This is a genomic window from Streptomyces sp. NPDC017448 (assembly GCF_044330565.1).
Taxonomy (GTDB): Bacteria; Actinomycetota; Actinomycetes; order Streptomycetales; family Streptomycetaceae; genus Streptomyces.
The window spans coordinates 1-112,520 of record NZ_JBIRLM010000010.1 but is presented as its reverse complement, the minus strand read 5'-3'; the positions used below and the strand labels follow the sequence as shown (position 1 = coordinate 112,520).

General features: G+C 73.5%; 95 protein-coding genes and 2 pseudogenes (1 of these 97 running past the window's edge). 44 read left to right on the top strand and 53 right to left on the bottom strand.

Translation table 11 applies throughout. The features are described 5' to 3' along the window. The 3 genes in view from ACH4K1_RS18455 to ACH4K1_RS18445 are tightly spaced (each overlapping or abutting the next) and all read right to left on the bottom strand, a layout consistent with a single transcriptional unit that may run on beyond the window. On the bottom strand, positions 1-883 hold the 5' portion of the coding sequence (locus ACH4K1_RS18455; protein ID WP_398090348.1) for a FecCD family ABC transporter permease. Its footprint begins 185 nt before the window's first position; only the first 883 of its 1,068 coding nucleotides appear in the window; its start codon is at positions 881-883; its stop codon lies off the left edge, out of view. Continuing rightward, positions 880-1,941 (bottom strand): FecCD family ABC transporter permease, encoded by a 1,062-nt coding sequence (locus ACH4K1_RS18450; RefSeq protein ID WP_398090347.1) that lies wholly within the window; start codon positions 1,939-1,941, stop codon positions 880-882. The genes ACH4K1_RS18455 and ACH4K1_RS18450 overlap by 4 nt, the downstream gene beginning before the upstream one ends. Then, positions 1,938-2,939: an ABC transporter substrate-binding protein gene (locus tag ACH4K1_RS18445; RefSeq protein WP_398090346.1), complete on the bottom strand. Its 1,002-nt coding sequence runs from the start codon at positions 2,937-2,939 to the stop codon at positions 1,938-1,940. The genes ACH4K1_RS18450 and ACH4K1_RS18445 overlap by 4 nt, the downstream gene beginning before the upstream one ends. A 188-nt stretch (positions 2,940-3,127) precedes the next feature. Between ACH4K1_RS18445 and ACH4K1_RS18440 the strand changes: the two genes are divergently transcribed. Continuing rightward, positions 3,128-4,405 carry a hypothetical protein gene (locus tag ACH4K1_RS18440; protein ID WP_398090345.1) on the top strand — a complete coding sequence of 426 codons (1,278 nt, stop codon included), beginning with the start codon at positions 3,128-3,130 and terminating at the stop codon, positions 4,403-4,405. A gap of 76 nt (positions 4,406-4,481) precedes the next feature. Here the strand turns inward: ACH4K1_RS18440 and rpsN are convergent, their stop codons facing one another. Continuing rightward, positions 4,482-4,787 (bottom strand): 30S ribosomal protein S14, encoded by a 306-nt coding sequence (gene rpsN, locus ACH4K1_RS18435; RefSeq protein ID WP_145800387.1) that lies wholly within the window; start codon positions 4,785-4,787, stop codon positions 4,482-4,484. Then, positions 4,787-5,023 carry a 50S ribosomal protein L28 gene (rpmB, locus tag ACH4K1_RS18430; protein ID WP_228993929.1) on the bottom strand — a complete coding sequence of 79 codons (237 nt, stop codon included), beginning with the start codon at positions 5,021-5,023 and terminating at the stop codon, positions 4,787-4,789. The genes rpsN and rpmB overlap by 1 nt, the downstream gene beginning before the upstream one ends. Before the next feature lie 71 nt (positions 5,024-5,094). Between rpmB and rpmG the strand changes: the two genes are divergently transcribed. The 3 genes from rpmG to ACH4K1_RS18415 all read left to right on the top strand — a co-directional run bounded on the left by rpmG (position 5,095) and on the right by ACH4K1_RS18415 (position 6,736). Continuing rightward, positions 5,095-5,259, top strand: a complete 165-nt coding sequence (rpmG, locus tag ACH4K1_RS18425) for a 50S ribosomal protein L33 (RefSeq protein WP_003964410.1) — start codon at positions 5,095-5,097, stop codon at positions 5,257-5,259. 71 nt (positions 5,260-5,330) lie between these two features. Continuing rightward, entirely contained in the window at positions 5,331-5,585 is a 255-nt protein-coding gene (locus tag ACH4K1_RS18420; RefSeq protein WP_228993924.1) for a type B 50S ribosomal protein L31, read from the top strand. Then, the gene (locus ACH4K1_RS18415; RefSeq protein ID WP_398090344.1) at positions 5,582-6,736 is read left to right on the top strand and encodes a CobW family GTP-binding protein; all 1,155 of its coding nucleotides are present in this window, start codon (positions 5,582-5,584) and stop codon (positions 6,734-6,736) included. The genes ACH4K1_RS18420 and ACH4K1_RS18415 overlap by 4 nt, the downstream gene beginning before the upstream one ends. A 325-nt stretch (positions 6,737-7,061) precedes the next feature. On the opposite strand, the gene ACH4K1_RS18410 is transcribed toward ACH4K1_RS18415, so the two are convergent. From ACH4K1_RS18410 to ACH4K1_RS18395, 4 genes are all read right to left on the bottom strand, one after another. After that, positions 7,062-7,505 (bottom strand): subtilase-type protease inhibitor, encoded by a 444-nt coding sequence (locus ACH4K1_RS18410; RefSeq protein ID WP_398090343.1) that lies wholly within the window; start codon positions 7,503-7,505, stop codon positions 7,062-7,064. A 364-nt stretch (positions 7,506-7,869) separates the two neighbouring features. After that, a complete protein-coding gene (locus ACH4K1_RS18405) occupies positions 7,870-8,535 on the bottom strand; it encodes a TOPRIM nucleotidyl transferase/hydrolase domain-containing protein (RefSeq protein WP_398090342.1) in 666 nt (221 codons plus the stop codon). A 211-nt stretch (positions 8,536-8,746) separates the two neighbouring features. Then, positions 8,747-11,155 carry a penicillin acylase family protein gene (locus ACH4K1_RS18400; RefSeq protein WP_398090341.1) on the bottom strand — a complete coding sequence of 803 codons (2,409 nt, stop codon included), beginning with the start codon at positions 11,153-11,155 and terminating at the stop codon, positions 8,747-8,749. 305 nt (positions 11,156-11,460) lie between these two features. Then, the gene (locus tag ACH4K1_RS18395; protein WP_398090340.1) at positions 11,461-12,426 is read right to left on the bottom strand and encodes a pirin family protein; all 966 of its coding nucleotides are present in this window, start codon (positions 12,424-12,426) and stop codon (positions 11,461-11,463) included. Positions 12,427-12,572: 146 nt separating this feature from the next. On the opposite strand from ACH4K1_RS18395, the gene ACH4K1_RS18390 reads away from it, so the two are divergent. Further along, positions 12,573-12,938 carry a tetratricopeptide repeat protein gene (locus ACH4K1_RS18390; RefSeq protein WP_398090339.1) on the top strand — a complete coding sequence of 122 codons (366 nt, stop codon included), beginning with the start codon at positions 12,573-12,575 and terminating at the stop codon, positions 12,936-12,938. Positions 12,939-13,193: 255 nt separating this feature from the next. On the opposite strand, the gene ACH4K1_RS18385 is transcribed toward ACH4K1_RS18390, so the two are convergent. From ACH4K1_RS18385 to ACH4K1_RS18365, 5 genes are all read right to left on the bottom strand, one after another. Further along, positions 13,194-13,913 carry a 4'-phosphopantetheinyl transferase gene (locus tag ACH4K1_RS18385; RefSeq protein WP_398090338.1) on the bottom strand — a complete coding sequence of 240 codons (720 nt, stop codon included), beginning with the start codon at positions 13,911-13,913 and terminating at the stop codon, positions 13,194-13,196. Then, positions 13,910-14,884: a metallophosphoesterase family protein gene (locus ACH4K1_RS18380; protein ID WP_398090337.1), complete on the bottom strand. Its 975-nt coding sequence runs from the start codon at positions 14,882-14,884 to the stop codon at positions 13,910-13,912. Before ACH4K1_RS18380 ends, ACH4K1_RS18385 begins: the two co-directional genes overlap by 4 nt. A gap of 151 nt (positions 14,885-15,035) precedes the next feature. After that, positions 15,036-15,203 (bottom strand): hypothetical protein, encoded by a 168-nt coding sequence (locus tag ACH4K1_RS18375; protein ID WP_398090336.1) that lies wholly within the window; start codon positions 15,201-15,203, stop codon positions 15,036-15,038. A 148-nt stretch (positions 15,204-15,351) separates the two neighbouring features. Then, positions 15,352-16,602 carry an MraY family glycosyltransferase gene (locus ACH4K1_RS18370; protein WP_398090335.1) on the bottom strand — a complete coding sequence of 417 codons (1,251 nt, stop codon included), beginning with the start codon at positions 16,600-16,602 and terminating at the stop codon, positions 15,352-15,354. Between the two features lie 471 nt (positions 16,603-17,073). Then, positions 17,074-18,651, bottom strand: a complete 1,578-nt coding sequence (locus tag ACH4K1_RS18365; RefSeq protein ID WP_398090334.1) for an amidohydrolase — start codon at positions 18,649-18,651, stop codon at positions 17,074-17,076. A gap of 222 nt (positions 18,652-18,873) precedes the next feature. Here ACH4K1_RS18365 and ACH4K1_RS18360 point away from each other — a divergent pair, with 222 nt between their 5' ends. The 3 genes from ACH4K1_RS18360 (at position 18,874) to ACH4K1_RS18350 (ending at position 21,402) form a co-directional block, all read left to right on the top strand. Continuing rightward, a complete protein-coding gene (locus tag ACH4K1_RS18360; protein WP_398090333.1) occupies positions 18,874-19,818 on the top strand; it encodes a methionyl-tRNA formyltransferase in 945 nt (314 codons plus the stop codon). A gap of 17 nt (positions 19,819-19,835) precedes the next feature. Continuing rightward, the gene (gene ddaH, locus ACH4K1_RS18355) at positions 19,836-20,648 is read left to right on the top strand and encodes a dimethylargininase (RefSeq protein ID WP_398090332.1); all 813 of its coding nucleotides are present in this window, start codon (positions 19,836-19,838) and stop codon (positions 20,646-20,648) included. Between the two features lie 259 nt (positions 20,649-20,907). Further along, the gene (locus ACH4K1_RS18350) at positions 20,908-21,402 is read left to right on the top strand and encodes an ATP-binding protein (RefSeq protein ID WP_398090331.1); all 495 of its coding nucleotides are present in this window, start codon (positions 20,908-20,910) and stop codon (positions 21,400-21,402) included. A 73-nt stretch (positions 21,403-21,475) separates the two neighbouring features. Here the strand turns inward: ACH4K1_RS18350 and ACH4K1_RS18345 are convergent, their stop codons facing one another. The 7 genes from ACH4K1_RS18345 to ACH4K1_RS18315 form a co-directional block, all read right to left on the bottom strand. Further along, the gene (locus tag ACH4K1_RS18345) at positions 21,476-22,360 is read right to left on the bottom strand and encodes a SigB/SigF/SigG family RNA polymerase sigma factor (protein ID WP_398090330.1); all 885 of its coding nucleotides are present in this window, start codon (positions 22,358-22,360) and stop codon (positions 21,476-21,478) included. Between the two features lie 187 nt (positions 22,361-22,547). Continuing rightward, complete coding sequence (locus tag ACH4K1_RS18340) at positions 22,548-24,389, bottom strand: hypothetical protein (protein ID WP_398090329.1); 1,842 nt, start codon at positions 24,387-24,389, stop codon at positions 22,548-22,550. Beyond that, the gene (locus ACH4K1_RS18335) at positions 24,386-28,399 is read right to left on the bottom strand and encodes a DUF5682 family protein (RefSeq protein WP_398090328.1); all 4,014 of its coding nucleotides are present in this window, start codon (positions 28,397-28,399) and stop codon (positions 24,386-24,388) included. The genes ACH4K1_RS18340 and ACH4K1_RS18335 overlap by 4 nt, the downstream gene beginning before the upstream one ends. A 3-nt stretch (positions 28,400-28,402) precedes the next feature. Continuing rightward, the gene (locus ACH4K1_RS18330) at positions 28,403-29,623 is read right to left on the bottom strand and encodes an AAA family ATPase (protein WP_398090327.1); all 1,221 of its coding nucleotides are present in this window, start codon (positions 29,621-29,623) and stop codon (positions 28,403-28,405) included. After that, positions 29,620-34,821 (bottom strand): hypothetical protein, encoded by a 5,202-nt coding sequence (locus tag ACH4K1_RS18325; RefSeq protein WP_398090326.1) that lies wholly within the window; start codon positions 34,819-34,821, stop codon positions 29,620-29,622. The genes ACH4K1_RS18330 and ACH4K1_RS18325 overlap by 4 nt, the downstream gene beginning before the upstream one ends. Next, on the bottom strand, positions 34,818-35,678 hold the full coding sequence (locus ACH4K1_RS18320; protein WP_398090325.1) for a DUF4132 domain-containing protein: 861 nt from the start codon (positions 35,676-35,678) through the stop codon (positions 34,818-34,820). The genes ACH4K1_RS18325 and ACH4K1_RS18320 overlap by 4 nt, the downstream gene beginning before the upstream one ends. A gap of 375 nt (positions 35,679-36,053) precedes the next feature. Next, positions 36,054-36,833, bottom strand: a complete 780-nt coding sequence (locus ACH4K1_RS18315; protein ID WP_398090324.1) for a S1 family peptidase — start codon at positions 36,831-36,833, stop codon at positions 36,054-36,056. A 948-nt stretch (positions 36,834-37,781) separates the two neighbouring features. Between ACH4K1_RS18315 and ACH4K1_RS18310 the strand changes: the two genes are divergently transcribed. The 6 genes from ACH4K1_RS18310 to ACH4K1_RS18285 all read left to right on the top strand — a co-directional run bounded on the left by ACH4K1_RS18310 (position 37,782) and on the right by ACH4K1_RS18285 (position 43,801). Beyond that, entirely contained in the window at positions 37,782-38,762 is a 981-nt protein-coding gene (locus tag ACH4K1_RS18310; RefSeq protein ID WP_398090323.1) for an acyl-ACP desaturase, read from the top strand. Continuing rightward, complete coding sequence (locus ACH4K1_RS18305) at positions 38,759-40,396, top strand: MFS transporter (protein ID WP_398090322.1); 1,638 nt, start codon at positions 38,759-38,761, stop codon at positions 40,394-40,396. The genes ACH4K1_RS18310 and ACH4K1_RS18305 overlap by 4 nt, the downstream gene beginning before the upstream one ends. Positions 40,397-40,461: 65 nt before the next feature. Then, positions 40,462-40,734 carry an acyl carrier protein gene (locus tag ACH4K1_RS18300; RefSeq protein ID WP_398090321.1) on the top strand — a complete coding sequence of 91 codons (273 nt, stop codon included), beginning with the start codon at positions 40,462-40,464 and terminating at the stop codon, positions 40,732-40,734. Beyond that, entirely contained in the window at positions 40,731-41,954 is a 1,224-nt protein-coding gene (locus ACH4K1_RS18295; RefSeq protein WP_398090320.1) for a beta-ketoacyl-[acyl-carrier-protein] synthase family protein, read from the top strand. The genes ACH4K1_RS18300 and ACH4K1_RS18295 overlap by 4 nt, the downstream gene beginning before the upstream one ends. A gap of 144 nt (positions 41,955-42,098) precedes the next feature. Beyond that, complete coding sequence (locus tag ACH4K1_RS18290; protein ID WP_398090319.1) at positions 42,099-43,025, top strand: acyl-ACP desaturase; 927 nt, start codon at positions 42,099-42,101, stop codon at positions 43,023-43,025. Further along, positions 43,025-43,801, top strand: a complete 777-nt coding sequence (locus ACH4K1_RS18285) for a GDSL-type esterase/lipase family protein (RefSeq protein ID WP_398090318.1) — start codon at positions 43,025-43,027, stop codon at positions 43,799-43,801. The genes ACH4K1_RS18290 and ACH4K1_RS18285 overlap by 1 nt, the downstream gene beginning before the upstream one ends. Before the next feature lie 243 nt (positions 43,802-44,044). Here ACH4K1_RS18285 and ACH4K1_RS18280 read toward each other — a convergent pair whose 3' ends face one another. Then, positions 44,045-45,502 carry a dihydrolipoyl dehydrogenase family protein gene (locus ACH4K1_RS18280; protein WP_398090317.1) on the bottom strand — a complete coding sequence of 486 codons (1,458 nt, stop codon included), beginning with the start codon at positions 45,500-45,502 and terminating at the stop codon, positions 44,045-44,047. A 122-nt stretch (positions 45,503-45,624) separates the two neighbouring features. Here ACH4K1_RS18280 and trxA point away from each other — a divergent pair, with 122 nt between their 5' ends. Continuing rightward, positions 45,625-46,023, top strand: coding sequence for a thioredoxin (trxA, locus tag ACH4K1_RS18275; protein ID WP_073770740.1), 399 nt, complete (start codon positions 45,625-45,627; stop codon positions 46,021-46,023). Between the two features lie 182 nt (positions 46,024-46,205). Here trxA and ACH4K1_RS18270 read toward each other — a convergent pair whose 3' ends face one another. Beyond that, on the bottom strand, positions 46,206-46,481 hold the full coding sequence (locus ACH4K1_RS18270) for a hypothetical protein (protein ID WP_398090316.1): 276 nt from the start codon (positions 46,479-46,481) through the stop codon (positions 46,206-46,208). 55 nt (positions 46,482-46,536) lie between these two features. After that, positions 46,537-47,559: a LacI family DNA-binding transcriptional regulator gene (locus tag ACH4K1_RS18265; RefSeq protein ID WP_228993861.1), complete on the bottom strand. Its 1,023-nt coding sequence runs from the start codon at positions 47,557-47,559 to the stop codon at positions 46,537-46,539. A gap of 145 nt (positions 47,560-47,704) precedes the next feature. Between ACH4K1_RS18265 and ACH4K1_RS18260 the strand changes: the two genes are divergently transcribed. Then, a complete protein-coding gene (locus ACH4K1_RS18260) occupies positions 47,705-48,172 on the top strand; it encodes a type II toxin-antitoxin system PemK/MazF family toxin (RefSeq protein WP_398090315.1) in 468 nt (155 codons plus the stop codon). Between the two features lie 79 nt (positions 48,173-48,251). Here the strand turns inward: ACH4K1_RS18260 and ACH4K1_RS18255 are convergent, their stop codons facing one another. Further along, positions 48,252-49,073, bottom strand: a complete 822-nt coding sequence (locus ACH4K1_RS18255; RefSeq protein ID WP_398090314.1) for a TIGR02452 family protein — start codon at positions 49,071-49,073, stop codon at positions 48,252-48,254. 146 nt (positions 49,074-49,219) lie between these two features. Between ACH4K1_RS18255 and egtA the strand changes: the two genes are divergently transcribed. From egtA to egtD, 4 genes are read left to right on the top strand one after another with little or no spacing between them, the layout of a single operon-like run. After that, the gene (egtA, locus tag ACH4K1_RS18250; protein ID WP_398090313.1) at positions 49,220-50,572 is read left to right on the top strand and encodes an ergothioneine biosynthesis glutamate--cysteine ligase EgtA; all 1,353 of its coding nucleotides are present in this window, start codon (positions 49,220-49,222) and stop codon (positions 50,570-50,572) included. After that, the gene (egtB, locus tag ACH4K1_RS18245) at positions 50,569-51,990 is read left to right on the top strand and encodes an ergothioneine biosynthesis protein EgtB (RefSeq protein WP_398090312.1); all 1,422 of its coding nucleotides are present in this window, start codon (positions 50,569-50,571) and stop codon (positions 51,988-51,990) included. The genes egtA and egtB overlap by 4 nt, the downstream gene beginning before the upstream one ends. Continuing rightward, positions 51,990-52,745: an ergothioneine biosynthesis protein EgtC gene (gene egtC, locus ACH4K1_RS18240; protein ID WP_398090311.1), complete on the top strand. Its 756-nt coding sequence runs from the start codon at positions 51,990-51,992 to the stop codon at positions 52,743-52,745. Before egtB ends, egtC begins: the two co-directional genes overlap by 1 nt. Further along, on the top strand, positions 52,742-53,704 hold the full coding sequence (gene egtD, locus ACH4K1_RS18235; RefSeq protein WP_398090310.1) for an L-histidine N(alpha)-methyltransferase: 963 nt from the start codon (positions 52,742-52,744) through the stop codon (positions 53,702-53,704). The genes egtC and egtD overlap by 4 nt, the downstream gene beginning before the upstream one ends. On the opposite strand, the pseudogene ACH4K1_RS18230 reads toward egtD, so the two are convergent. The 3 genes and pseudogenes from ACH4K1_RS18230 to ACH4K1_RS18220 all read right to left on the bottom strand — a co-directional run bounded on the left by ACH4K1_RS18230 (position 53,647) and on the right by ACH4K1_RS18220 (position 56,873). After that, positions 53,647-54,527, bottom strand: a pseudogene (locus ACH4K1_RS18230) (lysophospholipid acyltransferase family protein). The gene egtD and the pseudogene ACH4K1_RS18230 sit on opposite strands and share 58 nt — an antisense overlap. Continuing rightward, positions 54,524-55,342: a GNAT family N-acetyltransferase gene (locus ACH4K1_RS18225; RefSeq protein ID WP_398090309.1), complete on the bottom strand. Its 819-nt coding sequence runs from the start codon at positions 55,340-55,342 to the stop codon at positions 54,524-54,526. Before ACH4K1_RS18225 ends, ACH4K1_RS18230 begins: the two are co-directional and overlap by 4 nt. A gap of 274 nt (positions 55,343-55,616) precedes the next feature. Continuing rightward, positions 55,617-56,873 carry an extracellular solute-binding protein gene (locus ACH4K1_RS18220; RefSeq protein WP_228993847.1) on the bottom strand — a complete coding sequence of 419 codons (1,257 nt, stop codon included), beginning with the start codon at positions 56,871-56,873 and terminating at the stop codon, positions 55,617-55,619. 202 nt (positions 56,874-57,075) lie between these two features. Between ACH4K1_RS18220 and ACH4K1_RS18215 the strand changes: the two genes are divergently transcribed. Then, on the top strand, positions 57,076-57,291 hold the full coding sequence (locus ACH4K1_RS18215; RefSeq protein WP_398090308.1) for a dodecin: 216 nt from the start codon (positions 57,076-57,078) through the stop codon (positions 57,289-57,291). 19 nt (positions 57,292-57,310) lie between these two features. On the opposite strand, the gene ACH4K1_RS18210 is transcribed toward ACH4K1_RS18215, so the two are convergent. After that, on the bottom strand, positions 57,311-57,799 hold the full coding sequence (locus ACH4K1_RS18210) for a hypothetical protein (protein ID WP_398090307.1): 489 nt from the start codon (positions 57,797-57,799) through the stop codon (positions 57,311-57,313). A gap of 104 nt (positions 57,800-57,903) precedes the next feature. Here ACH4K1_RS18210 and ACH4K1_RS18205 point away from each other — a divergent pair, with 104 nt between their 5' ends. Continuing rightward, positions 57,904-58,962 (top strand): MsnO8 family LLM class oxidoreductase, encoded by a 1,059-nt coding sequence (locus ACH4K1_RS18205; RefSeq protein ID WP_398090493.1) that lies wholly within the window; start codon positions 57,904-57,906, stop codon positions 58,960-58,962. A gap of 104 nt (positions 58,963-59,066) precedes the next feature. Further along, a complete protein-coding gene (gene uvrA / locus ACH4K1_RS18200; RefSeq protein ID WP_398090306.1) occupies positions 59,067-61,484 on the top strand; it encodes an excinuclease ABC subunit UvrA in 2,418 nt (805 codons plus the stop codon). A 54-nt stretch (positions 61,485-61,538) separates the two neighbouring features. Here the strand turns inward: uvrA and ACH4K1_RS18195 are convergent, their stop codons facing one another. From ACH4K1_RS18195 to ACH4K1_RS18185, 3 genes are read right to left on the bottom strand one after another with little or no spacing between them, the layout of a single operon-like run. Next, the gene (locus tag ACH4K1_RS18195) at positions 61,539-62,285 is read right to left on the bottom strand and encodes a succinate dehydrogenase/fumarate reductase iron-sulfur subunit (protein ID WP_398090305.1); all 747 of its coding nucleotides are present in this window, start codon (positions 62,283-62,285) and stop codon (positions 61,539-61,541) included. Then, positions 62,282-64,231 carry a fumarate reductase/succinate dehydrogenase flavoprotein subunit gene (locus tag ACH4K1_RS18190; RefSeq protein ID WP_398090304.1) on the bottom strand — a complete coding sequence of 650 codons (1,950 nt, stop codon included), beginning with the start codon at positions 64,229-64,231 and terminating at the stop codon, positions 62,282-62,284. Before ACH4K1_RS18190 ends, ACH4K1_RS18195 begins: the two co-directional genes overlap by 4 nt. Position 64,232: 1 nt before the next feature. Beyond that, on the bottom strand, positions 64,233-64,901 hold the full coding sequence (locus tag ACH4K1_RS18185; RefSeq protein WP_398090492.1) for a succinate dehydrogenase cytochrome b subunit: 669 nt from the start codon (positions 64,899-64,901) through the stop codon (positions 64,233-64,235). Between the two features lie 132 nt (positions 64,902-65,033). On the opposite strand from ACH4K1_RS18185, the gene ACH4K1_RS18180 reads away from it, so the two are divergent. Then, a complete protein-coding gene (locus tag ACH4K1_RS18180; protein ID WP_398090303.1) occupies positions 65,034-65,930 on the top strand; it encodes a LysR family transcriptional regulator in 897 nt (298 codons plus the stop codon). Between the two features lie 29 nt (positions 65,931-65,959). On the opposite strand, the gene ACH4K1_RS18175 is transcribed toward ACH4K1_RS18180, so the two are convergent. Together ACH4K1_RS18175 and ACH4K1_RS18170 are read right to left on the bottom strand one after the other, a co-directional pair. Beyond that, the gene (locus tag ACH4K1_RS18175; RefSeq protein WP_398090302.1) at positions 65,960-68,134 is read right to left on the bottom strand and encodes a putative bifunctional diguanylate cyclase/phosphodiesterase; all 2,175 of its coding nucleotides are present in this window, start codon (positions 68,132-68,134) and stop codon (positions 65,960-65,962) included. Next, positions 68,131-68,949: an SAM-dependent methyltransferase gene (locus ACH4K1_RS18170; protein WP_398090301.1), complete on the bottom strand. Its 819-nt coding sequence runs from the start codon at positions 68,947-68,949 to the stop codon at positions 68,131-68,133. Before ACH4K1_RS18170 ends, ACH4K1_RS18175 begins: the two co-directional genes overlap by 4 nt. A gap of 1,584 nt (positions 68,950-70,533) precedes the next feature. On the opposite strand from ACH4K1_RS18170, the gene ACH4K1_RS18165 reads away from it, so the two are divergent. Next, the gene (locus ACH4K1_RS18165; RefSeq protein ID WP_398090300.1) at positions 70,534-71,298 is read left to right on the top strand and encodes a DUF4239 domain-containing protein; all 765 of its coding nucleotides are present in this window, start codon (positions 70,534-70,536) and stop codon (positions 71,296-71,298) included. Between the two features lie 275 nt (positions 71,299-71,573). Beyond that, positions 71,574-72,137: a hypothetical protein gene (locus ACH4K1_RS18160; RefSeq protein WP_398090299.1), complete on the top strand. Its 564-nt coding sequence runs from the start codon at positions 71,574-71,576 to the stop codon at positions 72,135-72,137. 91 nt (positions 72,138-72,228) lie between these two features. Here the strand turns inward: ACH4K1_RS18160 and ACH4K1_RS18155 are convergent, their stop codons facing one another. After that, complete coding sequence (locus ACH4K1_RS18155) at positions 72,229-72,708, bottom strand: hypothetical protein (RefSeq protein WP_398090298.1); 480 nt, start codon at positions 72,706-72,708, stop codon at positions 72,229-72,231. Positions 72,709-73,036: 328 nt separating this feature from the next. Here ACH4K1_RS18155 and ACH4K1_RS18150 point away from each other — a divergent pair, with 328 nt between their 5' ends. Beyond that, on the top strand, positions 73,037-73,699 hold the full coding sequence (locus tag ACH4K1_RS18150) for a class F sortase (RefSeq protein WP_398090297.1): 663 nt from the start codon (positions 73,037-73,039) through the stop codon (positions 73,697-73,699). 93 nt (positions 73,700-73,792) lie between these two features. Here the strand turns inward: ACH4K1_RS18150 and ACH4K1_RS18145 are convergent, their stop codons facing one another. Further along, entirely contained in the window at positions 73,793-74,644 is an 852-nt protein-coding gene (locus tag ACH4K1_RS18145) for a polysaccharide deacetylase family protein (RefSeq protein WP_398090296.1), read from the bottom strand. Positions 74,645-74,796: 152 nt separating this feature from the next. Between ACH4K1_RS18145 and ACH4K1_RS18140 the strand changes: the two genes are divergently transcribed. Further along, positions 74,797-75,264 carry a universal stress protein gene (locus ACH4K1_RS18140; RefSeq protein WP_398090295.1) on the top strand — a complete coding sequence of 156 codons (468 nt, stop codon included), beginning with the start codon at positions 74,797-74,799 and terminating at the stop codon, positions 75,262-75,264. A 15-nt stretch (positions 75,265-75,279) separates the two neighbouring features. Here ACH4K1_RS18140 and ACH4K1_RS18135 read toward each other — a convergent pair whose 3' ends face one another. Further along, the gene (locus tag ACH4K1_RS18135) at positions 75,280-76,479 is read right to left on the bottom strand and encodes a CapA family protein (RefSeq protein ID WP_398090294.1); all 1,200 of its coding nucleotides are present in this window, start codon (positions 76,477-76,479) and stop codon (positions 75,280-75,282) included. Between the two features lie 267 nt (positions 76,480-76,746). On the opposite strand from ACH4K1_RS18135, the gene ACH4K1_RS18130 reads away from it, so the two are divergent. Further along, positions 76,747-77,319 carry a sigma-70 family RNA polymerase sigma factor gene (locus ACH4K1_RS18130; RefSeq protein ID WP_398090293.1) on the top strand — a complete coding sequence of 191 codons (573 nt, stop codon included), beginning with the start codon at positions 76,747-76,749 and terminating at the stop codon, positions 77,317-77,319. Here ACH4K1_RS18130 and ACH4K1_RS18125 read toward each other — a convergent pair. Continuing rightward, on the bottom strand, positions 77,253-77,450 hold the full coding sequence (locus tag ACH4K1_RS18125; protein WP_398090292.1) for a zf-HC2 domain-containing protein: 198 nt from the start codon (positions 77,448-77,450) through the stop codon (positions 77,253-77,255). The two genes, ACH4K1_RS18130 and ACH4K1_RS18125, sit on opposite strands and share 67 nt — an antisense overlap. A gap of 112 nt (positions 77,451-77,562) precedes the next feature. On the opposite strand from ACH4K1_RS18125, the gene ACH4K1_RS18120 reads away from it, so the two are divergent. Next, positions 77,563-78,075 carry a hypothetical protein gene (locus ACH4K1_RS18120; RefSeq protein ID WP_398090291.1) on the top strand — a complete coding sequence of 171 codons (513 nt, stop codon included), beginning with the start codon at positions 77,563-77,565 and terminating at the stop codon, positions 78,073-78,075. Between the two features lie 81 nt (positions 78,076-78,156). On the opposite strand, the gene ACH4K1_RS18115 is transcribed toward ACH4K1_RS18120, so the two are convergent. The 7 genes from ACH4K1_RS18115 to ACH4K1_RS18085 all read right to left on the bottom strand — a co-directional run bounded on the left by ACH4K1_RS18115 (position 78,157) and on the right by ACH4K1_RS18085 (position 87,143). Beyond that, positions 78,157-79,347 carry a sensor histidine kinase gene (locus ACH4K1_RS18115; RefSeq protein ID WP_073770771.1) on the bottom strand — a complete coding sequence of 397 codons (1,191 nt, stop codon included), beginning with the start codon at positions 79,345-79,347 and terminating at the stop codon, positions 78,157-78,159. Further along, positions 79,344-80,849: a cation acetate symporter gene (locus ACH4K1_RS18110; RefSeq protein ID WP_398090290.1), complete on the bottom strand. Its 1,506-nt coding sequence runs from the start codon at positions 80,847-80,849 to the stop codon at positions 79,344-79,346. Before ACH4K1_RS18110 ends, ACH4K1_RS18115 begins: the two co-directional genes overlap by 4 nt. Continuing rightward, the gene (locus tag ACH4K1_RS18105; RefSeq protein ID WP_398090289.1) at positions 80,846-81,208 is read right to left on the bottom strand and encodes a hypothetical protein; all 363 of its coding nucleotides are present in this window, start codon (positions 81,206-81,208) and stop codon (positions 80,846-80,848) included. Before ACH4K1_RS18105 ends, ACH4K1_RS18110 begins: the two co-directional genes overlap by 4 nt. A gap of 101 nt (positions 81,209-81,309) precedes the next feature. Next, positions 81,310-82,062 carry a LytTR family DNA-binding domain-containing protein gene (locus ACH4K1_RS18100; protein WP_228992035.1) on the bottom strand — a complete coding sequence of 251 codons (753 nt, stop codon included), beginning with the start codon at positions 82,060-82,062 and terminating at the stop codon, positions 81,310-81,312. Between the two features lie 188 nt (positions 82,063-82,250). Beyond that, positions 82,251-83,648 (bottom strand): wax ester/triacylglycerol synthase family O-acyltransferase, encoded by a 1,398-nt coding sequence (locus tag ACH4K1_RS18095; RefSeq protein WP_398090288.1) that lies wholly within the window; start codon positions 83,646-83,648, stop codon positions 82,251-82,253. A 216-nt stretch (positions 83,649-83,864) separates the two neighbouring features. Next, on the bottom strand, positions 83,865-85,928 hold the full coding sequence (locus ACH4K1_RS18090; protein WP_398090287.1) for a SpoIIE family protein phosphatase: 2,064 nt from the start codon (positions 85,926-85,928) through the stop codon (positions 83,865-83,867). A 123-nt stretch (positions 85,929-86,051) separates the two neighbouring features. Further along, positions 86,052-87,143 (bottom strand): DUF6777 domain-containing protein, encoded by a 1,092-nt coding sequence (locus tag ACH4K1_RS18085; protein ID WP_398090286.1) that lies wholly within the window; start codon positions 87,141-87,143, stop codon positions 86,052-86,054. A 342-nt stretch (positions 87,144-87,485) separates the two neighbouring features. On the opposite strand from ACH4K1_RS18085, the gene ACH4K1_RS18080 reads away from it, so the two are divergent. Then, positions 87,486-87,998 (top strand): DUF1990 family protein, encoded by a 513-nt coding sequence (locus ACH4K1_RS18080; protein WP_398090285.1) that lies wholly within the window; start codon positions 87,486-87,488, stop codon positions 87,996-87,998. Between the two features lie 58 nt (positions 87,999-88,056). After that, the gene (locus ACH4K1_RS18075; RefSeq protein WP_398090284.1) at positions 88,057-89,514 is read left to right on the top strand and encodes a lipase maturation factor family protein; all 1,458 of its coding nucleotides are present in this window, start codon (positions 88,057-88,059) and stop codon (positions 89,512-89,514) included. 42 nt (positions 89,515-89,556) lie between these two features. Here the strand turns inward: ACH4K1_RS18075 and ACH4K1_RS18070 are convergent, their stop codons facing one another. Both ACH4K1_RS18070 and ACH4K1_RS18065 read right to left on the bottom strand, forming a co-directional pair. Continuing rightward, entirely contained in the window at positions 89,557-89,733 is a 177-nt protein-coding gene (locus ACH4K1_RS18070; RefSeq protein WP_398090283.1) for a hypothetical protein, read from the bottom strand. A gap of 360 nt (positions 89,734-90,093) precedes the next feature. After that, complete coding sequence (locus ACH4K1_RS18065) at positions 90,094-91,578, bottom strand: SDR family NAD(P)-dependent oxidoreductase (RefSeq protein WP_398090282.1); 1,485 nt, start codon at positions 91,576-91,578, stop codon at positions 90,094-90,096. Between the two features lie 277 nt (positions 91,579-91,855). Between ACH4K1_RS18065 and ACH4K1_RS18060 the strand changes: the two genes are divergently transcribed. The 5 genes from ACH4K1_RS18060 (at position 91,856) to ACH4K1_RS18040 (ending at position 96,807) form a co-directional block, all read left to right on the top strand. Continuing rightward, on the top strand, positions 91,856-92,752 hold the full coding sequence (locus ACH4K1_RS18060) for an RNA polymerase sigma factor SigF (RefSeq protein WP_398090281.1): 897 nt from the start codon (positions 91,856-91,858) through the stop codon (positions 92,750-92,752). A gap of 205 nt (positions 92,753-92,957) precedes the next feature. Further along, positions 92,958-94,193, top strand: coding sequence for a PP2C family protein-serine/threonine phosphatase (locus ACH4K1_RS18055; RefSeq protein ID WP_398090491.1), 1,236 nt, complete (start codon positions 92,958-92,960; stop codon positions 94,191-94,193). Continuing rightward, positions 94,183-95,814 carry an ATP-binding protein gene (locus ACH4K1_RS18050; protein ID WP_398090280.1) on the top strand — a complete coding sequence of 544 codons (1,632 nt, stop codon included), beginning with the start codon at positions 94,183-94,185 and terminating at the stop codon, positions 95,812-95,814. The genes ACH4K1_RS18055 and ACH4K1_RS18050 overlap by 11 nt, the downstream gene beginning before the upstream one ends. Next, positions 95,811-96,254, top strand: coding sequence for a response regulator (locus ACH4K1_RS18045; RefSeq protein ID WP_030118201.1), 444 nt, complete (start codon positions 95,811-95,813; stop codon positions 96,252-96,254). Before ACH4K1_RS18050 ends, ACH4K1_RS18045 begins: the two co-directional genes overlap by 4 nt. Positions 96,255-96,351: 97 nt before the next feature. Then, positions 96,352-96,807: an ATP-binding protein gene (locus ACH4K1_RS18040; protein ID WP_228992025.1), complete on the top strand. Its 456-nt coding sequence runs from the start codon at positions 96,352-96,354 to the stop codon at positions 96,805-96,807. 236 nt (positions 96,808-97,043) lie between these two features. Here ACH4K1_RS18040 and ACH4K1_RS18035 read toward each other — a convergent pair whose 3' ends face one another. Further along, the gene (locus tag ACH4K1_RS18035) at positions 97,044-98,225 is read right to left on the bottom strand and encodes a PP2C family protein-serine/threonine phosphatase (protein ID WP_398090279.1); all 1,182 of its coding nucleotides are present in this window, start codon (positions 98,223-98,225) and stop codon (positions 97,044-97,046) included. A gap of 86 nt (positions 98,226-98,311) precedes the next feature. Here ACH4K1_RS18035 and ACH4K1_RS18030 point away from each other — a divergent pair, with 86 nt between their 5' ends. Together ACH4K1_RS18030 and ACH4K1_RS18025 are read left to right on the top strand one after the other, a co-directional pair. Beyond that, a complete protein-coding gene (locus ACH4K1_RS18030) occupies positions 98,312-98,824 on the top strand; it encodes a MarR family winged helix-turn-helix transcriptional regulator (RefSeq protein WP_398090278.1) in 513 nt (170 codons plus the stop codon). 225 nt (positions 98,825-99,049) lie between these two features. Then, positions 99,050-99,412 carry an STAS domain-containing protein gene (locus ACH4K1_RS18025; RefSeq protein ID WP_398090277.1) on the top strand — a complete coding sequence of 121 codons (363 nt, stop codon included), beginning with the start codon at positions 99,050-99,052 and terminating at the stop codon, positions 99,410-99,412. A gap of 34 nt (positions 99,413-99,446) precedes the next feature. On the opposite strand, the gene ACH4K1_RS18020 is transcribed toward ACH4K1_RS18025, so the two are convergent. After that, positions 99,447-100,151, bottom strand: a complete 705-nt coding sequence (locus ACH4K1_RS18020) for an IucA/IucC family C-terminal-domain containing protein (RefSeq protein WP_398090276.1) — start codon at positions 100,149-100,151, stop codon at positions 99,447-99,449. A 244-nt stretch (positions 100,152-100,395) separates the two neighbouring features. On the opposite strand from ACH4K1_RS18020, the gene ACH4K1_RS18015 reads away from it, so the two are divergent. Continuing rightward, on the top strand, positions 100,396-101,553 hold the full coding sequence (locus tag ACH4K1_RS18015; RefSeq protein WP_398090275.1) for a DMT family transporter: 1,158 nt from the start codon (positions 100,396-100,398) through the stop codon (positions 101,551-101,553). Here the strand turns inward: ACH4K1_RS18015 and ACH4K1_RS18010 are convergent. Beyond that, on the bottom strand, positions 101,523-102,896 hold the full coding sequence (locus tag ACH4K1_RS18010) for a transglycosylase family protein (protein WP_398090274.1): 1,374 nt from the start codon (positions 102,894-102,896) through the stop codon (positions 101,523-101,525). The two genes, ACH4K1_RS18015 and ACH4K1_RS18010, sit on opposite strands and share 31 nt — an antisense overlap. A gap of 281 nt (positions 102,897-103,177) precedes the next feature. Between ACH4K1_RS18010 and ACH4K1_RS18005 the strand changes: the two genes are divergently transcribed. Then, positions 103,178-106,183, top strand: a complete 3,006-nt coding sequence (locus ACH4K1_RS18005) for a hypothetical protein (protein ID WP_398090273.1) — start codon at positions 103,178-103,180, stop codon at positions 106,181-106,183. A 453-nt stretch (positions 106,184-106,636) separates the two neighbouring features. Here ACH4K1_RS18005 and ACH4K1_RS18000 read toward each other — a convergent pair whose 3' ends face one another. Next, entirely contained in the window at positions 106,637-107,782 is a 1,146-nt protein-coding gene (locus tag ACH4K1_RS18000; RefSeq protein WP_398090272.1) for a S1 family peptidase, read from the bottom strand. 300 nt (positions 107,783-108,082) lie between these two features. Between ACH4K1_RS18000 and ACH4K1_RS17995 the strand changes: the two genes are divergently transcribed. From ACH4K1_RS17995 to ACH4K1_RS17985, 3 genes and pseudogenes are all read left to right on the top strand, one after another. Further along, positions 108,083-109,123, top strand: coding sequence for an SCO7460 family lipoprotein (locus ACH4K1_RS17995; RefSeq protein WP_398090271.1), 1,041 nt, complete (start codon positions 108,083-108,085; stop codon positions 109,121-109,123). Positions 109,124-109,208: 85 nt separating this feature from the next. After that, positions 109,209-109,943 (top strand): hypothetical protein, encoded by a 735-nt coding sequence (locus tag ACH4K1_RS17990; protein ID WP_398090270.1) that lies wholly within the window; start codon positions 109,209-109,211, stop codon positions 109,941-109,943. 39 nt (positions 109,944-109,982) lie between these two features. Then, positions 109,983-110,725, top strand: a pseudogene (locus ACH4K1_RS17985) (transposase). A 349-nt stretch (positions 110,726-111,074) separates the two neighbouring features. Here ACH4K1_RS17985 and ACH4K1_RS17980 read toward each other — a convergent pair. Together ACH4K1_RS17980 and ACH4K1_RS17975 are read right to left on the bottom strand one after the other, a co-directional pair. Beyond that, positions 111,075-111,380 (bottom strand): hypothetical protein, encoded by a 306-nt coding sequence (locus ACH4K1_RS17980; RefSeq protein ID WP_398090269.1) that lies wholly within the window; start codon positions 111,378-111,380, stop codon positions 111,075-111,077. Between the two features lie 73 nt (positions 111,381-111,453). Next, positions 111,454-112,323: an IS5 family transposase gene (locus ACH4K1_RS17975; protein WP_398090268.1), complete on the bottom strand. Its 870-nt coding sequence runs from the start codon at positions 112,321-112,323 to the stop codon at positions 111,454-111,456. Positions 112,324-112,520: the final 197 nt, after the last annotated feature.

The following is a 112,520-nucleotide window of genomic DNA, read 5'->3' as shown; positions in this document are numbered from 1 at the left end:
GCAGCGCGATCCGCAGGTCGGCCCCGAAGACGGCCAGCGCCAGATGGGGCACCAGCAGCCCCACGAAGCCGAGCGCGCCCACGGCCGAGACGGCTCCGGCCGTCAGCGCCACCGCGCACACGAGCGCCGCCCCCCGCCCCCGGCCGATGGCGAGCCCGGCGGCGGACGCCTGTTCGTCGCCGCAGCGCAACAGGGTCAGCGGGCCGGCGAGCAGCCAGGCCGCCGCACCCCAGAAGGCCGCCCACGGCCACAGCAGATTCCCGTGCTGCCAGACCCGCCCCTCGGTGGAACCGATCAACCACTGCACGACGCTGCCGAGTTCACCGGGGGCCACCAGGAGGACGACCGCGGTGAGGCCGGCGAGCACCGCCGACACGAGGACCCCGTGGACGGCGGTCTGCTCCGGGTCGCCCCGGTCCCGTCCGGCGAGCAGCCAGAGCAGCCCCGCTCCGGCGAAGCCGCCGAGACAGGCCGCCACGACCACCGCCGCGGGAGAATCCCAGCCCGCGAGGCCGAGGCCGGTCGCGGTCACCGCGCCGAGCACCGCGCCCGGCGTGACGCCGGTGACCTCGGGGCCCGCCAGCGGGTTGCGCAGCGCGGACTGGAGCACCAGCCCGGCCACCCCGAGGCAGGCCCCGGCGACCAGCGCCACCAGCACCCGGGGCAGCCGCAGTCGGAGCACGATGTGTTCGGTCGTCGGATCGGCGGAGGCCCCGAGCAGCACGGCCCGTACGTCTTCGGGGGCGACGCCCCGGCCGGCGAACAGACCGGCGCAGGCCACCGCGGCGACCAGCAGGCCCAGCAGGCCCATCCGGACGCCCGGGACGCGCAGCGCGCGGCGGGCGGGGGCCGGGGGGCGGGGCGCCGTCTCCACCGCGCTCATCGTTCCGCCTTCCGCAGGACGGGAGCCGGGAGGCCCACCGGGGCCCCCGGCGCGGCGGCGCCGTCCGGCTCCCGGCCCCGTGAGGGCCGCCTCCCCCGTTTCAGCAGCAGCACCCCGGCCGGCACTCCGACCAGGGCCGTCCACGCGCCGACGGGCGTCTCGACCGGGGCGAGCGCCAGCCGGGCCGGCTGGTCGGCGCAGAGCACGACGACCGCGCCGCACGCGGCGGACCGGGCGAGCCATCCGGCCGCACCCGCGCCCGGCCGGAGGCGGCGGGCGAGGTGCGGGGCGAGGAAGCCGACCCAGGCCACCGGCCCGCAGACCGCGACGACGGGGGCGATGAGGACGACGGCGATGCCCAGGGCGGCCACCCGCGCCCGCTCCACCCGTACGCCGAGCGCGCGGGCGTCGTCGTCGCCGAGCCGCAGCACGCCGAGCACCGGCACACACAGCACCAGCGCCGGGACGGCCACGGCGAGCCAGGGCAGGAGGCCGGTGACGTCGTCCCAGGTGCGGGCGGACAGACTGCCCAGCAGGTAGCGGTAGATGAGCTGGAGGTCGAGCTGGTCGGCCATGACCATGAGCACCAGCAGGGCCGCCTGGAGCGCGGCGGCGACGGCGGCCCCGGTCAGCAGCACGGCCGAGGGGCTGCGCCCGAACCCGGCGGCGACCAGGGTGAGCAGGCCGCCGAGCGCCGCCCCCGCGAGGGCGAGGAAGGGTTGCAGTCCGAGCGGGACGGCCAGGGCCAGGACGAGCGGCGCGGCGACGCCCAGCGCGGCCCCCGACGAGACGCCCAGCATCTCCGGCACGGCCAGCGGGTTGCGCAGGGCCTCCTGGAGGACGAGGCCCGCCGCGCCCAGACAGGCTCCGGCGACCAGCGCCAACACCAGGCGCGGCAGGCGCAGTTCGGTGACGACTAGTCCCGCCGGCCCATCGGCCCCCAGCGTTTCCGGCAGGTCGGCGGGCGGGACGTACGGCGTACCGAGGCTGAGGGCGCAGACCGCACCGCCCAGGGCGGCCGCGCCCAGGCAGAGGAGCGCCACGGGTGGACGCCTCACCGCAGTGCGGCCGTCGCCTCGTCGAGGACGAGCCCCAGGGAGCGGGTGCCGCGCCCCTTGGCCCACACCTCGGAGTCGACCTCGACGACCTTGCCGTTCCTCACGGCGGGGATGCGGGACCAGAGGGGGTTCTTCGCCAGCTTGTCGGAGAGCCTGCCGTCCGGCGCGCCGAAGGACAGGGTCTCCACGAACAGGACGTCGACGTCCCGGGCGAGGATCTCCTCCAGGCTGTAACTGCCGTCGATACCACGGCTCTTCCAGGGGTAGTGGGAGATCTTCGGGAAGAGTCCGGCCGCCACGTCGGTCTCCGGGGTGGCCACGCCGAAGTTCTCGTCGCTGCCGAAGACGATCAGCGCGGTCCTGTCGCTCCTCGTCTCCTCCGCCCGCGCCAGGCGGGTGCGGAAGGTCTTCTCCGCCTTCTCGCCCTGCTCGGTGCGGCCGGTGAGTGCGGCGAGGTTCCGCAGGTAGCCGACGCTGTCCTGCCAGGAGCCCGGCTGGACGGGCCAGAAGGCCGTGGCGCCCTTCAGGGCGGGAGCCAGCTTCCCGTGGGTGTCCTCCAGACCGATGACCAGGTCGGGCCGGTGGGACAGGATCGCCTCGACCTCGGGGCTGAGGAAGCCGCCGGGCACGGCCGGCACCCTCGCCGCCTTCTCCTTGCCGAGGAAATCCGGGTGGGCCAGCAGCTGGGAGTTGGTGGCGGCGGGGCTCATGCCCAGTTCGACCAGGATGTCGTCGCAGAGGGCGACCAGACAGACGATCTTCTCCGGCGGTTTCGGCAGGGAGACCGTGACGCCCTTGGCGTCGGTGATCCGGGTGGCGGCCTCGATGGGCCGCACGTCCGTGGCGGTACGGGCCGCGGCCCCGCTCCCCGGAGCGGCCGCCGCCCCTGCGGCGTCGGCCTTCCCGGTGTCGGCCTTCCCGGTTCCGCAACCGGCCAGCAGGCCTCCCAGTACGGCGATCGCGGCCCAGCGGCGGACTCTCAGCGCGGTTCGTGGCATCGGCGGTCCCTCGACGTTCCTGTGCGGTCCCGGGCGTGCGGCAGCGGCGGCGGAGCCCCGGGAGCGATCCCCGCCACGAGCCGAAACTCTACACATGATTATCATTTCCAATAAAGTGAACGGCGGTGCGCTTCGAGCCCCGTCGACCTCGGCCGCCCCATCACCCCTGCCCACCTCAGGAGTTCGCCATGTCGCCCCTCTCTCCCCCCGCCTCCGCCTCACCGCCACGGCTGCTCGTCTCCGACCATGTCGCCGGGCGGATCAGCCTGTTGGACCTCCCGGACGGCACGGAACGGGCCGAGGCGAACCACCGCCACCTCTCCGAGCACGCCGGCTTCCTCGCCCTCCCGGACGGTCTCGTCGCCTGCGTGGACGACCGGGCGGGCGAGTTGCTGCTCCTCGACCCCTACGGCCCGGACGCGGGGCGCCCGCTGATCCGGCGCCGCGTACCGGTCGCGGTTCCGGCCGAGCACCTGGCGGCGGACCCGGGAGGGCGGCTCCTCGCGGTGACCACCGGCCTGGGACGCAACGAGGAGGCGTGGACCGGGCTGCTGACGACCGTCGACCTCGACGCACCGGACGGCGCGGTCGCCGTACGCGTACGGGGACGGACCGGCGAACCGGGGGTCACGGTCCTCGGCGGCCCCTCACCGCTCGTGGTGCTGCGCCACCGGGAGCCCGGCGAACTCCTGGCGTACCGGCACCGCGCGTTGATGCGCTCGGCCCCCTCCTGCCCTCCGGCCGGTCCGGCCCTGCGGATCACCCTGCCGGACGACGACGGGCACGGGGACGCCCACGACCCGGTCACCGGCCGGGCGTTCGCCGCCGCGGGCTCGGGGGTGCACCGCGTACGGCGGCAGGACGACGGCCTCATGACGGAGGCGCCGCTGTCCTGGTCCGCCGACGGCCGCTCCGGCGGGCGCGGCTACTACCTGCGGCTCGACCCCGTACGGCGCATGCTCTGGTCCTGCGTCCGCGGCGGCCCGGCCGACCCGGGGCAGTGGCCGCAGTGGACCAACGACGCCTGGTGGCACCACCTCGACACCGGGACCACGGGCCGACTGGAGCTGGGCCCCGGACTGGTCTTCCGACTCGCGGTGACCGCACGCCACATCGCGTACACCCGGGTGCACCCGGCCGGTGACGAACTCGTCCTGCTCCGCGCGGACCGGGAGGCGGGGTTCCGCCCGGAGGTCTGCGCCCGGCTGCCCCTGCCCGCCATGGCCGGCGCCCCCCGCCCCGGCGGGACGCCGTGGGACGGGGTCCAGCGACGGGCCGTCGCCGCCTCGCCCGGGTCGGGGCTGGTCGCGGTGAGCCGGGGAGGCCACGGCGAGGTGCACGTCTTCGACGCGGACCGGATGGCGCCGGTGACGACGGTGGCCCTCCCGACACCGCTGGACGACGGCGGCCACCTCGCCCTCGTCACCCCCGGGGACGGGGCGCACGCGGACCCGGTGGGCCGCTGAGGCCGGTGCCGCCGGTGGCGGCACGGCGATCCTCGCCGCGTCGCCACCCGGTCCGCCCGTCCCGGCGCGTCCCGTATCACCAGGAGGACTTGGTCACCCCTGGCAGGAACCCCGCGTGGGCCTGTTCGCGCATCCGGACCCGGGAGAGGCCGAACGTACGGAGATAGCCCCGGGGCCTGCCGTCCACGCTGTCACGGTTGCGGACCCGGGTGGCGCTCGCGTCGCGCGGCTGACGCCGCAACTCCTCCACGGCCGCCGCCCGCTCGCGATCCGGCGTACCGGGCCGCCGGACGACCTCCTTCAGTTCGGCCCTGCGGGCCGCGTAGCGCTCGACGGTCGCCCGGCGCTTGTCGTTCTGCGCGATCTTGCTCTTCTTCGCCATCAGACCTTCCCCCCTCGGGCACGGATGCGCGCGACCGCGGCTTCGATGCCGATGCGGTCGACGGTCTTGATCGCCCGGGCGCTCAGCGTGAGGCGCACATGGCGCCCCTCGCCGGGCAGCCAGTACCGCTTGTGCTGGATGTTCGGGTCGAACCGGCGGGACGTCCGGCGGTGCGAGTGGGAGATGTCGTTGCCGAATCCCGGCTTCGCACCGGTCAGTTGGCAGTGGGCGGACATGGAAGGTACCTGCCTCTCCTTCGGGACGGTCCATTATTGAAAATGGAAACCATTGCCATATAGTAGCGCCCATGGCTCGCAACGAAGTACGCCCGGTCATCAAGCTCCGCTCCACAGCGGGAACCGGCTACACCTACGTCACCCGCAAGAACCGGCGGAACGACCCCGACCGGATGGTGCTGCGCAAGTACGACCCGGTCGCCCGCCGCCACGTCGACTTCCGCGAGGAGCGCTGAGGCGGCCGCCGGCCGCCTCCCGCCCGCCCCGCCCACTTCCGCACACCGGATCCGAACCCGAGGACATCGCCATGAAGCCCGGAATCCACCCCGCCTACGGCCCCGTCGTCTTCCGCGACAAGGCCGCCGGCTTCGCGTTCCTGACCCGCTCGACCATGACCGGCGACCGTACGGTCGTCTGGGAGGACGGCAACACCTATCCGGTGGTCGACGTGGAGATCTCCTCGGCGAGCCACCCCTTCTACACGGGCACCGCCCGCGTCCTGGACACCGCCGGACGCGTCGAGCGCTTCGAACGCCGCTACGGGCGCGGCGAGGCCCGGTGAGCGCGCACCCCGCCGGGCTGCCCGTCGTCATCGTCTGCGGCCTGCACGCCGAAGCGCGCCTCGACGTGGTGGAGGAGCTGCTGCGGGACGTCCCGCACAGCGTCGCCCTGCACCACGACCTGTCGGCGGCCGCCGGCGGCCCGGTCCGCCGCTCGCTGCGCGACGCCGACGGCGAACTCGCTTTCGGCGAGACGCCGCTGGTGAACGACTGCGCCTGCTGCGCCCTGCGCGAGGACCTCCTCCCCGAACTCGAACGGCTGGCGGGGGACGGCCTCACCCGCCTCGCCGTCCTGGAACTGTGGGACTCCGTCGAACCGGACTCCACGGCTGAGGCGATCGCGGCGCACACCGACGCGGCCGTGGTGACCAACGTGTTCGCGGCGGTCGACCCCACGCTCGTCCTGCCGTGCCTCTCCAACGGCGACGACCTGGCCGAGGCCGGGCTCGCGGTGACGCCCGCCGACCGGCGGACGGTCGGCGACACCTGGGCCCGGCAGACGGAGTACGCACCCGTGCTCGCCGTGGCGCCGAACCCGGCGGCCGACGACGAGGACCGCGCGCTCCTGCGGCAGCTGAACCCTACTGCCCGCCAAGTGCTGTGCGGATCAGGTGAGTTGGCACAGCTCGCGTTTGCCGGGTTCGACATGGAGGCCGCGGCGGCGGGCCGGCACCCCGCCTCCGCACTGCTTCCGCAGGAGACGGAGGAGGCCGGGGTGGCCACGCTCGTCTGGCGGCGGCACCGCCCCTTCCACCCCGGTCGCCTCTTCGACGCGTTGGAGGAGTTGAGCTGCGCCGCCCTCCGCAGTCGGGGCCGGTTCTGGCTGGCGGACCGGCCGGACACACTGCTCTCGTGGGATGCCGCGGGCGGTGCGCTCTGCGTGGAGAACTCCGGCCCCTGGCTCGCCTCACTGCCCGACGCCGCCTGGTCCATGGCGCCGCCCTACCGGCGGGCGGCCGCCGCGTTGGACTGGCACCCCGAGCACGGCGACCGCTGCCAGCACCTGGTCTTCGTCTCCCCCGGCCTCGACCGCGACCGCCTGACCCGGCTGCTGGACTCCTGCCTGCTCACGGAGGCGGAGTACGGCTCGGGGCCGGAGGGGTGGAAGCGGCTGCCCGCCGCTTTCGACGTCTTCCTCGACCCGGTCCGCTGATCTCGCACCGGCCGGGGAGCGCCCACGGCCCGTACGGGGAGCGCGTCGGGCCGGGTACGGCGGGGGCCGGGCGCGGGCCGGGTTCACGCCGGGTCCGGAGCGGGGCCACGCGGGGTCGGGGCCGGATTCGGGCCGGTGGCAACCGACCGGGGGCGGGTCGCTGCCGGCCGCGGCGGAACGGCTGGGGCGACCGCGGCGCTCCCGGTCGTCGCGGACGGGGGCGTGTGCGGGGCACGCCGGGTGGGGCGGGGCGTCCGAGGCGGTCGCGGGGACGGTGTGGTGTGTTCCCGTCACCCCGGCGCCGCCGGGTCGGGGCCCCGGTTGATCAGAAGGCGAAGACCGCGTTGCCGCCCATGCTGCCCGCCATTTCACAGGCGTTGCCGTACGTGGTGCTGAACTGGACCGCCTTGCCCTGCCAGACGCCGTGGGCGGTCACCACGATCGGATCCCACTGGCGGGTGCAGGTCCGGTTCGACGGGCCGGCGGCCAGTTCGGAGAACTTCCCCTGGACCTCGGCCAGTTCCTTGCACGCCGCGGCGGGGGCGGGGTGCGTCCCCTCGGCGGTGGGGGCGCAGCTGAGCGTCACGGCCCGCTCGACGGTCGCGGTCAGCGGGTCTTCGCCGCGCGCGACGCCGAGGACGAGCGCGGAGGGTGCGTAGAGGCTGTCCGCCTCCGCCGGTGCGGCCTGGGCGGAGGCGGTGGCGAGGCCGCCCAGCAGAAGCGCACCGGCAGTGAGGGTTGCGAAGGTCGTGTGCAGATTGCGTCGCATGAGTGAAGACTCCTTCGTCGGGTGCGTGATTGCGGACAGGAGTCTTACGCATGCGGAAAGTAGGCGCACATCGACGACCGGCTTCCGGCCGCAGAACGGCATCCGAACCGACCGAATGGTCATTCGGGCAGCTCAGGGGTGCCGCGCCACCGGTCCAGCATATGGACGAACGTCGGCGGTTCAATCCAAAACAACCCTCTGACCTGCTTGGATCCGCCGCCGTCTCCATGCTGCTCACCGACGCTTCGGCCGGAAAGTGCCGCCATCCGGGGAGTCCCGCCCCTGATCGACACCGCGCACCCGCCTCAGCCTCGCCCCCTCCTCGACCGGGCCGGTCGGAGGGGGGCGACGCTGAGGCGCGATGTCAGAGGCGGGCGAGGAGCCCCTCCAGCGGCTTCGGCAGGAGCGTGAGGTCCAGGGCCTCGGTCAGGGCGCGGGCGCAGTGCTCCTTGCGCCCTTTGACGGTCCCCATGAAACGCCGTAGCTGCGCCTCGGTCGCCCGCTCCCGCTGGGCGGGCTGCCTCTGGAGGACGCGAAGGGTGCGCAGGTCGCCCTGGCCGTCGATGACCCGCTGGACGCCGTCCGTGCCGAGCGTCCGGATCAGCTCGTCCTCCAGGTCCGCTCGGCAGGTGAAGAAACCCAGCCTCTCCAGGTCGTCCGGGGTGAGCGCCGTGCCGAAACCGGTGCGCTCCGGGCCGCGGAGGAAGAACCGCTGCTCCGCCGCGTCGCAGAGGCCGGCGGGGCGGACGCCGAGGCCGTCCGGGCCGAGCAGCCGCAGGAAGCGGGTGATGCCGGCGGCTCCTCCCAGGGGGACGACCACGACGCCTTCGGCGGTCAACGTACGGCCCTGGCGTTCGGCGAGGGCCTCGACTGCGGCCCGATCGCCGACCCCTTCCACGAGCACCACCGTGCGCAGGCCCAGTCCGGCCGCCGGCTCACGGGCGGCTCCGGCCTCCGCCGGCCTCGGTGTGTCCGCGTCGCCCGCCGCCCAGGAGACGACCGTCCGCCGGAAGCGCGCCGCTGTGTCCACCCGGCCGGTCTCGCATCCTGACCGGCTGGTGCGACAAGGGTTTCCGCCTCCGCGATCCGAGGTTTCCCGGATACGTCACCGGGGTGCGGGACAGCCCTTGGGGACAGGCCGACGCCCGTGGCGGGGGCCAAGGGAGCGCGGGCGCCCACCGCCGTGGCCCCACGGGCGCCGGCTGCCGCGCCGGGGCGGCCGCCGACGCCCGTGGCACCGGTCACCCGCCCGGGTTGAGCGTGATCCTTGTTCCCACGTTCTCCGCGATCGCCGCCTCGCTGTAGAGCAGCGGGAAGTACTCGCCCGCGTTCCACTTCGCCGCGAGGTCGTCGTAGTGCGGGCTGCGTTCGTCTCCGGACTGACCCGGCGCGTTGATGGCGCGCGACTCGTCCCAGGAGCCGACGTCGAGGGCCATCTTGAAGGTCGGCCCCGCGACCTGGATCCTCGGAAAGCCGCTGGGGAGGTACATCGACATACGGACCGTGTGGTAGGTGCCGTCCGCCTGCGCGGCACCGACGTACGGGCCGCCGAGCGGGCGCATGAACACGTGGATCTGCGCCGAACCCCAGCGCCACCTGGCCGGATCGGCGCCGAGGTACCCGCTCACCTCGTTGTACGCCTTGGGCAGGGTGTCGAGGATCAGCTTGTCCCGCGCCCGGGCGCCCTCCTTGCCGAACCACTCCTCGGGCGCGGCGAAGGAGTCGGTCACGACGCGGAAGTCCTGCATGAGCCTGCCCCGGGTCAGGTACTGCGCGGCCTCCTGCGGCAGCAGCGACCGCGCCCACGCGGGGTAGAGCACGTCGGTGATCCAGGTCTCGAAGAGGACCGCCCCCGCCGAGTCCTTGCTCGCGACGCCGTCATAGCCGCGCAGCAGCTCCAGCGCCTTCTCCGTCGTGGGGTCGGAGGACTCCAGATCCTTCAGGTACGGCAGGATCGCGGAGGCCGCGAGCGACTTCACGTCGTTCTGAAGATCCGTGGTGTCCTTGACGGAGGTACCCCGCTGCTTCGACAGCACCTCCTCTATCCGGTCCTTGCGGTAGCGCTCCGACCACTCGTATCCGAGCGCCTCCTCGCCTCTGGGGAAGTTGTACTCATTGGCGGAGGTGACGAGACCCGACTTCGGGTTGCGCGTGAGGGGGAACTCGGCGCTGTCCCTGAAGCCGGCCCACTCATAGCGGCCGTCGCCGGGCACCGGAAGCAGCCCGTCGTACCCCTTGCCCACGCGGTTGGGCGAGAGCGCGCCGGGCACCCACCCGATGTCGCCCTTCTTGTCCGCGTACACGAGGTTGGATCCCGGGGCCTTCCAGTGCCGTGCGGCCCGGGAGAAGGCGTCGGGGTTCCCGGCCTTCTGGAACCTGAGGCTGCCGAGGTAGGCCGAGGTGCCCGGCTGCGTCCAGACCGTGCGCACCGCGTACGCCTTGCCCTTCGCCTCGTCCACCTTGACGACCGGGCCGTGCCTGGTAAAGGAGAGCGACGACTTCCGCGCGCCCTCCCCGGCCACCGGGATGTCTTCCTCGGCGGTGTTCATCGATACCCAGCGGCCGCCGTAGCGGTACTTGGTGGGGTCTCCCGGCTTGAGGTCGTACACGTAGAGGTCCGCTTGGTCGGCGGCCAGGTTGGTCAGGCCGAACGCGATCTTCCCGTTGTGCCCCATGCTGACCCCGGGGTTCCACGGCTCACCCGCGCCGATGATGTTCAGGCCGGGGGCGGAGAGGTGAGTGATGTAGCGGTTCGAGGGCGCCGAGGTGTTCGCGCGGTGCGGGTCGGCCGCGAGGATGGGCCTGCCGGTGGAAGTGCGCCGCGGCGACACCGCCCAGGCGTTGCTGCCGCCCACCCCCTCGTGCAGCGCCGGCGCCCCCTCGGGCTTCTTCTCCATCTTGCCGTTGGTGAAGGCCACCGGGGCCGTGGCCAGCTGGTAAGCGGCCAGGACGTCGTCCGGGAGCGAGCACAGGTCGAGGCCGCGGGGCGCCTTGGGCTTGCGCTTCGGCTCGAGCTTCGCCAGGTACTTGCTCGCGTCCGGCCCGCCGAGACACATGAGCTTCGCCCGGGTGACCTCGTTGGTGAGGTTGCTGACGAGGCCGTGGGCGCGGATCCGCACCAGGTCCTCCGGCTTCCAGCGCGCGGGCCGGTAGCCGAGCTTGCGGAACTCCTCCGGTACGGCGTCCGGGTTCTTCTCCAACCAGTCGACATAGGCGTTGACGCCGGCCGTGAAGCGGAACGCGATCTCCTTGGCCTCCGGGCCGTAGCTCGCCCACTCCTCGTCCATGTCTCCTCGGTAGAGGAACAGCCGCGCGGCCCGGTCGTGCTCCACATAACTCTTGCCGAGCACCTCGCTCAGCTCACCGAGCCCGCTCCGGCGCCAGGTGTCCATCTGGAAGAGCCGGTCCCGCGCGGCGCTGAACCCCTGTGCCTGGAAGAGGTCGCCGGTGGTGGACGCGGATATGTGGGGCACCCCCCACGTGTCGATCGTCATGGAGACCGGCTTCGCCAGGCCCGGCACCGCGTAGGAAGTCTCCGGGCTCTCCCCGGCGCCGGCCGGGTCCGGACTCTCCGCAGTCGCCGGCATCGGCACCATCAGGGGCACCGCGAGGGCGGCCGCAGCCAGCAGGATCTTTAGGGGCGGTCTCATCTCGACCTTCACCTCGGGGACGGGGAGACAGAGGGCACCTCCGGAAGCCGGCACGGGCCGACCGCCCGGAATCCTCCCCACTGTAGGAGGCGCTCGGCTCCTCCGCTCCGCCTTGCCCCGGCCGCACGGCGCTTGGCGACTTTCAGCCACTCAGGAACACCCTGTTTCGCGAACCGCCTTCCCGTGCACGCCAGGTGACGGCTCCTCACATGTTGCCGTCCCCGGTCGATTCGCTTTCCCCGCGCGGTCGCGGTGCGGGGCCGACATCCGATCGCCCCCCCGCAGTTCTCGAACGTTCCCGCAGGTCAGCGAAGTCTTCCACGCGGCTTCAGCGCCACCGGCGGCAGCTCAGGGGCAGGCAGCGGAGCCCCCTCGTACCCCTTGACGCGGCCGAACCGGTCACCGTTCATCCAGTCCTCGCGGGCCTGGGCGATCTCCTCGTGGGAACGGCCGATCCAGTTCCAGAACATCACCAGCTCCTCCTCGAACGGCTCCCCGCCCAGCAGCATCAGACCCGCGTCGGAGACGCCGCGCAGCGGCAGTTCGGTGCGGCCGCAGCCGAGGTAGAGCATCGAGCCGGGCAGAACCGGCACGCCGTCGACCTCGGCCTCGCCCGACATGGACAGGACCGCGTACTCGAAGTCGGGGTCCAGGGGCAGGCGGGCCTCGGCGCCGCCCGCCAGGGTCAGGTCGGCGCCGACGATCGGGGTGTACGCCGTGCCGGGCGAGACCGCGCCGTCCAGTTCGCCGAGGATGACGGTGGCGGTCAGGCCGGGGGCGGTGACGGCGGGCAGGTCCGTGTGGTGCTGGAAGTGCGGCTCGACGGCGCGGTGCGCGTCCGGGAGGGCGACCCAGAGCTGCGCTCCGTGCAGCAGCCGGGCGTGCTCCTTCGGGCTCTCCTCGGAGTGGCTGATGGCGCGGCCCGACGTCATCAGGCCCAGTTCGCGGGGGCGCACCGTCTGCAGGCTGCCGAGGCTGTCCCGGTGCAGGACCTCGCCCTCGTGGAGCCAGCTGACGGTCTGGAGGCCCATGTGGGGGTGGGGCGGGACCTGCATCCCGGGCTCGTCCGCGAGGTCGTCCGGTCCGTAGTGGTCCACGAACGCCCACGCGCCCACCATGCGCCGGCCCAGGTTGGGCAGCAGGCGGCGGACCTCGGTGCTCTCGCCGAGCCGGACGCGGCGGGGCGCGAGAAGCTCGCGGACGGGTTCGGCGACGACGAAGCCGCGACCTCCGCAGACGGAGGGGGTGGCCTGACGATCGAGATTGCTCATGGGGCTCAGCCTATTCTCGCGGGGTGGGGAGCGGCGGGCCCCACGACGGACACTTGGTGGAATGTTCAACCATTGTGCGGCGTTGTCGCAGCTGAACACAGGGCGGGGCGGTCCGGGAACGGCCCGCACCACACGAAGGAGGATCCGTGAGCGAGACCGAGACCTACTACGAGTTCGGCACCGCCGCCGACCGGTGGGACCGGGCGCAGATGTTCTTCGAGGCCAAGGAGTACGTGACGGCCGCGCGGATCCTGGGCGGACTCGTCGAGGAGGCGCCGGAACAGGTCGCGCCGCGCCTGCTGCTGGCCCGCTCCTACTACCACTCCGCCCGGCTGGGGAGGGCGGAGGAGGAGCTGCGGGCCATCCTGGACCTCGACCCGGTGGAGAGCTATGCGCGCCTCATGCTCGGCCGCACCCTGGAGCGCCAGGGACGGGCCGCCGACGCCGCCCCGCACCTGCGGATGGCCGCCGCCCTCAACGGCGACTTCGGCCCCGGGGCCGCCCGCGCCTGAGCCGCCTCCCCGCCCCCTCCGACCGGGGCCGCGCCGCTCGGCGCGGCCCCGGCGGCCGAGAACCCCCGCGCCGGGGCGGGCCCGGCCCGCCGGCGCCCGGGGGTGCGGGCGCGCACGGGGCCGAGGCGATGGAGGGCCTTTCGCCGTGCGGGGAGGGGGATGCAGCGCAGGCGTTCGCGGTACGGAAGGGCGTGGGGCGGGCCGCCGACGCCAGGAGCCGTTCGGCGGGCCGCCCCGTCTTTCACCGGCGGGGCGTCAGGACCCTTCCCCGGCCCGCCAGTCAGGTCGGACCAGCACGGAGGTGGCGACGATGCCGTCCTCGATGAGCCAGCGTCCGTACAGCGTCTCCGGCAGGGCCGGATCGGTGAGGAGCAACCGGGCGGCGAAGGCGCCGCCGGCCGCGACGGAACCCCCCGGCCCCTCGGACCCCTCCGCGGACCGCTCCTGAGAGAACGTCAGGTCAGCCTCGAGGAAGTCCAGTTCGGTTCCGGTGAGCGGGTACCAGGTCTTGAAGACGCTCTCCTTGGCGGAGAACAGGACACGGTCCCAGTGGAGAGCGCCCGAGCCCTCCGCCGCCTGCGGCCCGATCCGCTCCCGTTCGGCGGGCAGCGTCACCAACTCCCGTACACCCTCGGGCAGCGGGGCGTGCGGTTCCGCGTCGATGCCCAACGCCAGTACGTCCTCCTCGCGGGCCAGCGCGGCCGCCCGGTACCCGTGGCAGTGGGTGAGGCTGCCGACGATCCCCTCGGGCCACAGCGGTTTCCCCCGGTGGCCGCGGAGCACGGCCACCGGGGGCAGACCGAGTCCGGCCATGGCTCGCCGGGCGCAGGCGCGGGCCGTGGCGAAATCGTTCCTGCGCTTGGCCACACTTTTGGCGATCAACGCCTCCTCCTCCGGGAAGAGGAACCCGTCCGGAACGGTCTCCGCGCGGGTGGCCGCGCAGGACACGTCGGCGGGCAGCAGCCGCTCGATCATGAGGTGCCTCCGGAGGTGTGCCGCTGGGCGGAGGGACCGGCGCCGGTCCGGACCGGTCCGGCGGGCCCGCCCTCGTAGGGGAGGATCTGCCGCAGCAGGCCGCGCGGGTGCCCCCTCTTCCGCCACTCCCTCGGGTAGCCGACGGAGACCTCCTCGAAGCGCACCCCGTCGTACCAGGTCGTCCGGGGGATGTGGAGGTGACCGTAGACGACGGCGGTGACGTTGAAGCGGCGGTGCCAGTCGGCGGTCAGTTCGGTGCCGCACCACTGGGCGAACTCCGGGTACCACATCACCGAGGTGGGCTCCCGGAGGAGGGGCCAGTGCCCCGCGAGGACGAGGGGGATCGCGGGGTCGTGGTCCGCGAGCCGGCGTTCGGTGGCGGCGACGCGGGCGCGGCACCAGTCGTCCCTGGTCGCATAGGGGTCCGGGTGCAGGAGGTATTCGTCGTTGCAGACGATGCCGGACTCGTGCGCGACGGCGAGCGACTCCTCCTTGGTGTGCGTTCCGGGGGCACGGAAGGTGTAGTCGTAGAGCAGGAAGAGGGGGGCGATCGCCACCGGTCCGTCCGGCCCCGGCCAGAGCGGGAAGGGGTCCTCCGGCGTGGTGACCCCCAACTTCCGGCACAGCTCGACGAGATGGTCGTAACGGGCCTGGCCGCGCAGTTGGACCGGGTCCTTGGGAAGGGTCCACAGCTCGTGGTTGCCGGGGGTCCAGATCACGTGGGCGAAGCGCTCCGCGAGGAGCCCGAGCACCCACCGGATGTCCTCGGGCTGCTCGGCCACATCGCCCGCGACGATCAGCCAGTCCGCGTCGGACGTGGGGCGCAGGGACTCCACGATGCGCCGGTTGTCGGCCATCGCCGCGTGCACGTCGCTCACGGCCAGCAGGCGGCCCGTGCCGTGGCGACGGCCGCCCCCGTCGGGCGCGGGGCCGGGGGCGTTGCGCGGTGCGGGATCGCTCGGATGCGTCATGGGCGCTGGCTCCCGATCTGTCGGCGGCGGTCCGGCTCCGTCCGCACGGTGGGAGCCGCTGGGACGTAGCCTCTCACGCTCCCCTCGGGTCTCCCCCGGCGTTTCGGCGGGCGGGCACGTCGGAAGGGGCGGAGGGATCGGATGCGTACCGTCAGCGGCCCTGGGCGCGAAAGGAGTTGATTTCGTTCACCGCGCCGAGGGCGCCATCGGCCGTCACGCAGGCGGCGACGACGGAGGTGACCGGGCTCCCGCACTCCGCCTCGCAGGCCCCCGTACGCTCCAGGGCCCGGTCGGGGGCGTCGGCGCGGGCGGCGCCCACTCGGCCGCCGCCCGCCTGCGTGATGAAGTCGGCAAGCAGGAAGAACTGGCTTCCCGGCGCTGCCCCCGCGGGGTGCGCGGGTCGTTTCGGGGGCTGCGGAAGGGGAACGGGGCTTCCCTTGCGGGACGACCGCGGGCGCCGGGCGGGATCAGCTCCGTTCGGCCGCGACCGCGGTGGCCTCGGAGGGGCGTCCGGTGGGCGGGGGCGGCACGGTGGGGCGGCCGGAGGCGGTCCTGGCGGGGCCGGGGGAAGCGCTCCTGCCGGAGGCGGCGGCCGGACCCCCCTGCGCGGAGGCCACCGCGCGCTTCGCGGCGGAGGCGGAGGCGGCCGGCGCCGTGGTTCGCCGGGCGGCGGTACGGGACGTGCTCCTACGGGACGAAGGCGCGCGGGACGGAGCCTGCCGGGGTGACGCGTACGCCGGGATCCGCAGCAGGGCGGAGACGGCGGCCGCCGTGCCGGCCAGCGGCACGAGGAGGAACGCGGGGTGCAGCAGCTCGGCGTAGACCAGTGTCCCGGTGGCCGCGGGCACTCCCGCCCACAGGGCGAGGAGGATCACCGTGCCCGGCACCGTGACCCGGACCCGCCGCAGCCGGTGCGCGATGTGGTCGTCCGCGTCGCGCAGCGGGGAACGTCCCGCGCGGCGGCGGGAGACCACGACGAGGGCGGCGTCGGCGAGGGCCACCGTCGCCAGGGCGGGCAGCGCGGCCCACGCGACGCGGCCGGCCGGGGCGGCCTCCTGGAGCAGCGCGCCGGAGGCGGCCAGCGCGAACCCGGTGAACTGCGCGCCGCACGTGCCGAGCTGGAGGCGGGCGGGGTGCCAGGTATGGAGGAGGAACCCGGCGAGCCCTGCCACCAGGGTCGCCGGAAGCAGCGCGAGGGCGAAGCCGCCGTCGACGGTGGCGCACGCGAGCAGCCCGGCGGCGGTGACCAGGCCGACGGCGGTCAGCAGCCCGTCCGCGTGGTCGAGCAGGGCGAACGCGTTGGTGACGAGGACGATCCAGAGCACGGCCAGGACGGCCGCGGCCGGGGACAGCCCGGCGAGAGTGACGACGAGGACCGCGGCCGCCGTCTGCACGGTGATGCGCAGGGCGGCCCACAACGGCTTCAGATCGTGTACGAGACCGAGGGCGGCCACCGTCCCGGACCCGGCGAGCAGCCCGGCGGCGGAGCCGGCCGCGTCGTCCGCCGCGCCGAGCAGCAGGGCTCCACCGGTCGCCGCGGCGACCCCGAGCACAGCAGTCGCTCCACCCGCTCTGCGCAGCACCCCGGCCCTCGGCGTGCGACCGCCCGGCTCCGCCGGGGTGCGGGGGCGGAGCGCCGCGCGGCGGGCGCTCCTGGCGAGTGCGACCGTGATGAACAGCGCGGCCACACCGGAGGCGATGATCCCCAGCACGTTCACCTGCCCTGCCTTTCCTCGTTCATGACCTGCGGCACGACGGCGGGGCGGCCGGTGGAACGGCGCGTTCGCCCGTTCCCCTGCCGGTGGCGGGTCGGGGACACAGGACGCCACTCCGGTGGCGTTTCTCCCCAACCTACGGGCCAATGTCCGCATTCGCCCTAAATAACACGAAAAAGGCAACGTATTGTTCTGTCACCTGTCGACGGAGCCTCGGCCCGGCCGGCCGGAGGCGCCCAAGGGGCTGCCGTGAAGGCGGAGTCGGGGGGGAGCCCCGGCGAATTGGCCGTCCGCCCCGGGAGCCGCTTCCGGCACCGCGCCCGGTGACGGAGTGTCACCAGTACGGCGGAACGGAGCCGGTGAGCGGCGTCGCGGGCCGGTCCGGGCGCGGAGCCCGGCCATCGCGAGGCGGACGCGTCGTCCGCACGCCGCCCGGACGCGAGGGCGGCCCGTGCGTCGCGCCGGGGGCGTGCGTCATCTCTCGGCGCGGGCGTCCCGGCCGTCCACGTAGGCGCCGAGGACCTCGATGTCCCCGATCCGGGACGGGTCCACGCGGTGCGGGTCGTCGCCCAGCACCACCAGGTCGGCGCGCGTCCCCGCCGACAGGGCGCCCGCCACGTCCTCCCAGTGGCAGGCGCGGGCGCCGGCGACCGTGTACGCCCGCAGCGCCTCGTCGACGGTGACGGCCTCGTCGGGGCCGATGAGGCGTCCCGAGAGGGAGGCTCGTTCGACCATGAACTGGACGGCCCGCAGCGGTGAGCCGTCCGTGACGGGCCGGTCCGAGCTGCCGACGAGGGCGACCCCGTGGTCCAGGAACCCCCGGCCCCGGTACATCCAGCCGGCCCGTCCCTCCCCCATCACCTCGGCGTAGTCGTCGCCGAAGTACCGCAGGAAGTTGGGCTGGACCACCGCGCTGACGCCGAGCGCGGCGAACCGGGGCAGTTGGTCGGGACGGATCAGCCCGGCGTGTTCGATGCGGTGGCGGGCGTCCGGGCGGGGCCGCAGCTGCTGGGCCCGCTCCAGGGCGTCCAGGGCGAGGTCGGCCGCGCGGTCGCCGATGGCGTGGACGGCGAGCTGCCAGCCGGCGAGGTGGCCGTCGACGATGAGGTCGGCGAGGCGGCCCGGGTCGTCCTGGAAGCGGCCGGTGTTGCCGGTCGTGCCCTCGTACGGGGAGGTGAGCGCCGCCGTGCGCGCCATCATCCCGCCGTCGGTGTAGATCTTGAGCGCGCCGAGCGACAGCCAGTCGTCCCCGAAGCCGGTGCGCAGACCGAGGTCCAGGGCGCGGGGGAATCCGTCGTCGGCATGGGTCGCGCGGGGGCGCAGGGTGTCGCCCGAGGCCATGAGCTGGACCCTCAGGGGCAGTCGGCCGCGGTCCCGGAGCAGTTGGTAGGCGCCCAGTTCGACGGGGCTGTGGCCGAGGAGGCCGCCGCCGATGCCCGCCTCCGCGCAGGCCGTGATCCCCTCGTCGAGGCACGCGCGGGCGGCCAGCTCGATCGCGTCGGCCAGCTCCTCCTGCGAGTAGGGCAGCCGCAGCCTGCGGGCGGCCGTCATGGCGCTCTCCGCAAGGAAGCCGTTCTCGTGCGGCGTCCCGTCCGGCAGCAGCTCCAGCACGGCGGTGTTGACGACGCAGGCGTGGCCGGAATCGTGCATCAGGAAGACCTTGCGGCCGTGGCTGACCCGGTCCAGTTCGGCGGCGGTCAGATGGCAGCCCAGGGCCCGCTGGTCGTACCCGGCGACCTCCACCCACGCGCCCGCCGGGGCCGGCCGCCGGGCAGCCGCGTCCACGACGGCGAGGATGTCCTCGACCCGTTCGCACGGGGCGACGCTGGGCGTGCCGGCCTTCAATCCGGCCCAGGCCAGGTGGACGTGGCTGTCGATGAAGCCGGGCAGGACGGCGGCGCCGCCCAGGTCGACGACCTCCCGGGCGGGCAGGGAGGTCACGGCCTCGTCCACCCCGACGATCCGCCCGCGCCAGATGCCCAGGTCGTGGGCGACGGGGTGGCGGGGATCCATCGTGAGGATGCGGGCGTTCGTCAACCGCGTACAGAGCATGAGCAGTTCCGTCCGTCAGAGGCCGAGACCGAGACCGAGGCGGGGGATGACCGCCGCCCCGGGGGGGCACGGGGAAGCAGCGTCACCCGACCGGTTTCGAGGTTTTACCGAAAGTCGATCTGGTGAAAGCTCAACTCGCCCGGCAATTATGCACTGTTGTGCATTTAGGTAAGCCTTGCTTTACTGATGCGTCGGCTGATCGCTCTTTCCAGGAGGCACCGTATGCGGGTCGTCATGTTCGGCTACCAGACCTGGGGGCACCGCACGCTCCAAGCCCTCCTGGACTCCGAGCACGACGTGGTGACGGTGGTGACGCATCCGAGGAGCGAGCACGCCTACGAGAAGATCTGGAGCGATTCCGTCGCCGACCTGGCGGAGAAGCACGGGGTTCCCGTGATCATCCGCAACCGCCCGGACGACGAGCTCCACGAACTCCTCGAGAAGGCCGCCCCGGACATCATCGTGGCGAACAACTGGCGTACCTGGATTCCGCCGCGGATCTACAACCTGCCCCGGCACGGCACGCTCAACATCCACGACTCGCTGCTGCCCGCCTACGCGGGCTTCTCACCGCTGATCTGGGCGCTCATCAACGGCGAGCCGGAAGTGGGCGTCACGGCCCACCTGATGGACGAGGAGCTGGACGCCGGCGACATCGTCGTCCAGCGGGCGGTGCCCGTGGGGCCGACGGACACCGCCACCGACCTCTTCCACCGGACGGTCGACCTGATCGCGCCGGTGACGGTCGAAGCCCTCGGGCTGATCGCCTCCGGGCAGACCGAATTCACCCCGCAGGACCGGTCGAGGGCGAGCTTCTTCCACAAGCGCGCCGAGGAGGACATCCGCATCGACTGGACCTGGCCGGCCGAGGACCTGGAGCGTCTGGTCCGCGCCCAGTCCGCCCCGTACCCGGCCGCCTTCACGTACCACCGGGGGCAGCGGATCGAGGTCGTCTCCGCCGTCGTGTCCCAGGGCCGCTACGGCGGCACGCCGGGCCGCGTCTTCTACCGCGAGGGCGACGGCGTCGTGATCGTCGCCGGAGCCGACGCCCGTCACGGCCGCAACCACGGCCTGGCGATCACGCGGGTGCGGACGGCGGACGGCCGCGAACTGCCCGCGACCGAGTACTTCACCTCGATGGGCGGCTATCTCACCGGCCGCCCCTGACGATCGGGATCCCACCCATGCGTACCGCACGTGCCCGGCACTACCTCATGTGCCGGCCCACCTACTTCGACGTGGTCTACTCCATCAACCCCTGGATGGACCCGGCGAAGCCCGTCGACACCCCGCTGGCCATCGCCCAGTGGGAGCGGCTGCGCGAGGTCTACCTGAGCCTCGGGCACACCGTCGACACGATCGACCCCGTCCCCGGACTGCCCGACATGGTCTTCGCGGCCAACGGCGCCACCGTCGTCGACGGGCGGGCCCTCGTGGCCCGGTTCCGCGACGCCGAGCGGATCGCCGAGGGCCCGGCGTACCACGACTGGCTGCGCGACAACGGCTTCCCCGGCCTGCGCACCGCCTCCTTCGTCAACGAGGGGGAAGGGGACTACCTCCTGGCGGGCGACTGGCTGCTCGCCGGCACCGGCTTCCGCAGCGATCCGCGGTCCCACGACGAGGCTCAGGAGTACTTCGGACGCCCCGTGATCGGGCTGACCCTCGTCGACCCCGACTACTACCACCTGGACACGGCCCTGACCGTGCTCGACGAGAAGACGGTCGCCTACTACCCGGCGGCCTTCTCCCCGGGGAGCCGGGCCGTCCTGGAGCGCCTGTTCCCGGACGCCCTCCTGGCCACCCCCGCCGACGCCGCGGCCTTCGGGCTGAACGCGACGTCGGACGGGTACAACGTGGTGCTGCCGCAGAACGCGACGGAGCTGGCCGAAAAGATGCGGGAGCGCGGGTTCAACCCGATCGGGGTGGACCTCTCCGAGCTCCTCAAGGCGGGCGGCAGCGTGAAGTGCTGCACCCTGGAGCTGCGCCGGAACACCTGAGCGGGCGGCAAGCTCCCTGCGGGGGTTTCGCGGGGAGCCCGCCGCGCTCTGCCCCGGGTTCGGCCGGCCCCCCTGTCATGGCCGCGGCCCACTCCTGGTGCGGCACCCGGGTGGGGCCCCGCCGCCCGGCGGGGACGAGGCGGAGACCGGGCGGCGACCGCCTTTCGCGAGGCCGTGTGACTGAAACCGATGGGGGTGGGTAGGCGGGAAGGGGTCGTTCCCGCTGGATCGAGGGCGGGCGTGTGACGGGGGCAGAATTATGGAGCGGTTGTTGGTGCGCGAAGCGCTTGGGCAGGACCGGCGAGAGGCCGGCGCCACGGTCGTGGCGCGGGACAGCGCCGGTTACGAGATGGTGTCGGGCGAGATCGCCCAGGCCCGTGCCTTCGTGAGGGACTTCCTCGCCGACGCCCGGTCCCGGCACGGTCTGGAGGTCTCCGAGCGGGCGACGGACGTCGCGCAGTTGGTGGTGAGCGAGCTGGCCACCAATGTCTGCAAATACGCGCCGGGTCCGTGCCTGCTGGACCTGGAAGCCACCCGCACCGGCCTCGAGATCGTCATGTGGGACTCGGGCTCCGTTCTTCCCGCCGCCTCCCCGGCGGACCCCTCCCGGATCGGCCGGCACGGTCTGGAGCTGGTCCTCATGGTCTGCCAGAGCTTCACGGTGCACCGGGAGCCGGTCGGCAAGCGGGTGCGGGTGCGGATCTCGCTGCACGACGACCCGAGCGGCGACCCGGCCGGCAGCACCGTCGGATAGCGGGGCCGGGCGCACAGCAGCGGGAAGGGGGGTGAGGGCCGGCCGGCCCTCACCCCCCTTCCCGCGGGCGCGGTCAGTTCTGGGTGAGCATCTCCTTGCGGAGCCGGGTGAGCAGTCGGGTCAGCAAGCGGGAGACATGCATCTGCGAGATGCCGAGCTTCTCGCCGATCTGGGCCTGCGTCATCTCCTGACCGAAGCGCATCGCCACGATCTCGCGATCCCGCTCTTCCAGTTGCTCCAGCAGCGGGGCCAGGGCGTGCAGGTCTTCGACCAGCTCCATGGCAGGGTCGACGTCGCCCTTGATGTCTCCGTAGGTGACCGTCTCGGCGCTGTTCTGTTCGACGCCGATGGGCAGGTCCAGGGAGCCCGCGGTGTAGCCGTTGGCCGCTATGAGGCCCTCGATGACCTCGTCCTCGCTGAGCTCCAGATGCCGGGCCAGTTCGGCGACCGTGGGATCGCGGTCGAGCCGCCCGGCGAGGGTCTCCCGGGTCTTGGCCAGGGTCACACGAAGTTCCTGCAACCTCCGCGGCACGTGGACGGCCCACGTCGAGTCGCGGAAGAACCGCTTGATCTCCCCCACGATGTAGGGGATGGCGAACGAGGTGAACTCGACCTCCCGGCTGAGCTCGAACCGGTCGATCGCCTTGATCAGCCCGATCGTGCCCACCTGGATGATGTCCTCCATCTCGCCGCTGCCGCGATTGCGGAATCGCTTGGCGGCGAAATGGACCAGGGACAGGTTCATCTCGATCAGGGTGTTGCGGGCGTACTGGTATTCGTGTGTGCCTTCTTCAAGCACCTGCAACTGTTCGAAGAACAAGGCTCCCAGCGCCCGTGCGTCCTTCGGGGCGATCTTCGCGGGGTCCTCGACCCGTGGAAGCGCCGCAGGAGCGGTGGTGGCGGTCGTGCCGTGTTCCGCTACGGCGGAGCGCCGAAGGCGCTGCGATGTGGTGGACATGCGCGTCTCCCGATGACTGCTGTTCGTGGACAACACGGGAGGGCACCGACGAGGAACACCTCACGACGACAGGATGCCGCTCCCGCGAGTGTGTGCCTGACTGCCCAAGCACGCCGAAGGACCGTCTGTCCCCGATCGGCGACCCCAAACACGATCACACCGGCTATCGGGGAAAGTGGTCCACGCCTCAGCCCGACGCCTCCCGCACAGGGACGGGGACGGGGCCGGACGACGCTTCCGGGCGGTCCTCCCCCGTCGCGTTCCAGGCCGCCGCGCACAGGGACTCGCCCACGGCCGCCGTGTAGCGGGCGGCGGCCAGCCAGTGGGCGGCGAAGCCGTCGGTGTCGGCGGGGAGGAGACGGCCGAAGAGATCGCGCTCGCGCCGGGCCGCCGAGGCGCACAGCGCGGTGAGGAGATCGGCGGCGGTGGGAAGACCGCCGCGGCGGATCCGCCGGGCCTCGGCGGTGACGTCGCCCAGCATGCCGAGGGCGGCGCGGCCCGCCGGCACCGTCTGTTCGACCCGGCGCTCCAGGAGGTACAGAGGCGATGACGCGCCGGGGCCGGCGGGCTGCGGTGGGGCGAGGCGCACGGGTGCGGCCGGGTCCGGGAGGTCGGCGCGGCCCAGGCGGTCGAGGCCGAGGTCGACCGGGCCCTCACCGGTGGGGTGCGAGCACGCGAGCAGGGTGAGCCGGGGATGCGGCGCGGGGGCCAGGCGGCCGATGATCCTCAACCGCGTCCCCGGTGCGGCGGCCAGCAGGGTCAGGTTGTCGCGGTGGGCCAGGGCGGGGTCGTCGTCGGCGACGGCGAGCCGCACGGGAACGCCGCCCTCGCACAGCGCGAGCAGGCAGGCGCCGCCCGGCTCCCGTACCGCGCCGAGGAGTTCGACGTCCAGGAAGAGCAGGTCGCTGCCCCCGGCGTCCGGGTCCGCGTAGCGCGCGGTGGCCCGCAGGGCTCGGGCGGCCTGTTCGGACGGCGGGGTCTCCCAGAGGGAGGCGAGCGGTGGCTCCGTCCACGCCGCGCCCCGGGCGGTGACGGCCTTGACGCCTTTGCCGGCGCCCAGTCTGCCGTCCGGCGAGACCGTCGCCCCCGAAACGGCCAGACCGGCGCGGCCCAGCTCCCGGTGGGTGAGCGCGCTGTCGCCCAGGCGCACGGTCCGGTCGGCCACGCCGAGGGCGCGCCCCGCACCGCCGGGCGCCACATCGCCGACCGTGAAGAGGCGGCCGTCGGCTCCGGCAACCCAGGTGCGGACGCCGCCGTGCCCCGAGTCGGTGACGACGGGCTCGGTGAACAGGCCGTACAGGCGGAGCGAGCCGTCCTGGCCGTACGGGCGGCGCACACGGCCTCTGACGGCGGCCAGCTCCGCGCCGGAGGCGGTCCCCACGCGGCGGGCGGTGCCCAGGAGTTCGGCCAGGGCGGTGACAAGGTCGGCGGTGCGGTAGGACGGATCCCCGGCGCGGGCCGCGCGCAGCAGGGTGACGACCGACAGCGCGGCGCCCGCGGCGCGGGGCAGATGACGGAGCCGGGCGGTGTGGGCGGCGCGCAGGAGGGCCGACTGGGCGACGGCCCCGGCCCCGTCGACACCGGCCTCCAGCACGGCGGCGCCCGCCGCCCACAGGGCGTCGGCGGCGGCGCGCTGGGCCGGGCTCGCCGCCAGAGGCGAGGAGGCGGCGGGGTCGTCAGTCGCCGCGGCCGGGCCGGGGACTTCCGGAGCGGGCCGCTCGGCCGGCTCCGGAGCCGGGTCGGCCGTGGGGGCGGCGCAGGCCGCGGCCGCGCGGTGGACGCAGGCCGGGGCGAGGAGGCAACCGCAGACGATGTCCTCCGCCTTCGCCACCATGCCGCCCGGGGCGTGCAGGCGCAGCTCGGTCTCGTCATCGACCTCGACCGTCGCGGTGTCCCCGTCGCGATGCGTCGGGCGGGAGCCGAGCTTGGCGACCGCCGCGTCCAGCCGCTTGCGCAGCCGGGGCGAGAGGCCCTCGACCAGCGTGGCCGTGACCTCCGGTGCGACGGGCGGCAACTGGGCGGTGTTCATGCGGTCCTCTCCCCTATCCAGCGGGCCAGTTCGAGTGGGCTCAGGGCCGCCACGGGCATGCCTGCGGCCACGAGTTGCCCGGCGACGCCCGTCGAGTAGCGGGGCCGGCCCGCGTCGTCGAGGCTCGCACACCCGAGGACGTGGCAGCCGGTGTTCACCAGCGCCCGTACCTCGGCCAGCAGTCCGGCGAGCGGCGCCCCCTCCTCGAAGTCGCTGATGACGACGACGAGGGTGCGGGAGGGCACCTCGATCAGGCCGCGGGCGTGCCGGAGCCCGGCGGCGATGTGCGTTCCGCCGCCCACGCTCACTTCCAGCAGGAGGGAGAGGGGGTCGCGCACATGGCCGGTGAGGTCGACGACCTCGGTGGAGAACGCCAGGAAATGGGTGCTCAGGGTCGGCACCCCGGCGAGCACGGAGGCGGTCAGCGCGGACCAGATGGTGGAGGCCTCCATCGATCCGGAGACGTCCGTGACCAGGATCAGGCGCCAGTCGGCCGACCGGCGGGCGCGACTGCGGAAGACCGGCTTCTCGGGAACCACCCGGATCGTGCCGTCGGCCGTCCGGCGGGCGGTGGCCAGATTGGCGTGCAGCGTGCGCGGCAGGTCGAGCCTCCCGCCGGGGCGGCGGGTGGGCCGGGCCGTCGTCGTACCGGTCAGCGCGGGGCGCAGCCGGGTGGCGAGCTGCCGGGTCAGTTCGTCGACCAGACGGCGCACCAGCGGGCGGAGCGCTGCGAGACGGGCCTCGGGAAGCCCGCCGGCGTACTGCAGGATCGTCCGGAGCAGCTCCACGGAAGGGGTCACGGCCGCCGGGTCGAGTTCGGCCAGGACGTCCTGGCGTCCTGTCATGGCCGCGGCGGCCAGGACCTCTTCGCGGACGCCGGGGCCGAACAGGGCGGCCAGCTCCTCGGACCACTCGCGGACGCCGGGGAACGACGGCTCCCGGCCGCCGCCCGCTCCGGAGCCGCCGTGACCGGGGAGGCCGCCGCGCGAACCCTCGCCGCGGCCCGCTCCGTAGAGCTCGTCCAGCGCGGTCGCCAGACGGGCGGCGCCGGACGGCAGCCGGTCGGTGCTCCGGCCGAGCACGAGCCGCCACCGGTCGGCGGGCGCGAGGGCCCGGGCGGGGGCCGCGCCGGTGGAGGGCGCCCTGCCGGGGGCCGCCCCGGGCGGGGGCGCCGTGACGGGGGTGGCCCGGGCAGGAGGCGCGGTGGCGGTGGTCACCTCGGCCGGGGCCGCGGTGCGGGGAGCGGCCCCCGCGGGGCGCGCCGGCCCGGGGGCAGCGGCGGGGCACGTCGTCGTGGAGCCGCCGGGCCGAGGGGGGAGGCGGTCGCCGGGGGCGGGCGCCGTGACGGGAAGGCCGAGAGCGGTCAGGAGCTCGCGGGCGGCGAGGTCGGCGGCCGTTCGGCGGGCCAGCTCCGCCGGGTCGTCCCCGTCGAGGGTGTCCACCCGTTCGCCCAGCCGCTCCTCGACGGTGCCCAGCAGGCGGTCCCGGGCGGCCGGGCTCAGGGCGTCGAAGCCGCCGCGCAGGGCGGGGAGCCGGGCCAGGAAGGCGGAGTCGTCCAGCTCGACCACCCGGTCCAGCAACGGGTCCAGGGCTCCGGCGCCGACGGTCAGGAGCGGGCCTGCGACCGTCAGGACGCCGGTGAGGCGCGCGGTGAGCGTGGTCCGGGAGGCGCCGTCCACGGCTCCGTCCACCCAGGAGGCGACGCGCTCCCCGAACGCCTCGGCCTCTTCGTGGCCGGTGAGCACCCTGACCGCTCCGGCGGCCGCGGCGATCAGCGGGGCGCCCTCGGCGGCCAGTCGGGCGAGGGCGTCGGTGAGTCGGATGCCGCCCAGCCGGTCCGCCCGCTGCGCCAGTTCGAGCAGGGCGCGGGCGTCCTCGGGCTTCTCGGAGCCGGTCAGGCCGTCGACCTGGCGCACCGCGGCGGCGGTCAGCAGTTCCGCCGCGTGCGCGGTGCGGGCGGCCCGTGCGGCGTCGGCGGCATCCAGGACCGCAGGATTGTCCGCGGCGTCCAGGACCGCAGGACCGTCCGAGGTGTCCAGGGCCGCAGGACCGTCGGACGGGGCTTCGGGGCCCTCCGGTGCGGGCGGACCCGACAGGTGGCCCGCGTCGATGCGGTCCAGCAGGTCGAGTCCGGCGAGGAGTTCGGGCAGGGTGCCGCCGGCCGGGAGAACGACCGCCAGTTCGGTCAGGCGTTCGTCGGCCGGAGCGGGCAGCCCGCACGCGGCGGCCTCCGCGAGGCCGCGGACGACCTGGGCGGCCGTCGGGCCGCCCGCCGCGCGCTCGGCCGCGTGGCGCTGCCGCAGCACGCCCTCGGCCGCCTGGGCCGGGGTGACGCCGCGGGCCCCGGCCGCGGTGAGCATCGCGGCCGTCGCCGGGGTCCACCGCACCTGCCAGCGGGTCGTCAGCCCTTCACCCCCCGCCGCGCCGGCCACCTTCTGCTCCTGGGCGTAAGGGATGCCGCACACCGTCAGTCTGCGCAGCAACAGGTCGCGGCGGCGGTCCAGGGTGGAGCGCGCGGGGTCGAGTCGCAGGTCGCGCGGTGTCCTCTCGTGCGCGTCCCCCGGCCCGGGGAGCCCGAGCTCCGCGGTCTCGGCCTCGACGGCGGGGCAGAGTCCGCTGCGGGGGGCGGCGGGCGCCGGTCGTCCGGTACGGGCTCCGACGAGCACGCGTTCGAGCGCCTGGGCCACGGCGCGGCCCGTGCCGTAGGTCTCGCCGCGCCCCAGCACCGTCTGCACGGCCTCCAGGAGTTCCCCGCGGCCCGGCGCGGGCAGATCGCGCAGGCGGGCCAGGTCGCCGGCGACCCGGACGACCTCCCTGCCGTCCGCCGGACCGTAGGGGTGGCCCTGTTCGCGCAGAGCGGCGCAGAGGCGTACCGCGGTGCGGATCAACGCCTCGTGCACCGCGGCCGGGTCTCCGGCGGCCTCCAGGACGGTGTGCTGCCACTCCGGATCCCGGATGCCGGCCGGGTAGCCGGACCGTGAGTCGAGCAGCGGGTACGTGTAGGGGATGAGGGAGACCGTGCACTCCCCCGCCCCCGCGGCGCCCCCGGTCGGGCTCGGCCCTCCGGCAGTCCCGGAGGCCCCCGTAGCCCGGACGGTCCCCGTGGCCCCGGCGGTCCCCGTGGCCGACGGAAGCAGCGCCGGGGTGTGGAAGGCCCCCACCACGACGGCCGGCCTCCGGCCGCTCGCCAGGGCCTCGGCGAGATGTCCGCGCATGCACGCCTCGCGCGCCAGGTCCGTGCCGTGCACCCCGCCGCGCGCCTCGGCCTCGTAGCGCAGCGCCCAGCCGGTGAGCAGGGCGGCACGGCGGAGTGCCTCGGGCGTCGAACCGGGCGCCTGGGCCTCCACCAACCGGTCCCACAGGTCGTCGCCGTCCCGGCCGGTCAGCCGGGACCTGAGCGCGGCGGACAGCCCGTGCCCCTCCCCCGGCACGGGTGCGGAGGCGGCCCCGGGGACGGGGGCGGGGACGCCGTCGCCGCCCCCGTCCCACGCCCGGTCGGCCAGGGGCAGGTCGCAGGCCACGGCGGGGACGCCGTTTCGCGCGGCCCAGCGCAGAGCGACCAGTTCGGGCGAGAAGTCGGCGAACGGGTAGAAGGCCGGACCCCGTTCGCCCGCCGGACCGGCTCCGGGCCCGTGTGCGGGCACGGCGGCCAGCGCCACCGGGGCCTCGGTCTCCTCGTGGGCCAGCCAGCCCAGCCAGTGTTGGAACTCGGCGGGCAGTTCGACGAGGAGGACGTCGGGGGCCGCCGCGTCCAGCAGTGCCGGCACGGCGGCAGCCAGCGACGGCGCGTGGTGGCGCACCCCGATCAGGAACGGTGCCCCGGGGCCGGCCTCCGCGAGGGCCTCCACCGCGGCTTCCGAGGTGGTCGGTCCGCCCGCCGGGCCCGGTACGGGGGCGCCGGCCCGCGCGTCGGAGGCGGGCGGCGTCTCACGGGTGGCGCCCGCGCCCGTCCTCGGCCCGGGCTCCGGCCCCGGCCCCGGCCCCGGCCCGGGAATGGTCGACTCGTTCATCCGTCAGCTCTCCAGCACCGAGCGCAGGTCCCACAGGGCGCGCCAGGTGGCCGACCCCTGCTCCGCCCGCCTGCGCACCGGCCCGTCCCAGTACCCCAGCAGCCGTGCCGCGTCGGCGGGGTCGTCCTTGCGGACGACGCCGAGCAGGTGGCCGGGGAGCAGGGAGAGCACATCCCGGTCACCGGGGAAATACGCCGCGGCCAGGCCCAGGGCGCCCGCGACGGAGACCGCCTCCGCCGTGCTCATCACCGTGGAGGGGCGCTCGACCTCCCAGCCCTCCGCGGAACGGCCCTCACGCAGGTCCCGGAAGGCGGTGACCAGGGCTTCGAGGACCGCGTCGTCCACCTGGTAGGCCGCGCCCACGCGTTCGACCGCGGCCCGCGACTGGCTCCGGACGAGCGCGGTCTCGGCGTCCACGTCCCCGATGGGCCCCACGGTCTCGAAGTTGAAGCGCCGCTTCAGCGCCGCGGACATCTCCGAGACGCCCTTGTCCCGGAGGTTGGCGGTGGCGATGAGGGTGAAGCCGGGGGCGGCGTGCACCTGGGCACCCTCGCCGCCCGCGAGTTCGGGCACGGCGATCCGCCGCTCGGAGAGCAGGGAGACGAGGGCGTCCTGGACCTCCGGCAGGCAGCGGGTGACCTCCTCGACGCGGGCGACGGCCCCCCGGGTCATGGCGGCGAGGACCGGTGAGGGCACCAGGGCCTGCTCGGTGGGCCCCTGGGCGAGCAGCAGCGCGTAGTTCCAGCCGTACTTGAGCTGGTCCTCGGTGGTGCCCGCGGTCCCCTGCACGGTGAGCGCGCTGGTCCCGCAGACGGCCGCCGACAGCAGCTCGGAGAGCATGGACTTGGCGGTGCCGGGCTCCCCCACGAGAAGGAGCCCTCGTTCCCCGGCGAGGGTGACCACACACCGTTCGACCAGGGCCCGCTCGCCGACGAACTTCTGCTCGATCACCAGGCGGCGCGGCACTCCGGCTGCGGGCCGGGCCCCCTTAGGCAGGCTCAGTGCGTCGCCCGAACTGCCCATCACGAAGGTGACGACGGCACGGGGGGTGAGCAGCCAGCCCGGCGGGCGGGGCCCGGAGTCGTGGGCCGCGAGGAAGGCCAGCTCGGTGGCGTACCGGTCCTCGGGCGGCGTGATCTGCCGCGGCGCGCGGCCGGGCGCCGTCGCCTGGCCCGGCAGACCTCCCGCGGTGGTGTCCGAGGCGGTCGTGGTGTCGTTCGTCATCGACGGCGGCCCTTCCGGGTGGCGCGGGTGTCCAGTTCTTCGAAGGCGGGGGCGTCGCCGCCCCGGGTCCGCGCCCAGGCGGCTGCGAACAGCGCGGGCACGGGGAGGTGGGGCAGGGCCCGGGCGGACCCCGCCACGGGGTACAGGCTTTCCTTCCAGGTCTCCAGCGGCAGCCCGGGGGCGCCGCGTTCCAGCCAGCCGCAGGGCAGGAAGAGGGTGCGGCCGGCGCGGGAGCGCTTCGCCTCCACGACGAGGCCGGTGGCGGCGAGTTCCGCGCGGGCCTTCTTGATCCGTGCCGGCTTCCACTCGGTCCAGCGGACGCAGTTGCGGTCCGTGGGGTCGGGCAGGGCGAGCAGCATCAGGTAGAGCGCGGCGGCGTCCGCGCTCAGCGCGAGGGCGTCGGCGGCCTCGGCCACCAGCTCCGGCACCGCGCGGGTCGGGTCCTGGGCCGGGTGGTGCGGGGAGCCGTCCGGTGCGCCCGCCGCGGCCAGGGCGTCGGTCTCCTGGCCCAGCAGGGAGCGCAGGGCGTGGAGGTCTCCGGTGGCATGGGGGCTGACGATGCCCTCGACCAGTCCGAACGCCGGATCGTCGGGGCCGTCGAGTCCGGCCGGGCGGATCAGCAGCTTCTCCCTGTTGCCGTAACCGGGGGTGAGGAGCAGCGCGGCGCCGGCCCTGACCAGTCCGTCGGCGTCGGCTCCGCCGGCCTCGGGGAGGCCGTGGGCGGCGCGGACGGCGGGGGCGACCGACCCCCCGGAGTCGCTCCAGTCCAGGCCGAGGTCCAGCACCAGCCCGGGGTCGGCGAGGCGGCCGCGCAGAGCCGCGAGGCCGACGGGCAGGTGAGCCCGCAGGGGGTGCCCGTACGGCAGCGTGTACGCGAGGGTGCGCAGGGCGGTCAGGGCGCCGGAGATCACGCCGCGTGCGCTCACGCGGCGGAGGGCCGGGCGGTCGCTGCCCTCCGGTACGGGGGTGCCGTGGGCAAGCCAGCTCCGGGCGCCCGCGTTGAGGATCAGGTCGACCGAGGAGGCCGAGGCGCCGGTGAGGTCGAGGTCCAGTTCCTCGGGGACGCGGACGAGGGAGCCGAGGCGTTCCCGCCACGCCTCGGCGGCGGCCGGGACGTCGGGGCCCGTGGACCACAGCTCGGCCGGGTCCGCGGGCAGCAGCGCCCGGAGCACGGTGTGCCGGTCGTCGCGGGGCAGGGCGTCCAGCCGTTCCTGGGCGGCTTCGAAGGCGCGGGTCTTCGCGCCGAGCAGGGCCAGCGCCTCGGCGCCGGGCTCCTCGACGGCCGCCGACAGGAGGGCGGTGGCCTGGAGGGGGCCGATTCCGGTGGCCGTGTGGAACGCCTCGGCGGCTTCCGGACGCCAGGGGGCCGGGCCCTTCTCCCGTACCAGGGCGGTGAGCCGGGTCAGCCGGTCGCGGGCGATGCCCTGCCGGTAGACGTGCTCGCGGTCGAGGGTGAAGCCGGGGACGGGGCCGAAGACTCCGGTCGGGTCGTGGTCCAGGGCGAGCCAGCGGGCCGCGTCGTCCCGTGAGTTGCGGCCCTGGTCGGCGATGATCACGACGGTGCGGGGGCCCTTGCGCAGTACCTGGCCGAGGCGGTGCACGGCCTCGGGGCGCCCCGTCCGCCCGGGGGCCGACGCGTCGAGCGGTTCGACGAGCACCACCCTCCGGACCGTGCCGGCCGGGTCGGCCAGCGGACCGGCCGCCAGCGCTTCCAGCAGGACGAGGAGCCCGGCGCGGTGGCCGGGGAGGGTGGCCTCGGAGGCTGCTCGGTACGCCAGTTCGGGCAGCGTGTCGAGGAGGGAGGTCCAGGAGGGGGACTCGCCGGGCACCGTGTACTCGTCGCGCCGCCAGCCGTCCACGGGGGTGAAGGGGACCTTCGACGGCGGGGGCGGGCCGAACGCCGGCTCGCCGCCGAGGACGTGGTTGACGGCGAGGATCTGCCGGATCGCCGTCCACCGGCTGCCGCCTCCCCACCAGGAGCCGCGCATCTGCTCGGAGCCCCAGGCGGTGGCGGCCCGCAGGGTCGTGTCGTCGCCGTGCTCGGGCTCGTGGTCGAAGAACATGCCCTTGGTGCGTGCGGTGTGCTGGGGCGTGGCCGGCTGCGCGGGTGCGGGCGGGTCCAGGTACCGGATGACCTCGACGGCCCGGTCCACCGCGTTCCACGCGACGGCGGTGACGCCGGTGAGGAGCCGTTCGTCGGACACCTCGGGCAGTACCCGGGCGACGGCCTCCTCGCTCATCTCCCACGCCGAGGGCCCGGTGTACTCCTCGACGGCCCGGGATGCCCGGGTGTGCCGGATGACCGCGTCGGCGACCGCGTCGAACAACTCCTGGCCGCGGTCGTCGGTCAGCTTCCGCAGGGCGGCGGAGCCCTGTTCGTCCCTCGGGCGCAGGGCGTGCCAGTAGGCGACGGGAGGCACGTAGGGGGTGCCCGCCGCATCGCCCCCGCGGGAGGAATCGGTGCCGACGGACCACAGGCAGGCGGTGCCGTCGGTGTCCGCGGGGTGCACTTCGACGAAACGGTGGCGCAGAACCGCGACGGCCCGTGACCCGCCGGGCAGGGTGAGGGCGCCGAGCGGCACCGCGATGGTTCCGTCGGGCAACGGGTGGGGCAGGGCGACCGTGTGGCCGTCGGGGGTGCCGGCGACGGTCCGGGAGCCGTCCGCGGGCGCGGCGGCGCCGGGCTCGACGGCGGTGCGGCGGACCCACCGGCCGAGGACCGTGCCGTCCGTGCCGAACGGGGTGGTCTCCAGACCGGGCTGGAGGGGCAGCACCTGGCAGTGTTCGGCGAGGAGACGGGCGCCGTCCTGGATTCCGGAGCGGAGGAAGGCGGGGAGGGAGGCACGGCCGTGGGTGCCGGCGGCCGGGTCGTACTCCAGCCATACGCGCTGGGTGCCCTGGTGGCCCTCCCGCCAGTGCCCGGTGCCGTCGGAGAGGACGGCGCGGTGGGGCGGGAGGGCGGTGTCGCCCGCGTGCAGGGCCTTGCCGCCCGTGGCACGGCCGCCGCCGGGCAGCGGCACGCTGACCTCGTCCGAGAGGCTGGGGCGGCCCCAGCGGGGGACCTGGTCGCCGCTGACGGTGAACACCTCGGCGGGGCGGTGCGACCAGTAGCCGCGCTGCTCGTCGTCCTCCCACCAGATCACCAGCAGTTCGCCGTCGACGTAGCGGAATGCAGGTGTCCGCCACCGGTCGGTGGTGGCGGGCAGGCGCAGGGTGTGCCGCAGCAGCACGCCCTCCGGGCCGACGACGACGGCCCGCTCCGGCGTGTTCAGGATCAGCGCGGGCCACGCGTCGGTGACGCCGACGTTCTGCGCCCGGTTGTTCCGCCCGCGCCCTGCGGCGGCGACCTCGGCGGCCAGTTCGTCGTAGGTCTCGTCCAGCGCGGGCCAGCCCAGTTCGTCGAAGACGCCGGTGCGCAGGGTGGAGACGAGCAGCGGCACGACGTCGTGCCGCTCGAGAAGGCGGGCGGCCTCGGGGGCGACGTCCGCGACCACCGAGCGGAACGGAGAGAGCTTGTTGAAGGCCAGGCGCAGTCCGGGGATGCCCCGCGCCGTGGTGTACTCCTCGGCGCAGCCGGTCAGCCACTCGCGCAGGAGGGCGGAGAGCACCGGGTGCGCGGCCAGCTTCGCCATACCGGCGTCGCTGAGCCGCTGGCCGCGGCTGTGGCCGAGGCCGCCGACGTTCCGGCGCAGGAGGTCGCGGAAGTCCGGGTGGTCGGCGACGGCGGCGAGGTCGCGGCACCCCGGTGCGTCGTCGGCGAGCCACTCGCCCAGCGCGAAGCCGTGCGACCGCTCGCGGCCACGGCCCGTGTTCTCGTCGTCGGGCTCGGCCACGGGGACCCCGGAGGCGAGGAAGAGGTCGAGGAGGTCCAGGTCGGCGGTGCGCCGCCAGCGGCCCTGGAACAGTTCGACGGGGCGTCCGTCCGCGCGCAGCCGGTCCGCCATCCGGGCGGCCAGGTCCAGGGTGCGCGGGCTGCGGCCCGAGGTGACCCGGTTGCGCCGCCGGTACGCCTCCCAGCGGGCGAGCCAGTCGGCCGGGGAGACGGCCGTGTCGAGCGGGGCCGCGGGGTCGGAGGAGGTCCGGCCGGAAGCGCCCGGGAGGGCGGTCAGCAGTTCCTCGGCGCCGGACTCGGCCAGCAGCGCGAGCCAGCCGGATTCGCCGTCCGCGCCCTCGCCGCCCTCGCTGAAGGTCTCCGGGAAGAATCCGAGGAGCCGGCCCCGCACGGATGCGTCCGCCCGGGCGAGGGCGATGAGCGCCGGACCGTAGGTCGCCCAGAACGAGGCGGGGGCTCGGACGACGCCGGGAGAGCCGATCAGGTCGGCCACCAGTTCGCGTTCGGCACTGTCGCGGTCCAGCCCGGCGGCCTTGACCAGGGTGCGTACGTCCTGCGGCAGCGCCGCGTAAGGCGGCATGCCGGCCGCGCAGCGTTCGACCAGCAGGCGGCGGAACTGCGCCCAGGCGTCCGCCGGCGCGAGCCGGGCCACCAGGTCGCGCACGTACTGCCGCAGCGCCTTGACGGTCAGCGCGCCGGCGAGGGCGAACTCCAGGAAGACGGCGCGCTGCCGGTCCTCGTCCACGACCAGGCCGTGGACCCGCTCGGCCTCACGGGCCTTGCCGAAGAAGGAGGCGGCGTAGGTGGCGTTCTCGGCCTGGAGGAAGAGGCGCGCCACCTGCTCGTAGTAGGTGGGGAGGAAGTGCGGCACGGCCCGGCCGAGGCGGGTGCCGAGCTCGTCGAAGCCCTCCTTGGCCGCACCGGCACGGGTCTTGGCCTGCCGTCCCAGCCGCTCGATGTCCTTGACCAGGGCGAGGGCGTGGTGCCCGTTGGCCGGGTCGTTGACCAGGGCCCAGGCGGGGAAGCCCAGCGTCTCGCGGCGGACCTGTCCCACGACGGGGGCCTCCGGGGCCCGGGCCAGCCCCAGGAACTCCAGGGCCAGGTCCTCGGCCTCGCCCAGCGTGCCCGGCACGAGCCGGACCACCGGGCGGTCCCCGAGGGCGGTGTGCGTGTAGGTGCGGGCGGTCAGCGTGTCGGCGTCGTCCCGGTCGGTCGTGCCGGCCGGGAGGACCGCACCCGCGTCCAGCAGGGTCGCCGCACGGGCCTCGGCGGCGCGGGTGGAGGCGCCGGGGCCCCGGTTCTGGCCGGGAAGGGGCGCCGGGACCGCTGCCGCCGTGTTCGCTCCGGTGTTCGTCGTGATGCTCATGCCGCCCGCTCCTCGTCCTCCACGTCGCGGCCGGCGTAGAGCGCCGCCGCCATCCGCATGCCCTCGGACCACGCCACGGCGCCGACCTCGGCGGCCGTCAGAGTGCGCCCCGAGGCGTCGGTCCAGCCCAGAGGCCCCGTCTCGGTGTCGTACGCGTCGTATCCGTCGTGTTCGCCGATCCAGATGCGCGCCTCGACGCCGACGCCGTCCTCGATGACGGGGCAGACCGCGTACCCGCCGCGCGACCGGTAGCCGAGCTGGGTGACGCGGCCGTGCAGGAAGCGCAGCTCCTTGAAGACCCCTCCGGCGTAGGTGTCCACGGAGACGGTGTCGGGGGCCAGGCCGGCCGGGCGGCGCCACACCTCGCGGAACAGCTGCTCCACGTTCTGGCGCACCTCCAGTTCGACCGCGAACTCCCGCAGCTCGTCGAGATCGTCGAGGAGGACGGGGTGGGGGACGCTGACGACGTCCGGGGTGATGCGGACCGTGTCGCCGTCCAGGTCGACGAGGCCGAGACCGCGCTCGGGGTCGACGTCGCGCAGGAACCCGGCGACTCCGCCGTCCGCGCCGGTGACCACCACGTCCTTCAGGGCCGCCTGCCACGCCGGGTCGGGCCAGACCCGGGCGAGCACGGCGGTGGGGACGGGCAGCGAACGCACCATCCACTGCTCGACGTCGCTCAGGCACCGGCGCTCGTGCCGGTCCAGCCACTCGGTGAGCTGCCGGAGACCGACGACCGCCGGATCGTCCTTCAACTTCGCCGGAACGGACTTCAGCCGTCGGCCCTTCCCGTTGCGGCAGACCACCTTGCCCGCCTCCAGAGCGACTTCGTAGTCGCCCGCCGAAACCCACCCCATGCGCTGTTCTCCCCGTTGTTCCGGACGGCCGCCACACCGGCGGCACGCTGAAGAATCCCGTCGACGGCGACGCACCGTGACGGTTGGGAGAGACTCTAGGCGGCCCCAGTGACAACGCGTTCCCGCCCCCGCCCCCATCGGCCTGCGGCCCAGAGGGCGCAAGGCCGTGCGACGGTTTCGCGGCGTGGCCCCGGCGGCCTGGCGACGTCTCGGCGCACGGTCCCGGAGAGCGGGCGGCGGGTACGGCGGCGCCGGTTCCCCGAGCTGGGCCGGGACGGTCCGGAGACGGGTCTGGGGGCTCCCGTCCGTACGGGAGCCCCCAGGGGGTGGATCAGCCCTGATCACCCGAGGGCGACCGGGCGGTGGTGCGCGGCCTCAGAGCGTGCCGGCTGCCGAGGCGATGGCGGAGGCGAAGGTCGAGACCTCGGTGTAGACGCCCGGGTAGCCGGGCCGCGCGCAGCCGTAGCCCCAGCTGACGATGCCGACCTGGATCCACGCACCGGCGTTGTCCCTGCGGAACATCGGGCCGCCGGAGTCGCCCTGGCAGGTGTCGACGCCGCCGGTGTCGGGGTACCCGGCGCAGATCTCCTCACTGGCCACGAGCTCGCTGCCGTAGGCGGAGCGGCAGTCGGCGTCGGAGACGAACGGGACGTTGGCCTTGAGCAGGTAGCGCTGCTGGCTGCCGCCCTCGCGGTTGGCGCCCCAGCCCGCGACGGTGAACGTGCCCTGGTTGTAGGCGGTGGTGGTGGCGATCTTCAGCGTGGGCTGGTTGATGGGCTGGGCGAGCTTGATCAGCGCCCAGTCCTTGCCGGTGCCGTTGTAGCCGGGGGCCTGGAGGACCTTGGTGGAGCGGACCTTGATCGCGCTGGACGACTGGAGGTCGACGACGCCGCCGGTGACGGTGATCGAGGTGTTGTTGCCCGATCCGCTCACGCAGTGGGCGGCGGTGAGGACGATGTCCTTGGCGTACAGGGCGCCGCCGCAGCCCATGGAGAGCCGGACCATGAAGGGGAACTCGCCCTGGGCGGCGCGGGTTCCGCCGACGACGGGGTTGGGGGCGGCCGAGGCCGTGACGGGCTGGAGGCCGACGACCGCGATGGCGGCGGTGGCGACGACGACGGAGCATCTCTTCAGCGCACGCAGGAGTTGCTTCACGGACTGCCTTCTTTCGTGGGGGCTGTGGGAACCACGACAGGGGCGCGACGACATTATGGTCATGCACCCGTCAAAGCGTTCCGATTGTCGGGAACGGGTGACCGCCGACACAAGGCACACTTTTCGGCCAACCCCGTACGCGGCCGCCCCTGCCCCGGCACACCCGTCCGGCACCCGCACCCGGCGCTCCCCCCGCCGCGCCGGTCCGCGGCGGGACTCCGTCGAGGGCGGAGGCCCTCGCGGGGGGCGGACGTACGGGACGGGGCGTCCACGACGACGGCGCCGCGCGGACGGGACAGCGGTGGGCATCGATGCCGTCGGGGCCGTGCACCCCTCCGCCGGTGGCGGCGAAGGGCACGTCAAGGCGCTCGGGGCCCGCCGCGGGCTCGGGGACGCGGGCGGGCGGGTTCCCCGGGGCGTCCGGCTCCCCCTGCCCCACCGCCTCGTCCCGATGGCCGGGGAGGGCGGGCCGCATTCCTCCCGCTCCGGTCCGGGCCCCCGCCTCCGACGTACGGAGGGGGCGTCCGGACTGCGAGCGGCACCCTACCGCCGAGGCGCCTTCGCGGCGCCTGATGGTCGCGCGGGCCCGCTACGGTCGCCCCGGTCCGTCCGGTGAACTGCCGGCAGCCGCCGACTCCGGGACGCGCCCCGCCGGAGGGGGACCGGGCCGCCCGGCATCGGCGACGGCCCCGGGATGCCGGGTCCGGCCCGGGTACCACGACGAGGTCACCGGCCTGGAGCAGGCCACCACCGGCCACGCGGACCGGGGCGGACACTCCGAGTCGGCTCGGCCCGCGTCCCCTGCGGGGCGGGCTCGCCGGCCCGGCCATGGGGCGGAGAGTGCAGGGAGCCGGATGGCCGGCCACCGGGGCCGACACACGACGGATGCACCCATACAGGTGAAAGGGGATTTGCCACTCGATTACCAGCGCGGAACGATCTCGCCTCGTGAAGAGATCGAAGCGGGACGATGCGAGTCTGATCGCCGAACTGGAGCCGCTCGCGGCCGGGTTGCTGGACCGTCATATCGCTGCGGCGCGGGAGTGGTTTCCCCATCAGTACGTGCCGTGGAGCGTCGGTCGGAACTTCGAGGGCCCGTTGGAGGGCGAACCGTGGCAGGAGGACCAGTCACGGCTGGACCCCGCGGCACGTTCGGCCCTGGTCATGAATCTCCTGACCGAGGACAACCTGCCCGGCTACCACCACGCCCTGGCGGTGAACTCGACCCGCGAGGGAGCGTGGGGGGAATGGCTCAACCGGTGGACCGCGGAGGAGGACCGGCACGCCTCCTCCATCCGCGGCTACCTCCACGCGACACGCGCTGTGGATCCCGTCGCCCTGGAGCGGGCCCGAATGGCACAGGTCAGCACCGGCTTCGAGTCCCCGGCCACCGGATGCCTGAGCGGAATGGCATACGTGGCGCTGCAGGAACTCGCGACCCGGGTCAGCCACCGCAACACCGGCCGCTTCAGCGGTGACCCGGTGTGCGAACGGCTGATGGCGCGGATCGCGCAGGACGAGAACCTGCACATGGTCTTCTACCGCGAAGTGCTGCGCGCCGCTCTCGCGATCGTCCCGGACCAGGTCCTGGTGGCGGTGGAGGAGAACGTGCGGGCGTTCCGGATGCCCGGCCACGCGATGCCGGGCTTCGCTCCGATGGCAGCCCAGATCGCCGTCGCCGGCGTGTACGACCTGCGCATCCACCATGACGACGTCCTGATCCCGCTCCTGCGCAACCTCAAGATCTTCGACCTCGAAGGGCTCGGCCCCCAGGGCGAACAGGCACGCGACAGCCTGGCCTCCCACCTTGAACGACTCGACGCCCGGGCCGGGCTTTTCGTCGAACGCCGAGCCCAGGTACTGGCCGCTCGTCAGCGCCGCGGCCATGAGGACCGGCCGTCGGCCCCGGCCGCGCCGGTGTCCGGGTGAGCGGACTGACCGGCCCCGGCGCGGAGCCGCCCGCCCCGCCGACCGGCTCCCCTTCCGCACAGGAGACAGGCGAAGCGTCCCGCCGGCGGGCTTGGGCGAGCACCGCTGTGGTGTGCGCCGCCCTGTTCCTTCTGGGGCTGGACTTCACCGTCCTGAACGTCGCCGTCCCCGCGCTCCAGGAAGATCTGGGTCCTTCCATGGCCCAGACGCAGTGGATCGTCGACGGGTACGCCCTTGTCCTGGGCGGTTGTGTCCTGGCCACCGGCATCCTGGGTGACACCTACGGTCGTCGGCGTGCGTTCGTCACCGGACTGGTCGTGTGCGCGCTCGCGTCGGTGCTCGGCGCGCGGGCCGACGCGGTGGAACAGGTGATCGTCGCGCGCTGCGGCATGGGGCTGGGCGCCGCGCTGTTCATGCCCGCGACGCTGGCGACGATCGTCCACGTCTTCCCCGACGACGCGGAGCGCCGGCGGGCGATCTCGCTGTGGGCGGCCGTCGCGGGCATCGGCGCGCTCGCCGGTCCTCTCGCCGGTGGTTGGCTGGTGGAGCACGCCACGTGGCGTGCCGTGTTCTGGATCAACGTCCCCCTCGCCCTGGTCCTGGCCACTGTGGCCCTGCGGATGGTTCCCGAGTCCCGCGACGTACGGCCGGGCAGACTCGACTGGCAGGGCGCCGTCCTGTCGTGTGCCGGGCTCTCGGCCTTGGTCTGGGCGGTCATCGAAGCACCCGGCCGCGGCTGGACCAGTACGACGGTCCTGGGGGCCTTCGCGGTGGCGGGGGTGCTGCTGGGACTGTTCACCGCCTGGGAGGTCCGCACCGACAGGCCGATGGTTCCGCCTCCGCTCTTCAAACGAGGTCCGGTGGGGCCGGCCTGCGTCGCTCTCGCGGCGATGTCGTTCTGCGGCATGGGCGCCATGTTCATCCTCACCCTCTACCTGCAGCAGGTACGCGGGCACAGCCCCTGGGAAGCGGGAGTACGTACGATCCCGCTGTCGCTCGCCCTGGCGGTCGGCGCCGCTTTCGCGCCTGCACTGCTCAGCCGCTTCGGCGCACGCGTGCCGGTATCGACCGGTCTGCTGCTGGTCGCAGGCGGGTTCGCCGTCATGGCCCGCCTGGAGACCGGGTCGGGCTACACCCATGTCCTGGCTTTCGAGGCCCTGGTGGGGGTGGGCAGCGGGTTGGTGGCACCGGTGGCGACCGAACTCGTGCTGACCGCGGTACCCGCGGCGAAGTCCGGCCTCGGCTCGGCCCTCAACGACGCCACCCGGCAGGTCGGCTCCACCCTGGGGGTCGCGGTCCTGGGCTCGGTCCTGGCCACCGTCTTCACCGCGCGGATCGAAGACCGCCTCCAGGCCCACCCGGCCGCGCAGATCCTGCTCCACGACCAGGAGGACCGGGACCTGCTGACGCGCGCCGGTCACCCGGGTACGGGCACCGGGTCCGTCCTGGTCCAGGAGATCGGTGCGGCGTTCGTCCACGGTATGGCGACCGCGGCGGTCGTGGGCGCGGGCGCAGCGCTGCTGGCCGCCGCCCTGTCGTGGCGCAAGCTGCCGGCTTCCGATCGCCCACCGGCCTGCCCGCCCCGGACCGCCGCCCGACCAGCCGAACCGGTTGACGCCGGACCTCTCCCTTGACCGAACCCCCCTGCCCGACCAGCGCCCCTGACGCGCGGATTCCCACCACTGCGAAGGTTTTGCCGATGACCACGACCTATCAGATCATCACCGACTGCCTCATCCAGGACTTCGAAGTCCCGGCCGACCGCATCGCCCCCCACGCCACTCTGGACCAACTCGATCTCGACAGCCTCTCCCTCGTCGAACTCTCCCTGATCGTCGAAGAACGACTCGGCCTGGCCGCCGCCGACATCCGCCAGGACATCACCCTCGCCGAACTCGCCGCCCTCGCCGAATCGGCCACAGCCGGTCAGGCCGCCACCCTGCCCGCTGCCGTCCCCGGTGGGCAGCTGTGAGCAGCCCACCGATCGCCGTCACCGGCCTGGGGATGGTGACACCCGCCGGAATGGGCACGGCCGCTACCTGGGAGCACATGTGCACCGGCGTCCCGACCGCCACCAGTGATCCCGAACTCACCGGCCTCGCCGTGGACTTCTCCTGTCGGGTGCGCGACCTCGATGGTCGCCGGCGCCTGGGCGGCCGCATGTACATGCGCCTGGACCGTTTCGGCCAGATGGCCGTCATCGCCGCACGTGAGGCCGTCACCCACGCGTCCTTGGACTCCAAGGACTGGGACGCCTCCCGGGTCGGCGTCGTCCTGGGGGTGGGAGCGAACAGCCTGAGCACCTACCCGGTGGAATTCGGGCGCCTCCGGGACGGCCGCACGGACAAGGTCTCCCCCTTCGCCCTGCCCCGCAGCGTGCCGAACATGGTGGCCGGCGCGGTCAGCCTGGATCTGGGAGCCAAAGGTCCCAGCTTCACCACCAGCAGTGCCTGCGCCTCCGGCACCACCGCCCTGGCCGTCGCCTGCGACCTGCTGCGCAGCGGCGCCTGCGACATCGTGATCAGCGGAGGCAGCGAGAGCGCGAATTCCGTCATGTGCTCGGTGACATTCGGGCAGATGCAGGCCCTGTCGAAACGCTGCCACGACCCGGCCGGCGCCTCACGCCCCTTCGACGCAGACCGCGACGGCTTCGTCCTGGGCGAAGGGGCGGGCATCCTCGTCCTGGAGCGCACCGGCCACGCCCGAGCCCGCGGCGCCCGTACTCTCGCCTACGTGGCGGGCCAGGCATCCTCCTGCGACGCCTATCACTACACCTCCCCCGATCCCCAAGGCAACGGGCTCGCCCAGGCGGTCCGCTCGGCGCTGGCAGACGCAGACCTGGCTCCCCGTGACATCGGCCATGTCAATGCCCACGGCACCTCCACCGAGCTCAACGACAAGACCGAGGCCCAGGCGCTGCACCAGGTCTTCCGCCCCCCGCCGCCGGTCACCGCCAACAAGAGCGTCATCGGACACTCCATGGGTGCGGCCGGTGCCATCGAAGCCGCACTGACCGTCCTCACACTCCAGCACCAGCTGATCCCACCCACTGCCAACCTCGACCGCATGGACCCCGTCATCGACCTCGACGTCGTCACCAAGCTCCCGCGCCCCGTGCGGATCGACGCCGCCCTCACCGTCTCCAGCGGCTTCGGCGGGCAGAACGCGGCCCTCGTCCTCGCCCGAGCCTGAACCACCGGCGTGCCGCTCCGACCTCATGGTCGCGAACGCCGCACCGCGAGCCCTCTCCGGAGCACGCACCGCTCCTCGACGAGGGGGGCGGCGCCCGCACCACCGCCTGCTCCGGATTGGCCGGAACTCCGAAAGGGTCCTCTCGTGCCGAAACACTCCACAGACTGGTTCGCCGAAGTGGAACCGGTGGTGGCAGACCTGCTCGACCGCCATCTGTCGATGGCCCAGGAGTGGTTTCCCCACCAGTACGTCCCCTGGAGCCGCGGCCAGGACTACGACGGTCCACTCGAAGGCGTGTCCTGGCAGGACGCGCAGTCGGCGCTCAGTCCCGTAGCGAAGTCAGCGCTCGTCCTGAGCGTCCTGACCGAGGAGAACCTCCCCGTCTACCACCACAGGCTCGCGGCCGACGCCCCGCGAGACAACGCCTGGGAGGAATGGCTTCACCGCTGGACCGCCGAAGAGGACCGGCACAGCACGGTGATGCTCTCCTACATCCACACCACGCGCGCGGTGGACCCCGTCGCCCTGGAACGCGCCCGCATGCGGTACATGTCCACACCGCCTCGCCCCGGCGACCTGCCTTCCGACCCGCTGCACGGTCTCGCCTACGTGATGATCCAGGAGCTGGCCACCCGGGTCGCACACCGCAACACCGGCCTGCACTGCGGCGAAAGCGTATGCGCTCGGCTCTTCGCCCGCGTGGCGCAGGACGAGAACCTCCACATGGTCTTCTACCGGGACCTCTACGCCGCCCTCCTCGACCTCGTTCCCGACCAGGCCATGGCCGGCCTGTGGCGAGCCGTGAAGGAGTTCCGCATGCCCGGCCAGACGATTCCGGGATTCGCCGAGATGAACGCCCGCATCGCCCTGGCCGGGTGGTACGACCTGGAGATCTTCCACAACGACGTCCTCACGCCCCTCATCAAGGCCCTGCGCGTCCGCGAGCGCACCGACCTCGGCGCTCGAGGAGAACAGAGCCGCGCCGAACTCCTCACCCATACCGAACGCCTCCACCGGACGTCCATCCGCTTCCGGGAACGGCGCCCTGCCGCCCTGGGACAGGAACGCTGATGCGCCGCCCCCGAGAACTCCGTCGGCTGGCCGGCGCCACGCGACGGATCGCCGCAGACCTCATCGCCCGCGCACTCGTGAGCAACGGATTCCGTCCCCACCGGCACACGACGTTCCCCATCGCCGACGGAACCTACGGAAGTCATGGGGGCCCAGGGCTCTCCCTGCTCGTCCTGGGCGACTCCATCGCGGCTTCCCTCGGTACCTCCACGGTCGACGAGACTCTCGGCGCCCAGTGCGCCGCCGCCCTCAGCCGGGCCGCCGGCCGCCCCGTGCGCCTGCGGGTTCTGGCGCGGCCCGGCACCACCACCGGGAGGATGAAGTACCAGGTCCGCAAGGCCCTCCGTCACCCTCACCCGCCGGGAATCGCCTTGATCATCGTCGGCAGCAACGACATCGTCGCCGGCATCCCCCTCAGGCTCGCTGCGAAGAACCTCGCCCACCACGTCGCACGACTCCGCCGGGCCGGCTGGCACGTCCTGGTCGGAACCTGTTGGGACGTGGGCCACGTACCAGCCGTCCGCCACTGGCTACGCACCCCCCTCTCCCGCCGCAGCCGACGCCTCGAACACCTCCAGACCGCAGCGGCCCGACGAGCCGGAGCCGTCGCCGTCCCCCTCCGGGATCCCCGGCACAGCACACAACCGGAACTCTTCGCCGTCGACCGCATCCACCCCTCCGCCCGCGGTCACGCCCTCCACCTCCAAGCCCTCACAGGCGCCCTCACCGACACCACGATGGTGCTGAGCGACTTCGACCACATCCCTCGCGCCTGACCCGCTGTGGCCGGGCGGCACGGTGGTGACACCTCCCGCGGTGCGTGTGGTCGACGTCCGCCCGGCCGGCGGAGCACAGGAGCGGCGCATGCGTCCTGGTCATGATCCTGCACGTGTCATGGCAACCGGAGGGACGACCACCCCGGCCGCGCACGACCACGACCGCACCGGAACCCGCGAGAGGGTCCGGATCCTCCAGCCCCCGTCGAGGCCGCTTCGGCGGTGTGCGCACAACGGCGGTTCCTACCCTCGATACGTCTCCAGCAGCCGCAGCCACACCTCGCTGATGGTCGGGTACGCCGGGACCGCGTGCCACAGGCGGGCGATGGGGACCTCGCCCGCGACGGCGATCGTCGCGGAGTGCAGGAGCTCGCCGACGCCCGGGCCGACGAAGGTGACGCCGAGCAGGACCTCCCGGTCCAGGTCCACGACCATACGGGCGCGGCCCCGGTAGCCGTCGGCGTAGAGGCCGGCCCCGGCGACCGAGGCGAGGTCGTAGTCGACGGCGCGTACGCGGTGGCCGGCGCGTTCGGCCTCGGCGAGGGTGAGGCCCACCGAGGCGGCCTCGGGGTCGGTGAAGACGACCTGGGGGACGGCTGCGTGGTCGGCGGTGGCCGCGTGGGGGCCCCAGGGGGCCGAGTCCACCGGGGCCTGCCGGGCGCGTGCGGCGATCGCCGCACCGGCGACGCGGGCCTGGTACTTGCCCTGGTGGGTCAGCAGGGCCCGGTGGTTGACGTCCCCGACCGCGTACAGCCAGTCCGTGCCCTCGACGCGGCAGCTGTCGTCCACGGTGAGCCAGGCGCCGGGTTCGAGGCCGACCGTCTCCAGGCCCAGGTCGTCGGTGCGCGGGGCCCGGCCGGTGGCGAAGAGGATCTCGTCGGCCTCGACGTGGTCGCCGTCGTCCAGCTCGACGGTGACCGGGCCGTCCGGGTCGGGACGGCGTACGGCGGTGGCGGAGACGCCCGTCCGGATGCGGGCCCCGGCCTCCCGGAGCGCGTCGGCGACCAGCTCGCCCGCGAAGGGCTCCATCCTCGGGAGCAGGCCGTCGCCCCGGACCAGCAGGGTCACCTCGGAGCCGAGCCCCTGCCAGGCGGTCGCCATCTCCACGCCCACCACTCCCCCGCCGACGACGACGAGCCGCCCGGGGGCCCGCTCGGCGCCGGTGGCCTCGCGGCTGGTCCAGGGGCGGGCCTCCTCGACGCCCGGGAGGTCGGGGACGACGGCGCGGGTGCCGGTGCAGACGGCGACCGCGTGGCGGGCGGTGAGCCGGTGCTCCGTGCCGTCCGGGGCGGTGACGGCGACCTCCCGGGGGCCGGCGAGCCGACCCGTGCCCCGGAAGACGTCCGCTCCGATCCCGTCCAGCCAGGCGACCTGGCCGTCGTCCTTCCAGTGGCTCGTCTCCTCGTCCCGGTGGGCGAGGACGGCGCCGGTGTCGAGGGGGCCCTGCACGGCGGCGCTCAGCCCGGGGGTCCGGCGGGCGTCCGCACGGGCGACGACGGGGCGCAGGAGCGCCTTGCTCGGCATGCACGCCCAGTAGGAGCATTCGCCGCCGACCAGTTCCGATTCCACGACCGCGGCGGTGAGCCCGGCGGCGCGGGCCCGGTCCGCCACGTTCTCTCCCACCGGGCCGGCCCCGACGACCACGACGTCGTAGGACGTGTTCGCGCCGGTCTTTCCTGCGTCAGCCAAGGAATCAGTCATGGGAACAGTGTCCTCGGGGGTGTGCGGCCCGGCCACATGGGCAGGCGGAATAGCTCAAGTGCAGTCACCGTTGTGCCGGACAGGACCGTCAGGATCCACCGGCAGAGGAAGAGGTACCCCGCATGAGCACCGTCGAGCTCACCAAGGAAAACTTCGATCAGGTCGTCACCGACAACGATTTCGTCCTGATCGACTTCTGGGCTTCCTGGTGCGGCCCCTGCCGGCAGTTCGCGCCGGTCTACGACTCGGCGTCCGAGCGCCACCCCGACCTGGTCTTCGCCAAGGTCGACACCGAGGCGCAGCAGGAGCTGGCGGCGGCGTTCGAGATCCGCTCCATCCCGACGCTGATGATCGTCCGCGACAACGTGGCGGTGTTCTCGCAGCCCGGCGCGCTGCCCGAGGCGGCTCTGGAGGATGTCATCGGACAGGCCCGGAACCTGGACATGGACGAGGTCCGCAAGTCCGTGGAGGAGCAGAAGCGGGCCGCCGAGGCGGGCCAGGGGCAGCCGGAGACCCCGTAGCCGCCCGTCCCGCGCGCAACACAGCCCGGGGGCCCCGACCGGCGCGCCGTGTCCACAGTGGACGACACCGTGGACCCGGTGCGCGGTCGGGGCCTTCGTCGTGTCCGGGCCGCACGGGGCGCGGCGCCCGGGCCTCCGTCGTGTCCGGGACCGGGCCGGGGAGGGTCGCGACGGCGGCGGCGTCACCGGGAGGCCGGGCGTCCGCCGTCCGCCTCGGCGACCCGGACCGACATGCCGTAGTCCAGTTCCTCGCCGTCGATGAGCACGGCCTCCACCGTGCGCGTCGCCGGGTCGATGTCCGCCTCCATGCCCTCACCGGCGTACCGGGGGTAGCCCGAAGCCCCGGTCTCCCCGGTGGCGGCGACCACCGCGGACCGGAGCGGCCGGCCGGGGGCGCCCGACCGCGTCCGGCTGTGGTCGGGGATCAGGAGCAGTTCGTAACTCTGCGGATGGCTCATGCCTCCGACGCTAGACACCCGCCCCGTACGGCGCACGTCGTCGCGTCGGAGGCGGTCAACTGGATTCGCGGTGGACGGCGCTGGTGCGCAACAGGTCGTGGTGGACCGGCGGCCCGCCCGGGTGCTGGACCATGCGGTCGATCGTCTCGGCCAGCGGCTGCGGCATGGCGAGCTCCATGCGGACGGTGCTCAGCCGGGGGCGCAGCAGTTTCGCGATCAGGGAGTCGTCCGCGCCGATCATCGCCGTGTCGGCGGGCACCGCCACCCCCGCGTCCTGGAGGGCCCGCATGAGCAGCATGGCGTACTCGTCGTTGTACGCGAACACCGCGTCCAGCCCCAGCTCCGGCCAGCGGGCGGCCAGCCGTTGCGCCGACTCCTCCTCGTACCGCAGCGGGAGCGGGCGTATGCGGGCCCCCGCCGCTTCGGCCGCCCGCCGCGCGCCGGCGAGGCGGATCTCGGAGAAGGCCTCCCGGGACGGTTCCTGGGGCATGACCACGCCGATGTGGCGGCGGCCCCGGGCCAGCAGGTGTTCCACCGCGCTGCTGCCGACCCGGCGCTGGTCCATGACCAGGCCGTGCGCTCCGGCCACCGGATCGGGGCCCAGGGTGATCACGGCCTTGGCGCCGGAGCGGGTCAGGATGCCGGTGCCGTGCGGGGTGAGGGCGATGCCCGGCGGTACGACGACGGCGACGGGCCGCAGTTCGGCCCAGGCGGTGGCCGCCTCGTCGGCGGTGAGGCCGACGCTGCCGTACTGGACGACGGTGTAGTCCAGTCGGCGCAGCCCCGACTGGAGTTCCTCGAAGAAGTACTGGTGCAGCGGTCCCGCCGGTATGTGGCCGGAGGGCAGCAGGACCATGCGGCTGTGTCCGGCGCGCAGGCTGCGGGCGGCCGCGTGCGGAACGTAGCCGAGTTGGAGGGCGGCCTCCCTGACCCGGCGCCGGGTGGGATCGCTGATCCGGACCGTGGCGTTGTTGTTCAGTACGTACGACACGGTGGCCCTGGACACTCCGGCGAGGCGCGCGACGTCGGCGCTGGTCGGAACGGATACTTCGGCGGGCTGTCTGGGTAACTGGCTCATGGCTCCGGGCAGTCTTCCAGACCCGTGGGAGCGGGTTTCGGCCCGGGTGCGGCAGGTCCGGTCACGGTGGCCGGAAGGCCGCCCCGCCACCTCGGCCCGACGCCCCGCTCCCGGCGCCGGACGGTCGGGGTCCTACGGTGTTGCGATGACGTTCCACGACCATGCCTACCGTTCCGACAACCCCTTTGACGTGCCCGGCAGCAGCGGCCCGACCGCCACGGCGCAGGCCGATCCCGACGACGTGGGTCCGGTGCGCACGTCCTACGCCCCCGATCGCGACGGCGACCCCGACCCCGGCGAGATCGTCTGGACCTGGGTGCCCTACGAGGAGGAGGACGGGCGCGGGAAGGACCGGCCGGTGCTCGTCGTGGCGCGCGAGGAGGCGGGCACGCTGCTCGCCGTCCAGCTCTCCAGCAAGCAGCACGACCAGGACCACGAGTGGGTGGCGCTGGGCGCGGGCCCCTGGGACAGCTCGGCGCGGCCGTCCTGGGTCGATCTGGACCGGGTCCTGCGGGTCCACGAGGCCGGGATGCGCCGGGAGGCGTGCGCGCTGGACCGGCAGCGGTTCGAGCGGGTGGCGGGGCGGCTGCGCGAACGGTACGGCTGGAGCTGAGCGAGGGCATCGCCGGGCCCGGCCCCCGGCCCGGCGCGTCCGCTTCCCCCGCCCGGCCCCCGGCGCGTCGGACCCCGGGTCAGGCGAAGATCCGGCCGAAGGCGGTCCGGGCGGGCGAGTCGGGGCCCCGGTCCAGGATCGCGAAGGCGATCTGCTCGAAGTGGCCGGCGAACCGGCCGCCCTCCCCGAGGAGCCCGTGGAAGGCTCCCGCCACCTCGGCCGGATCGTTCTGGAAGACTCCGCAGCCCCAGGCGCCCAGGACGAGCCTGCGGTAGCCCCGTACGGCGGCGACCTCCAGCACCCGTTCGGCGCGGGAGGCCAGGACCGCCGGGATGCGGTGTGCCTCCTCGGGGGCCTGCCGCCGGATCACCCCGGCGTTGGGAGCGGGCGAGGTGAGGAACCCGACGGTGTACGGGGCGTCCAGGAAGCCGCCCCGGTCGTCGCGGAAGACCGGCACCGCGGGCGAGTGGATCACCCGGTCGGTGTAGAAGGCGTCGCGTGCGGCGCGGTGGTGCGCATAGAACTCGGGGGCGCGCAGCAGGGTCGCGTGGAGGGCGGAACCGCGGCACAGGGCCTCTTCCTGGGCCTGCGCGCCGTTGAGGTAGCCGCCGCCGGGGTTGCGGGCCGAGGCGAAGGTGAGGACGGCGATCCGGCCCGGGGCCTCCCCGGCCATCCGGCGGGCGGCGGCCAGGCTGCTCTCGCCGGTGACCTCGAAGCGCGGGGAGCGGTCGGTGTCCAGGGCGGCGACCGGCACCGGCTCCGGGCCGTAGAGCCTGGTTCCGGAGAGCGCGGCGGCCACGGCGCGCTCGATGGACACCTCCTCGCCCGCCGCGTTGCGGTACCGCCCGGCCGCGACGGCCGCTTCCGTCCCGCGCGCGATGCCGCGCAGCCGCGCGCTCACGTGCGCTCCCCCATGTGGTGCATACAGGGCATGCTCCGGGGGAACCCCGTCCGGGCGCAACCGGTTTCCCGTGGCTCAGGGGCACTCTTGTGCGATCTCCGGGTACGGGTTTCGCTGGTAGGTACGCAGCTGCGAAGGAGCCCCTGATGACCGTGGACCACCCCGGCGGGACCGGCTCACACCCGGACGCCGCCCCCCTCGACGAGAGCGGGGCCGAGGATTTACTGCGCGGCATATGTTTCAAGACGGGCCCCCCGCGAACGGTCGGGGTGGAACTCGAATGGCTCATCCACGACCGGGAACGCCCTGAGCTGCCGGTCGGGCGGGAGCGGTTGGACAGCGCCGTCGCGGCGGTGCGGGCGCTGCCGTTGAGCGCGGCGCTGACGTTCGAGCCCGGCGGGCAGCTGGAGCTCAGCTCCCGGCCGGCTGGCTCGCTCATGGAGTGCGTCGAGACCACCGCGGCCGATCTGGCGGCGGTCCGCGCCACGCTCGGCGCGGCCGGGCTCGCGCCGGTCGGGCTCGGCGTGGACCCGTGGCGGCCGCCGCGCCGACTGCTGCGGGAGCCCCGTTACGACGCCATGGAGGCCGCGCTGGACCGCGTGGGCCCGGCCGGGCGGGCGATGATGTGCACCTCCGCTTCGGTCCAGGTCTGCCTGGACGCGGGCGAGGAGGAGCCGGGGCCGCTGGGTCACGGGCGGCGCTGGCGGCTCGCGCACCTGCTGGGCGCGGTGCTGGTGGCGGCGTTCGCGAACTCTCCGTACCGGCGGGGCCGTCGCACCGGCTGGCGCTCCGCCCGGCAGTCGCTCTGGGCCGACCTCGACCCAAGCCGCACGCTCGCCCCGCGCCCCGGCCGCACCCCTCGCGAGGAGTGGGCCGCGCATGTCCTGGACACGACCGTGCTCTGCGTCCGGCGCGACGACGGCCCGTGGGACGTCCCCGAAGGGCTCACCTTCCGCCGGTGGATCCGCACCGGGGCGCCCCGGCCCCCGACACGGGCCGATCTCGACTACCACCTCACCACGCTGTTCCCGCCGGTCCGGCCGCGCGGCCATCTCGAACTGCGCATGATCGACGCGCAGCGCGGCCCCGACGGGTGGGTGGTCCCCCTCGCGGTCGCCACCGCCCTGTTCGACGACCCGGAGGCCGCCGAGTCGGTGTACCGCGCCGTCAAGCCGCTGGCGGAGACGGCGGGGCCGGCGGCGGCCCCGCGCAATCCGCTCTGGACGGCGGCGGCCCGTGAGGGTCTGGCGGACCCGGAGTTGCGGGCCGCGGCCGCCACCTGCTTCGGGGCGGCGCTCCCGGCGCTGGAGCGGATGGGCGCGAGCGACGCGGTGCGCGGAGCGGTGGCCGCTTTCGCCGACCGTTATGTGGCCCGGGGCCGGTGTCCGGCCGACGATCTGCCCGAACCCGGCGCCCTCACCGACCCGGCCCTGCTGACCGAGCCGGCGCTGCTGAACGCACCGGTCCCGCCGCACCCCGGAAAGGCGGCCTCCGCATGACCGAGCACCGCGAAGACCCGGAGAAGCGTACGAGCACCGGACGCGCCGGGCGCTCCGACGGCTACGATCCGGCCCGCTCCCCCGCGTCGGCCGGCTTCCCTCTCGCGCCGGACATCGATCCGGAGGCCCTGCGGCGGCTCGCCTTCGACGCGCTGGTGAGCGCGCGGGAGCGCACCACCCTGCTCACCGACAGCGTGGACGACGGTGAACTGACCGCCCAGCACTCCCCGTTGATGTCGCCGCTGGTCTGGGACCTGGCGCACGTCGGCAACCAGGAGGAGCAGTGGCTGCTGCGGGCGGTGGGCGGGAGGGAGGCGCTGCGACCGGAGATCGACGGCCTGTACGACGCCTTCGAGCACGCGCGCGCCGCGCGTCCCTCGCTGCCGCTGCTGCCCCCCGCCGAGGCCCGGATGTACGCGTCGGACGTGCGGGGGCGGGCGCTGGACCTGCTGGAGGCGGCGCCGCTCCACGAGGGCGGACGCCCGCTGGAACGGGCCGGGTTCGCCTTCGGCATGATCGCCCAGCACGAACAGCAGCACGACGAGACGATGCTGATCACCCATCAGCTGCGTACCGGTCCGGCCGCGCTGACCGCTCCGCCGCCGCCGGGCCCCGCCGGGGGCGGGAAGCTGCCCGACGAGGTCCTGGTCCCCGGGGGGCCGTTCACGATGGGGACCTCCACCGAGCCGTGGGCCCTGGACAACGAACGCCCCGCGCACGTGCGCGAGGTGGCGGCCTTCCACCTGGACGCCTCGCCGGTCTCCTGCGGCGCGTACCTGCGCTTCATCGAGGAGGGCGGGTACCGGGACGAGCGCTGGTGGGCCCCCGAGGGCTGGGCCATGGTCCGTGAACACGGTCTGGAAGCACCGCTGTTCTGGCGGCGCGAGGCGGGCCAGTGGCTGCGCCGGAGGTTCGGGGTGACCGAACCGGTGCCGGACGACGAGCCGGTGCTGCACGTCAGCTGGTACGAGGCCGACGCGTACGCCCGCTGGGCCGGGCGGCGGCTGCCCACGGAGAGCGAGTGGGAGAAGGCCGCCCGGCACGACCCGGTCTCCGGCCGGTCCCGGCGCTACCCGTGGGGCGACGAGGACCCGACCTCGGAGCACGCGAATCTGGGGCAGCGCCATCTGCGTCCGGCGCGGTCGGGGGCGTATCCGCGAGGGCGGGCGCCTTCGGGGGCCGGGCAGCTGATCGGTGACGTGTGGGAGTGGACCGCCAGCGACTTCCTGCCCTACCCGGGGTTCGCGGCGTTCCCCTACCGGGAGTATTCGGAGGTGTTCTTCGGTCCGGGCCACAAGGTGCTGCGCGGCGGTTCGTTCGCCGTGGACCGGGTCGCCTGCCGGGGCACCTTCCGCAACTGGGACCTTCCGGTGCGGCGGCAGATCTTCTCCGGCTTCCGCACCGCGCGGGACGCCTGATGTGCCGTCATATCGCCTATGTGGGCGATCCGGTCGCGCTCGGCGAGGTTCTCCTGCTGCCCGAGTACGCGTTGGTGCGGCAGTCCTGGGAGCCGCGCATGCAGCGCCACGGCACGGTCAACGCGGACGGTTTCGGCGTCGGGTGGTACGCGGACGGCGACCCGGTTCCGGGGCGCTACCGCCGCCGGGGCCCCGTCTGGGGCGACGAGACGTTCACCGATCTGGCCCGGGTGGTCCGCAGCCGTGCGCTGCTCGCGGCCGTACGGGACGCCACCGAGGCGGGCGCGGACGGGGAGGCCGCGGCCGCGCCGTACGCCGCCGGGCGGCTGCTGTTCAGCCACAACGGGGCGGTGAGGGGCTGGCCCGCGTCGCTCTCCGGTCCGGCCGCCGCCCTGCCCGCCGAGCGGCTCCTGTCGCTGGCCGCCCGCAACGACTCGGCGCTGGTATGGGCGCTGATCCGCCACCGGACCGACGCGGGGGACGACGTGCCGGACGCCGTCGCCAAGACCGTCCGCGAGGTCGCGGCCGCCGCCCCCGGGTCCCGGCTGAACCTCCTCGTCACCGACGGCGCCACGATCACGGCGACCGCCTGGGGCGACACCCTCTGGTACCTCACGGTGCCGGGCCGCCGCACCGCGGTCGCCTCGGAGCCGTACGACGACGACCCGCTCTGGCGCGAGGTCCCCGACCGCACCCTGCTGGTCGCGACCCGCACGGACGTCCTGCTCACCCCGCTCAAGGAGCCCACCGCGTGAGTCCTTTCCTGCTGACCCGCACCCTGCCGGAGGACGCGACGGGCGCGGCGCTGCGCGCCGACGTCCTCACCGGTCTGACCCGGCGTCCCAAGTCGCTGCCGCCGAAGTGGTTCTACGACGCCCGCGGCAGCGAGCTGTTCGAGGAGATCACCCGGCTGCCGGAGTACTACCCGACCCGCGCGGAGCGGGAGATCCTGGAGGCCCGCGCCGGGGAGATCGCCGCCGCTTCGGGGGCCCGGACCGTGATCGAGCTGGGCTCGGGGTCCTCGGAGAAGACCCGTCATCTGCTGGACGCGCTCCCCGGGCTGCACAGCTACGTCCCGGTGGACGTGAGCGAGAGCGCGCTGACGGGGGCGGCCGAGTCGCTGCTCGCCGAACGGCCCGGGCTCTCCGTCCACGCGCTGATCGCCGACTTCACCGGTGGTCTGGCCCTGCCGGGGACGCCGGGCCCCCGGCTGGTGGTCTTCCTGGGCGGCACGATCGGCAATCTGCTGCCCGAGGAGCGGGCGGCGTTCCTGCGGTCCGTGCGGGCCCTGCTCTCCCCCGGTGACGCGCTGCTCCTCGGTACGGACCTGGTGAAGGACGAGGAGACGCTGGTGGCCGCGTACGACGACGCGGCCGGGGTGACGGCGGCGTTCAACAAGAACGTGCTGTCCGTCGTCAACCGCGAGTTGGGGGCCGACTTCCCGCTCGGCGACTTCGACCATCGCGCGGTGTGGAACCCGCGGGACCGGTGGATCGAGATGCGGCTGCGGGCCCGGCGCGCGCTGAACGTCAAGATCCGGGAGCTGGACCTCGTGGTGCCGTTCGAGGCCGGTGAGGAACTGCGGACGGAGGTGTCGGCGAAGTTCCGGCAGGAGGACGTCCGCGCGGAGCTGGAGGCCGCCGGTATGCGACTGGCTCAGTGGTGGACGGACGCGGCCGGCCGGTTCGCCCTGTCGCTGGCCACGGCGGTCTGACGGAGCCGGAGGGGCCGCCGGGGCCGAGGACGGCCGCCCGTGCCCTGCGGGCCAGGGCGCGGCGGCCCGCCTCCCGGCTCGCGGGGATCGGCGCGAGGACGTCGAGGCGGGCGGTGAGCCCGGCCGCCCGCACCACCCGCCACAGGGAGGCGGCGAGCGGGTCGGCCCCGACGAACGCGACGGCCCCGGCGGCCGGTCCCGTGGCGTGCCGCGCGGTGCGGTAGGCGACGCGGACCGGCCGGACCGTCGCGCCGGCGTCGATCGCCGCCTGGAACACGGCGGGCCGGAACGCGCCGCCGCCCCGGCCGCACCAGGTGCTGCCTTCGGGGAAGACCACGACCCGGGAGCCGGAGCGCAGGGCGGCGGCGACGGCCCGGACGGCGCCGGGCAGGGCGCGCAGCCGGTCCCGGTCGATGAACAGGGTGCCGCCGAGCGCGGCGAGCGGGCCGAGCAGGGGCCAGCGCCGGATCTCGCTCTTGGCGACCGTCCGGCCGGGCAGCACGGAGGCGATCAGCGGGATGTCGAGCCAGGAGATGTGGTTGGCGACGACGAGTTCGCCGCCCGCGGCCGGGGGCGGGGCGTGGTGCCGGACCGTGACGCGTACGCCGAACGCCCGGACGACGGCGCGCGCCCACCGCCGGGTCAGCCGGGTGCGCGTGCCCGCCCCGAGCAGCCGGACCAGGGGGAGGCACGCCGCCCCGAGGAGGACCAGTCCGCACCCCGACAGCAGCCGCAGGGCGGCGGGCAGCGGGGCGCGCACGGCGCCGGTGTGCCGGGCGCAGCCCTCCGGGGTGCAGGGGGCGACGGGCAGCCAGAGGCTCATCGCAGCGGGGCCAGCGAGAGGAAGTGGCGCAGGTAGCGCGGGTCGGTGCGGCGCATCGAGAGCAGCACGTAGAGGTCGGCGACGTTGAAGTCGGGGTCGTACGCCGGCGCTCCGCAGACCTGGGCCCCGAGCCGGAGGTAGCCGCGCAGCAGCGGCGGGAGGTCGGCCCGGGAGCCTGCCTCCGTGCCGTGCGCGGAGGAGTCCCACAGGCGGTGCGGGGTGACCCGGTGCTCCGGGGGCGCGAGGTGGGACGCGCGTACGGTGTTCCAGCTGCGGGCGGCCCGCGCCCCGCCGTCGGCCAGCGGCAGGGAGCAGCAGCCGGCGAGCCAGGTGTGGCCGGTGCGCTCCATGTAGCGGGCGAGCCCGGCCCAGACCAGGGCGATGACCGCGCCGTCGCGGTGGGCGGGGTGGACGCAGGAGCGGCCGACCTCCACGAGGTCGTCGCGGATCGGGGCGAGCCGGGTCAGGTCGAACTCGCTCTCGGCGTAGAGGCGGCCGGCAAGCCGGGCGCGGTCCGGCGGCAGCAGCCGGTAGGTGGCCACGACCTCTCCGGTGGCGGTCTCCCGGACGAGGAGGTGGTCGCAGTACGCGTCGAACGCGTCGCCGTCCAGGCCGGGTTCGGGCCCCTCCAGCCGGGCGCCGAGCTCGCCGGCGAAGACGAGGTGGCGCAGGCGCTGAGCCGCGCGTACGTCCTCCCGGCCGGTGGCGAGGGAGACCCGGTAGGCGGGCTCCGGGGCGTCGGCGGGACGGGGGGCGGAGGTCGGGGCCGGGACGTGGGAGGGAGCCGGGGTCGGGGCGACGGGCAGCACGGTCATGGCGGTCTCCGATGACGGAAGCGGTCGGGGGACGGGCCGTCGCGGATGCGACGTACCGACCCCTCACTTCTTCCGTCACCGCCTGGATTCGACGTGACCGCTGCGGGGAGGGGGGATGTGCGAAGGCTGAATCCCAGGAACGGGGGCCCGGCGCGGGACTCCCGGCGACGCGCGGGGCCTCCGGGGCGTGGACGGCGGGGTCCGCCGCCCGGGAACACCGTGTCCCCCAAGCCGCGGACCCGGCCGGGCACGGCGGGGAAGGGCGTGCGGGGGGTCAGCCGCTGCCGGTGAGCAGGGCGGTGATGCGCTCGGACGCGGCCTTGGCCTCCCGGGCCGGGTCGCCGCCCTCGAGCACGGCCGTCATGTAGGGCTTGATCGGGTTCTCCGCCTCGACCCTGGCCCAGTGGGACGAGTTGGGGGTGGCGCGGCCCCGGGTGGCGCCCTCCGCCATCGCCGCGGTGCCCTCGTCGCCCTCGATGACATGGGCGAGGCTCGGTTTGTTGGGCACGTAGCTCATGCTGCGGGCCAGTTCGGTCTGCCACTTCTCGCTCGCCAGCGCCTTGACGACGGCGATGCCCTCGCTGCGCCGGTCGGCGTTCTTCGGGACGATGAGGTCGGAACCTCCGGTGAACACCGAGCCGGGGGCCTTGGCGGTCTTGCCGGGGATGGGGAAGTAGCCCAGCTTGCCCTTGAGTTCCGGGTTCTTCTGCTCGATGAGCGCGGCGCTGCCGGGAACCGAGATGATCTGGGCGACGTCGCCCTGGGCGAACACGTCGGTCTGCGGGGGCTTCTCCTCGTCGGCGTCGGTCGGGCCGTCGCCGAGCGCCTGGAGCTTCTGGTAGAACTTCATGCCCGCCAGGGCCTCGGGGCTGTCCAGGGCGCCCTGCCAGTCGCCGCCGTTCTCGTCGGCGAGTTCGCCGCCCTCGTCCCAGATGAATCCGGCGAGCACGTACCAGTTCTGGCCTGCCAGGTAAATGCCCTGGTTGCCCGCGCTGTTGAGCTTCTCGGTATCGGCGATCCACTCGGCGCGCGTCTTCGGCGCGGAGTCGATGCCCGCCTTCTCGAAGATGTCCTTGTTGTAGATCACCACCCGGTTGGCCGCGTACCAGGGGATGCCGTACTGGATGCCGTTGATGCTGCCGGGCTGGGCGAGGCCGGGCAGCCAGTCCTCGCTGCCGAGGTCGCGCATCGACTCCAGGGTCAGGTCGCGCAGGCCGCCGCTCTCCGCGTACTGGGCGACCTGGGTGTTCCCGACCTCGATCACGTCGGGGGCGTCGTCGCCCTCCAGGGCGGAGATGACCTTGGGGCCGATGCCGCTCCACTCCTGGATCTTGAACTCCAGCTCGACCGAGGGGTTCTCCTCCTCGTACGAACGGGTGAACTTGTCCAGGAAGCCGGACGAGACGCTGTCCTTCATCAGCCAGACCGTCACCGTGCGGTCGCCGCTGCCCGAGCCCGATATGTAGCCGCATCCGCCGAGTGCGACGGATGAGACAAGCGCGATGGCGCCGGCCAGTATGCGGTTCTTCACGTGGTCACCTTCTGCGAAACGGCACTACGGAATCAGGACCCGGTGTGGGGGATTGCGGGCGTCGCTCGCACGGGTGGTTGGCTGAATTTTGGTATGGACCATTCGGGAGGTCAAGGCGCGTACCCGTTCCGATTCATCCGATCTCTGCCCTAGCGGGACACCACGGATTGATGCAACGTGGTCACAGGAGAGGAGATAAATCATGTCAAATCACACCTACCGGGTCACCGAAATCGTAGGAACCTCCCAGAAAGGCATCGACGAAGCGATCCGCAACGGCGTCGCGAGAGCGGCGGAAACGTTGCACAATCTCGATTGGTTCGAAATCAACCAAGTTCGCGGGCATATCGAGGATGGCCGAATCGCGCACTATCAGGTCGGGCTGAAGGTGGGCTTCCGGCTCGACGAGAACGGGTGATCCTCTTATGAACGCCTGATCAGGTACGGCCTTCCCGCTCCTGGGCGTCCTTCAACGCGGCCGACGGTGTGGCCCAGCCGGCCCGGACCACGGAAAATCCAGCCACTTCGGCCGCATCGCAGACCAGTTCGTCGTCGTCCACCAGCACGCGCACCCGCCCCGACCGCCCCAACCGCCTCAGGACGTCCAGCTTCGTCCGGCGCGCGGGGCGTCGGTCGTCGTTGCGCCGCATGAGCAGTTCGCCCTCGGGCAGCCCGTGACGGCTGAGCCAGCGCACCGTGGAGCGACGGCACCGCTCGGGGCGTCCGGTCAGGTAGACGATCGCGCACTCCTCGGCGCTCGCGTGCGCCATCCGTACGCCTTCCGGGAGCGGCGGGTCGTCCGGGGCCGCCGCGAAGAAGCCGGCCCAGTCGCGCCGCGGGCCCTCCAGGAAGTGCTGCCGGTGAGCGGTGTCCGCGAGCGTGCCGTCCAGGTCGAATACGGCCAGCGGCCGTGCGTCGTTGTCCACTCCCCCAGCTTAGGAAGCCCGCCCGCGGGAGGCGCCGCCCCCGGGCGCCGCCCGGTCTGCGGGAATCCTGGGCGGGCGGCGGTGTTGAAGAGAGCGTGAACGCGCTGATCGCCTCGACCCGCTTCTCCGTCCTGGACCGCTCCCGCACCCGTGAGGGCCACGACGCCTCCCGGGCGCTGCGGGACACCGTGGAGCTGGCCCGGGAGGCGGAGGGGCTCGGTTTCCACCGCTTCTGGGTCTCCGAGCACCATGGCGTGCCGGGGGTCGCGGGGTCCGCGCCGACGGTGCTGGCCGCCGCCGTCGCCGCCGCGACCTCCGCCATCCGGGTCGGCACCGGCGGGGTGATGCTGCCCAACCACCGGCCGCTGGTCGTCGCCGAGCAGTTCGGGGTGCTCGCCTCCCTCTTCCCCGGACGGATCGACATGGGGCTCGGCCGCTCGGTGGGGTTCACCGAGGGCGTCCGCCGGGCGCTCGGCCACGGCAAGGAGGATGCCGAGGACTTCCCCGGACGCCTCGCGGAACTGCTCGGCTGGATCGACGGAACCCAGCAAGCCCACCCCCGGGTGCGCGCCCACCCGGCGGAGGGCCTGGACATCCCCGCGTACGTCCTGGCGGTCGGGGAGGGCGCGTCGGTCGCCGCGGCCGCCGGGCTGCCCCTCGTCATCGGCGATCTGCGCGGCCGGGACAAGGTGCTGCGCGCCGTCGAGGTCTACCGCCGCGACTTCCGCCCCTCCGCCCGCGCCGAGCGGCCCGAGGTGATCGTCGCCGGCACGGTGGCGGTCGCGGCCACCGAGGAGGCGGCCCGTCGGCTGCTCGTACCGGAGGCGTGGGCCATGGCGCACTCCCGTACGCACGGGGAGTTCCCTCCGCTGGCCCCGGCCGAGCGCGTCGAAGTCCTCGCCATGACGGCCAAGGAGCGGGCGCTGTACGAACGGGGGCTCGACGGGCACGTCCACGGCACCGAGGAGCAGGTGGCCGCACAGCTGGAGCGCGCGATCGGGGAGACCGGGGCGGACGAGGTGCTCGTCACCACCAGCACCTACGACCGCGGGGCGCTGGTGGACTCGCTGCGCCGGCTCGCCCGGATCGCCCGTTTGCACGACCGCCCCCGACGGCCGGCCGCCGAGGACCGCGAGGCCGCCGCCCGCCCCTGCCCCCCGTGAGCCGCGCGGCCGGTTCCCCCGGGCCCGCCACCGTCGCCGCTGCCTAGAATCGAACCGTTCGTCCCTCCAGGCGTCAGCACCCCCACCCGTACGGAGCGAGCCCCATGCACTCCCCCCACGATCCGTACGTCCGGGTGCGCGGCGCCCGCGAGCACAACCTCAAGGACGTGCGGGTCGACATCCCGCGCGACACCCTGACCGTCTTCACGGGCGTGTCGGGGTCCGGGAAGTCCTCGCTGGCCTTCGGGACCATCTACGCGGAGGCGCAGCGGCGCTACTTCGAGTCCGTCGCCCCCTACGCACGACGGCTGATCCACCAGGTGGGCGCGCCCGCCGTCGGGGAGATCACCGGGCTGCCGCCCGCCGTCTCGCTGGAGCAGCGGCGCTCCGCGCCGGGGGCCCGGTCCTCGGTGGGGACGGTGACCACGCTCTCCAACTCGCTGCGGATGCTCTTCTCCCGCGCCGGCGACTATCCGCCGGGGGCCGAGCGGCTGGACTCCGACTCCTTCTCGCCCAACACGGCGGCCGGGGCGTGCCCGGAGTGCCACGGGCTGGGGCGGATCCACCGGACGGACGAGGGGCTGCTCGTCCCCGACCCCTCCCTGTCGATCCGGGAGGGGGCCATCGCCGCCTGGCCGGGGGCCTGGCAGGGCAAGAACCTGCGGGACGTGCTGGACGCCCTCGGGTACGACGTGGACCGGCCGTGGCGCGAACTGGACGCGGAGGACCGGGAGTGGATCCTGTTCACCGACGAGCAGCCGGTGGTCACGGTCCATCCGGTGCGGGAGGCGGGCCGGATCCAACGCCCTTACCAGGGAACGTACATGAGCGCCCGGCGCTATGTGCTGCACACCTTCGCCGACACCAGGAGCCGGTCCCTGCGGGCGAAGGCGGAGCGCTTCCTGACCAGTGTCCCGTGCCCCGTCTGCGGGGGGAGCCGGCTGCGGCCGGAGGCGATGGCGGTGACGTTCGCCGGGCGGACCGTCGCGGAGCTGGCCGGGCTGCCGCTGTCCGTTCTGGCCGAGGTGCTGGCGGGGGCCGGCGGCGAGGAGACGGCCCGGGTTCTGACCGCTGATCTGCTGGCGCGGATCGGGACGGTGACGGAGCTGGGGCTGGGCTATCTGAGCCTGGACCGCACGGCTCCGACGCTCTCCTCGGGCGAGCTGCAACGGCTGCGGATGGCCACCCAGTTGCGGTCGGGTCTGTTCGGTGTCGTCTACGTGTTGGACGAGCCGTCGGCCGGGCTGCACCCGGCGGACACCGAGGCGTTGCTCGGTGTGCTCGGGCGGTTGAAGGAGGCCGGGAACTCGGTCTTCGTGGTGGAGCACCAGATGGACGTGGTGCGGCGGGCCGACTGGCTGGTGGACGTGGGCCCGCTGGCCGGGGAGCACGGGGGGCGGGTGCTGCACAGCGGGCCGCCCGAGGGGCTGGCCCTGGTTCCGGAGTCGGCGACGCGCCGCTTCCTCTTCCCCGAGGACGACCCGGACGCCACGCCGGTACGGGAGGGGAGGGCGCCCTCCGGATGGATCCGGCTCACCGGGGTGGAGCGGCACAATGTGCGGGGCGTCGACGCGGCGTTCCCGCTCGGGGTGTTCACGGCGGTGACCGGGGTCTCCGGTTCGGGCAAGTCGACGCTGGTGGGCCAGGTGCTCGCCGGGGTGCTGGCGGACCGGCAGGCGGGCGAGGAGCCCGGGGCGCAGGAGCGGTACTGCGCGGTGGCGACCGGGCTGGAGGCGGTGGACCGGCTCGTCCAGGTGGACCAGAAGCCCATCGGCCGTACGCCTCGCTCCAACCTGGCTACGTACACGGGTCTGTTCGACACCGTGCGCAAGCTGTTCGCGCGGACGGAGACGGCGCGGGAGCGGGGGTACACGGCGGGGCGGTTCTCGTTCAACGTGAGCGGCGGGCGGTGCGAGACCTGCCAGGGCGAGGGCTTCGTCTCGGTGGAGCTGCTGTTCCTGCCCAGCACGTACGCCCCCTGCCCGGACTGCCACGGCGCGCGCTACAACCCGCAGACCCTGGAGGTCGCTCTGGAGGGGCTGACGATCGCTCAGGTCCTCGATCTGACCGTGGAGTCGGCGGCGGAGTTCTTCTCCGGTACACCGGCCGCCGAGCGCCCCCTGCGGACCCTGCTGGACGTGGGGCTCGGCTATCTGCGGCTGGGGCAGCCCGCCACGGAGCTGTCCGGCGGCGAGGCGCAGCGCATCAAGTTGGCGGCGGAGCTCCAGCGCACCCGGCGGGGGCACACGCTGTATCTGCTGGACGAGCCGACGACGGGGCTGCATCCGGCCGATGTGGAGGTGCTGATGCGGCAGTTGCACTCGCTGGTCGACGCGGGGAACACGGTGGTGGTCGTGGAGCACGACATGGCCGTGGTGGCCGGGGCCGACCACGTCGTGGACATGGGGCCCGAGGGCGGGGACCGGGGCGGGCGGATCGTCGCGGCCGGTACGCCCGAGGAGGTGGCGGCCGCCGCCGGAAGCCGTACGGCGCCGTACCTCGCGAGGGCGTTGCGCCGCTGACCGCCGCGTCCCCGGACCGGCCGGGCCCGGGAACGCGACGGACCGGTCCCCGGGTCAGCGGCGGGCCTTGCGGGTCGCCCGCAGCCACTCCTTGTTCATCGCGGCGATCGACGGCAGCGGGATGCCCTTGGGGCAGGCGGTGGCGCACTCGCCGGCCAGGGTGCAGCCGCCGAACCCCTCCTCGTCCATCCGGGCCACCATGTCCAGGACGCGGGTCTCGCGCTCCGGCGCGCCCTGCGGAAGGACGCCCAGGTGGTTGACCTTGGCCGAGGTGAACAGCATCGCCGAGCCGTTGGGGCAGGCGGCGACGCAGGCGCCGCAGCCGATGCACTCGGCGTGCTCGAAGGCGGAGTCGGCGTCGGGCTTGGGCACCGGGGTGGCGTGGGCGTCCGGGGCGGTGCCGGTGGGGGCGGAGATGTAGCCGCCGGCCTGGATGATCCGGTCGAAGGAGGAGCGGTCCACGACCAGGTCCTTGACGACCGGGAAGGCGGAGGCCCGCCAGGGCTCGATGTCGATCGTGTCGCCGTCGGAGAACGACCGCATGTGGAGCTGGCAGGTGGTGGTGGGCTCCGGGCCGTGGGCGTCGCCGTTGATGACGAGGCTGCACGCCCCGCAGATCCCCTCACGGCAGTCGTGGTCGAAGGCGACGGGTTCGTCCCCGGCGAGGATGAGTTCCTCGTTGAGGGTGTCGAGCATCTCCAGGAACGACATGTCGGCGGAGACGCCGTCGACTTCGTAGGTGGCCATGGCGCCGGGCGTCGCGGCGTCCTTCTGACGCCAGACGCGCAGGGTGAGCTTCATGCGTAGCTCCGCTGGGTGGGGTGGACGTACTCGAAGACGAGGTCTTCCTTGTGCAGGACGGGGGCCTCGCCGGTGGCGGTGAACTCCCAGGCGGCGGCGTAGGAGAACTCCTCGTCGCGGCGTTCGGCCTCGCCGTCCGGGGTCTGGGACTCCTCGCGGAAGTGGCCGCCGCAGGACTCGGCGCGGTGGAGGGCGTCGAGGCACATCAGCTCGGCGAGCTCCAGGTAGTCGACGACGCGGTTCGCCTTCTCCAGCGACTGGTTGAACTGCTCGCCGGTACCGGGGACCTTGACGCGCCGCCAGAACTCCTCGCGGATCCCGGGGATCTTCGCGAGCGCCTTGCGCAGGCCGTCCTCGGTGCGGGCCATGCCGCAGTACTCCCACATGAGTTCACCGATCTCGCGGTGGAAGGAGTCGGGGGTGCGGTCGCCGTCGACGGAGAGCAGCAGGTGGAGCCGGTCCTCGGTCTCCGCCACCACCTCGGTGACGGCGGGGTGTTCGGCGTCGACCTCCTCGGTGTGCGGGTTGCGGGCGAGGTAGTCGTTGATGGTGGACGGCAGGACGAAGTAGCCGTCGGCGAGGCCCTGCATCAGGGCGGAGGCCCCGAGCCGGTTGGCCCCGTGGTCGGAGAAGTTGGCCTCGCCGATGGCGAAGAGGCCGGGAACGGTGGTCTGGAGGTCGTAGTCGACCCAGAGGCCGCCCATCGTGTAGTGCACGGCGGGGTAGATCCGCATCGGGACCGTGTAGGGGTCCTCGTCGGTGATCCGCTGGTACATGTCGAAGAGGTTGCCGTACTTGGCCTCCACCGCCTTGCGGCCCATCCGGCCGATGGCCTCCGCGAAGTCCAGGTAGACGCCCTGCCCGCCGGGGCCGACGCCGCGCCCCTCGTCGCAGACGTTCTTGGCGGCGCGGGAGGCGATGTCGCGGGGCACCAGGTTGCCGAAGGAGGGGTAGATCCGCTCCAGGTAGTAGTCGCGCTCGTCCTCGGGGATCTGATCGGCGGGGCGGGTGTCGCCCTTGGCCCGGGGAACCCAGATGCGGCCGTCGTTGCGGAGCGACTCGCTCATCAGGGTCAGCTTGGACTGGTGGTCGCCGGTGCGCGGGATGCAGGTGGGGTGGATCTGGGTGAAGCAGGGGTTGGCGAAGTACGCGCCGCGGCGGTGGGCCCGCCAGATCGCGGTGGCGTTGGAGTTCATGGCGTTGGTCGACAGGTAGAAGACGTTGCCGTAGCCGCCGGTGGCCAGGACCACCGCGTCGGCGAAGTAGGTGTCGATCTTCCCGGTGACGAGGTCGCGGGCGACGATGCCGCGCGCCTTTCCGTCGACCACGATCAGGTCCAGCATCTCGGTGCGGGCGTGGAGTTCGACGCCGCCCGCCGCGATCTGCCGGGACAGCGCCTGGTACGCGCCGAGGAGGAGCTGCTGCCCGGTCTGGCCGCGCGCGTAGAACGTACGGGAGACCTGGACGCCGCCGAAGGAGCGGTTGTCGAGGAGGCCGCCGTACTCGCGGGCGAAGGGGACGCCCTGGGCGACGCACTGGTCGATGATCTCGACGGAGATCTGGGCGAGCCGGTGGACGTTGGACTCCCGGGCGCGGAAGTCGCCGCCCTTGACGGTGTCGTAGAACAGCCGGTGGACGGAGTCGCCGTCGTTGCGGTAGTTCTTCGCGGCGTTGATGCCGCCCTGGGCGGCCACCGAGTGGGCGCGGCGGGGCGAGTCCTGGAAGCAGAACTGGACGACGTGGTAGCCCTGTTCGGCGAGCGTGGCGCCGGCCGCGCCGCCGGCGAGCCCGGTGCCGACGACGATGACGGTGTGTTTGCGCCGGTTGGCGGGGTTCACGAGCTTGGCTTGGAAGCGACGGGTGTCCCAGCGTTCGTGGACCGGGCCCGCGGGGGCCTTCGTGTCGACGGCGGGCTCGCCCGTGCGGTACTGCGTGTAGTCGGCCATGTCAGCTCACCACTCCGGTCATGACGGCGACGGGTACGGAGACGAAGCCCACCGTCAGCACCGCCGCGAGGAGGTTGGCGAGGGTCTTCAGGATGCGGTCGCGGGTCGCGTTGCCGACGCCCAGCGTCTGCGCGGCGCTCCAGAACCCGTGCCGGACGTGCAGGCCCATGGCCAGCACCGCGGCGATGTAGATCACGTTGCCGTACCAGGTCGAGAAGGTGTCGACGACGTTCTGGTACGGGCGCCCGGCCTCGAAGCCCGGGTGCACGGTGCCGGTGGTCAGGTCGAGGATGTGCCAGACGATGAAGAGGGCGAGGATGATCCCGCCCCAGCGCATGGTCCGGGTGGCGTAGCTGGCGCGGGGCCTCTTGTGGACGTACTTCTGCGGGCGGGCCCGGATGTCGCGGCGGCTGAGCTGGTACGCCGAGACGCCGTGCAGCACCACGGCGGCGACGAGCCCCGCCCGGACGATCCAGAGCGCCCACTCGTGGTGCAGGACGGGGGCGCCCATGGTGCGCAGCCAGTGGGCGTATCCGTCGAACTCGCCGGGCCCGAAGAAGATCTTCAGGTTTCCCGCCATGTGGGCGACGAGGTATCCGAGCATGACCAGACCGGTCACGGCCATGATCGTCTTCTTGCCGACGGTCGAGTTCCAGAGCGTACGCGTCATCGACGGCCGTCGGTCCGTCCGCGTTGCCAATGCCATGCACACGACCGTAGAGGCGGGAGCGCCGATCAGTCCAAGACATGGTCCGGCTGATCTCCATAGGCATCGTCTATCGGCCCACGGTATCGTCGACTCGTGCACTTCCAGCAGCTCACCTATTTCGTGGCCGTCGCCGAGACCCGGCACTTCACCCGGGCCGCCGAGGCGGTGCACGTGTCGCAGCCCTCGCTCTCCCAGCAGATCCGGGCGCTGGAGACGGAGCTGGGCGCGGACCTGTTCAGCCGCGCCCGGGGCAACATCACCCTCACCGACGCGGGCGAGGCGCTGCTGCCGCTGGCCCGGCGCATCCTCGCCGACGCGGAGACCGCGCGCCAGGAGGTCCAGGAGGTGGTGTCGCTGCGCAGCGGCCGGGTGCGGCTGGGCGCCACGCCCAGCCTGTGCACCGGTCTGCTGCCGGATGTGCTGCGCGCCTTCCACGACCGGCACCCGGGGGTGCGGCTGCTGCTGGAGGAGGGCGGCTCGCACGACCTGGTACGCCAGTTGGCGCGGGGCGCGCTCGATCTGGCGCTGGTGGTGCTGCCCCTGCCGGCCGCGTCCCCCGCCCTGACCACGGTGGAGCTGCTGCGGGAGGAGCTGGTGGTGGTGTCGGCGGCGACGGAGCCGCCCCCGGGGCGGGGCGGTTCGATCCGGATCGCGGAGCTGGAGGGAGCGCCGCTGGTGATGTTCCGGCACGGGTACAACCTGCGGGAGCTGACGCTCGCCGCGTGCCGTGCGGAGGGCTTCGAGCCCTCGTTCACCGTCGAGGGCGGCGAGATGGACGCGGTGCTCGGTTTCGTACGGGCGGGGCTCGGCATCGCCGTGGTGCCGAGCATGGCGGCCGCCCGGGCGGGGCACGACCTGCGCAGGACCCGGATGGCGGGCGAGGGGCTGCGGCGCACGATCGCCCTGGCGCACCGCAGCGACGTGGACCCGCCCCGGGCCGCGCGCGAACTCCAGCGGATGCTGCTGGAGCACCGGCCGGTCCCCGGCTGACCGGCCGGGGCGCGATGGCCCCGGCGGGCTCAGACCGCGTCCGCCAGCAGCAGGGAGTGGATGCGGTCCGGTGCGCCGGGGCGGGCGTAGTACCAGCCCTGGGCGGTGTCGCAGCCCAGCGCCCGCAGCTGCTCCGCCTGGGCGCCCGTCTCCACGCCCTCCACCGTGACGGCCAGCTCCAGGCTGTGGGCCAGCGACACGATGCCCTCGACGATCTTCAGGTCGACCGGGTCCGCCGGATGCTGCTGCATGCCCCGGGTGAAGGAGCGGTCCAGCTTGAGCACGCTCACCGGCAGTCTGCGCAGGTTCGCCAGGTTCGAGTAGCCGGTCCCGAAGTCGTCGAGCGCGATGTCGACGCCCATCTCCGCAAGCTGGCACAGCGGTTTGAGGAGATCGTCGTCGGCGCCGATGAGGGCCGACTCGGTCACCTCCAGGCAGAGCGCGCCCGGCTCCAGACCGGAACGCTCCAGCACGTCGACCGTCTCCGCGACCAGCCGGGGGTGGTGCAGCTGGGTCGGGGAGAGGTTGACGTTGATCCGTAGCGGACCGCCGTCGCTGTGCCGCTCCTGCCAGAAGTTCGCCTGGCGTACGGACTCCTCCAGTACCCAGCGGCCGAGCGGCACGATGAGCCCGGTGTGCTCGGCGAGCGGGATGAACCGGTCGGGGCCGAGCACCCCGTGCTGCGGGTGGCACCACCGGACGAGGGCCTCGGCGCCGTGCACCGTGCCGTCGCCGAGGTGGACGAGCGGCTGGTACTCGATGAAGAACTCGCCCCGGTCCAGGGCGGCCGGGAGGGCGGTGGTCAGCCCGTGCCGGGTGATGGCGCGCGCGTCGGCCTCCGCGTCGGCGAGCTGGAAGCGGTTGCCGCCCGCCGCCTTGGCCCGGTACATGGTGATGTCGGCGCTGCGCAGCACCTCGGCGGCGCTGCGCTCCCCGGAGGGCCCTTCCACGATGCCGATCGAACCGCGGACGGTCAGCTCGCGGCCCTCGATGCGGATGGGGGCGGCGAGCGCGTTCAGGATGCGGCCCGCCAGTTCGTGCACCTCCTCGGCGGTGTCCGGGCCGGTGGTCAGGGCGACGAACTCGTCGCCGCCGAGCCGGGCGACCATCTCGCCGGGGGCGGTGGCACAGCTCTGGAGCCGGTCCGCGACCTCGACCAGGAGGCGGTCGCCCGCGGCGTGGCCGAGGCTGTCGTTGATGGCCTTGAAGCCGTCGAGGTCCAGGTAGCAGAGGCCGAAGCCGATGCCTTCCCGCGCGGTGAGGGCCTTCTCCAGACGCTCGAAGAACAGGGTCCGGTTGGGCAGCCCGGTGAGCGCGTCGTGCGTGGCCTCGTAGCGGAGCCGCAGGTTCAGCAGCCGCCGCTCGGTGGTGTCCTCCATCAGCGCGAGCTGGTACTCGGGCCGGCCCTCGGAGTCCCGCAGCAGTGAGACGGTGAGGTTGGTCCACAGGACGGTGCCGTCGTTGCGGTAGTACGCCTTCTCGACCCGGTAGTGCTCGCGCTCGCCGCGGACCAGTTCGTCGTAGTACCGCCACACCTGGGGCGAGTCCTCGGGGTGGACCCACTCGTTCACCTTGTGGCTGCGGACGTGGTGCTCCAGCCCGCCGAACATCTTGGTGAGCGTGTCGTTGATCTCCAGGATGTTGCCGTCCAGGTCGGCGATGCCGATGCCGATGGCCGCGTCCTTGAAGACCGCGCGGAACCGCGCCTGGGTGGCGTGCAGGGCCTGCTCGGCGTGCGAACGGGCGGTCAGCGCCGAGCGGGCGATGGCCTCCTGCTCGGCGAGCGTGCGCTCACGCAGGGCCGCGGTGAACCCGGCGGCGAGGGTGTGCTGGATGCGGGCGCAGCGGGCCCGGCCGTCCTCGGTGGACAGCACACCGGGTCCGTTGCCGCCGCAGTAGAGGACGAGGTAGGAGTCGACGACGCCGAGCGTGGAGCTGAGGGCGTCCGGGTCGGTGCAGTGCGCCTCGACGAGGGCCGCGCCGACGCGTTGGGCGGGCGAGGCGTCGAAGGGGTGGGCGTGCAGGATGCCGTTCAGCTCGCGTGCCAGGGGCAGCAGATGCTGTTCGAACTCGGGCCGGGTGAGGGAGGTGGCCGTCAGGGGGAAGATGGCGCGGCTCCAGATTCTGGCGAATCTCCGGAGCCGGCCCTCCGGGCCGTCGGGCTCCGCGTCCTGCTCTCCGGACGCCTGGGCGGGGATGCTCACGCCTTGCGCCCGACCCCTGCGAAGCCCGAGAAGGCGTACGGGTCTTCCTGGGCCGGGGACTGCGGGGTGTCGGGCCGCCACTCGGGCATCGACACGAGCCCCGGCTCGACCATCTCGTAGCCCTCGAAGAACTCGCCGATCTCCTCGCGCGAGCGCATGATCAGCGGGTTGCGGATGTTCTCGTAGACGCCGACCGTGCCGGCCGCCTCCTCCTTGGAGCGCGGGATGCCCTCGTACGAGGCGTGGGTCAGGACGATCAGGCTGCCGGGGGCCAGCGCCTCGCGCAGTTCGGCGACCGCCCCGCGCGGGTCGTCCGCGTCCTCGATGAAGTGGAGCACCGCGACCAGCAGCAGGGCCACCGGGCGGTCGAGGTCGAGCAGGCCGGTGATCTCCGGGTTGTCCAGGATCTCCTTGGGGCGGCGCAGATCGGCGGCGGCGATGACCGCGCGGTCGTTGCCGTCGAGGACGGCCTGGCTGTGGGCCACGGCGACGGGGTCGTGGTCGACGTAGACCACCTTGGCCCCGGGGTCGGCGGCCTGGGCGACCTCGTGGACGTTGCCGAACGTCGGGATGCCGGAGCCGATGTCCAGGAACTGGTCGATGCCCGAATCGACGGCGTAGCGGACGGCCCGGCGCATAAAGGCGCGATTGGCCTGCATGATCTTGGGAAGGCCCGGAAGGAACTCCATGGCCTTGCGCGCGGCTTCCCGGTCCACCTCGAAATTGTGCGATCCGCCCAGATAGAAGTCGTACATGCGAGACACGCTCGGCACCGAAATGTCAATGCCCTGCGGTGCCCAGGCGGGACGCTCCATCGATGTCTCCAACAAGTCGCCACGGCGATCCGGCCATGTTCATGGTCAGTGTTGACCAGAGGCTACTGATCGTCCGCCAGGAGAGCGAGGGGAAACGGAAATTCGCGATCCGTTATTGGTCACACTCCGGTGGTATCTCCAGACCTCCCGTCGCTGCGCGTATGCGGGCGGCGACGGACCGGCACTCCGAACGCCGTTTACCGTTGGTCCGGGCCCACTTGGGGCCCCCGGGCGGTGGTCGGGCGGTGGTCGGGCGGGGCCGTGATCGCTCCGGAGCGCCGATGAGTTCCGCCTCCGGGACAACGGTGCGTCCGGTTCCGGCGAAGCCCCGCCCGGGGGCGTCGCCGGGTTTCTCACAGCCCGCGAAGGGGAGAGAGGTCGGCAGTCGGTGGTCCGCCGCTCGTCACCGTGGGGCAGTCGAAAGCGACACATCCCTCCCCCTCGCTCCGGCGACCGCATGGTGGCCACGAGAGCACCTACCGGCCGCTTGTGAGACAGTCGCCCCCGCAGGCGGTCTTCATCGGCGGGGCGGAGCCATCGGCCAACCGGCAAACCGCCCTGCCCGTGCCGTCCCCCGCGCGGGAGCCGCGCTCCGGGGCCTCTCCAACCGAGAGCCCGGCGGGGGCGACCGGTTCGGCCCCGGCCGCGCCGTCGGCGTTCCTCGCGGCCTCCGCGCTTTCGCGCCTCAGCGCCTCCGCACCTCAGCGCTTTCGCGCTTTCGCGCTTTCGCGTCACGGCGCTTTCGCGCCTTCGCGTGACGGTGCACCAGCCACCCCTGCCTCCCGCCCGTCGGTCCGGCGCGGGCGGCGCCCACGGGGTCGCGGTCAACCGCGTTCGAAGAAAGTCCCGAAAACGCCGGGGGGCCCCGGGACCGCCACGTAAACACGAATGACCCAATAACCCCCCGATCAGGCGAATCACCCACTCGAACGGCGTGTCGTCCGGCTCTGCGGTTCATGCTGCCCGTCGTGCACGGATCACACATCGCGCGGCTCTCGACGGTCGCCGCACTCCTCTGGCTGACAGCCGTACCGCTGCCGGCCTCCGCCGACAGCTGCGCGGTGGCCACGGTCGGGCAGGGTGACGGCAGTACGGCGGTCGCCGTGGCAGGGAGCGGGGACTGCGTTCCGGTCCCCACACCGCCCCCGCCCACACCGCCCCCGCCCACACCGCCGCCTCCTTCACCACCACCACCGCCGTCGCCACCGCCGAAGCCCCTGCCTCCACCGCCGAAGCCCTCTCCGCCGCCCCCCGCTCCGCCCTCCCCCGCTCCGCCGCCACCGGTGGTCGCTGAACCGCCGCCTCCGCCGCCACCGTCGCCCTCCCCTCCCCCGCCGCCTCCGGCACGACCGGGACCGCCGGCCCCGGTTCCCCCGCCGAAACCCTCGCCCGCGCCGGAGCCGCCGGTGCGGACCCAGCCGCCGCAGCACCGGGCCGTCGCCCTGCCCACGTACCGCAAAACCGTCCGCAAGCAGCCGAGGAGCGGGCCGTCACTGGTCTCCCTGACACTGCTCATCACTGCCCCGGCGGTGTTCGCCGTCGCCGTACTGCGCCCGCGATCATCCCGCTGACCTGGAGAGACGCATGTCCGAATGGCTCGTCCTGAGCATTGCCATGGCCTCCGCCTGCGCGGTGGTCCTCACCATCGCCGTCCTGAACAACCGGCGGATCGGGGAGGACGACGACCCGTCCGAGACACCTGACGTCATCGAGTACATGACGATGATGATCGGCGTGGTCTACGCGATCGTCCTGGGCCTCGCCATCGCAGGCGTCTGGGAGGGCCGCAGCGCCGCCCAGGAGTCCGTGCGCATCGAGGCGCAGGCGCTGCACGAGGTGCGGGAGCGGGCTTCGGTCTACCCGGCGGAGGTCCGCGACCGCATCCGGGCGGACGTGGACGCCTATGTCGACCATGTGGTCCACGACGAGTGGAAGGTGATGTCCGAACGGCACACGCTCACCGAGCGCGGCACCGAACTGCTGGACAGGGTACGGGCGGACGTGACCCACTACGTACCCAAGAACGACCACGAGGGGCAGGCGTACCAGCCGCTGGTCGACCAGGTGGCGGCGGCGGACGACGCCCGCAGCTCGCGGGGGCAGAACGCCGGGGCGACGATGCCCGGGGTGGTCTGGTTCGGGCTGATCATCGGGGCCCTGGTGACCGTGGGGCTGGTCTTCACGCTGCAGATCCGCAGAACGTTCCGCGAACTGCTCCTGGCGGGCCTGTTCAGCGCACTGATCGCTTTCCTCCTCTTCCTCATCTGGGACTTCGACGCGCCCTTCGGCCGGGGGATCTCGGCCACCGCGGAGCCGTTCCTCGACATGTTCCCGGGAGTCGCCGGCTGAGGACGGCCCCCTCGGGCGAGGAGCGAGCACAGCGAACGGGTCCGGAACGGTCCCCGTGAACAGGTGCGGCCCCCGGACGGAGGAGCCCGGACGGGTGGGACCGGACGGATGGGCCCGTCGGGTGGGCCGGTCGGGGGATCCCGCTGCCCCATTCGCCGGACCCCGATCGCGGGCCGGGAGGGCCCCTCCTAGCGTGTCGGGCATCGAGGTGCATTTTTCCTGCTATGTGGAAATTCGTTCCGCAGCTGCCCCTCGGGGAACCCGGAGGATCCACCATGCGCGCGATACGTGTCGCACCGCTCGCCCTGCTCGGCGCCGGCGCCCTGACGCTGATCGCCCCGTCCGCCGCCTTCGCCGCCCCGGACGGGGCTTCCAGCACGTTCAACCCGACCATCACGCCCTCGGTCATCGCCCCGGGCGGCCGGGTGACGCTCGGTTCCGGCGGGTGCACGGGCGAGACGACCGTCAGCTCGGGCGTCTTCGACACGACCGTGATCCCCAGCGGCAGCACGACGGGCTCCGCCACCGTCGACACCGACGCCCGCCGGGGCGCCGTCTACGCCGTGACGTTCTCGTGCGGCTCCACCGGCACCTCCCGGAACGTCAACCTGACGATCACCGGCGGCGCCACGAGCACCCCCGCCCCGACCGCGACGCCCACCACGGTCCCCACCGCCAGTTCGACGGCGCTCGTACCGGGCGGGGTGCGCGGCGGCCTCGGCGGCAGCGCCGCCTCCACCGACACGGTGGAGATCGCCGCCGGAGCGGCCCTGGTGGCCGCGGCGGCCTCGGGCGCCCTCTGGTTCGCGCGCCGCCGCGCCGCCGACCGCCGCCACTGACCGCGCTCGTGCGGCGTACGGCAGTCGCCCCGGGTCCTGATCCAGGACTCGGGGCGACGGGCGTATCGGGCCGGGCAGGAGGTTCGACGCCCTAGAACGCCGCATGGCTCGTCCGCCGGCGACGGACGAGGAAGACCGCGCCGCCGACCGCGGCGGCGGCCACCAGACCGCCGCCGACCTGCATCTCCACGGAGCTGGGGCCCATCGAGCCGCCGAGCCCGCCCTGGGCGCCGTTGCCGGCGAGCACGGTGAACTTGTGCGTCTCGATCCGGCTGTTGTCATGGCACTTCACCGAGAGGTTGTAGTGCCCCGGCGTGGTGTTGTGACGGATGTGCGCCGTCGCGTACCCCGTGCCGCCTGCGGAGAGTTCAGTCGTCGGGAACGCGTTCGACCAGACCTTGCCGCCGTGCCCGCAGCCCTGCGCGGTGACCTTCATGGTCGCGCCCTGGTGGACCGAGTACGGGTTGACGGTGATGTTGCTCGGACCGTTGGTGGCGGCGGCCATGGGGGCCGCGAGCCCGACAGCCGCGAAGGCGGTCGCGGTGACCGCGAGAGCGCGTGAAGCACGCATCGTGTGAACCTCCAGCGGGAAACGCCCCCAGGGGCTTCTCCCCGGGGATGGATCGACGTGAACGCCTCCCATGACGAACACTCACCAGTGGGCCGACGAGTCGCACTTCGGCGTTGCGCCACCCCGGTGACGCGACACGCCGCGCGGACCCCCCTGAACCTGACGGAGCCGCAGGTCACGAGCCGTCAGAATTTTTATCTGCTCATTACTCCGATGGGCAGCACCCGCCGCGGCCCACCGGGCGACCCCGCCACCCGTTCGCCTCTCTCCGATCGCCGCCTCCGCGCCCCGCCCTTAACGTTCACAGGGTCGCGACGAAGGGAGAACCATGGGCCGGGACTACACCGGTGGCGAGCGGACCAGACGTGTGCCCTGGGGGGCGATCGCCCTGGTGCTGCTCAGCGGCCTCGCCCTCATGCGCAACGGCACGGAGTTCGGCGACGCGGGACCGCCCCAGCCCGCCGCGGCCGCCTCGCTCGACCTGGGCAAGGACGCCGCGGGGCCTCCGGTGGAGGGCGAGCCGGTGCAGCCGCTGCCGTACGCCCCCGCCTCCCGGGTGAAGATCTCCTCCATCGACGTGGACGCCCCGATCATCGACGTCAACCTGGACGCCAACGGCTGGATCGAGGCCCCGCCCGCCGAGGACCCCAACCTCGCCGGCTGGTACCAGAACGGCATCGCCCCCGGCCAGCGCGGCACCGCCGTGGTCGTCGGCCATGTCGACAACAACGCGGGGCCCGCCGTTTTCTACGGTCTCGGCTCGCTCCGCAAGGGGCAACGCGTCGAGGTCACCCGGTACGACGGCCGGGTCGGGATCTTCGAGGTGTACGGGGTCGAGGTCTTCTCCAAGAACGACTTCCCCGGCCCCCGGGTCTACGGCGACACCGGCCACGCGGAGCTGCGGGTCATCACCTGCGGCGGGGGTTACACGAAGGCGGACGGCTACGACGGCAACGTGGTGGTCTTCGCCCGGCTCGTCGGCTCCCGCTGATCCGGCGCCGTCGGACGCGGCGCCCCCGCCCTGCCGCGCCCCCGGCGGTCACGTCGGTTCCGGTGTCGTCGGGGGCGCACCACGCCGGTCCGCTCAGAGGCGGTGCGGCACCGTGAGGCGGTAGCCGCTCTCCAGCAGCCGGGGCAGGTAGCGGCGCAGGGCCGCCACGCTCTGCGAGCGATCGCCGCCCGCGTCGTGCGAGAGGACGACGACGCCGGGCGCCGCGCCGTCCAGCACCCGCCGCACGATCACGTCGGTCCCCGGCGTCCTCCAGTCGAGCGTGTCCACGGTCCAGGCCATGGGCTCCATGCCCAATTCGGCCCCGATCTCGAAGGAGTTGCGGTTCCACGCACCGTAAGGGGCGCGGTACCACAGCGGCGGCCCCCCGAGCGCCCGGTCCACCGCCTCGCTGGTACGCCCCAGCTCGTCGCGGATCGCGGCGCGGGAGAGCTTCGGGATCAGCGGGTGGGACCAGGAGTGGTTGCCCACCACGTGCCCGTCGTCGGCCATCTCGCGCAGCAGGTCCGGGTTGCCCTCGGCCATCTCGCCGCAGACGAAGAACATCGCGCGGACCCGGTGCTCGCGCAGGGTGGCGAGGATGTGCGGGGTGTAGAGCGGGTCGGGGCCGTCGTCGAAGCTGAGGACCATCGAGTGCCCGAGGTCGGGGAGGTGTTCGAAGGGCCGGGTCCGCACGGGCGGCCGGGCCGGTCTGAACCGGGGCGGGGTGTGGGCCGTCATGGGTTCGAGCCGGTAGGGGGAGGGGCGGCCCCGCACGGCGGCCGGGGGCCCCGCGGCGGCGGCGGGCGGGGCTCCGGCGGTGTGTGCGGGGCGGGTGGGGGTCGACGCCGGACCGGCGGCGACCAGGTGGACGGCGGTGGCGGTTCCGAGGCCGAGCGCGATCCTCAGCAGCGTGCGGCGTTCGGGTCGGGGGTGATCGCTTCTCATGGCCAACTGCTCGCACGGCCCACGGCCCCGTCCGGCCGCCGACACCAAGCAATGCCCGTTTTGTACCCATTCGACGCAGTATGCTCATCATCCTCGGAGCCTGCCGCGGCCCCCGGATCCCGCCCTTCGGCCGAGCCGATAGCCTCGGAGCCGTGACAGAGCAGCAGCCTCCCCCTCATCGGTTCGAACGCGGGACCGACGGCCCCAAGGTGATCGTCGCGGGGCTGGACGGCTCCGATTCGTCGATGCGCGCGGCGGCCTACGCCGCCGGACTCGCCCGCCGCCAGAACGCCGTGCTGGCCCTGGTGTACGTCCAGCCCGTCATCACGGCGGGCGCGGCGCTGGGCGTGCCGGTGGCCGACACGACGACCGAGGTCGCGGAGGGCCTGGTCTCCGAGATCCGCGAGGCCGCCGAGCGCTTCCGGGACGCGTGGGACGTGCGCTGGGAGTTCCACACCTTCCGGGGCGACCCCTACAACGGGCTGGTGACGGCGGCCGACGATCTGCGGGCGGACGCGGTGGTGGTCGGGGCGTCGGAATCGGCCGGGCACCGCTTCATCGGTTCGGTGGCCGTACGCCTGGTGAAGGCGGGGCGCTGGCCCGTCACGGTGGTGCCGTAACCGCCGACGCCGGCCCTACTCGCCCATGCGGAGCCCGTCCTCCTCCGCGCCCCGGCTGAGGACGACGGCACGGATGCGGTCGCGGACCCCCTTCAGGTGTCCGGCCCCGCCGTCGATCGCGGCGTTGAGGTTCACGGCCCGCCCCGTGGTGGTGTCGTACCACTGCGGGACGAACTCGGCCTTCTTCACGGTCCAGCGCCCGCCGGCTTCGGCGGGCGGCGCGAAGGTGAAGCGGGCCATCGAGCTCTGGTTGCCGCGCGGGTCCTGGGCCCCCTCGTCGTTGATCATCGCCCCGGCGATCTGGTCGCCCATGCCGTAGACGACCCAGACGCCGTTGACCTTCTCGTACGCCTGGGGCACGTGGGCGTGCGTACCGGCCACGACGTCGATGTCCGGGCGCCCCCGGTCGGTGGAGGCGGTGATCCTCCGGGCCAGCTCCCGCTGGCGCGCGTCCGGCTCGTCCTGCCACTCGGTGCCCCAGTGGAGGGAGAGCACGACGACGTCGGCGCCCGCCCGGCGGGCGGCCCTGGCCTCCTCGATGATCCTGCGCTCGTCGGTCACGTCGACCGTCCAGGGCCGGTCGGCGGGGAGCGGGATGCCGTTGGTGCCGTAGGTGTACGCGAGGTGGGCGACCTTGGCGGCGTGCTCGCCCGGCCCGGCGGACAGGATCGTGGGCCGGGCGGCCTCGGCGGCGGTGCGGGCGGAGCCCGCGTGCCGGATGCCCGCACCGTCCAGGGCGTCGAGCGTGCGCCGTACGCCCTCGGCCCCGTCGTCGAGGGTGTGGTTGGAGGCGGTGGAGCAGGAGTCGAATCCGGTGGCGCGCAGGGCGGAGGCGATCTCCGGCGGCGACTTGAAGCTGGGGTAGCCGGTGTAGGGGCCGCCCTTCTTCCCGTAGACCGTCTCCATATGGCAGAACGCCAGGTCCGCGCCGGAGACGACCGGGGCGACGCCCGCCAGCATCGGGGCGAAGTCGTAGCCCGCGCCGCCCGCGTCGGCGGCGGCCCGGTCGATCACGGAGGAGTGCGGCAGGACGTCGCCCGCGGTGAGCAGCGTGAACGGGCGGGGCCCCTCGGCGTGCCCGCCGCCCGTGCCCCGGGCGGCGGCGGAGTGCCCGCTCGACGCGGGGGGCGCGGGCTGCTGCCCGGTGCAGCCGGTGGCCGCGGCGAGCAGGAGGGCGAGGGCGGCCACGGCGCCCGGTCGGATGCGCTGGGTCATCTGCTCGGCTCCATGTTCGGATGATTACGACCATCCGACTACATAGATTTTCATATCGGATAAGCAAGGAGCATCGCCGCATACCTAGCTGAACCGGTCGTACCGGCCGACCCTGACGGCCCCTCGACCGTTCACCGCACCATTCGCCGCACTGAGCGACCGCTCGTCGCACACCTCGGCGCACCGCCTGTTCCCGCGCCGCCGAATGCGTTCGTATACGCCCGTCGGCAACGAGGCCGCCAGGGGCCTCGGCGGGAGAGGACGTTCATGAAGACCACCACGACGACCGATGAGCGGACCCTGGCGGAGCTCCAGCGGGAACACGGCCCCGCCCTGTTCCACTTCCTGCTCGGCCTGACCTTCGGGGACCGGCAGCGGGCCGAGGACCTGGTGCAGGAGACCCTGGTACGCGCCTGGCAGCACCCGGAGGCGTTCGACGCCCCTTACGCCTCGATGCGGCCCTGGCTGTTCACCGTCGGCCGCCGCCTGGCGATCGACGCCCGGCGCTCCCGGCAGGCCCGGCCGGTCGAGGTCGGCGACACGGTCCTGGAGACCACCCCGGACGCCCGGGACACCGCGGACAGCGCCGTGCACGCCCTCGACGTCCGCGAAGCGGTCCGCACCCTCAGCCCCGAGCACCGCGCGGTGCTGGTGCAGATCTACTTCCGGGGCCTGAGCGTCGGCGAGACGGCCGAGGTGCTCGGCATCCCCGCAGGAACCGTCAAGTCCCGTTCGTACTACGCGCTGCGGGCCCTCGCACGGACCCTGCCCGGTTACTCCCGCAGGTCCTCCGGCCGGACCAGCGCCAGCAGGGCGGCTGCCTCGGCCACCTCCACGTAGCCCCGGGCGCAGCCGTCGCAGCCCTGGAGGTGCCGGGCGACGCGGCGCGTCTCCTGCGCGTCCAGGGCGTCCAGGACGTACGCACCGAGCAGCAGGCGCACATGCGGGTCGTCGCCGGGGTCGGCACTCATTCGCAGCCTCGCATCTCCTGGGCGATCCTCCCCTTCTGTCCACGCCGGAGGCCCGCCCCCGGTTCAATGCTGCGTGAAGCCCGGCACCGAGCGAGAAAAGAGGCGAGACGGGATGCGTCCCGAGGATACGGAGGGGACCGGCGGGAACGGGCTCCGGGTACCGATGACGTGGCTGGCCACCGAGTACATCGCCGACGAGCTGCTGCGGACCGGCGATCTGATGGAGCCGAGGACGCCGGAGTTCCGCGCCGGGCGCGACGCGCTCGCGCTGACGATGTTCCTGTGCGAGCGCCCCGGGGAGACGGCGGCCCTCGCCGTCCTGTCCGAAGCGCGGGTGGAGGAGCTGAGGAAGCTCACCGCGTACGCGTGCGCCTGGCGCGGCTGGATCTGCGAGCGGCTGGCGGAGGCCGAGCTGCGCACCGGCGCCGAGGACCCCGATCTGGCGCTGGCCCGGTCGGCCTGGCGCTGGCTGGAGGAGACCGAGCTGCCGGCCGCGGACCTGGACGCGATCGGCCCCGCGCCCTGGGCCGCCGCCGGCCCCGCGGGCGATCAGGAGGTCCGGGTCTGGACGCCCGCCTGGCAGTTGGGGCTGCCTCTCGGACACCTGGCCGTCCAGCTGTGCTGAGAGGGGGCGGGGGAGGGCGGGGCCTCGGGGCGGGGGCGGGGCCTCCGGGGCGGGGGCGGGCGTCCGACCCGCCGGCCGGGTTCAGGAACCGTGCACTCCGGCGCGGTACTTGGGCAGCCGCAGCGTGATCTTCATGCCCGCCCCGACCCCGGTCTCGATGACCAGGCCGTAGTCGTCGCCGTAGACCTGGCGCAGCCGCTGGTCCACGTTGAGGAGGCCGATGCCGGCGGAGGCACCGCCCTCGCCGCGCAGGATCCGCCGCAGCCGCTCGGGGTCCATACCCGTCCCGTCGTCCTCGATGACCACCTCGGCCTCCGAGCCGGCGTCCAGGGCGCTGATGGTGATCCGGCTGCGGGTGACCGCTCCTTCGAGGCCGTGTTTGACGGCGTTCTCCACGAGCGGCTGGAGGCACAGGAACGGCAGCGCGACCGGCAGCACCTCGGGGGCGACCTGGAGGGTCACGGCGAGCCGTTCCCCGAAGCGGGCCCGGACGAGCGCCAAGTACTGGTCGATGGAGTGCAGTTCGTCCGCCAGCGTGGTGAACTCCCCGTGCTGCCGGAACGAGTAGCGGGTGAAGTCGGCGAACTCCAGCAGCAGTTCACGGGCCTGTTCGGGGTCGGTCCGGACGAACGAGGCGATCGCGGCGAGCGAGTTGAAGATGAAGTGCGGGGAGATCTGCGCCCGCAGGGCCTTGATCTCGGCCTCGATGAGCTGGGTGCGGGAGCGGTCCAGCTCCGCCAGTTCGAGCTGGACGCAGACCCAGCGCGCCACCTCCCCCGCCGCCCGGGCCAGCACCGCCGACTCGCGCGGAGCGTAGGCGACGAGCGCGCCGAGGACCCGGTTCTCGACGGTGAGCGGTACGGCGACGGCCCAGCGCAGCGGGCAGTCGAGGTCGGCGCAGCCGCTGTCGAAGGCGGTGCCGCGGCCGTTGTCCAGCAGCGCCTTCAGATGCTCCATCACGTCCTTGCCGTGGTGGTGCCCGGCCCCGTCCCAGACCAGCACCCGGTCCCGGTCGGTGAGGCAGAGGGCGTCCGTGCCGAGCAGGGAGCGCAGCCTGCGGGCGGCGCGCCGGGCGCTCTCCTCGGTGAGCCCGGCCCGCAGCGGCGGGGCGGCCAGCGACGCGGTGTGCAGGGTCTCGAAGGTGGCGTGCTCGACGGGGGTGCCGACGTCGCTGGGGCGCACCGGCCGGGCGGTGCGGCGGCCCAGCAGGTGACCGGCCCCGAACAGCAGTGCGGCCAGGACGACGAGGACGGCGGCCCCGGCCCCGGTCATCGCTCCCTCCCGGGGGCCGCCCGCGCCGGGGTGAGGGCTTCGGGGAGGTGGAAGCGGGTCATGGCGGCGTTGGTGCCCGGGGGTATGCGGCCGGGGGTGGCGAGCGAGACGAGGACCATCGCGAGGAAGCCGACGGGGACCGACCAGACGGCGGGCCAGGCGAGCAGGGCGTGCGGCCAGCCCGGCGGGCGTACGGCTCCGCTGACGGTGATGGCCACGGCGAGCAGCGCGGACCCCCCGCCGAGCAGGAGCCCGGCCGCCGCACCGGGCGGGGTGAGCCGCCGCCACCAGATGCCGAGGACCAGCAGGGGGCAGAAGGAGGAGGCGGAGACGGCGAAGGCCATGCCCACCGCGTCGGCCACCGGCACCCGGCTGACCAGCAGCGAGATCAGCAGGGGCACGGCGATGGCGAGGACGGTGGCGAGGCGGAAGTGGCGTACCCCGCGCGAGGGCAGCACGTCCTGGGTGATCACCCCGGCCACGGCCATGGTGAGCCCTGAGGCGGTGGACAGGAACGCGGCGAACGCCCCGCCCGCGATCAGCGCCCCGAGGAGGTCGCCGCCGACGCCGCCGATCACCCGGGCCGGCAGCAGCAGGACGGCCGCGTCCGCGTCTCCCCCGTACCGCAGTTCGGGGGTGTAGAGGCGGCCGAGCGCCCCGTAGAGGGGCGGGAGCAGGTAGAAGAGGCCGATCAGGGCGAGGACGGCGACGGTGGTGCGGCGGGCGTCGCGGCCGTTGGGGCTGGTGTAGAAGCGGACGACGACGTGGGGCAGGCCCATGGTGCCGAGGAAGGTCGCGACGATCAGCCCGTAGGTGGCGTAGAGGGGGTGGTCGGCGCGGAAGACGGCGAGCTGGTCGTCGAGGCCGACGCGGGGCCGGCCGTCGCCCTGCCAGGCGAGGACCAGGAAGAGGGCGGGGACCAGGAGGGCGGTGAGCTTCAGCCAGTACTGGAAGACCTGGACGAAGGTGATGGAGCGCATGCCGCCCGCGGCGACGGCGGCGGTCACGACGGTGGCGACGAGGACGTCGCCGAGCCAGCCGGGGGCGCCGGTGAGGATCTTGAGGGTGAGTCCGGCGCCCTGGAGCTGGGGGACGAGGTAGAGCCAGCCCGCGCCGACGACGAGGGCGCTGACCAGTCGGCGGACCCGCCGTGATTCGAGCCGGCCCTCGGCGAAGTCGGGCAGGGTGTACGCCCCGGAGCGGCGCAGGGGCGCGGCGACGAAGACGAGGAGCACGAGGTATCCGGCGGTGTAGCCGACCGGGTACCAGAGCATGTCGGGGCCGTGGACGAGGACGAGCCCGGCGACCCCGAGGAAGGAGGCGGCCGAGAGGTATTCACCGCTGATCGCGGCGGCGTTGAGCCGGGGCCGCACGGTGCGGGAGGCGACGTAGAAGTCGGAGGTCGTACGGGAGATCCGCAGGCCGAAGCCGCCGACGAGGACGGTGGCGAGGACGACGAGGGCGACGGCCGCCCAGGACGCCGTGTGGTCGGGGGCGCTCACGGTGCGGGGCGGCCCTCCACCAGCCGGGCGAAGTCGCGCTCGTTGCGCTCGGCCCGGCGGACGTACCACCAGGCGGCGAGGGTGAGCGGCGGGTAGGCGGCGAAGCCGAGCACCCCCCAGACCAGGGCGGGGCTGTCCAGCGCGGCGAACAGCAGCGGCAGGGTGCCGGTGACGAGGGCGAGCACGGTGAAGACGGTGAGCCCGGCGCGCAGTTGGCCGCGCATCAGCGAGCGCACGTAGGCCCCGCCGAGTGCGGTCTGTTCGTCGATCTCCGCCTGGGTGCGGTAGCGGGGCAGCGGACGCACCCGGCGCGGCTCCCCCGTCACCACTTCCCGCCGGGGGGTTGGCTCTGCGGACATGGGCTCGGAGTGTAGGCGTCGGCGGGCCGCGCTGGGAAGGAAACGCGAAAGGACCCCCCAGGTCAGCGGCGGCGCCGTGCCGTGTCGCGGGGCCTGATCCCTCAGCGGCCGCCCTGGCGCATCAGGAGGTCGCGCAGCGCGCGGGTGTGGCGGCGGCTGACGGCGAGCTCGGCCTCCCCGATGCGTACGCTCATGCTGCCCGCGTCCAGGCGCAGTTCGTCGATCCGGCCGAGGGCCACGAGGTGGCGGCGGTGGATGCGGACGAAGCCGCGGGAGCGCCAGCGCTCCTCCAGGGTGGTGAGCGGGATGCGGACGAGGTGGCTGCCCGTGGCGGTGTGCAGCCGCGCGTAGTCGCCCTGCGCCTCGGCGTACGCGATCTCGTCGATGGGGACGAAGCGGATCACGCCGCCGAGTTCGACCGGGATCTGGTCGCCGGCGCCGTCGTGGACCGGGGCAGACCGGTCCCCCACCTGCTCGGCGACCCGGCGGACGGCTTCGGCGAGCCGTTCGCGGCGGACCGGTTTGAGGACGTAGTCGACCGCCTTGAGGTCGAACGCCTGGAGGGCGAAGCCCTCGTGGGCGGTGACGAAGACGATGAGGGGGGGCGCGGCGAACCCGGCGAGGAGCTGGGCGACGTCCAGGCCGGTGAGACCGGCCATGTGGATGTCGAGGAAGACCACGTCGATCGCGGAGGGGTCGTCGGGGCCGGCGTCCACCGCACCGCCGATGCGGCGCAGGGCCTCGGTCGCGCCGGTGGCGCCCTCGGCGCTGCGGACACGGGGGTCGGCGCGCAGCAGGTAGAGGAGCTCCTCCAAGGCGGGTCGTTCGTCGTCGACGGCGAGTACGCGCAGCATGAGGCCGGAGTTTAGGTGTTCCCGGGGCCGACGGTGTGAAGGGTGCACGGCTTGTTCCCGTACCGCGGCACAGGCGGACGGCCGAACCCCACCGGGACGGGGCGGCGGGGAAGGGGTCCTTCCAGCGGGGCGGGCCGGCCGTCGAGGTGGGCCCGCAGGGCTGCGGCGTGGGGCGGTTCGGGCAGGGCTCAGGGCTGTCGCGGCCGGTCGCCCGCCGCCCGGCAGGACGCCGGCGCGCGGTCCGTGCCGGCGACGAGGGCGTACAGCTCCGTGAACTCCTCCCCCACCGCCGCGGCGAGCCGTTCGAGGTCGGGCAGTGCCTTGCCGTCGGCCACCAGGCCCACGTGCACCCGCCCGCCGTAGGTGGTCAGGGCGACCGCCAGGGACTGGCCCCGGGCCAGCGGGGCCATGGGGTAGAGGGCGGTGAGCGGGCAGCCGCCGAGCGAGAGCGCGGAACGGGGCAACGGCACGCTGGTGACCAGGACGTCGAAGAGCAAGCGGGCCGCGTTGGCGGCCAGGGGCGCACCGAACCGGTGCGCCAGCGGCGGGAGTTGGTCAGCGAGCACGGCGACGGCCCCGGCCCCCTTGAGCGGGCCGGCCGCCTTGTTGCGGTCCATCGCGCACCGGACCGCCCGGAGGCGTGCGCGCGGGTCGGCCTCGGCGACCGGCAGCCCGAGCAGGTAGGCGGAGAGCCGGTTGCCGGAGGCGGCGCCGCCGGGGCGGCGCCGGGAGACGGGGACCAGGGCGCGTGGAGCGGCGGTGGGCAGGGGTCCGCCGCGCTCGGCCATCCAGCGGCGCAGCGCCCCGGCGACGACGGCGAGGAGGATGTCGTTGGCGGTGCCGCCCTCGGCGCGCCGGATCCGCTGGAGGTCCCCGGCGTCGAGGTCGGCGGTGGCCAGGCGGCGGGTGCCGCTGGAGGGGGCGGCGAGGGCGGAGGGCCCCCACAGGTCGAGGCGTCCGGCCCGGACGACACAGGCCCCCACGCCGAGCGCCCGGCCGACCTCGCCGATCCGTCCGAGCGCCATGCCCGCCATCTCCCGGAGGTCGGGCAGCCACGACCGGGGCGGGACGGGCGGACGGCTCCGGAAGGCGGCGCGGGCGCTGGTGACGGCGGCGATCTCGTCGAAGATCCCGGCCCCGATGGCCACCGCCCGCAGACCGTCGGCCAGAGCGTGGTGCAGCTTGACCAGGACGGCGAAGGGCTCGCCCTCCGCTCCGCCGATGAGGTACATCCGCCAGGGCGGCAGCCCGCGCCCGAGAGGGCTCTCCATCAGCTCGCCGGCCAGCCGGGTGGCCTCCGCCGTGAAGTCGCCGTCGCCCACGGGGACGTGTTCGACGTGCCGGTGCACGTCGAAGTCCTGGTCCACGGCCCAGGCCGCGCCGCCGACCGGCAGCAGGACGTCCCGTACGCGCAGGCGCAGCCGGGGGACGGCGGCGGCGCGGTCGGCGAGGAGGCCGAGAATGCGCTGCGGCCCGGTACCGGGCGTCGGGGCGAAGACGGCGAGCGCGCCCAGATGCATCGGGTGGGCGTCCGACTCGAGGTGCCAGAAGGCGAGATCGAGCGGGGCCAGGAGCTCGGTACTCAACGGGGGGCCTCATGTCGTCGAAGATGGCGTCGAGGGCGACGGGGCCGGGGCGGCCGGTCTCCGGTCCCGGCAGTCAACCCCTTACGGCCGGTCACGGTCAAGCACATACCTGTCACGTACGGTTACGCGGCCGCGCCGGTCGCGTTGGTCCAGGACGTCTGCGGTCGGCGCCCCGGCGGACCGGGACGCAGCGGGCGGCACGCAGCGGGCCGGGCTTCAGCGGGCCGGAATGAGGAAAGCGCACCACACGCATTTGCCGGTGCCGCGCGACTCCACGCCCCAGCCGTCGGCCAGCCGGTCCACCAGCATCAGGCCGCGCCCCGACACCCCCTCCTCCCCCGCGTCGCGGCGTCGGGGCAGGGCGCTGGAACGGTCCTCGACGTCGACGCGCAGCCGCCGCTCGGCTCCGGTGAGGACCCGGACGGTGACGATCGCGCCGCCGTCGGTGTGCATGAGGGCGTTGGTGATCAGCTCGTCGGCCGCGAGTTCGATCTCGTCGGCCCGGTCCTTCGCCCCCCAGGCCCGGACCGCGGTCCGGATCATGTGCCGGGCCGAACTCAGCGCCTCGGGGTCGTTCTGGGCGACGTGCTGCTGGAGCCGGCCGCCCGACTGCGGGGCGTGGGCGGCGCGGCGGCGCAGCAGCAGGACGGCGACGTCGTCCTGGCCGCCGCGCCCGTCGACGGCGTCGCAGAGCCGGTCGGCCAGCTCGTGCAGGTCCCGGGGGCCGTTCGCGACGAGGGTGGTGAGCCGCTGCATGCCCTCGTCGAGGTCGGAGCCCGGCAGTTCGACGAGCCCGTCGGTGAAGAGGATCATCGTCTGGCCGGGGTCGAGTTCGACCGTGCCGACCGGGTACTCCAGCCGGCCGAACTCGGCCGAGAGGCCGAGCGGCAGCCCGCCCTCGGTCGCCACTCTGCGGCAACTGCCGTCCGCCTCCCGCACCACCGGCTCCACGTGCCCCGCACGGACCATCTGCACGACCCCGGTGGTGAGGTCGGCCTCGGCGTAGGTGCAGGTGGCGAAGCGGTCGGTGTCCAGTTCGTGGAGGAAGACGGAGGCGCGGGCCATCACCGTGGCGGGGCTGTGCCCTTCGGCGGCGTACGCGCGCAGGACGATCCGGAGCTGCCCCATGACGGCTGCGGCGTGGGTGTCGTGGCCCTGCACGTCCCCGATGACGGCGCCGACCCGGCCGCCGGGCAGCGGGATCAGGTCGTACCAGTCGCCTCCGATGTCCCGGCCGAGCCGGGCCGAACGGTAGCGGACGGCGACCTGCGCCCCCGGCACGGCGGGAATCCGGCGCGGCAGCATCGCCTGCTGGAGCCCCTCGGCGAGGTCGTGCTCCTGTTCGTAGAGCATCGCCCGCTGGAGGCTCTGGGCGATCGAGGTGCCGAGCGCCATCAGCAGGTTGCGCTCGTCGGCGGTGAAGCCCGCCTTCCCGCTGTAGAGGAGGCCGAGTGCGCCGAGCGGGCGGGCCTGGGCGATCAGCGGCATGTAGGCGGCGGAGGTGATCCCGAGGCGGCTGATGCCGGGCCACAGGATCGGGTAGGAGGCGGCGAAGTCCTCGGCGGACTCGATGAAGCGCGGGGCCAGGGTGCGGACCACTTCGCTCATCGGGTACTGCTCGTCCACCCGGGTGTAGCGGGTTCCGGGGACGTGCGCGCCCTCGGGGCCGTCGGCCACGAGGTGGATGCGGCCGGACTCCAGCAGGCCCATGACGAGGCTGGTGGCCCCGAGGTGGGCGAGCCCCTGGGAGTTCTCGAGGACGGCGATGACGTCCTTGACGGTACGGGCGTGGGCCAGGGCGGCGGTGGTGCCCTCGACCAGGCTGGTGCGGCGGCGGCGCTCCTCGTCCAGCTCGTGCCGGGCGGTGGAGTCGGCCAGCTCCTGGGTGGCGTCGCGGACGATCCCGATGATGCGGCGCGGGCGGCCGGTCCCGTCCCTGCGGACGAAGCCCTGGGTGTGGGTCCAGCGCAGGGTGCCGTCGCGCCGCTGGACGCGGAAGTACGCGCCGTAGTTCACGCGTCCGCTCTTGAGGGCGTGCGAGACCAGCCCGTCCAGGCGCTGCGCCTCGTCCGTCGGGACGCGCGGTGCGAGGGAGGACGGTCGGCCGTCGTACTCGTCCGCGGTCAGGTCGAACACGTCGAGGGCCGGCTGGTCCATGTGCATGAGGCCGGTGTCGAGGTCCCAGTCGAAGCTGCCCATGCGGTTCAGGGCGAGGCTGAGGTCCGGGTGGGCGGGCCAGTCGTCGGGGAGCGACAGGGCACCCGCTGCCCGATCATCCATATCGGCCACTCTGCCACCATTTTTCAGATTCTTCTCGTCCGATGCCGTCTGCTTCCCGCCCGGTGACGGCCGGTCGGCCGTAGGGGCCGGGGCGGGGGCTCGGCCATGTCCCGTACGGTCCGGTCAGCCGGTGAACACGTCCCCGAGATCCGCCTCCATGGGCTCCTCCTCGGGGCCGGCGGGCTCGTCCGGCTCGACGGGAAAAACCTGGGTCGGCTCGGGCGCGACGTCCGGTTCGCCCTCCTCGTACTCCCACGGTCCGTCGGGCGGCGGGTCGCCGAACTCGTCGGCCGACTCTCCGGGGCCGGGGTCCGTCGGCTCCTCCGGCGCGGAGGGGGCCGGGTCGGACGGGGCGGACTCCGGGGGCGCGGACTCGGTGGGGCGACCCGGCGACGGGAAGAGCAGCTCGGCGTCGGGCTCGAAGGGCGGCGGCTCGTCCGGGGTGCGGTCGCGGCCTCCGCTGTCGCCCACGGCCCGCTGGATCCAGGTGTTGTCGTCGGTGTCGACGATGATCAGGCTGGTGGCCGCCTTGGCGCCGGGCTCGACGGCCACGATGCGCGCGGGGTCGTAGCCGGGCCAGCGCTCGCCCCGGTGGGCGGCCTTCCCGTCCGCGGCCTCCGGCGGTCCCAGCGGATTGCCGCAGGCGCACCGGACGCGGGGCATCCCCCGGCTGTCGACGAGGACGGCGGTGCCCGCCTGGAGCACGGCCTGGAAGGCGGTGGCCGTCCCGGCGCCGTAGCCGTGGTTGGTCACCTGGGCGTCGACGCTCAGGACGACCGGCGTGAGGGACTTCAGGTAGCCCGGGATCTGGACGGCCTCGATGCCGGAGGCGCCGGCGAAGGCGCGCCCCTTGCCCTTGTCCCCGGTCAGCAGCTCGGTCTGCCGCTCCACGTCGCAGGCGGCGACGGACCGGCTGCCGCCGTAGAGCCCCGGGGCGGCCCCGGAGACCCGGTGGACCGTACGGGTGGCGGAGGGCGGGGCGGAGTCCGGGGTGGCGGAGGGCGCGGGGGACGCCGGCGCCCGCGCCGTGGACGCGGTGAACGGTCCGGGGCCGGGGGACGCCAGGGGCTGGAGGAGGACGTCCTCGGCCTTCGCGGTGCCCGTGGTGCCCTTCGCCGTACGGTCGCCGCCCTCGGCGCAGCCCGCGGCGGCGAGCAGCACCCCGGCGGAGAGCGCGGCGAGCGCGGGCCGCCGGAAACGTCTGGGTGAGCGCACAGAGCTCTCCTGCCTGTCCCTGGAGAACGAAAGAGAACGATCGGGTGCCACCATCTGTGCCGCACCGAGCACGGACCCGCAAGCGGAGGCCCCCCTCCACCCGCTTCTTGAACACGTTCAAGAAACCCTCTACCCTCGACCTGAGAGGTGAACGCGCCCCCGTCGCCGACGCGCCGCCGGGGACGTCGCGGTCGGCCCGCCGCCGTCGCCGTGCCGGGCCTGCTCGTCATCACACCGGCGGGCTCCGGCCGACCGGGCCGCGCCCGCCCCGCGCCCCGTCCGCGCGGAGAGCCGCGCCGCAACCCGCACCGACGTCCGCAACCGCACCGAAGGCAGGACCTCATGAGCACCCTCACCTATCCGGAGGTCGGCGCGACCCGCCGCGGCCCGCTTCCCCGGGGCTACCACCATCTCCACCACCGCACTCCGGTCGGCCGCGGCGAGGCGGACTTCGCCACCGCCGGCGCGGCGGTCACCGAGTGGCGGATGCACCGCGCTTCGGGGGCCCGGGTGGAGGCGGCCGCCCGGCGCGCGGAGCCCGGCGGACGCGTGCGGGTCTCCCTCGGGCTGGGCCCCCTGCGCTTCACCGCCCCCTGCGAGGTGGTCTGGACGGCGTACGGGGAGGGGGGCCGCACCGGTTTCGGCTACGGCACGCTGCCCGGCCATCCCGAGCGCGGCGAGGAGTGTTTCGCGGTGGAGCTGGCGGACGACGGAACCGTGTGGTTCACCGTGCTGGCGTTCTCGTGCCCCGCCGCCTGGTACACCCGGCTCGCCGGGCCGCTGGTGCCGCACGTGCAGCTCTGGTACGCGCGCCGCCTCGGCCGTGCGCTGCGCCGGATCGTCGCCGGGGGCTGACCCGGCACGGTCGCGCGCGAAGAGGCCCCCGGCGGGGCGCCCGCCCATACTGGCAGGGATGGAATGGTTCACCGCGGACGGCTACTGGCTGAGCCGGCTGATCTTCCAGCGGGCGCTGGCCGTGGTCTATCTGGCCGCCTTCCTCTCCGCCGCCCTGCAGTTCCGGGCGCTGATGGGCGAGCGCGGCATGCTGCCCGTACCCGATCTGCTGCGGCGCACCCCCTGGCGGACCGCCCCGGGGCTGTTCCGGCTGCGCTACTCGGATCGCCTCTTCGCCACCGCCGCCTGGAGCGGCTGCGCCGTCTCCCTGGCCCTGCTCGCCGGGTTGGACGGCCTGCTGCCCCTGTGGGGCGGCATGCTGCTCTGGGCGCTGCCGTGGCTGCTGTATCTGTCGATCGTCCAGGTGGGGCAGGTCTGGTACGCGTTCGGCTGGGAGTCGCTGCTGCTGGAGACGGGTTTTCTGGCGGTCTTCCTCGGGAACGGGGACACGGCCGCGCCGGTCCTGGTGCTGTGGCTGCTGCGGTGGCTGCTGTTCCGGATGGAGTTCGGCGCGGGGCTGATCAAGATCCGCGGGGACGCGTGCTGGCGGAAACTGACGTGCCTGGACTTCCACCACGAGACCCAGCCGATGCCGGGCCCGCTGAGCTGGTTCTTCCACCACCTCCCCCGGCCCGTGCACCGGCTGGAGGCGGCGGCCAACCACCTCACCCAGCTAGCGGTCCCCTTCCTGCTGTTCACCCCCCAGCCGGTGGCGAGCGCGGCCGCCGGCCTGATGGTCCTCACGCAGCTCTGGCTGGTCCTGTCGGGGAACTTCGCCTGGCTGAACTGGCTCACCATCGCCCTGGCGCTCTCCGCGATCGACTGGACCTTCCTGGCCGGGCCGCCGCCGGCCCAGTCGGAGCCGCCGCTCTGGTACACGGTGGCGGTCACCGCCGTCACCGCCCTGATCCTGGTGCTCAGCTACCGCCCGGCGCGCAACCTGCTCTCGCGGCGGCAGGCGATGAACCGGTCCTACGACCCCCTGCACCTGGTCAACGCCTATGGGGCGTTCGGCTCCATCAGCCGGATGCGGCTGGAGGTCGTGGTCGAGGGCAGCGCCGAGCCGGCGGGCCGGGGGGCGGACGCCCAGTGGCGGGAGTACGGCTTCCGGGGCAAGCCGGGAGACCTGCGGAGGCTGCCGCGCCCGTTCGCCCCGTACCATCTGCGGCTCGACTGGATGATGTGGTTCGCGGCGCTCTCCCCCGCCTACGCCCGCCCCTGGTTCGTGCCGTTCGTCGAGCGGCTGCTGGCGGGCGACCGGGACACGCTCCGGCTGCTCGGGCACAACCCGTTCCCGGACGAGCCGCCCCGGCAGGTGCGCGCCCGGGTCTTCCACTACCGGTTCACCGGGTTCCGGGAGCTGCGGGCCACCGGCCGCTGGTGGCACCGCACCTACGTGCGGGAGTTCCTGCGGCCCGTCTCCCGGCCGCTGCCGCCGGAGCGGGAGGGCGGGGCGACGGGCCGCGGGAAGCGCTGACGGGACGGCCCGCGCCGTCGAGCAGCGGGGCTGCGCGTCGGTTCAGTCGATGCCGGGCAGGATGTGCGGCTCGGCGAGGTCGTCCTCGTATCCGGCCAACCTGATCGGGGCGGACCTCGCCCAGACCTCGATGTTCCGCAGCTTCTCGGGGCGGCCGGGCCGGCCGAGGGCCCGTTCGGCGGGGGGCGTCTCGCGCTCTGTCAGTTCCGGTGTCGTCACCGCGCACTCCTCTGGGTCGCGTCACTCGGGGCGTCGCCGACGCTCCGGCACCGAGGCCGGAGCGCGACCGCCCCCGAGCGGGGCAGGGATGGTGATATATCGGTCGCGGTGGCGCCGGTTCGGGACGGAACAGCGGCCGGGTTACCGACCGTGTCCCAGGACGGTCGAGGAACATTCGTGGGCCCCTCGATGGCGTCCGTTCGCCTCAGCGTAACCAAATGAGCGCCGCATCGCTCGATAGAACGTGTGCGGTAGGTCACTTTCAGCCACCGGGCCCATCGAAAACCCGGCCCGGAACACATCCTGGGCCGGGTCTGCGGAACGGCGCGCGGAGACCACCGGACGGTGGAGCCGTTCGGGCTACCAGTTCGCCGGGGCGTAGTCCTTCAGGAAGCAGCCGTACAGGGGCTCGCCGCTTTCGCCGCGCACGATCGGGTCGTAGACCCGGGCCGCGCCGTCCACCAGGTCGAGGGGCGCGTGAAAACCCTCCTCGGCGAGGCGCATCTTGTCCGGGTGCGGGCGCTCGTCGGTGATCCAGCCGGTGTCCACGGCCGTCATCAGGATGCCGTCCTTCTCGAACATCTCCTGGGCGCTGGTGCGCGTCAGCATGTTGAGCGCCGCCTTGGCCATGTTGGTGTGCGGGTGGCCCGCACCCTTGTAGCCGCGGCTGAAGACGCCCTCCATCGCGGAGACGTTGACGACGTACGTGTGCTTCGCGGCGGCCCTGGCCATCGCCGGGCGCAGCCGGCTGATGAGGATGAAGGGCGCGGTGGAGTTGCAGAGCTGGACCTCCAGCAACTCGATCGGCTCGACCTCCTCGACCGTCTGGATCCAGCTGTTGGTGTCGTGCAGGTCGGGGACGAGGCCGCCCGCGTCGATCGCGGTGCCCGCGGCGATCCTGGCCGGCGAGGCGGAGCCGGTGACCAGGGCGAGGTCCGTGACCTCCTGGGCGCTCAGCACCTCCTTGCGGGCCCCGGGCAGCGCGGCGACCCGGTCGACCGTGCCGCTGTTGAAGGTGCCGATGACCTCGGCGGCGGGCAGCTCGCCCGCGGGCAGCGGGGCCGCCTCGGCGTTGACCAGCTCGCTGTAGGCCGCCGGGGAGCGGCGCACGGTCTGGGCGGCGTTGTTGATCAGGATGTCCAGCGGGCCCTCGGCGGCGACCGAGTCGGCGAGCGCGACGACCTGGGCCGGGTCGCGCAGGTCGATGCCGACGATCTTCAGCCGGTGGATCCACTCGTCGCTGTCCTCCATCGCCTTGAAGCGGCGGATCGCGTCGTTGGGGAAGCGGGTGGTGATCGTGGTGTGCGCGCCGTCGCGCAGCAGCCGCAGCGCGATGTACATGCCGATCTTCGCCCGGCCGCCGGTGAGCAGCGCCCGGCGCCCGGTGAGGTCGGTACGGGCGTCGCGGCGGGCGCGGTTCTCCTTGGCGCACGCCTGGCAGAGCTGGTGGTAGAACGCGTCGACCTCGACGTACCGCGTCTTGCAGATGTAGCAGGACCTGGGGCGCTGGAGGATGCCCGCGATCTCGCTCCGGGCGGTGGAGGAGGGCAGCACGCCCTGCGTCTCGTCGTCGATGCGCTCGGCCGAGCCGGTCGCCGTGGCCTCGGTGACGGCCCGGTCGTGGGCGGTCTTCGCGGCGCGGCGCTCCTGACGGCGGCGCTGCTTCACGGTGCGGTAGATCCCGGCGGTGGCCCGGCGGACGAGGATGGCGTCCGGGTGGTCCACCTCGATCCGGTCGAGCTCGTCGAGCACGCTCAGGCAGACGGCCAGCCGCTCCGGGTCGATTCCGGGGCCGAACTCCTCGACGCCGGGAGCGACCTCCGGGCTGTCCTCTGTCACCGTCATTGCCGTTCCTCTGTCATCTTCTCGCCGCGGGTCAGGGTTCACCGCAGGCCGAAACACCCCGATCAAGTCTGCCATGCGCGGGCCACTGCTCCGTTCGGGCGACGGGTCGGGCCCCGGCGGCGGCGATCGGCGTCGGAGAGGAGTGCCGGGCATCGGGGAGGAGTGCCGGGAGGGGCCGTGGAAAGAAGGTGAAGAAAAGCGGAGGAAGGCAGGAATGACTTCGCGAGGAGGGGGCAGGCGACGGTCCGACACATTGAGCAGCAGGGAGGGTGACACCATGACGGCGATGTCAATGCAGGCCGCCGGGACGACTACGCCGCTGAGCGGTGACCGGACCGGTGCGCGGACAGCGGACGTCGTCGGAGAGCTGCCCTGGGTCGAGGACGCCGGGAAGGTCGCTCCCCAGGACGCGCGGGCCCTGTCGAAGATCTTCTTCGACAGGCTCCAGGTTCTGGAGGAGGGCACGCACGAGCACCAGTACGCGCGCAACACCCTGATCGAGATGAATCTCTCCCTGGTGCGGTTCGCGGCGTCCCGGTTCCGCAACCGGGGCGGCGACGACACCGAGGACATCATCCAGGTCGGCACGATCGGCCTGATCAAGGCGATCGACCGGTTCGACCTGTCGCGCGAGGTCGAGTTCGCGACCTTCGCCGTGCCCTACATCGTCGGCGAGATCAAGCGGTTCTTCCGCGACACCACCTGGTCGGTGCATGTGCCGCGGCGCCTCCAGGAGCTGCGGGTGGACCTCGCCAAGGCGAAGGAGCTGCTCTCCGCCAAGCTCGACCGCGACCCCACCGTCAAGGAGCTGGCCGCCCACCTCGACCTCTCGGAGGAGGAGGTCATCGAGGGCTTGGTGGCCGCCAACGGTTACTCGGCCGGTTCCCTCGACACCCCCTCCGCCGACAGCGACTCGGGCCAGGAGCAGCGCGCGTACGCCGACGTCCTGGGCGAGGCCGACCCGGGCATGGAGGCCGTCGAGAACCTGCACACCCTGGCCCCGCTGCTGGAGCAGCTCGACGACCGGGAGCGCCGGATCGTGCAGATGCGGTTCGGGGCGGAGATGACGCAGGCGCAGATCGGCGCGGAGCTGGGCGTGTCCCAGATGCACGTCTCGCGGCTGCTGAGCCGGATCGTCCAGCAGTTGCGCAAGGGGATGTGCGTCGAAGCGTGAGACCGTACGAACCGCTCGGGTTCGGCACGGATTCCGGCCGCCCGCCCTTCGGGGCGGGCGGCTTCGTGCCGTCCTCCCGCCGCCCCGTCCACGACGGGGCCTTTCGCTCGCATATGCTTTCCGACGAGCAGGCCGGACACACCGCGCCATCGCACGAGAGGGTGGAGGGTTGACCGAGTCGCCCGTGGGCACGTCACCGATCCCTATGGGCACCCCCGTCATCCCCGACCAGCAGGTCGGTGTCCCGCACCACCCCGAGGCCCCGCTGTGGAACCTCGACGCGTCGATCCTGTTGGTGGAGGACGACGCGGGCGACGCGTTGCTCGTCGAGGAGATGCTCACCGACAGCGAGCTGGACTCCGCTCTCACCTGGTGCAAGACCCTGGCCGAGGCCCGCGCCTTCCTGCGCACCTCCGCCGCCCCGGTCTGCGTCCTCCTGGACCTGCACCTCCCCGACGTCCACGGGCTGGACGCGGTGCGCCAGATCCTGGAGTCCGACAGCGAGGCCGCGATCGTCGTCCTGACCGGTCTGGAGGACTCGGGGACCGGGCTCCGCGCCGTCGCCGGAGGCGCCCAGGACTACCTGGTCAAGGGCCGGCTGGGCCCCGAGATCCTCTCGCGCGCCATCCGCTACGCCCTGCAGCGCAAGGAAGTGGAACGAGCCGCCGCGGCCCTGCGCGCCAACCGGCTGATCGCCCAGGAGAACGCCCGGCTGGAGCGCGGGCTGCTGCCCGTCCCCCTGCTGCGGGACAACCGGTTCCGGGCCCGCGCCCGGTACGAGCCGGGGCGCGTCCACGGGCTCCTCAGCGGTGACTTCTACGACGTCGTGCAGACCTCGGACGGCACCGTGCACGCGGTGATCGGCGACGTGTCCGGGCACGGGGCGGCCGAGGCCGCGCTCGGCGTGTGCCTGCGGGTGGCCTGGCGTACCGCCGTCCTGTGCGGTACGTCCCAGGAGGAGCAGATAGCGCTGCTGGAGGAGATCCTGGCCGCCGAGCGGTCGGACGCGCACGTGTTCGCGACCGTCACCTCACTGGTGTTCCCGCCCCACCAGCGGCACGCCCAGATCCTGCGGGCGGGCCATCCCGGCCTCCTGCTGCGTCAGGGCGACGATGTGTCGTGGGTGGAGCCGGAGGGCGGCATGGCGCTCGGGCTGCTGCCCGGCATGGGCCGCTGGCCGACCGTGGAGATCCCGCTCTCGCCCGGCGCGGGCGTGGTCCTCTTCACGGACGGGCTGTTCGAGGGGCGCGACGGACCGGACAGCCGCCTCGGCGAGGAGGGGCTGCTCGCGATGGCACAGGACAACGGACATCTACCGGCACACGCGTTCATCGACGCCCTCGTGGAGGGAGCCGCCGAGGGGGCGGCCCCCTACGGTGGCCTCGCGGACGACGTGGCCGTACTGCACTTGGGCTGGGGATCGGAAGACGATGAGCACTGACCGCGCGAAGGACATACCGATGCAGGGCGTCGCCACCCGGCTTTCGGTGCAGTCCTGGGTCCACCTGATCCTCGGCGGGTTCGTCGTGGTCGTCTGCGGCTGCCTGGTGATCGGCGGTCTGGTGCTCTCCCGGATGTCGCAGCGCACCGATGAGCTGGTGGACCGCATCCAGCCGGCCCGGTCGGTCTCCTTCCAGTTGCAGAACGCCCTGCTCGACCAGGAGACGGGCGTCAGGGGATTCGCCCTGACCGGTGACCCGTCCTTCCTGGAGCCGTACCGGAAGGGCGAGAGCGCCGAGCGTCAGCGGCTGGCCGAGGCGCGGAAGCTGGTGGGGGACGACACGCGCCTGGCGGGGGACCTGGACGCCGTCGAGGCCGCCGCCGAACGGTGGCGGCGGGACAAGGCCGAGCCGTTGATCGCGGCGGTCCGCCAGAGCGGCCCCAGCCATTCCGGCACCACCGCGCAGCTCCAGAGCAGCAAGACGGAGTTCGACGGCCTGCGGCGCGCGTACACCCTCCAGCAGCAGCATTTGGCCGACGCCCGGGACCGGGCGCGGGCCGATCTGGACGCGGCGCGCTTCACCCGCGACTGGGTGGGGGGCATCCTGCTCGCCGTTCTCGTGCTGACGATCCTGGCGCTGAGCGTGCTGCTCCACCGGATCGTGGGCATCCCGCTGAACCGGTTGCGCGCCGCTTCCGAAGCGGTGCGCTCGGGGACCTTCAGCAACCGGATCGAGATCAAGGGACCGTCCGACGTCCAGGCCGTGGCCGGGGCGGTGGAGAACATGCGCCGGCGGCTGGCGGACGAGCTGTCCGACGCCCGGACGCGCGAGCAGCTGCTGGCGGACCAGACGCAGGAGCTTCGCCGCTCCAACTCGGAGCTGGAGCAGTTCGCGTACGTCGCCTCCCACGACCTCCAGGAGCCGCTGCGCAAGGTCGCCTCCTTCTGCCAGCTCCTGGAGAAGCGGTACGGCACCGAGCTGGACGACCGGGGCAAGCAGTACATCGCCTTCGCGGTGGACGGCGCCAAGCGCATGCAGGTGCTCATCAACGACCTGCTGACCTTCTCGCGGGTGGGGCGGGTCCACGACAGCTGGAAGCCGGTCGACCTCGGCAAGGCGTTCGACCGCGCCCTGGGCAACCTGTCCGCGGCGGTCGAGGAGTCGGGCGCGAGCGTCGAGCGGCCCGAGGAGATGCCGGAACTCGTGGGGGACGCGACCGCCCTCACCATGGTCTGGCAGAACCTCATCGGCAACGCGGTGAAGTTCCGCCACCCCGACCGCACGCCCCGCATCACCGTCGACTGCGTGCGGGAGGACGAGGACTGGCACCTGACCGTGTCGGACAACGGGATCGGGATCGCCCCCGAGTTCGCGGACAAGGTGTTCGTGATCTTCCAGCGGCTGCACGGTCGCGACGAGTACGACGGCACGGGCATCGGGCTCGCGCTCTGCCGGAAGATCATCGAGTTCCACGGTGGCCGGATCTGGTTGGAGCCCGAACCGGCCGAAGGCACCCGTATCCACTTCACCCTGCCCGTGGCGCCCGAGGCGCCCGCCCACACCACGGCGGAGCTGCTCGCTCCGGCCCTGCTCACCAGCCCGTCGGGAGACCCTTCGTGAACACACCTGTCCAGCCCATCGAGGTCCTGCTGGTCGAGGACGACCCCGGCGACGAGCTGATGACCCGTGAGGCGTTCGAGGACAACAAGATCCGCAACACCCTGCACGTCGTGCGCGACGGGCAGGAGGCGCTGGACTTCCTCTACCGGCGCGGCGAGTACGGCGACGCCCCCCGCCCCGACCTGGTGCTCCTGGACCTGAACCTGCCCAAGTACGACGGCCGGCAGGTGCTGGAGCAGATCAAGGGCGACCCCGAGCTCTCCCTCATCCCGGTGGTCGTGCTCACCACGTCCTCGGCCGAGGAGGACATCCTGCGCAGTTACAAGCTGCACGCCAACGCGTATGTGACGAAGCCGGTGGACCTCGACCAGTTCATCGCCGCGGTGCGCCAGATCGACGAGTTCTTCGTGACCGTGGTGCGGCTGCCCGGGCGGAAGTAAAATCTGCGACGACCCCCTGGGAGTGCGATGTCTCGCCTCGGGTAGACGAATGGCGGAAAAGGTTTCCGACCTCACTGCGGCGGCTTGGCTGGAGCACATGAACGAACAAGTCACCTCCCCACCGGGAGACCCGGGTCAGGGGTTGGCTTCCGCCGAGGTACTGCTCAGCGCCGAGGTCTTCGACGGCGAGCCGGGCTGCATCGCGATGGCCCGTGCGCTCGCCGACGACTTCCTCACGCGGCTCGTGGAGGAGTGCGCCGCCCCGATCGGGGAGCACACGCGCAGCGACCTGATGCTGGCCGTGAGCGAGCTGGTCACCAACGCGGACCGCTACAGCCACGGCCCCTACCTCCTGGAGCTGGAGGGCAACGCGCGGCTCATCAGCGTCACGGTGTACGACAGCAGCACCGCCATGCCCGTCCTGTACGCCCCCGACCCCTCCCGCCTCGGCGGTCACGGCATGGAGATCGTGGTGGCCCTGTGCGACCGGCTCACCGCCGAGCGGGTGCCGGTGGGCAAGCGGATCCGGGCGGAGTTCCAGCTCAGTACCTGAGCCCGCCGGCACCGCCCCGGCCGTCGAGCACGGCGGCGGCCTCGACCGGTGGGCCGGGGACACGGGGGCGCGCCGCCCCTCGGTTCTCCCGACGGCCCGGGCGTGGCGCCGAGCCGTGCAGCGGTCCGGGACGCCCCCTCCGGGAGGGCGGGCGCCTCCCGGGCGCCGGGTCCGCGACGTGCCCGGGCCGGTTTCGTCCCGCCTCCGAAGGCGGTCCCGACCCGCGGAGCCCCGGCCTACGCGTGTCCCCGCTCGTCCTGCCGTCCGAACCAGTCCAGGCAGAGGACGAGCGCGTCGTCGAGCGTTTCGGCGCCCCGGTGCTCCGCCAGTTCGCCGAGCAGCGCGCGCGGGGCGGTGGCGGCGGGGAGGAGACGGGTCGACTGGACGGCGCGCGCCAGCATGCGGTCCCCGTACACCTCGCCCTGCGGGGACACCGCGTCGTAGACGCCGTCGCTGAACAGCAGCAGGCGGTCGCCGGGCTCCACGTGGAACTCCTGGACCGCGTACTGCGACTCCTGGAACATGCCGAGCGGCAGTTGGGCCTCCAGCTCCACCCGGCGCACCGAGCGGCCGCGCTGCATCCACAGCTGGGGCGACCCCGCGTCGACGACGCCGACCCGTCCGGTCTCCAGCTCGAAGCGGAGCAGCAGGGTCGAGACGTGGGAAGCGCCCCGGTGCTGGTCGTAGAGGGCCTGGTCGGCGAGGGCCGCCTGGTCCGCGATGCCGACGCCCGCCCGGCGGGCGTTGCGCAGGGCGTTGACGGCGAGGTTGGTGAGCAGGGACGCCTGTATGCCCTCGCCCATGCCGTTGGTCACCGCGACGGTCAGCTGGTCGGCGTCGGCGGCCCAGTCGAAGTTGTCGCCGTGTATGGCGTACGCGGGCTCCAGCTGGGCCCCGATGGCGAACTCGGCGGCGGTGCAGGCCCGCGCGGGCAGCAACTGCCACTGCATCTCGGCGGCGAGGGTGAGGCGGCTGGTGCGCCGCGCGCGCCGGTACAGGTCGGTGTCCCGCTCGGCGACCAGGATCTCGTGGCCCAGCAGGTCGGCCGTGCGGGCCAGCTCGGCGACCACCCCCGGGGTGGAGAGGGGCTGGGGCAGCCGGACGGTGAGGATGCCGAGCCGTTCGCCCCGTACGGTCACGGGCAGGTGGTGGTCGACGGCGTCGTCGTGCCGGACCTGCTGTTCGCCGGGCTCCTGGCTCCCGAAGGCCCGGCCTTCGGGGCTGTTGTGGAGGGACAGCGGCTGGTTCTCGTCGTCGGGCCGGTCCAGGGACTTGAGGAACCCGAGGCCGTAGTCGGCGAGGTGGAGGTCCACCGCCAGGGCGCCGTAGACGCTGATGAGCTCGGTGCGCAGGGTGGCCAGCAGGGCGTGCGGCGCGGCGGCCCGCACGGCGGCCTCGATGTCCGTTCGTCTGTTCACGGTCTCTCGCACGTTCTTCGTCCTGCGGGGTGGTGGGAGGCGGGACCGGGCTGACAAGCGGGCCCGGCCAATGACACAGTGGGTGGATGCCCCACCGAGGATTTCGCCCGAGCCGCCGCCAGGCGGCCGCCGACGCCGTCGCCGCCTCGGAGCTGCTGGAAGTGCTCTGGGGCCGGGGTCAGGAGTCCGCCGCATCGGGCACCGTGTCGCCGTCGCAGCTCCGGGCCCTGCTGGTGATCGAGAAGCATGAGGGGACCAACCTGCGGGCGCTGGGAGAGGCCCTGGGATCGCGCGCCCCGTCCGTCAGCAGGCTCTGCGACCGGATGGAGGCGATGGGGCTCGTCCAGCGGGCGCCCAGCCCGACCAGCCGGCGGGAGGTGGAGCTGAGGCTGAGCCTGCGCGGACGCGCCCTTCTCGAAGAGTACCGGGCCCTGCGCGGACGCGAGCTCGAGGCAGTGCTGGAACGCATGGATCCCGCCGCGCTCGCCGCGCTCGCGGCCGGTCTCGCGGCCTTCCACGCGGCGGCTTCGGAGCGCCTTTCCTCGAAGGGGGCCACGGACGCCGCCCCTCTCCGCGATGATGTCGCCGACAGCGCCTAGCCTCATCCCGCCCCTGCCTCCGCATCCATCGGCGCTCCGCCGTCGACAGCGGCCCGCGCAACCGTCGGGGACCAGATTGTTACCCGATGGAGAATGTTGTCAAATGGCAACTGTTACTTCTATCGTTACGCCCGTACCCCACCGCGACCAGGGACGGAACCGAGGCCGACCTGTCCGACAGAACGCCTCCCCCGTCCCCCTCCCGATCCGCCCGAGGTGCCTTCCGTGCTTTCATCGCCCAACGAAGACCGATCCGTCAGAGTCATCACCCGACAGGAGCGGGGTGCTCTGGTCCTCGCGGTCTCGGGCGACCTCGACATCGACAGCGTCGGCCCCCTGGGCCAGGCTCTCGCCTCGGCGGTCGACGACGGCTCCGGACCGGTGGTCGTGGATCTCTCGGGCGTGGGTTTCGCGGACTCCACGGTGGTGAACGTGCTTCTCCAGGGACACACCGCCCTGGGTGACCGGATGCGGCTGGCCGATCCGTCCCCCTTCATGCGGCGCCTGATCGGCATGATCGGCCTCGACAGCGCCGTGCCGGTACTGCCGTCGGTCGACGAAGCCATAGACACCGTCCTGCCTTCCTGAGATTCCAGGTCGCGCCGACCGCGACGCCGAACCGCTACCGTCCGGTCGCGGCCGGTCCGGGCACCCGGTCGAACACGCAGTCCCCGCACAGCCCGCCGCCGGGACAGCGCCAGTACAGGCAGCAGCTGCGCCGCCGGAACGCCGGCCCGTGCGGGGCCCCGGTACCGCGCAGCGCCTCGTCGTCGAAGAGTTCGGCTGCCAGCGCACGCGCCCGCGCGGCCACTTCCGGCCGGTCGTGGGCGTGGCCGTACGCGACGAGTTCGCGTACGGCTCCGGCGAGCGCGGACCCCGCGTTGCCCCACAGGAGCCGGGGAGAGATGTTCCCGTCCCGCCGGAACGCCTCGGCCAGCGGTGCCAGATGGCCGTGCTGGACCTGCTCGCGGACGCTGTCCGCCGTTCCGGGCAGCTCCTGTCTCCCCGCCAGCCACAGGTCCTCGGGCGAGGTGGCCAGCGGATCCCAGTGCAGGAGGCCGGGCGTCAGCGCGGGAACGCGTCCGAAGAGCACGGCGGGGCCGAGGGCGAGGGCCCACAGCCGGGCGGCCAGGCCGAGATGGGCGATCGAGGCGGCGACCCTGCGCTCGGGGGCGGCGAGGCGCGCCGCGACCCTGTCGATCCGCGCGGCCAGCGGCCCGTTCCCACCCGCGTACAGCCGCTCCAGCGGCTGGTGTCCGCCGCCCGGCACCGGGGTGGTCCGCAGGGCGAAGAACCCGCCGACCGACGCCAGTAGCACCAGGTCCATGCCCCGCTCCCCTCGCCCCGCGGCCCGCACTTCCGGCCGCTCCCGCGACCGGCCCGCACGGGTACCGACCGTGTCGTCCGCGCGGCTCACCGTATCCGCCGGGCGGCGACTTCTGACGACCGGGGGCCGCGGGGCTACCGTCGAGAGGAGGACGTCGCTCCGAGAGGCGTACTCCTGGGGCAGTACGCCGAAGTGCAGTCTCAAGGACGACGACGTGGGGCCCCGGACGGGACATCGTGGTGTCATGAGTTCCCTTGCGCTGTCCGTGCTGCTGTCGCTGGTCTCCGCGGTCGCCTACGCGGCCGGGGCGATCATCCAGGAGCGCGTGGCGGCGGCCGGTGACGACTCCTCGCGCGCCCTGCTGCGCAACGGCGTGTGGTGGATCGCCGTGGTGCTCAACGGGGCCGGGGCGATCCTGCACGTGGTGGCGCTCGCCTACGGCCCGCTCAGTCTGGTCCAGCCGCTCGGCGCGCTGACCATCGTCTTCGCCCTGCCGATGGCGGCCCTGTTCGTCGGGCGGCGGGCGGGGGCGGTCGCGTGGCGCGGCGCGTTGCTGGCGACGGCGGGGCTCGGCGGGCTGCTGGCGCTCACGGGAGACGCGGAGCCGCACACGCTGAACGGTTTCGAGCAGGTGCTGCTGGCTTCGACGACGTTCGGGGCCGTCGCCCTGCTGGTGGTGTTCGCGCGTACGGTGCGGCGGCCGGTCCTGCGCAGCGTCGTCCTGGCCGCGGGCGCGGGCGGGGCGTTCGGCATGGCCTCGGTGTTCACCAAGACCGTGGCCGTGGAGTGGACGTCCGGTTCGGTGCGCTCCGGTGTGCTGCCGCTGCTGGCGATCGCCGGTCTCGCGGCGGCGGGTCTGTTCCTGTCCCAGGCCGCCTACCGGGGTGCGGGGCTCACCGCCCCGCTCGCGACCGTGACGGTGGTCAACCCGCTGGTGGCCGCCGCGATCGGCATCACGCTGTTCGGCGAGCACTTCCGGCTCGCCGTCCCGGGGACGGTCCTCGCCCTGTGCTGCGGGGCCCTCGCCGCCGCCGGGCTGATCATGCTGACCCGGGAACGGCTGGACAGGGAGCACGCCGAGGAGGCGCGGACCGGCACGGCGGGCTCGGGTGTCCGCCGGGCGGCCCCGCCCGGCGCCCCCGCCGCGGAGGAAGCCGTGCGTGCGGTGAACGGGTCGGAGGAGGAGGAGCGGCGGAACCCGCCGTCACCGCTCGCTCCGGCCCCCGCGTCGGGGACGCGTGCGGCGCCCAGGCCGTCGCCGTTGCCGCCGGGCCGGGCTGTGCCGCGGCTGGAGCCGGGTGCGCCGGGGCCGCCCCCCGAGCGGCGGCGCACCGGGGCGACCCTGCGGCGCCCCGCCTCCGAGCAGGCGGTTCAGACCCTGACGCCGCCCGCCCGGAGGTAGGCCAGCGGGTCGACGTCGGAGCCGTACCCGGGGCCCGTACGGATCTCGAAGTGCAGGTGCGGGCCCGTGCTGTTGCCCGTGGAGCCGGAGCGGGCGATGCGCTGTCCGCCGGAGACCGTCTGGCCGGCCCGCACGTGGAGCGCGGAGAGATGGGCGTACTGGCTGTACTTGCCGTCGCTGTGCCGGATGACGACCTCGTAGCCGTACGCTCCGGCCCAGCCGGCCGAGACGACGCGTCCCGGGGCCACGGACTTGACCGACGTCCCCGTGGGCACGGGGAAGTCCACCCCGGTGTGGTACCCGCTGGACCATCCGCCGGCCTGCCGGTAGGGGGTGCCGGTGCCGGCCGCCACCGGGGCGCTGAATCCGGAGTGGTTCACGGCGCGCTCCGGGGCGGACCGCTCCTTCTTCGGCGCTTCCCGCTTCGGAGCTTCCCGCTGGGGGGCTTCCTTCTTCGGCGCCTGCCGCTGCGGGGCCGCCCTCTCGGGGGCCTGCCGCTTCGGGGCGTCCCTCTTCGGGGCGGCCTGCTTCTTCGGGGCGGCCTGCGCGGGCGCCTGCTTCCCGGGCCCGGCGTCGGGCCGGTCCGCCTTCCTCGTCCCGGGGGCGGCTTTCCGCGGGGGGTTCGCGGCCTGCCGCCCCTCCCCCGACTTCGACGCCCGGCTCCCGTCGAGGCTCAGCCGTTGTCCGGGGAAGATCAGGTCCGGGTCGTCGCCGACGACGGTGCGGTTGGCGGCGTAGAGGCCCTGCCAGCCACCGCGGACCCGCTGGGCGGAGGCGATCCCGGAAAGGGAGTCGCCGCTCGCGACGGTGTACGAGTCCCGCTTGCCCGGCACGTGGGTGGGCGTCGCCTGGGCGGGACGGGCGTTCGGCCGCGCGGGCGCGCTCCGCGGCGCGGCCTGGACGGAACGGCTTCCGGCGCTCTGCGCATCGGCGCCCGAGCCCGGTGAGGTCTCGGGCGCGTCCCCGCCCCGGGTGAGCCCCGCCCGTACGGAACAGGTGGGCCAGGCGCCGGGGCCCTGGCCGTCGAGCACCCGCTCGGCGACGGCGATCTGCTGGTCCCGGGTGGCGAGGTCGGCGCGCGGCGCGAACTCCGAACCCCCGTAGGCCGCCCAGGTGGAGCCGCTGAACTGGAGCCCGCCGTAATAGCCGTTGCCCGTGTTGACGGTCCAGTTGCCGCTGGACTCGCAGGCGGCGACCTTCTCCCAGACCTCGCTCGGCGCCGCCCCGGCCGAGGCGGCGGTGATGAGCGGGAGCGCGATGCCCGCGCCGCCCGCCGTCACCGTGAGCGAAGCACGGTTGATGCGGCTGGGCTGATATCTGCGGTGCCGTCCGGTCGCGGCCATACGTGGCTCCCCCACTGGCTTCGGTACATCTCGCAAGGGGCAACGTAGGTCCGCACGGTGACTGATCACAAGCAAAACGTGGTACTCGGCCGCCTGCGGTCGGACGGTGGCCGGATTCCGCCGTGGCCCACGGGTCGGAGCGTGTCGTACGCAGCTCGGGGTGGCCGGATCTCCCGCCCCCTTCCCCTCTCGTCGCGGGGTGCTAACGTGCCGCACGGCTCGGTCGACCGGTTGCCGTGGAAGAGGAGTTGCGCGGGAGGACCTGCGGGACGGGTGGGTTCGTGAGCACGCAGAACGACACCGGGAACGAGGCGGAGGAGCCGCAGCGTCCCGCGCCCCCGGACCACCCGGAGCTGGGCGCCGGCCTCGGCGTCTACCGGCCGATGCGCAGAAAGCCCTCCGCCTACGCGCGGCTGCTGCTCGCCCTCCTCCCCTCGGCCGCCCTCGCCTCCCTCCTGACGCTCCTCGTCCGCGCGGCCCTCGACCGGGGCGGGGCCCTCGCACCCCTTGTGCTCGGCGGGTCGGCCCTGCTGGTGCCGTTCGCCGTACGGGTGGTGTGGTACCGCCGCCACACGAGAGTCGAGTTCCGCCTCTACGACAAGGGCCTCGTCGCGGTCCCGGCAAGCGGCCGGGGCGTGGTCTACCCCTGGGAGTCGACGGCGGTCTTCACGGATGGCTGGGACCGCGTGAAGCTGTCCACCCCGCAGGGGACGGTCGTCACGCTGGGGCCGCCCGACCACCGGCCCGTCCTCGACGGGGAACGGGTCGGGGGCCTGCGCACCCGCACGGTGATCCGGGGAGCCCAGGTCCCCCAGGACGAGGAGTGGGGCCCGGCGATCCTGCGCGGCGTCCACGGGGCGCAGTCGGGACCGGCCGCGGACACGGTCCTCAACGGGGGCGAAGTCGCTTTCGGAGACCTGGTGTTGAGCCGGGACGGGCTGACCGTACGGCGCAGGCGCGGCCGGGACGACTTCACGACCTGGGAGGACGTCCGCTCGCTCGCCCTCTCGCCCGAGGGGCTGCTCATGATCTCCTCCCGTGGAAGCGACTTCCCGACGCATTTCATGAGGTACCGGTACCGGATACCGAATCTGGAGATCTTCCTCGACCTCGCCGAACGGCTGCGCGCCCTCGCGCTGCTGTCCCCTTCCGCACCGGCTCCGGGCACGCCCGACGCGGCGCCCGCCCCACCCGAGCCGGTTCCGGTCACGCCCCACGCGACCCCGGACACGTCGGAGGCGGGCGCGGACGCACCGTCGGAGGCGGGCGCGGACGCACCGTCGGAGGCGGGCGCGGACGCACCGTCGGAGGCGGGCGCGGACGCACCCGAAGCGGCGTCCACCCCGCCCCAGCCGGTTCCGGTCATGCCCGAGGCGAACCCGGACACGGCTGGGACGGCGCCGCCCGCGTCCGGTCAGGCCCCGGCCGGCGCCGGTTCCTCCCCCGCGTCCATCCCGCGCGACACGCTGCTCGACCTCCTGTCCCAGTACCTCGTCGTCGGGGTGGGCGCGTGGGCGGCTTGGCGTCTCGGCACCCGGGAGGAGATCGACGGGCCCGGGGCCGCGCTCCTCGCCGTCGCCCGGGCGGTCCTCGGCGGCGTCTGCGGGATGCTGGCCGGCCTGATCGTGTTGACCGCCGTCGCGGCCGCCCGGAAGGCCGGCGGCGAGATCCTCCTCGAAGCGGCGATCCGCTGGTTCCGCCATCGCCGGTACCTCGCCTCGGCCACCCTCGTCCTGTGCTTCTTCGTCGGCCCCGCGGTCCTCCTCTTCCTCCTCTTCCGCGCCTTTCCGTCCCGCCTGGTCCCTCTGACGGCGCTGCTCCTCTTCGGCGGGTGGGCCCTGCTGCTCATCGTCGTGCGGTGCGCCCCTTCACCCCGCCCGGCAGTGCGTCACCTCCCTTACCTGCCGGGCGTGTTCCTGGTCGCGCTCGCCTGTGAGCAGGTGGTCTCCGGTGACGTCCTGACCGTTGCGCCCGTCGCCGGGATCTTCTTCCCGATCGCCCTCCGGCTTTCCTGGAGCGGCCGGCGATGGATGCAGGACTCGGCACGGCCGACCGTCCGAGCGGCGGCCGACGTCGTCCTGCCCGTGGAACTCGGCCTGTTGCTGGCCCTGTTCACGGTCTGGCTCGCCAACGTCCTCTCGTTCACGCCGTCCCAGGTGACCGTGGTGCTGGAGGTGATGGAGAAAGCGCAGGGGTTGACCGAGGTGCACTGGCTGTACTGGATGGCGGCCTACACGGTTCTGGCGGTCGGCAGCTACATCCTGCTGCGGTGGCCGGGGCTCGTCGCGCGGATCCGACGGCGGCTGCGCCCGGCGCGGCTCCATCGGGTCCGGCTGCCCCTGGGCCCCGCCACCCAGGCCGTCCAGCGGTCTTCCTCCGCCACCGGCATCACCCTCATGGTCGCGCTGATCTTCCTGGCGGTGGTCGCTCCCGTGTCCGAAGGCGCGTGGAAGCGCCCGGTCGAGGAGCGGTACGTGCTGGAGGTGCAGCGCAGGGAGTACGCGGAGGGGGCGGTGGCCGCGTACCGGGAGATCCACCGGCAGGTCGTGCTGCGTCCTCGGACCGCGGCACGGATCGGGGACGTGATCACCGCTGTGCACCGAATCGCTCCGACTCCGGCCGGCGAACCGGTGAACCGGACGGCGCTGGACATCGCTCGGCAGGCCGGACGCTTCCAGGCCGGGACGCTGGACGTCGAGCCCTCCGTCTCCGGGCCCGCCCCGGGACCGGACCCGGCCCCGGCCCCGGAAAGCGAGGGTCTGGACGCGCGGCTCGGGCAGCTCGACGAGGCCCAGCGGCAACGCGCGGAACGGGAGGAGCGGGCCGACCGGTTCGCCGAGCTGGCTTCACTCGCCGTCACCCGTGCCCTGGACACCCTCGACCTGGGCGACAACCAGGCCGTACAGCTGGTCAAGGAGTATCTCGGCGGGTTGGTGGAGGACGGGCCGGTGAAGACGGCCTTCCACCGCTGGGGCGAGGGCGTCGGACGGCCCCCTCCCGAGGGCGGCCGACTCGTGCGCATCGACGTCCACCGCCTGACGTCGGTGGCCTACGAGCGCACCGCGGCAGCGGTCGAACGGGCCGACGCGGGGCTGCTCACCTTCTACGGCCGGTTCGGCGTCGGGGTTCCCGCCGAGGACGCCTCGGTGACCCGCGCGGTCGAGCTGGCGAACCAGCACCGGTACCTCCGGCAGGGCACGGGCCCCTGCACAGGCTGCGCCGCCCCCATGACGGGTGGGAGCGGTACGGGTGGCACCGGCACGACCGGAGGTGGCGGCCGACGGTGAGCGAAGGCCCCGGGAGCCCCGGCCGCCGCCCACGAAGGGCTGGGCGCAGCGGCCGTCATCCGCCGGCAGGCGGCGGCCTCGGCTTCGGACGGTCCGCCGCGCTCCCCGGCGCCGGCGGGGGCCCGGGCGGGCCGGCCGACGTTCGCGTCGTCCTCGGCCGGGTGGCAGGACACGACCGAACCGCTCGGCGGGAAAAGAGCCCGGTGCGGCCACGGCGGTCCGCGATCGCAGCGGGCCGCCTCGCCGCGTCGGCAGCGGAAGATGGGCCGGTGCGCCGCCGGGCGGGGAGGAAGCGGCCCCGCACACGGCGGGACCGTTCGCCCACGCCTTCGCCGGACCGACGCGGTTCCCCTGCGTCGAACCGGCGGGTCGGCCGCCGGGCCCCCTCACGAGCCCGGCGCCCGGCCCTCGACAGGAGCCGCCCCGCCGGGGGCGGCGTGGCGGCTCCCCCCGTCAGGCGGTGTGCAGCCTCAGCCCGTAGCGGTTGAGGATCTCGTTGACCGGCTGGTACCAGGTCTCCCCGCCGGAGGAGCAGTTGCCCCAGCCGCCGGAGGTGACGCCCTGGGCCTGGTCGCCGCTGATGAACGAACCGCCGGAGTCGCCGCCCTCGGCGCAGACGCTCGTCTTGGTCATCTGGTACACGGCGCCCTGGCTGTAGTTGACGGTCTCGTTCTTGGCGAGGACCCGGCCGCAGTGCCAGCGCGTGGTGGAGCCGGAGCGGCAGATCGACGCGCCGACCGGCGCCTCGTTGGAGCCACGGACGAGTTGGTCGGAGACCGTGCCCCAGCCGAGGACGACCGGCACGGTCCACCAGCCGTTGGCCACGTTGACCCAGGCGTAGTCGTTTCCGGGGAAGGACGAGCCCTGGAAGTGGCCGATGGCCGAGCCGTCCCAGCCGCGCACGGACTGGCCCGCGCCGCCGCAGTGCCCGGCGGTGACGAAGCCGCCGTGGACGGAGAAGCCGATCGAGCAACGGACGTTGCCCGTGTAGTACGGGTCGCCTCCGACCGTTCCCGCGGCGAAGGTCTGCGGCGCCTCGGCGATGGTCTCCACCGCCACGGGGCCGGCCTTGCGGGCCTTGGCCACGAAGGTGCGGACATCGTTGTCACGTCGTTCGGAGGCGACGACGTTGACGACGACCCTGCTGCGCGCAGGATCGACATGCCAACTACTCACGCCGGCCGGTACGGGCAGGGCGTCGATCCGGGCCTTCGCCGCGTCGAGCTGAGCGGCCGAGTGCTCGACGATGCGGACGGTGGCGCCGGTGGCCCGTACGGCGTCGGCCTTGGCTGTGTTCGTGACGGCGACGACCAGCTTGCGGGAGTCCGCGTCGATCCAGGCGCCGCCGAAGGCGGAGCCCGCCGCGCGCTGCGCCTTCGGCTCCAGGGCGGTGGCCGCCTTCTCGTCGGCGAGCCTGGCGACGGCCTCGCTCTCGCTGATGCCGAAGTCGCGCTGCATCGCGGTGAGCAGGGCGGTGGAAGCGGGGGCCTGCGCGGATTCGGCGGGGGCGGCGGAGGCGGACGACGGGCCGGCGGCGGCCCAGGCTCCGACGAGCAGGAGGGCGGACAGACCGGTCCGCAGCAGGGTTGCGTGTCTCAAGGGAGTGGCCCTTCCTGTTGTTCCAGCGACGTGGGGATGGAACGGGAGGCGTCCGGGAGTGCGCGCCGGTCGTACCGCATGAGAGCGCTCTCAGATGCGCCGTCCCGGACTGTAGCGGAGTTCGAAAGTCAGGTCCATGCCAATGGCGCGATGGGGCGGAAAGCGGGGGCGTGACGCCTCCCGTCCTCGGCCCGGGGGGCGACGCTCCCCACTGCGTTGAGTAGCGGTACTCATCCGGCTCACGGCCGCCCGTCCTACGGTCACAGGAACACAGGGCGGAACCGTAGGGAGGGGCGGACCATGACCGGATCACGCCGTAGGCAGTGGAGAACCGTCATGACCGGCCTGCTGGCGGGGTCGCTGGTCGTCCTCATGGGTGCGTGCGGAGCGGTCGACACCGAGGACGACCGGCGCGCGGCGGAGGACCTGGCCGAGAAGCACTTCCCCGGTCGACTCAAGGCGATCGGGGCGCGGACGCTCTTTCCGGGCACGGGCGGCTCCGAGGTCACGTTCGCGGTGAACGGCGACCGCGACGCCGTGGTCCGGCTCCGCATCGACACGGACAAGCACGGGCGGGGCTCCTGCGACCGGAAGGACTGCGTCGGCGCCCTCACCGAAGCCGTGGAGCGCGGGCGGCGGCAGGCCGAGGACTTCCGTACGCTCGCCTCCGCCTTCGACGCCTGCGGTTACGAGATCGTCGCGCTCGGCCCGACCGGCGCCCCGCCCTATGTCGTGGCCGAGCTGACGAACGCCACCGTGACGAGGGTGCTCGGAGAGATCGGGCAGTGCGTCCGGCGGTGGGTCGCGGCGAGCGGGCCCGACAGCACCTCGGCGAAGGGGCAGGGTGCGTACGTGAACGTGGTCTCCCCCGCCGTGGCGGACCGCCGGAAGCGGGGCGACGGCTCCTGGCCCGCCCTCATGCGGCTGACCCGGTCCGACCTCCTGGCCTCCCTCACCAAGCATGCCCACGTCTCCGTGAGTTACGAGATCGAGGCGGGCCGGGTCGACACGACGGGCAGCGCCCGCGTGGTCCGTCCGTTCCGGGAGCGCCAGAAGTTCGGCGAGACCGTGCACGACGCGGTGGAGGAGCGGTTGCGCCCCGCCTACCCCGGGGTGGTCGTGAGCGACTACCAGTGGATCTGGCGGCTGGAGCGGGGACGGGTGGACCGGCAGACCGGCTACGTCCTCTTCTGCCCCGAACCGGACGCGCGCGGGCGGTGCGTCGACAGCGACGACGCGGCGCTGGTGACCGCGGACGAGAAGGGGAACGTGGTGGGGAAGGTCCGCCTCGTGCACGATGTGCGCGACGGTAGCGGGGTGCTGCGACTGCCTCCGTACTAAGGGCTGTCCCGCAATAGCTCGGGAGCTCGTGGCCCTGTCATCCTGCAGGTTGGCAGTGAGGCTGTGGGAACAGTTGAATGCCCTCGTGACGGACTGGACGCAGGCGGTCGATGCTCACGGGGCGGCTGGGCGAGTGCCACTGCTCCTGGATCAGGTGGAGCGAGAGGAAGTTCCGGAGGCGTGGGACGAGCTGTGGGACCGTCTCTGCCTCCACGGTGAGACGGTCTCCGCGGCGAGCTTCGCAGCTCTTCCGCGCTTGGCAGCTCTAGCTCCCGTGTGTGCCCAGGCACTCGAACTGGCCAGTGCCATCGTGCGTGGCACGCTGCGGCACCCCGACGGTGAAGCTCTGCTCGCGGGCTGTCCGAACGAGGTCGACCGGTTGCGGGAACTCGTGGACCAGAGGCTTCGGACGCGTCCGGCCGACTACAACCGCCTCTTCAGTGATCTGCTCGCCCTTGCAGGGCAGTACCACTGGAGCGCCTCCTTCGGAGACTTCACCGACGACTTCTACGCCGTGTCCTGCCCCGGCTGCGAAGCGGAGGTGGCCATCGCCGTCGGCGACTACGGCTGCTACGCGGCCATCCGAGACTGGGATCAGGGCGACATCGAGCGGCGGTCGCTGCGGCCCGCCCCGGCCGAGGAGCTTCGCGACCCGGGCCGATGGATGCACGCCGCAGCCGTCCGGGACGGGCAGCAGCGGCTCGCCGAGGGGATCAGATACGTCTTTGGCCATGCAGAGTGCCCGGCTTGCGCCAGTGTGTTCACCATTGCGGAAGCGCACACAAACGCGAACCTTCCTCCAGCCCTTGAAACGTACTGAACAGGGAGAGACGCCCCGGCCACTTGCGATGATCTTGAAATGGCTGGCGTCATCACAGCTTCGGATCCCGCGTGGATACCCCCGTTCAGCGGGCTGAGCCCAAGGCAATTCGGCAAGCTGATCACTGCGCTCCGGCGCGAGGGCGCCGACCCGGTCCGCAGGGGCCGGCCGTGGGGCCTGCCGCTGGAGGACCGGGTGCTGCTGGTCGCCGCCTACTGGCGCCGCTGTTCGGGGTGTCCAAGTCTGCGGCCGACCGCATCATCGACCACCTCGGACCAGCGCTCGCGCCCCAGCAGCGCAAGCGGTTCCGCACGGACACCGTCCTGATCGTGGACGGCACCCTGGTCCCCACCCGCGACCACAGCATCGCCGAGCAGTCCAAGAACTACCGGTACTCCACCAATCACCAGGTCGTCATCGACACCGACACCCGGCTCGTCGTCGCCGTCGGCCGACCGCTGCCCGGCAACCGCAACGACTGCAAAGCGTGGGAGCTGTCCGGCGCGAAGGTCGCCGTCGGCCGAGCCACGGTGATCGCCGACGGCGGCTACAGGGGCACCGGCCTGGTCATCCCGCACCGCCGAGCACCCGGCCAGGTTGGCCTTCCGGCCTGGAAAGAGGAGCACAACCGCTCACACCGCAAGGTCCGCGCCCGCATCGAGCACGCCTTCGCCCGCATGAAGACCTGGAAGATCCTCCGCGACTGCCGCCTGAAAGGTGACGGCGTCCATCACGCCATGCTCGGCATCGCCCGCCTCCACAACCTCACCCTTGCCGGGTGACCGGGGAACGACGCTGGTCAACCAGCATGCCGTAGATCATTTACGGGACAACGCTTAGGCCGTGTTTTGAAACTGGTGCACGATGGGGTCGACCGCGTTCCGATCGAAAGAAGCCTCGTGGCTGACCGCGTGCTGAAGCACTCCTTGCACCATCTCCGCTCTGTGAAGTCGCAGCGGCCGTCCACAGCGGACTCCGTCGAGTTCGCTGACTGGCGGGAGGAAGTCGCTGGTGCCTTGGACGCGTTGGCCTGTGTGCTGGTCTTCGAGGAAGATCGAGTCAGGGCCAGAGCGGAGGCAGCCGCTGCCCGGGAGCACGCCGCAGAGATTCGACGCCGGTGCGGGGTCGGGGCTAGCGAGCGCTGATGTTGCGGGCGGCCATCCAGACGGTGAGGTCGCGGGCGATGTCGTTGATGCTGGTCGAGATGGTGACCTCGTGCTCATTTCGGGTGGTGTCGCGGCGGACGGTCTCGTAGCCGCCTTCGTCCAGCACGGCCACGGACGCAAACCAGACGGGGTCGTCCTCGTCGGGCTGGACGACGACGAAGGTGTTGTCGGAGTCATTGAGGTCGCTGATCATCATGAACAGAGCGTCCTCGGACGGGTCATCGACGCGGTCGCCGTTCTCGCTGTCAGCGCCGTAGTACTGAGCTCCCATCTGCTTCGTCTCCCCTTGCTCCGCTCGCTTTGGTCGCGGTCAGGATGGCATGCGGGAGCGACGGCTCCGCCGGTCACAGCCTTTCGCCGATCGCGGCGATCAGGACGGTGGCCTCGAAACGGACCGCGAGTTTGTCGAACCTGGTGGCCACTGCCCGGTTCCGCTTGAGCCGGTTGATTCCGCACTCGACCGCATGCCGGGCCTTGTAGTCCTCGCGGTCGAAGGTCGGCGGCCTCCCACCGGTCTTTCCGCGTCGCTTGCGGTTCCTGGCCTGGTCGGTCGGCTCCGGGATCGTGCACCGGATCCCGCGCTTTCGCAGGTAGGCCCGGTTGGCGCGAGATGAGTACGCCTTGTCGCCCCTCACCCGCAGTGGACGCACGCGGGGACGGCCCAGCCCGACGCGAGGGACCCGGATGCCTTCGAGGACGGCCGTGAACTGCGGGCTGTCGCCGCGCTGCCCGGCGGTGACCAGCAGGGACAGCGGCCGTTGGCCCTGCTCGCAGGCCAGGTGGATCTTTATGGTGAAGCCTCCTCTGGACCGGCCCAGCCCGTGGTCGTCGGGCTCGGTGCCGGCCCCGCCCGGCGGTTCCTTCTGGTCCTGGCCGTTGAGGCGGGCGCCTGCGGCATGTTGATGGGCACGACAGATCGTGGAGTCGACGTTCACTTCCCACGTGATGAGCCCGGCCACGTCGGCCCGGGCCTGCAGCCTGGTCAGCACCACCGGCCAGGTGCCGTCCCGCTGCCAGCGGCGGAAGAGCCCGTAGACCGTCTGCCAGGGTCCGTACTCCTGCGGGAGATCCCGCCACGGAGCACCGGTCCGCACCCGCCACCGGATCCCGTCGATCAGCTTACGTCGGCCTGTCGAGGGCCTGCCCAGGACCGTCACCGGCAGCAACGGCTCCAGCACAGTCCACTGCTCGTCAGAAAGATCCCCTCGTCCCACCCCTAGATCATCGCGATGCGAGACGAGGAGCGAAGCCCACTTCCAAAACACGTCCTAAAAGCTGTCCCGCAATCCCCGGTGGATCAGCGTGCGGCGTCGGACGCGGTGCATCGCAAGGCGGAGGGACGTCCGCATACTGGATGTATTCGGATGTTCCGACAACGCGGCGAGGTGCCGTAGCTGTCGTCGTGCGCCCG

Excerpts from the sequence above, each read along its gene's own strand:
- ACH4K1_RS18445 (WP_398090346.1), bottom strand. The coding sequence starts at position 2,939 with ATGCCACGAACCGCGCTGAGAGTCCGCCGCTGGGCCGCGATCGCCGTA.
- ACH4K1_RS18440 (WP_398090345.1), top strand. The coding sequence starts at position 3,128 with ATGTCGCCCCTCTCTCCCCCCGCCTCCGCCTCACCGCCACGGCTGCTC.
- rpsN (WP_145800387.1), bottom strand. The coding sequence starts at position 4,787 with ATGGCGAAGAAGAGCAAGATCGCGCAGAACGACAAGCGCCGGGCGACC.
- rpmB (WP_228993929.1), bottom strand. The coding sequence starts at position 5,023 with ATGTCCGCCCACTGCCAACTGACCGGTGCGAAGCCGGGATTCGGCAAC.
- rpmG (WP_003964410.1), top strand. The coding sequence starts at position 5,095 with ATGGCTCGCAACGAAGTACGCCCGGTCATCAAGCTCCGCTCCACAGCG.
- ACH4K1_RS18420 (WP_228993924.1), top strand. The coding sequence starts at position 5,331 with ATGAAGCCCGGAATCCACCCCGCCTACGGCCCCGTCGTCTTCCGCGAC.
- ACH4K1_RS18410 (WP_398090343.1), bottom strand. The coding sequence starts at position 7,505 with ATGCGACGCAATCTGCACACGACCTTCGCAACCCTCACTGCCGGTGCG.
- ACH4K1_RS18400 (WP_398090341.1), bottom strand. The coding sequence starts at position 11,155 with ATGAGACCGCCCCTAAAGATCCTGCTGGCTGCGGCCGCCCTCGCGGTG.
- ACH4K1_RS18395 (WP_398090340.1), bottom strand. The coding sequence starts at position 12,426 with ATGAGCAATCTCGATCGTCAGGCCACCCCCTCCGTCTGCGGAGGTCGC.
- ACH4K1_RS18385 (WP_398090338.1), bottom strand. The coding sequence starts at position 13,913 with ATGATCGAGCGGCTGCTGCCCGCCGACGTGTCCTGCGCGGCCACCCGC.
- ACH4K1_RS18380 (WP_398090337.1), bottom strand. The coding sequence starts at position 14,884 with ATGACGCATCCGAGCGATCCCGCACCGCGCAACGCCCCCGGCCCCGCG.
- ACH4K1_RS18365 (WP_398090334.1), bottom strand. The coding sequence starts at position 18,651 with ATGCTCTGTACGCGGTTGACGAACGCCCGCATCCTCACGATGGATCCC.
- ACH4K1_RS18360 (WP_398090333.1), top strand. The coding sequence starts at position 18,874 with ATGCGGGTCGTCATGTTCGGCTACCAGACCTGGGGGCACCGCACGCTC.
- ddaH (WP_398090332.1), top strand. The coding sequence starts at position 19,836 with ATGCGTACCGCACGTGCCCGGCACTACCTCATGTGCCGGCCCACCTAC.
- ACH4K1_RS18350 (WP_398090331.1), top strand. The coding sequence starts at position 20,908 with ATGGAGCGGTTGTTGGTGCGCGAAGCGCTTGGGCAGGACCGGCGAGAG.
- ACH4K1_RS18345 (WP_398090330.1), bottom strand. The coding sequence starts at position 22,360 with ATGTCCACCACATCGCAGCGCCTTCGGCGCTCCGCCGTAGCGGAACAC.
- ACH4K1_RS18340 (WP_398090329.1), bottom strand. The coding sequence starts at position 24,389 with ATGAACACCGCCCAGTTGCCGCCCGTCGCACCGGAGGTCACGGCCACG.
- ACH4K1_RS18335 (WP_398090328.1), bottom strand. The coding sequence starts at position 28,399 with ATGAACGAGTCGACCATTCCCGGGCCGGGGCCGGGGCCGGGGCCGGAG.
- ACH4K1_RS18330 (WP_398090327.1), bottom strand. The coding sequence starts at position 29,623 with ATGACGAACGACACCACGACCGCCTCGGACACCACCGCGGGAGGTCTG.
- ACH4K1_RS18325 (WP_398090326.1), bottom strand. The coding sequence starts at position 34,821 with ATGAGCATCACGACGAACACCGGAGCGAACACGGCGGCAGCGGTCCCG.
- ACH4K1_RS18320 (WP_398090325.1), bottom strand. The coding sequence starts at position 35,678 with ATGGGGTGGGTTTCGGCGGGCGACTACGAAGTCGCTCTGGAGGCGGGC.
- ACH4K1_RS18300 (WP_398090321.1), top strand. The coding sequence starts at position 40,462 with ATGACCACGACCTATCAGATCATCACCGACTGCCTCATCCAGGACTTC.
- ACH4K1_RS18285 (WP_398090318.1), top strand. The coding sequence starts at position 43,025 with ATGCGCCGCCCCCGAGAACTCCGTCGGCTGGCCGGCGCCACGCGACGG.
- ACH4K1_RS18280 (WP_398090317.1), bottom strand. The coding sequence starts at position 45,502 with ATGACTGATTCCTTGGCTGACGCAGGAAAGACCGGCGCGAACACGTCC.
- trxA (WP_073770740.1), top strand. The coding sequence starts at position 45,625 with ATGAGCACCGTCGAGCTCACCAAGGAAAACTTCGATCAGGTCGTCACC.
- ACH4K1_RS18270 (WP_398090316.1), bottom strand. The coding sequence starts at position 46,481 with ATGAGCCATCCGCAGAGTTACGAACTGCTCCTGATCCCCGACCACAGC.
- ACH4K1_RS18265 (WP_228993861.1), bottom strand. The coding sequence starts at position 47,559 with ATGAGCCAGTTACCCAGACAGCCCGCCGAAGTATCCGTTCCGACCAGC.
- ACH4K1_RS18260 (WP_398090315.1), top strand. The coding sequence starts at position 47,705 with ATGACGTTCCACGACCATGCCTACCGTTCCGACAACCCCTTTGACGTG.
- egtA (WP_398090313.1), top strand. The coding sequence starts at position 49,220 with ATGACCGTGGACCACCCCGGCGGGACCGGCTCACACCCGGACGCCGCC.
- egtB (WP_398090312.1), top strand. The coding sequence starts at position 50,569 with ATGACCGAGCACCGCGAAGACCCGGAGAAGCGTACGAGCACCGGACGC.
- egtC (WP_398090311.1), top strand. The coding sequence starts at position 51,990 with ATGTGCCGTCATATCGCCTATGTGGGCGATCCGGTCGCGCTCGGCGAG.
- ACH4K1_RS18225 (WP_398090309.1), bottom strand. The coding sequence starts at position 55,342 with ATGACCGTGCTGCCCGTCGCCCCGACCCCGGCTCCCTCCCACGTCCCG.
- ACH4K1_RS18215 (WP_398090308.1), top strand. The coding sequence starts at position 57,076 with ATGTCAAATCACACCTACCGGGTCACCGAAATCGTAGGAACCTCCCAG.
- uvrA (WP_398090306.1), top strand. The coding sequence starts at position 59,067 with ATGCACTCCCCCCACGATCCGTACGTCCGGGTGCGCGGCGCCCGCGAG.
- ACH4K1_RS18195 (WP_398090305.1), bottom strand. The coding sequence starts at position 62,285 with ATGAAGCTCACCCTGCGCGTCTGGCGTCAGAAGGACGCCGCGACGCCC.
- ACH4K1_RS18190 (WP_398090304.1), bottom strand. The coding sequence starts at position 64,231 with ATGGCCGACTACACGCAGTACCGCACGGGCGAGCCCGCCGTCGACACG.
- ACH4K1_RS18185 (WP_398090492.1), bottom strand. The coding sequence starts at position 64,901 with ATGACGCGTACGCTCTGGAACTCGACCGTCGGCAAGAAGACGATCATG.
- ACH4K1_RS18170 (WP_398090301.1), bottom strand. The coding sequence starts at position 68,949 with ATGGAGCGTCCCGCCTGGGCACCGCAGGGCATTGACATTTCGGTGCCG.
- ACH4K1_RS18165 (WP_398090300.1), top strand. The coding sequence starts at position 70,534 with ATGTCCGAATGGCTCGTCCTGAGCATTGCCATGGCCTCCGCCTGCGCG.
- ACH4K1_RS18160 (WP_398090299.1), top strand. The coding sequence starts at position 71,574 with ATGCGCGCGATACGTGTCGCACCGCTCGCCCTGCTCGGCGCCGGCGCC.
- ACH4K1_RS18155 (WP_398090298.1), bottom strand. The coding sequence starts at position 72,708 with ATGCGTGCTTCACGCGCTCTCGCGGTCACCGCGACCGCCTTCGCGGCT.
- ACH4K1_RS18150 (WP_398090297.1), top strand. The coding sequence starts at position 73,037 with ATGGGCCGGGACTACACCGGTGGCGAGCGGACCAGACGTGTGCCCTGG.
- ACH4K1_RS18145 (WP_398090296.1), bottom strand. The coding sequence starts at position 74,644 with ATGAGAAGCGATCACCCCCGACCCGAACGCCGCACGCTGCTGAGGATC.
- ACH4K1_RS18135 (WP_398090294.1), bottom strand. The coding sequence starts at position 76,479 with ATGACCCAGCGCATCCGACCGGGCGCCGTGGCCGCCCTCGCCCTCCTG.
- ACH4K1_RS18130 (WP_398090293.1), top strand. The coding sequence starts at position 76,747 with ATGAAGACCACCACGACGACCGATGAGCGGACCCTGGCGGAGCTCCAG.
- ACH4K1_RS18125 (WP_398090292.1), bottom strand. The coding sequence starts at position 77,450 with ATGAGTGCCGACCCCGGCGACGACCCGCATGTGCGCCTGCTGCTCGGT.
- ACH4K1_RS18120 (WP_398090291.1), top strand. The coding sequence starts at position 77,563 with ATGCGTCCCGAGGATACGGAGGGGACCGGCGGGAACGGGCTCCGGGTA.
- ACH4K1_RS18115 (WP_073770771.1), bottom strand. The coding sequence starts at position 79,347 with ATGACCGGGGCCGGGGCCGCCGTCCTCGTCGTCCTGGCCGCACTGCTG.
- ACH4K1_RS18105 (WP_398090289.1), bottom strand. The coding sequence starts at position 81,208 with ATGTCCGCAGAGCCAACCCCCCGGCGGGAAGTGGTGACGGGGGAGCCG.
- ACH4K1_RS18100 (WP_228992035.1), bottom strand. The coding sequence starts at position 82,062 with ATGCTGCGCGTACTCGCCGTCGACGACGAACGACCCGCCTTGGAGGAG.
- ACH4K1_RS18090 (WP_398090287.1), bottom strand. The coding sequence starts at position 85,928 with ATGGATGATCGGGCAGCGGGTGCCCTGTCGCTCCCCGACGACTGGCCC.
- ACH4K1_RS18080 (WP_398090285.1), top strand. The coding sequence starts at position 87,486 with ATGAGCACCCTCACCTATCCGGAGGTCGGCGCGACCCGCCGCGGCCCG.
- ACH4K1_RS18075 (WP_398090284.1), top strand. The coding sequence starts at position 88,057 with ATGGAATGGTTCACCGCGGACGGCTACTGGCTGAGCCGGCTGATCTTC.
- ACH4K1_RS18065 (WP_398090282.1), bottom strand. The coding sequence starts at position 91,578 with ATGACGGTGACAGAGGACAGCCCGGAGGTCGCTCCCGGCGTCGAGGAG.
- ACH4K1_RS18060 (WP_398090281.1), top strand. The coding sequence starts at position 91,856 with ATGACGGCGATGTCAATGCAGGCCGCCGGGACGACTACGCCGCTGAGC.
- ACH4K1_RS18055 (WP_398090491.1), top strand. The coding sequence starts at position 92,958 with ATGGGCACCCCCGTCATCCCCGACCAGCAGGTCGGTGTCCCGCACCAC.
- ACH4K1_RS18050 (WP_398090280.1), top strand. The coding sequence starts at position 94,183 with ATGAGCACTGACCGCGCGAAGGACATACCGATGCAGGGCGTCGCCACC.
- ACH4K1_RS18040 (WP_228992025.1), top strand. The coding sequence starts at position 96,352 with ATGAACGAACAAGTCACCTCCCCACCGGGAGACCCGGGTCAGGGGTTG.
- ACH4K1_RS18030 (WP_398090278.1), top strand. The coding sequence starts at position 98,312 with ATGCCCCACCGAGGATTTCGCCCGAGCCGCCGCCAGGCGGCCGCCGAC.
- ACH4K1_RS18020 (WP_398090276.1), bottom strand. The coding sequence starts at position 100,151 with ATGGACCTGGTGCTACTGGCGTCGGTCGGCGGGTTCTTCGCCCTGCGG.
- ACH4K1_RS18015 (WP_398090275.1), top strand. The coding sequence starts at position 100,396 with ATGAGTTCCCTTGCGCTGTCCGTGCTGCTGTCGCTGGTCTCCGCGGTC.
- ACH4K1_RS18010 (WP_398090274.1), bottom strand. The coding sequence starts at position 102,896 with ATGGCCGCGACCGGACGGCACCGCAGATATCAGCCCAGCCGCATCAAC.
- ACH4K1_RS17995 (WP_398090271.1), top strand. The coding sequence starts at position 108,083 with ATGACCGGATCACGCCGTAGGCAGTGGAGAACCGTCATGACCGGCCTG.
- ACH4K1_RS17980 (WP_398090269.1), bottom strand. The coding sequence starts at position 111,380 with ATGGGAGCTCAGTACTACGGCGCTGACAGCGAGAACGGCGACCGCGTC.